This is a genomic window from Gynuella sp., from assembly GCF_050297175.1.
GTDB lineage: Bacteria > Pseudomonadota > Gammaproteobacteria > Pseudomonadales > Natronospirillaceae > Gynuella.
Genome location: NZ_JBNKSF010000059.1, coordinates 57,672 through 173,014 on the forward strand (window position 1 = coordinate 57,672; position 115,343 = coordinate 173,014).

The 115,343-nt window shown below is 46.3% G+C and carries 102 protein-coding genes, 2 tRNA genes and 1 pseudogene (2 of these 105 cut by a window edge); 52 read left to right on the forward strand and 53 right to left on the reverse strand.

Annotated elements, in window-relative coordinates; translation table 11 throughout:
* From ACQY6I_RS22285 to ACQY6I_RS22300, 4 genes are all read left to right on the forward strand, one after another.
* On the forward strand, positions 1-5,420 hold the 3' end of the coding sequence (locus ACQY6I_RS22285; RefSeq protein WP_428243751.1) for an SDR family NAD(P)-dependent oxidoreductase. The gene continues 7,831 nt to the left of window position 1, outside the view; the window shows 5,420 of its 13,251 coding nt (coding positions 7,832-13,251); the start codon falls outside the window, past its left edge; it ends in the stop codon at positions 5,418-5,420.
* Positions 5,421-5,463: 43 nt separating this feature from the next.
* The gene (locus tag ACQY6I_RS22290) at positions 5,464-9,222 is read left to right on the forward strand and encodes a beta-ketoacyl synthase N-terminal-like domain-containing protein (RefSeq protein ID WP_428243753.1); all 3,759 of its coding nucleotides are present in this window, start codon (positions 5,464-5,466) and stop codon (positions 9,220-9,222) included.
* 91 nt (positions 9,223-9,313) lie between these two features.
* Complete coding sequence (locus tag ACQY6I_RS22295; protein WP_428243754.1) at positions 9,314-15,319, forward strand: amino acid adenylation domain-containing protein; 6,006 nt, start codon at positions 9,314-9,316, stop codon at positions 15,317-15,319.
* Positions 15,320-15,506: 187 nt separating this feature from the next.
* Entirely contained in the window at positions 15,507-15,662 is a 156-nt protein-coding gene (locus ACQY6I_RS22300; RefSeq protein WP_428243755.1) for a hypothetical protein, read from the forward strand.
* Positions 15,663-15,761: 99 nt separating this feature from the next.
* Here ACQY6I_RS22300 and ACQY6I_RS22305 read toward each other — a convergent pair whose 3' ends face one another.
* The 7 genes from ACQY6I_RS22305 to ACQY6I_RS22335 form a co-directional block, all read right to left on the reverse strand.
* A complete protein-coding gene (locus ACQY6I_RS22305) occupies positions 15,762-16,211 on the reverse strand; it encodes a DUF2267 domain-containing protein (RefSeq protein ID WP_428243756.1) in 450 nt (149 codons plus the stop codon).
* Positions 16,212-16,368: 157 nt separating this feature from the next.
* On the reverse strand, positions 16,369-16,878 hold the full coding sequence (gene greB, locus ACQY6I_RS22310; RefSeq protein ID WP_428243757.1) for a transcription elongation factor GreB: 510 nt from the start codon (positions 16,876-16,878) through the stop codon (positions 16,369-16,371).
* Positions 16,879-16,892: 14 nt separating this feature from the next.
* On the reverse strand, positions 16,893-18,854 hold the full coding sequence (gene mnmC / locus ACQY6I_RS22315; RefSeq protein ID WP_428243758.1) for a bifunctional tRNA (5-methylaminomethyl-2-thiouridine)(34)-methyltransferase MnmD/FAD-dependent 5-carboxymethylaminomethyl-2-thiouridine(34) oxidoreductase MnmC: 1,962 nt from the start codon (positions 18,852-18,854) through the stop codon (positions 16,893-16,895).
* A complete protein-coding gene (locus tag ACQY6I_RS22320) occupies positions 18,851-19,417 on the reverse strand; it encodes a peptidylprolyl isomerase (RefSeq protein ID WP_428243759.1) in 567 nt (188 codons plus the stop codon). The genes mnmC and ACQY6I_RS22320 overlap by 4 nt, the downstream gene beginning before the upstream one ends.
* Positions 19,410-19,739: a hypothetical protein gene (locus ACQY6I_RS22325; protein WP_428243760.1), complete on the reverse strand. Its 330-nt coding sequence runs from the start codon at positions 19,737-19,739 to the stop codon at positions 19,410-19,412. The genes ACQY6I_RS22320 and ACQY6I_RS22325 overlap by 8 nt, the downstream gene beginning before the upstream one ends.
* A 113-nt stretch (positions 19,740-19,852) precedes the next feature.
* Positions 19,853-20,530 carry a TIGR04211 family SH3 domain-containing protein gene (locus tag ACQY6I_RS22330; protein WP_428243761.1) on the reverse strand — a complete coding sequence of 226 codons (678 nt, stop codon included), beginning with the start codon at positions 20,528-20,530 and terminating at the stop codon, positions 19,853-19,855.
* A gap of 13 nt (positions 20,531-20,543) precedes the next feature.
* A complete protein-coding gene (locus tag ACQY6I_RS22335) occupies positions 20,544-20,843 on the reverse strand; it encodes a YciI family protein (protein ID WP_428243763.1) in 300 nt (99 codons plus the stop codon).
* Between the two features lie 279 nt (positions 20,844-21,122).
* Here ACQY6I_RS22335 and ACQY6I_RS22340 point away from each other — a divergent pair, with 279 nt between their 5' ends.
* From ACQY6I_RS22340 to rluB, 5 genes are all read left to right on the forward strand, one after another.
* Positions 21,123-21,983: a PHP domain-containing protein gene (locus ACQY6I_RS22340; RefSeq protein ID WP_428243764.1), complete on the forward strand. Its 861-nt coding sequence runs from the start codon at positions 21,123-21,125 to the stop codon at positions 21,981-21,983.
* 9 nt (positions 21,984-21,992) lie between these two features.
* Entirely contained in the window at positions 21,993-22,616 is a 624-nt protein-coding gene (locus ACQY6I_RS22345; protein ID WP_428243765.1) for an L-threonylcarbamoyladenylate synthase, read from the forward strand.
* Positions 22,617-22,756: 140 nt separating this feature from the next.
* Positions 22,757-23,668, forward strand: a complete 912-nt coding sequence (locus ACQY6I_RS22350) for a segregation and condensation protein A (protein WP_428243766.1) — start codon at positions 22,757-22,759, stop codon at positions 23,666-23,668.
* Entirely contained in the window at positions 23,652-25,067 is a 1,416-nt protein-coding gene (gene scpB, locus ACQY6I_RS22355) for an SMC-Scp complex subunit ScpB (RefSeq protein ID WP_428243767.1), read from the forward strand. The genes ACQY6I_RS22350 and scpB overlap by 17 nt, the downstream gene beginning before the upstream one ends.
* Positions 25,051-25,905, forward strand: coding sequence for a 23S rRNA pseudouridine(2605) synthase RluB (gene rluB, locus ACQY6I_RS22360; RefSeq protein WP_428243768.1), 855 nt, complete (start codon positions 25,051-25,053; stop codon positions 25,903-25,905). The genes scpB and rluB overlap by 17 nt, the downstream gene beginning before the upstream one ends.
* A 40-nt stretch (positions 25,906-25,945) precedes the next feature.
* Here the strand turns inward: rluB and ACQY6I_RS22365 are convergent, their stop codons facing one another.
* Positions 25,946-26,500 (reverse strand): thioredoxin family protein, encoded by a 555-nt coding sequence (locus ACQY6I_RS22365; protein ID WP_428243769.1) that lies wholly within the window; start codon positions 26,498-26,500, stop codon positions 25,946-25,948.
* Between the two features lie 91 nt (positions 26,501-26,591).
* On the opposite strand from ACQY6I_RS22365, the gene pdxH reads away from it, so the two are divergent.
* Together pdxH and ACQY6I_RS22375 are read left to right on the forward strand one after the other, a co-directional pair.
* On the forward strand, positions 26,592-27,233 hold the full coding sequence (pdxH, locus tag ACQY6I_RS22370; RefSeq protein ID WP_428243770.1) for a pyridoxamine 5'-phosphate oxidase: 642 nt from the start codon (positions 26,592-26,594) through the stop codon (positions 27,231-27,233).
* Between the two features lie 22 nt (positions 27,234-27,255).
* On the forward strand, positions 27,256-27,957 hold the full coding sequence (locus ACQY6I_RS22375) for an SIR2 family NAD-dependent protein deacylase (RefSeq protein WP_428243772.1): 702 nt from the start codon (positions 27,256-27,258) through the stop codon (positions 27,955-27,957).
* Here ACQY6I_RS22375 and ACQY6I_RS22380 read toward each other — a convergent pair.
* From ACQY6I_RS22380 to ACQY6I_RS22405, 6 genes are all read right to left on the reverse strand, one after another.
* Positions 27,950-28,753, reverse strand: coding sequence for a TatD family hydrolase (locus ACQY6I_RS22380; RefSeq protein ID WP_428243773.1), 804 nt, complete (start codon positions 28,751-28,753; stop codon positions 27,950-27,952). The two genes, ACQY6I_RS22375 and ACQY6I_RS22380, sit on opposite strands and share 8 nt — an antisense overlap.
* Positions 28,754-28,831: 78 nt before the next feature.
* Positions 28,832-29,776, reverse strand: a complete 945-nt coding sequence (locus ACQY6I_RS22385; RefSeq protein ID WP_428243774.1) for a GGDEF domain-containing protein — start codon at positions 29,774-29,776, stop codon at positions 28,832-28,834.
* 299 nt (positions 29,777-30,075) lie between these two features.
* A complete protein-coding gene (locus ACQY6I_RS22390; RefSeq protein WP_428243776.1) occupies positions 30,076-30,843 on the reverse strand; it encodes a YciK family oxidoreductase in 768 nt (255 codons plus the stop codon).
* Between the two features lie 4 nt (positions 30,844-30,847).
* Positions 30,848-31,522 carry an HAD family hydrolase gene (locus tag ACQY6I_RS22395; protein WP_428243777.1) on the reverse strand — a complete coding sequence of 225 codons (675 nt, stop codon included), beginning with the start codon at positions 31,520-31,522 and terminating at the stop codon, positions 30,848-30,850.
* 1 nt (position 31,523) lies between these two features.
* On the reverse strand, positions 31,524-32,225 hold the full coding sequence (gene ubiG, locus ACQY6I_RS22400) for a bifunctional 2-polyprenyl-6-hydroxyphenol methylase/3-demethylubiquinol 3-O-methyltransferase UbiG (protein WP_428243778.1): 702 nt from the start codon (positions 32,223-32,225) through the stop codon (positions 31,524-31,526).
* A gap of 14 nt (positions 32,226-32,239) precedes the next feature.
* The gene (locus ACQY6I_RS22405) at positions 32,240-33,562 is read right to left on the reverse strand and encodes a TRZ/ATZ family hydrolase (RefSeq protein ID WP_428243779.1); all 1,323 of its coding nucleotides are present in this window, start codon (positions 33,560-33,562) and stop codon (positions 32,240-32,242) included.
* A gap of 263 nt (positions 33,563-33,825) precedes the next feature.
* Between ACQY6I_RS22405 and gyrA the strand changes: the two genes are divergently transcribed.
* From gyrA to ACQY6I_RS22450, 9 genes are all read left to right on the forward strand, one after another.
* Positions 33,826-36,453 carry a DNA gyrase subunit A gene (gyrA, locus tag ACQY6I_RS22410; RefSeq protein ID WP_428243781.1) on the forward strand — a complete coding sequence of 876 codons (2,628 nt, stop codon included), beginning with the start codon at positions 33,826-33,828 and terminating at the stop codon, positions 36,451-36,453.
* A 54-nt stretch (positions 36,454-36,507) separates the two neighbouring features.
* A complete protein-coding gene (gene serC / locus ACQY6I_RS22415; protein ID WP_428243783.1) occupies positions 36,508-37,587 on the forward strand; it encodes a 3-phosphoserine/phosphohydroxythreonine transaminase in 1,080 nt (359 codons plus the stop codon).
* A gap of 9 nt (positions 37,588-37,596) precedes the next feature.
* Positions 37,597-38,706, forward strand: a complete 1,110-nt coding sequence (pheA, locus tag ACQY6I_RS22420; RefSeq protein ID WP_428243785.1) for a prephenate dehydratase — start codon at positions 37,597-37,599, stop codon at positions 38,704-38,706.
* A gap of 23 nt (positions 38,707-38,729) precedes the next feature.
* Positions 38,730-39,836 (forward strand): histidinol-phosphate transaminase, encoded by a 1,107-nt coding sequence (hisC, locus tag ACQY6I_RS22425; RefSeq protein WP_428243786.1) that lies wholly within the window; start codon positions 38,730-38,732, stop codon positions 39,834-39,836.
* Positions 39,833-40,756 carry a prephenate dehydrogenase/arogenate dehydrogenase family protein gene (locus tag ACQY6I_RS22430; RefSeq protein WP_428243788.1) on the forward strand — a complete coding sequence of 308 codons (924 nt, stop codon included), beginning with the start codon at positions 39,833-39,835 and terminating at the stop codon, positions 40,754-40,756. The genes hisC and ACQY6I_RS22430 overlap by 4 nt, the downstream gene beginning before the upstream one ends.
* Positions 40,749-41,444: a (d)CMP kinase gene (gene cmk / locus ACQY6I_RS22435; RefSeq protein ID WP_428243790.1), complete on the forward strand. Its 696-nt coding sequence runs from the start codon at positions 40,749-40,751 to the stop codon at positions 41,442-41,444. Before ACQY6I_RS22430 ends, cmk begins: the two co-directional genes overlap by 8 nt.
* Positions 41,445-41,656: 212 nt before the next feature.
* Positions 41,657-43,336, forward strand: coding sequence for a 30S ribosomal protein S1 (gene rpsA, locus ACQY6I_RS22440; RefSeq protein ID WP_428243792.1), 1,680 nt, complete (start codon positions 41,657-41,659; stop codon positions 43,334-43,336).
* A 149-nt stretch (positions 43,337-43,485) separates the two neighbouring features.
* On the forward strand, positions 43,486-45,087 hold the full coding sequence (locus ACQY6I_RS22445; RefSeq protein ID WP_428243794.1) for a tetratricopeptide repeat protein: 1,602 nt from the start codon (positions 43,486-43,488) through the stop codon (positions 45,085-45,087).
* Positions 45,084-45,767 (forward strand): sensor histidine kinase, encoded by a 684-nt coding sequence (locus ACQY6I_RS22450; RefSeq protein WP_428243796.1) that lies wholly within the window; start codon positions 45,084-45,086, stop codon positions 45,765-45,767. The genes ACQY6I_RS22445 and ACQY6I_RS22450 overlap by 4 nt, the downstream gene beginning before the upstream one ends.
* An 85-nt stretch (positions 45,768-45,852) precedes the next feature.
* Here the strand turns inward: ACQY6I_RS22450 and pckA are convergent, their stop codons facing one another.
* From pckA to uvrA, 3 genes are all read right to left on the reverse strand, one after another.
* Positions 45,853-47,460 (reverse strand): phosphoenolpyruvate carboxykinase (ATP), encoded by a 1,608-nt coding sequence (gene pckA / locus ACQY6I_RS22455; protein WP_428243798.1) that lies wholly within the window; start codon positions 47,458-47,460, stop codon positions 45,853-45,855.
* 278 nt (positions 47,461-47,738) lie between these two features.
* Complete coding sequence (locus tag ACQY6I_RS22460; RefSeq protein WP_428243800.1) at positions 47,739-47,996, reverse strand: hypothetical protein; 258 nt, start codon at positions 47,994-47,996, stop codon at positions 47,739-47,741.
* 157 nt (positions 47,997-48,153) lie between these two features.
* Positions 48,154-50,973 carry an excinuclease ABC subunit UvrA gene (gene uvrA, locus ACQY6I_RS22465; RefSeq protein WP_428243802.1) on the reverse strand — a complete coding sequence of 940 codons (2,820 nt, stop codon included), beginning with the start codon at positions 50,971-50,973 and terminating at the stop codon, positions 48,154-48,156.
* Positions 50,974-51,151: 178 nt separating this feature from the next.
* On the opposite strand from uvrA, the gene ACQY6I_RS22470 reads away from it, so the two are divergent.
* The 5 genes from ACQY6I_RS22470 (at position 51,152) to ACQY6I_RS22490 (ending at position 56,209) form a co-directional block, all read left to right on the forward strand.
* Positions 51,152-52,513: an MFS transporter gene (locus ACQY6I_RS22470; RefSeq protein WP_428243804.1), complete on the forward strand. Its 1,362-nt coding sequence runs from the start codon at positions 51,152-51,154 to the stop codon at positions 52,511-52,513.
* Between the two features lie 29 nt (positions 52,514-52,542).
* On the forward strand, positions 52,543-53,160 hold the full coding sequence (locus tag ACQY6I_RS22475; RefSeq protein ID WP_428243805.1) for a single-stranded DNA-binding protein: 618 nt from the start codon (positions 52,543-52,545) through the stop codon (positions 53,158-53,160).
* A 181-nt stretch (positions 53,161-53,341) separates the two neighbouring features.
* Complete coding sequence (gene rfbD, locus ACQY6I_RS22480; protein ID WP_428243807.1) at positions 53,342-54,226, forward strand: dTDP-4-dehydrorhamnose reductase; 885 nt, start codon at positions 53,342-53,344, stop codon at positions 54,224-54,226.
* A complete protein-coding gene (locus tag ACQY6I_RS22485; RefSeq protein WP_428243809.1) occupies positions 54,227-55,423 on the forward strand; it encodes a hypothetical protein in 1,197 nt (398 codons plus the stop codon). It begins immediately after the preceding gene.
* Between the two features lie 123 nt (positions 55,424-55,546).
* The gene (locus ACQY6I_RS22490) at positions 55,547-56,209 is read left to right on the forward strand and encodes a flagellar brake protein (RefSeq protein ID WP_428243811.1); all 663 of its coding nucleotides are present in this window, start codon (positions 55,547-55,549) and stop codon (positions 56,207-56,209) included.
* A gap of 23 nt (positions 56,210-56,232) precedes the next feature.
* On the opposite strand, the gene ACQY6I_RS22495 is transcribed toward ACQY6I_RS22490, so the two are convergent.
* Complete coding sequence (locus ACQY6I_RS22495; RefSeq protein ID WP_428243812.1) at positions 56,233-57,201, reverse strand: polyprenyl synthetase family protein; 969 nt, start codon at positions 57,199-57,201, stop codon at positions 56,233-56,235.
* Between the two features lie 263 nt (positions 57,202-57,464).
* On the opposite strand from ACQY6I_RS22495, the gene rplU reads away from it, so the two are divergent.
* The 5 genes from rplU (at position 57,465) to dinB (ending at position 61,791) form a co-directional block, all read left to right on the forward strand.
* The gene (rplU, locus tag ACQY6I_RS22500; protein ID WP_428243814.1) at positions 57,465-57,776 is read left to right on the forward strand and encodes a 50S ribosomal protein L21; all 312 of its coding nucleotides are present in this window, start codon (positions 57,465-57,467) and stop codon (positions 57,774-57,776) included.
* Positions 57,777-57,788: 12 nt separating this feature from the next.
* Entirely contained in the window at positions 57,789-58,040 is a 252-nt protein-coding gene (rpmA, locus tag ACQY6I_RS22505) for a 50S ribosomal protein L27 (protein ID WP_044618437.1), read from the forward strand.
* A gap of 229 nt (positions 58,041-58,269) precedes the next feature.
* Entirely contained in the window at positions 58,270-59,457 is a 1,188-nt protein-coding gene (cgtA, locus tag ACQY6I_RS22510; RefSeq protein WP_428243817.1) for an Obg family GTPase CgtA, read from the forward strand.
* A 33-nt stretch (positions 59,458-59,490) separates the two neighbouring features.
* Positions 59,491-60,615 (forward strand): glutamate 5-kinase, encoded by a 1,125-nt coding sequence (gene proB, locus ACQY6I_RS22515; protein ID WP_428243819.1) that lies wholly within the window; start codon positions 59,491-59,493, stop codon positions 60,613-60,615.
* A gap of 126 nt (positions 60,616-60,741) precedes the next feature.
* On the forward strand, positions 60,742-61,791 hold the full coding sequence (dinB, locus tag ACQY6I_RS22520) for a DNA polymerase IV (protein ID WP_428243821.1): 1,050 nt from the start codon (positions 60,742-60,744) through the stop codon (positions 61,789-61,791).
* Between the two features lie 592 nt (positions 61,792-62,383).
* On the opposite strand, the gene ACQY6I_RS22525 is transcribed toward dinB, so the two are convergent.
* Both ACQY6I_RS22525 and ACQY6I_RS22530 read right to left on the reverse strand, forming a co-directional pair.
* Complete coding sequence (locus ACQY6I_RS22525; RefSeq protein ID WP_428243942.1) at positions 62,384-62,719, reverse strand: hypothetical protein; 336 nt, start codon at positions 62,717-62,719, stop codon at positions 62,384-62,386.
* Between the two features lie 30 nt (positions 62,720-62,749).
* A pseudogene (locus tag ACQY6I_RS22530) lies at positions 62,750-62,920 on the reverse strand (TetR/AcrR family transcriptional regulator); the annotation flags it as partial.
* 527 nt (positions 62,921-63,447) lie between these two features.
* Between ACQY6I_RS22530 and ACQY6I_RS22535 the strand changes: the two are divergent.
* Positions 63,448-63,807, forward strand: a complete 360-nt coding sequence (locus ACQY6I_RS22535) for a response regulator (protein WP_044618434.1) — start codon at positions 63,448-63,450, stop codon at positions 63,805-63,807.
* Positions 63,808-64,460: 653 nt separating this feature from the next.
* Here ACQY6I_RS22535 and ACQY6I_RS22540 read toward each other — a convergent pair.
* Positions 64,461-64,889 carry a hypothetical protein gene (locus tag ACQY6I_RS22540; protein ID WP_428243823.1) on the reverse strand — a complete coding sequence of 143 codons (429 nt, stop codon included), beginning with the start codon at positions 64,887-64,889 and terminating at the stop codon, positions 64,461-64,463.
* 173 nt (positions 64,890-65,062) lie between these two features.
* Positions 65,063-65,470 carry an RNA polymerase-binding protein DksA gene (gene dksA, locus ACQY6I_RS22545; RefSeq protein WP_428243825.1) on the reverse strand — a complete coding sequence of 136 codons (408 nt, stop codon included), beginning with the start codon at positions 65,468-65,470 and terminating at the stop codon, positions 65,063-65,065.
* A 228-nt stretch (positions 65,471-65,698) separates the two neighbouring features.
* On the opposite strand from dksA, the gene purU reads away from it, so the two are divergent.
* From purU to ACQY6I_RS22575, 6 genes are all read left to right on the forward strand, one after another.
* Positions 65,699-66,553, forward strand: coding sequence for a formyltetrahydrofolate deformylase (gene purU, locus ACQY6I_RS22550; protein WP_428243827.1), 855 nt, complete (start codon positions 65,699-65,701; stop codon positions 66,551-66,553).
* A gap of 120 nt (positions 66,554-66,673) precedes the next feature.
* Positions 66,674-67,006, forward strand: coding sequence for a TIGR01244 family sulfur transferase (locus ACQY6I_RS22555; RefSeq protein ID WP_428243829.1), 333 nt, complete (start codon positions 66,674-66,676; stop codon positions 67,004-67,006).
* Between the two features lie 8 nt (positions 67,007-67,014).
* Entirely contained in the window at positions 67,015-67,965 is a 951-nt protein-coding gene (locus tag ACQY6I_RS22560; RefSeq protein ID WP_428243831.1) for a sigma-54 interaction domain-containing protein, read from the forward strand.
* A gap of 270 nt (positions 67,966-68,235) precedes the next feature.
* Positions 68,236-69,927 carry a SulP family inorganic anion transporter gene (locus tag ACQY6I_RS22565; RefSeq protein WP_428243939.1) on the forward strand — a complete coding sequence of 564 codons (1,692 nt, stop codon included), beginning with the start codon at positions 68,236-68,238 and terminating at the stop codon, positions 69,925-69,927.
* On the forward strand, positions 69,927-70,793 hold the full coding sequence (locus ACQY6I_RS22570) for an MBL fold metallo-hydrolase (protein ID WP_428243833.1): 867 nt from the start codon (positions 69,927-69,929) through the stop codon (positions 70,791-70,793). Before ACQY6I_RS22565 ends, ACQY6I_RS22570 begins: the two co-directional genes overlap by 1 nt.
* A gap of 143 nt (positions 70,794-70,936) precedes the next feature.
* Positions 70,937-71,383 (forward strand): hypothetical protein, encoded by a 447-nt coding sequence (locus tag ACQY6I_RS22575; RefSeq protein ID WP_428243835.1) that lies wholly within the window; start codon positions 70,937-70,939, stop codon positions 71,381-71,383.
* Positions 71,384-71,466: 83 nt separating this feature from the next.
* On the opposite strand, the gene ACQY6I_RS22580 is transcribed toward ACQY6I_RS22575, so the two are convergent.
* The 12 genes from ACQY6I_RS22580 to ACQY6I_RS22635 form a co-directional block, all read right to left on the reverse strand.
* On the reverse strand, positions 71,467-71,844 hold the full coding sequence (locus ACQY6I_RS22580) for a VOC family protein (RefSeq protein WP_428243837.1): 378 nt from the start codon (positions 71,842-71,844) through the stop codon (positions 71,467-71,469).
* 12 nt (positions 71,845-71,856) lie between these two features.
* Positions 71,857-72,669 carry a sulfurtransferase gene (locus tag ACQY6I_RS22585; protein WP_428243839.1) on the reverse strand — a complete coding sequence of 271 codons (813 nt, stop codon included), beginning with the start codon at positions 72,667-72,669 and terminating at the stop codon, positions 71,857-71,859.
* Between the two features lie 122 nt (positions 72,670-72,791).
* A tRNA-Gln gene (locus ACQY6I_RS22590) sits at positions 72,792-72,866 on the reverse strand.
* 35 nt (positions 72,867-72,901) lie between these two features.
* Positions 72,902-72,978, reverse strand: a tRNA-Met gene (locus ACQY6I_RS22595).
* Positions 72,979-73,287: 309 nt separating this feature from the next.
* Positions 73,288-73,554, reverse strand: coding sequence for a DOPA 4,5-dioxygenase family protein (locus tag ACQY6I_RS22600; RefSeq protein WP_428243841.1), 267 nt, complete (start codon positions 73,552-73,554; stop codon positions 73,288-73,290).
* 3 nt (positions 73,555-73,557) lie between these two features.
* A complete protein-coding gene (gene ychF / locus ACQY6I_RS22605) occupies positions 73,558-74,652 on the reverse strand; it encodes a redox-regulated ATPase YchF (RefSeq protein WP_428243843.1) in 1,095 nt (364 codons plus the stop codon).
* A 29-nt stretch (positions 74,653-74,681) separates the two neighbouring features.
* The gene (gene pth / locus ACQY6I_RS22610; RefSeq protein ID WP_428243844.1) at positions 74,682-75,272 is read right to left on the reverse strand and encodes an aminoacyl-tRNA hydrolase; all 591 of its coding nucleotides are present in this window, start codon (positions 75,270-75,272) and stop codon (positions 74,682-74,684) included.
* A 77-nt stretch (positions 75,273-75,349) separates the two neighbouring features.
* Positions 75,350-75,967 carry a 50S ribosomal protein L25/general stress protein Ctc gene (locus ACQY6I_RS22615; RefSeq protein WP_428243846.1) on the reverse strand — a complete coding sequence of 206 codons (618 nt, stop codon included), beginning with the start codon at positions 75,965-75,967 and terminating at the stop codon, positions 75,350-75,352.
* 129 nt (positions 75,968-76,096) lie between these two features.
* Positions 76,097-77,023, reverse strand: a complete 927-nt coding sequence (locus ACQY6I_RS22620) for a ribose-phosphate pyrophosphokinase (RefSeq protein WP_428243940.1) — start codon at positions 77,021-77,023, stop codon at positions 76,097-76,099.
* A gap of 128 nt (positions 77,024-77,151) precedes the next feature.
* Complete coding sequence (gene ispE / locus ACQY6I_RS22625) at positions 77,152-77,994, reverse strand: 4-(cytidine 5'-diphospho)-2-C-methyl-D-erythritol kinase (RefSeq protein ID WP_428243848.1); 843 nt, start codon at positions 77,992-77,994, stop codon at positions 77,152-77,154.
* 4 nt (positions 77,995-77,998) lie between these two features.
* Entirely contained in the window at positions 77,999-78,604 is a 606-nt protein-coding gene (lolB, locus tag ACQY6I_RS22630; protein ID WP_428243850.1) for a lipoprotein insertase outer membrane protein LolB, read from the reverse strand.
* A complete protein-coding gene (locus tag ACQY6I_RS22635) occupies positions 78,601-80,340 on the reverse strand; it encodes a tetratricopeptide repeat protein (protein WP_428243852.1) in 1,740 nt (579 codons plus the stop codon). Before ACQY6I_RS22635 ends, lolB begins: the two co-directional genes overlap by 4 nt.
* 171 nt (positions 80,341-80,511) lie before the next feature.
* On the opposite strand from ACQY6I_RS22635, the gene hemA reads away from it, so the two are divergent.
* Genes hemA through ACQY6I_RS22655 form a run of 4 tightly spaced genes read left to right on the forward strand, consistent with a single transcriptional unit; the run spans position 80,512 to position 84,479 of the window.
* Complete coding sequence (hemA, locus tag ACQY6I_RS22640) at positions 80,512-81,792, forward strand: glutamyl-tRNA reductase (RefSeq protein WP_428243854.1); 1,281 nt, start codon at positions 80,512-80,514, stop codon at positions 81,790-81,792.
* Positions 81,789-82,877: a peptide chain release factor 1 gene (prfA, locus tag ACQY6I_RS22645; protein WP_428243856.1), complete on the forward strand. Its 1,089-nt coding sequence runs from the start codon at positions 81,789-81,791 to the stop codon at positions 82,875-82,877. The genes hemA and prfA overlap by 4 nt, the downstream gene beginning before the upstream one ends.
* Positions 82,874-83,746 (forward strand): peptide chain release factor N(5)-glutamine methyltransferase, encoded by an 873-nt coding sequence (prmC, locus tag ACQY6I_RS22650; RefSeq protein WP_428243858.1) that lies wholly within the window; start codon positions 82,874-82,876, stop codon positions 83,744-83,746. The genes prfA and prmC overlap by 4 nt, the downstream gene beginning before the upstream one ends.
* Positions 83,739-84,479, forward strand: coding sequence for a HesA/MoeB/ThiF family protein (locus ACQY6I_RS22655; protein WP_428243860.1), 741 nt, complete (start codon positions 83,739-83,741; stop codon positions 84,477-84,479). Before prmC ends, ACQY6I_RS22655 begins: the two co-directional genes overlap by 8 nt.
* Here the strand turns inward: ACQY6I_RS22655 and speD are convergent.
* On the reverse strand, positions 84,476-85,282 hold the full coding sequence (gene speD, locus ACQY6I_RS22660) for an adenosylmethionine decarboxylase (RefSeq protein ID WP_428243861.1): 807 nt from the start codon (positions 85,280-85,282) through the stop codon (positions 84,476-84,478). The two genes, ACQY6I_RS22655 and speD, sit on opposite strands and share 4 nt — an antisense overlap.
* 265 nt (positions 85,283-85,547) lie before the next feature.
* On the reverse strand, positions 85,548-85,973 hold the full coding sequence (locus tag ACQY6I_RS22665; protein WP_428243863.1) for an OsmC family protein: 426 nt from the start codon (positions 85,971-85,973) through the stop codon (positions 85,548-85,550).
* Positions 85,974-86,134: 161 nt separating this feature from the next.
* Here ACQY6I_RS22665 and crp point away from each other — a divergent pair, with 161 nt between their 5' ends.
* Positions 86,135-86,776 (forward strand): cAMP-activated global transcriptional regulator CRP, encoded by a 642-nt coding sequence (gene crp, locus ACQY6I_RS22670; protein ID WP_044618410.1) that lies wholly within the window; start codon positions 86,135-86,137, stop codon positions 86,774-86,776.
* A 288-nt stretch (positions 86,777-87,064) separates the two neighbouring features.
* Here crp and trpC read toward each other — a convergent pair whose 3' ends face one another.
* From trpC to ACQY6I_RS22685, 3 genes are read right to left on the reverse strand one after another with little or no spacing between them, the layout of a single operon-like run.
* Positions 87,065-87,874, reverse strand: a complete 810-nt coding sequence (gene trpC / locus ACQY6I_RS22675; RefSeq protein ID WP_428243865.1) for an indole-3-glycerol phosphate synthase TrpC — start codon at positions 87,872-87,874, stop codon at positions 87,065-87,067.
* A gap of 10 nt (positions 87,875-87,884) precedes the next feature.
* Positions 87,885-88,916, reverse strand: coding sequence for an anthranilate phosphoribosyltransferase (gene trpD / locus ACQY6I_RS22680; protein ID WP_428243867.1), 1,032 nt, complete (start codon positions 88,914-88,916; stop codon positions 87,885-87,887).
* A complete protein-coding gene (locus tag ACQY6I_RS22685) occupies positions 88,913-89,524 on the reverse strand; it encodes an anthranilate synthase component II (RefSeq protein WP_428243869.1) in 612 nt (203 codons plus the stop codon). The genes trpD and ACQY6I_RS22685 overlap by 4 nt, the downstream gene beginning before the upstream one ends.
* 75 nt (positions 89,525-89,599) lie before the next feature.
* Between ACQY6I_RS22685 and ACQY6I_RS22690 the strand changes: the two genes are divergently transcribed.
* The 3 genes from ACQY6I_RS22690 to ACQY6I_RS22700 are packed head-to-tail and all read left to right on the forward strand — an operon-like array spanning position 89,600 to position 91,922.
* On the forward strand, positions 89,600-89,848 hold the full coding sequence (locus tag ACQY6I_RS22690; RefSeq protein ID WP_428243871.1) for a Trp family transcriptional regulator: 249 nt from the start codon (positions 89,600-89,602) through the stop codon (positions 89,846-89,848).
* An 8-nt stretch (positions 89,849-89,856) separates the two neighbouring features.
* Entirely contained in the window at positions 89,857-91,257 is a 1,401-nt protein-coding gene (locus ACQY6I_RS22695; protein ID WP_428243873.1) for an anthranilate synthase component I family protein, read from the forward strand.
* On the forward strand, positions 91,257-91,922 hold the full coding sequence (locus ACQY6I_RS22700) for an anthranilate synthase component II (RefSeq protein ID WP_428243875.1): 666 nt from the start codon (positions 91,257-91,259) through the stop codon (positions 91,920-91,922). Before ACQY6I_RS22695 ends, ACQY6I_RS22700 begins: the two co-directional genes overlap by 1 nt.
* A 309-nt stretch (positions 91,923-92,231) precedes the next feature.
* On the opposite strand, the gene ACQY6I_RS22705 is transcribed toward ACQY6I_RS22700, so the two are convergent.
* From ACQY6I_RS22705 to ACQY6I_RS22725, 5 genes are all read right to left on the reverse strand, one after another.
* The gene (locus ACQY6I_RS22705; RefSeq protein WP_428243877.1) at positions 92,232-92,837 is read right to left on the reverse strand and encodes a 1-acyl-sn-glycerol-3-phosphate acyltransferase; all 606 of its coding nucleotides are present in this window, start codon (positions 92,835-92,837) and stop codon (positions 92,232-92,234) included.
* A 10-nt stretch (positions 92,838-92,847) separates the two neighbouring features.
* Positions 92,848-94,140 carry a M18 family aminopeptidase gene (locus tag ACQY6I_RS22710; protein WP_428243879.1) on the reverse strand — a complete coding sequence of 431 codons (1,293 nt, stop codon included), beginning with the start codon at positions 94,138-94,140 and terminating at the stop codon, positions 92,848-92,850.
* A 74-nt stretch (positions 94,141-94,214) separates the two neighbouring features.
* Positions 94,215-95,018, reverse strand: coding sequence for a DUF1338 domain-containing protein (locus tag ACQY6I_RS22715; RefSeq protein ID WP_428243880.1), 804 nt, complete (start codon positions 95,016-95,018; stop codon positions 94,215-94,217).
* Positions 95,019-95,210: 192 nt separating this feature from the next.
* The gene (gene rarD / locus ACQY6I_RS22720; RefSeq protein ID WP_428243881.1) at positions 95,211-96,110 is read right to left on the reverse strand and encodes an EamA family transporter RarD; all 900 of its coding nucleotides are present in this window, start codon (positions 96,108-96,110) and stop codon (positions 95,211-95,213) included.
* Between the two features lie 9 nt (positions 96,111-96,119).
* Positions 96,120-97,514 carry a PLP-dependent aminotransferase family protein gene (locus ACQY6I_RS22725; RefSeq protein ID WP_428243882.1) on the reverse strand — a complete coding sequence of 465 codons (1,395 nt, stop codon included), beginning with the start codon at positions 97,512-97,514 and terminating at the stop codon, positions 96,120-96,122.
* A 116-nt stretch (positions 97,515-97,630) separates the two neighbouring features.
* Here ACQY6I_RS22725 and ACQY6I_RS22730 point away from each other — a divergent pair, with 116 nt between their 5' ends.
* From ACQY6I_RS22730 to ACQY6I_RS22760, 7 genes are all read left to right on the forward strand, one after another.
* On the forward strand, positions 97,631-98,359 hold the full coding sequence (locus tag ACQY6I_RS22730; protein ID WP_428243883.1) for an alanyl-tRNA editing protein: 729 nt from the start codon (positions 97,631-97,633) through the stop codon (positions 98,357-98,359).
* 3 nt (positions 98,360-98,362) lie between these two features.
* A complete protein-coding gene (locus tag ACQY6I_RS22735; protein ID WP_428243884.1) occupies positions 98,363-99,154 on the forward strand; it encodes a PhzF family phenazine biosynthesis protein in 792 nt (263 codons plus the stop codon).
* Positions 99,154-99,747, forward strand: a complete 594-nt coding sequence (locus ACQY6I_RS22740) for a LysE family translocator (RefSeq protein ID WP_428243886.1) — start codon at positions 99,154-99,156, stop codon at positions 99,745-99,747. Before ACQY6I_RS22735 ends, ACQY6I_RS22740 begins: the two co-directional genes overlap by 1 nt.
* A gap of 278 nt (positions 99,748-100,025) precedes the next feature.
* Complete coding sequence (locus ACQY6I_RS22745; RefSeq protein WP_428243887.1) at positions 100,026-102,512, forward strand: discoidin domain-containing protein; 2,487 nt, start codon at positions 100,026-100,028, stop codon at positions 102,510-102,512.
* A gap of 224 nt (positions 102,513-102,736) precedes the next feature.
* Positions 102,737-104,149 (forward strand): DUF6880 family protein, encoded by a 1,413-nt coding sequence (locus ACQY6I_RS22750; protein ID WP_428243888.1) that lies wholly within the window; start codon positions 102,737-102,739, stop codon positions 104,147-104,149.
* A gap of 72 nt (positions 104,150-104,221) precedes the next feature.
* Positions 104,222-104,728 (forward strand): AAA family ATPase, encoded by a 507-nt coding sequence (locus ACQY6I_RS22755; RefSeq protein ID WP_428243889.1) that lies wholly within the window; start codon positions 104,222-104,224, stop codon positions 104,726-104,728.
* Between the two features lie 848 nt (positions 104,729-105,576).
* A complete protein-coding gene (locus ACQY6I_RS22760) occupies positions 105,577-105,840 on the forward strand; it encodes a hypothetical protein (protein WP_428243890.1) in 264 nt (87 codons plus the stop codon).
* 479 nt (positions 105,841-106,319) lie between these two features.
* Here the strand turns inward: ACQY6I_RS22760 and ACQY6I_RS22765 are convergent, their stop codons facing one another.
* The 9 genes from ACQY6I_RS22765 to ACQY6I_RS22805 form a co-directional block, all read right to left on the reverse strand.
* Positions 106,320-107,708: a hypothetical protein gene (locus ACQY6I_RS22765; RefSeq protein ID WP_428243891.1), complete on the reverse strand. Its 1,389-nt coding sequence runs from the start codon at positions 107,706-107,708 to the stop codon at positions 106,320-106,322.
* Positions 107,709-108,317: 609 nt separating this feature from the next.
* Entirely contained in the window at positions 108,318-110,036 is a 1,719-nt protein-coding gene (locus tag ACQY6I_RS22770) for a hypothetical protein (protein ID WP_428243892.1), read from the reverse strand.
* A 207-nt stretch (positions 110,037-110,243) separates the two neighbouring features.
* Positions 110,244-111,455 carry a chromate efflux transporter gene (gene chrA / locus ACQY6I_RS22775; protein ID WP_428243893.1) on the reverse strand — a complete coding sequence of 404 codons (1,212 nt, stop codon included), beginning with the start codon at positions 111,453-111,455 and terminating at the stop codon, positions 110,244-110,246.
* A 27-nt stretch (positions 111,456-111,482) separates the two neighbouring features.
* Positions 111,483-111,971, reverse strand: a complete 489-nt coding sequence (locus tag ACQY6I_RS22780) for a protein-tyrosine phosphatase family protein (protein ID WP_428243895.1) — start codon at positions 111,969-111,971, stop codon at positions 111,483-111,485.
* A 198-nt stretch (positions 111,972-112,169) separates the two neighbouring features.
* Positions 112,170-112,340 (reverse strand): hypothetical protein, encoded by a 171-nt coding sequence (locus ACQY6I_RS22785; protein ID WP_428243896.1) that lies wholly within the window; start codon positions 112,338-112,340, stop codon positions 112,170-112,172.
* A 155-nt stretch (positions 112,341-112,495) separates the two neighbouring features.
* Entirely contained in the window at positions 112,496-113,254 is a 759-nt protein-coding gene (locus ACQY6I_RS22790) for an SDR family NAD(P)-dependent oxidoreductase (protein ID WP_428243897.1), read from the reverse strand.
* Positions 113,254-113,787, reverse strand: coding sequence for a DUF3833 domain-containing protein (locus ACQY6I_RS22795; RefSeq protein WP_428243898.1), 534 nt, complete (start codon positions 113,785-113,787; stop codon positions 113,254-113,256). The genes ACQY6I_RS22790 and ACQY6I_RS22795 overlap by 1 nt, the downstream gene beginning before the upstream one ends.
* Before the next feature lie 207 nt (positions 113,788-113,994).
* The gene (locus tag ACQY6I_RS22800; protein WP_428243899.1) at positions 113,995-114,522 is read right to left on the reverse strand and encodes a chalcone isomerase family protein; all 528 of its coding nucleotides are present in this window, start codon (positions 114,520-114,522) and stop codon (positions 113,995-113,997) included.
* On the reverse strand, positions 114,515-115,343 hold the 3' portion of the coding sequence (locus tag ACQY6I_RS22805; protein ID WP_428243900.1) for a class I SAM-dependent methyltransferase. It continues 338 nt past the right edge of the window; the window shows 829 of its 1,167 coding nt (coding positions 339-1,167); its start codon lies beyond the right edge, outside the window — the gene reads right to left on this strand; its stop codon occupies positions 114,515-114,517. Before ACQY6I_RS22805 ends, ACQY6I_RS22800 begins: the two co-directional genes overlap by 8 nt.

The following is a 115,343-nucleotide window of genomic DNA, read 5'->3' on the forward strand; positions in this document are numbered from 1 at the left end:
CCTTGTCAAAGGCTATTGCTGACCATGACCATATATATGCACAGATTCGCGGTAGTAGTATCAATCATGGTGGTAAAACCAACGGTTATACCGTACCCAATCCGGCGGCTCAGACCGAGTTGATCGATAAAGCTCTGCAACAAGCGGGAGTTGATGCCCGTACTGTCAGTTACATAGAAGCGCATGGTACTGGCACTGAACTGGGTGATCCGATTGAAATTCGTGGTCTGACTCAGGCATTCCAGCGTCACACTCAGGAAACCGGCTTTTGTGCCATTGGCTCAGTCAAATCCAACATAGGTCATTTGGAGGCAGCTTCTGGTATTGCTGGTTTGACTAAAGTGGTGCTTCAAATGCAACACCAGCAACTTGTACCCAGTTTGCATGCGACTGAACTCAATCCTCGTATTCATTTTGACAAGACGCCATTTATTGTCCAGCAGCGCTTGCAGCCATGGTTGCGTCGGGAAATCATCGTCGATGGACAGCTTGTTACGGTACCAAGAATTGCCGGAATTTCTTCATTTGGTGCGGGCGGTGCCAATGCCCATGTGATTCTGGAAGAGTATTCGCCGGAGCAACCATTACAGCCACCAGAGGCCCCTGTGGCAATCGTATTGTCGGCTAAAAGTGAGTCTCAGTTACGATGCTATGCAGAACGACTGCTACAAGCCATTGAACAGAAGCGGATCAACGATCTTCAGTTGACAGATATGGCTTATACGCTGCAAGTGGGACGCGAGGCCATGGAGGAGCGATTGGCTTTGATGGTGTCATCCATTGATGAACTTGTGCATCGTTTACAACAATATCTGCAGGGAGAAACGGCGGTTGAGCATCTGTATCGCGACCAGACCAAACGTAATAAAGAAGCCCTGGCTTTATTTGACAGTGATGAAGAGCTGCAGGAGGCCATTGCAAAATGGTTGAAACGTGGCAAGTTTTCCAAGCTGCTGTCGCTATGGGTTAAAGGGCTAAGTGTGGATTGGCAGACCATGTATTCACTGCAGCCATGGCGCATGAGCCTGCCTACTTATCCGTTTGCAAAAGAGCGCTACTGGCTGGATCAGATTGTGGGTGATGGTTCAGTTGAATCCGGCACAGAACCCTCCCCGTTGCATCCTTTGGTACAACGAAATACGTCGGATTTTAATGCCCAGCGCTTTAGTTCTTTGCTCACTGGTCAGGAGTACTTCCTGAGTGATCATCGAATCAACGGCCATGTCATGCTGCCCGGGTCGGCCTATCTGGAAATGGCCCGGGCGGCGGTGGAGGAATCCCTTGGTCGACAGCATCTACATAATAGCGGGCTGCGATTAAAGAACATTTTCTGGACCCGGCCAATGATGTTCGATGACACCGCGGTTAAATTTCATATACGTCTGCGTCCGTTAAATGATTATGAAATTGATTTTGAAGTATATTGTGATAATGACGGAACCGAGTCTGAGACTCTTTTTTGTCCTGGAGTGGCGAGTCTGGAACCGCTGCCGTCGGTTGCTGATGTCGATTTACAGGCGCTGATGGCAGAATGCCAGGATCGCATCCTTTCTGGCCCACAATGCTATGAGCTTTACCAGCAGATTGGTATGGACTATGGCCCGACATACCAGGCGATTGAAACGTTATACTATGGACAGGTGCATGGTGGCAGTCAGGTACTGGCCCGGTTGTCCCTCCCTGCAGCGGCGCAAAACACTGGTGACAATCCGTTTATCCTGCATCCCTGTTTGCTGGATGCAGTGTTTCAGGCATCTATCGGTTTTCTGGCAGCTAAGGACAGTACATCGGCACAACCTTCTCTCGCCATGGCACTGGAGGAAATTCAGATTTACCAGCGTTTGCCAAATAGAATCTGGGCTCTGTTAAGACCGGTGGAGAGTCGCGATGAACCGCGCGTTGTTCAGCGGCTGGACATAGAACTTTATGATTCTGATGGCTGTGTCCTTGCCTGCATTAAAGGTTTTTCCACCAAGGTTCAGTCACAACCAGCGATGGCACTGCACTCCTTTACCGATCAAACATCCAGTAACCGTCTGGAGGAAGTTAAAGAGTACCTTGGCACTAACATGGCAACTATCAACCATCATTTGCATGAGTTGTTGTGGGCACAATTGGAGGTCGCCGGATTATTTCGGACTGAACGTTTTACCTTATCGGATGTCCGTAAGTGGTATCCGGATTTTTTCCATCAGTGGCTTGCTGAAAGTTTGGCTGCTTTGATTCGCGCAGGTTATCTCAGCTATGAGCAGGACAGTTACGTAATTACCCGCCGGCCGGAGAATGATGCGATGTCCCTATGGCACCAATGGAACGAAGCAAAGACAGCCTGGCTGGAAGATAACAACCTTAAGGCTCAGGTCGTGTTGGTGGAACATACTCTGAAAGCATTGCCGCAGATCATACGGGGACAGATAAAAGCAACAGAAGTCATGTTTCCTAATGCTTCGATGGTCCTGGTGGAAGGTGTCTATAAAGACAATGTGGTGGTGGATCATTTTAATGCAGTGCTGGCCAATGAGCTGTTACAGTTGATTCACAGTCGACTGCAACAAAATCCGGCTGCGACTATTCGGATCATTGAAATCGGTGCTGGAACTGGTGGTACCAGTGAAACTGTACTACAGGCACTACAACCCTATCAGCAGCATATTGAGGAATACTGTTACAGTGATCTTTCTCGTGCTTTTCTGACACACGCCAAACGACAATATGGTAGTTGGAATCCTTATCTGACTTACAAAATTGTCAATGTTGAACAACCCATTGACAAGCAGAGACTGGAGCCAGGAACCTATGATGTGGTGATCGCTGCCAATGTGCTACATGCCACTCGAAATATTTCCAACACTCTGACCAATGTGAAGCACCTGCTGAAACGCGATGGCGTTCTGCTGCTCAATGAAATGAGCGACAACAGTCTTTTAATTCACCTGACTTTCGGTTTACTACCGGGCTGGTGGCTGTTTGATGACGACGAAGTCCGGATTCCCGGTAGCCCGGCACTATACCCGAATGCCTGGCAAGAAGTGTTACAGCAGACGGGTTTTGCCAAAGTGGTGTTTCCGGTGGCTGACAGTCATGAATTGGGTCAACAAATCATTGTGGCAACAGTAGAGTCTCAAGCAGATTCAAATATAGACTTCACAATGAATATTCAGCCACAAGGTCTTGATTCCACGCTACCGATTTCAGAATTAGTCAGCAAAGCAAGTGAATATTTCACCCAGCTGATCAGCGACACTATTAAAATTCCAGTGGAAAAAATAGACCACTCGGAAAAGTTCGAAACCTATGGCATCGATTCGATTCTGGTTGTGCAAATGAATGAAGCATTGCGCGCTGTGTTCAGTGACATCAGCAATACTATTTTCTTTGAATACCAGACAATTGATGCAGTGGTCGAATATTTTGTGAATGAACGCCCCGAGGACCTAAACAGGTTGTTCGGTGTTCAGACGGCGATAGCGGAATCTGGCACTAAACCAGTGACACGTCCGGATTTGCCAATTGCCAATCGACTTTTGATATCCACCCGCCTCGCGACTTCACAATCGACTAGGCACAAGACATCGAGTGATGACGGGAGTGTGGCGATTATCGGTCTTAGTGGCCGTTACCCGGATGCACAAAACCTACAACAGTTCTGGGAGAACCTGAATAGCGGCAACAACTGTTTCCGGGAAATTCCGATTGATCGATGGCCGTCGCAGGGTTTCTATGAGACAGACCCACAAAAAGCAGTGGCTGCTGGCAAGAGTTACTGTAAATGGGGCAGCTTCATTGACAGCTTCAACCAGTTTGATCCGTTGTTTTTTAATATCGCTCCAATTGAAGCCAAGAGCATGGATCCGCATGAGCGACTATTTCTTGAGGAGTGTTGGCAGGCGGTGGAAGATGCCGGTTTTTCCCCATCGGCATTATCGGATGCAGCCCGAAAACGGGTTGGTGTATTTGGTGCAATTGCCAATCAGGGCTTTGAATTACGACGGGTGGAAACAGAGCAGCGCTATCTATCGTCATCCTACTCCTCCTTGGTTAACCGGGTATCTTATATGCTGGACTTACAGGGACCCAGCATGCTGGTGGATACCATGTGCTCCTCTGCATTGGTTGCAGTACACGAAGCCTGTGAATACATCCGCAGCGGTCGCGGAGATATGGCGCTGGCCGGAGCTGTGAATCTTTATCTGCACCCATCAACCTACATCGGTCTGGCGGCTGGCAATTATCTTTCCCATACCTCCGAGTGTGCGGCATTTGGTCAGGATAGCAACGGATTTTTACCGGGTGAGGCGGCTGGGGCCGTGGTGTTAAAAAATTATCGCCAGGCGTTATCAGACGGTGACCATATCTACGCACTCATACGCGGCAGTGCGGTGAATCATGATGGTAAAGGCAACGGTTATACTGTGCCGAATCCGAACCAGCAGGTGGCTGTGATTCAACAGGTTCTGCAACAGAATGGGATTGATCCCCGAAGTATCAGTTATATCGAGTCCGCAGCCAGTGGTTCAAAAATAGGTGACGCTCTTGAGATGACTGCATTGAATAAAGTGTTCCGTCAACGTGCGGGGGCCGAAGGAGACTATAGACTGGGTTCTATAAAACCGAACATCGGTCATTGCGAGTCTGCCTCCGGTATTTCACAGCTGACTAAAGTTATTCTGGCACTAAAGCACAAAACTCTTCCTCCTGTACGGTTGCCTGATCAGTTGAATAGAAGTATCGATTTTGACCGGTTGCCTTTTGCGCTGGTGCGACAGAGCATTGAGTGGCAACGAGTTACTGTGGATGGTATTGAGATGCCCCGTAGAGCCGGTATAAACGGTATTGGAGCAGGTGGTGTCAATGCGCATATAGTCCTTGAAGAATATCCTGTTTTCGTCGATGCATCCGGTACTGTCGAAGGACCCGTTGTATTTACCCTGTCGGCCAAGAAAATAGAACGGCTTAAGACTTACGCCGGTCACTGGATTCGTTATCTGTATGAACATGAAAGCGTAGATATTCATCGCTTGGCCTATACCCTGCAGGTGGGGAGAGAACCAATGAACTGTCGCCTTGCTTTTGTCGTTTTTGACCGGGCAGAGCTCATCCATGCTCTGAAAACATGGTGCGAAACGGGAACTCTGCTGCCATGTGGTTTTCATGGAAACCTTAGGCGGCATAAAGAAACGATTGCTGTTGAGCGGGTCAATCAAGCGATGGAGGCATTGGATCTGATGTCGCTGGCTGACTTTTGGGTATCTGGAAACCCGATTCCCTGGCAACAGCTGTATTCTGGGTGCCGGCCCATGAAACTGGCTGAGTTGCCAACCTATCCATTCAAGCGAAAAGTCTGCTGGGTGACTCATTCATCCGAGCTTGATGGCCAGGAAACAGATGAGAATCGCGATAGTCGCGAAGAAACCGTTTAACGAATCAGTGCAAAGATGTGATTGATCAATCACCGGAGGCATCATGCAGAATATTAAAGACAGTTTATCTGTAGTTTTTAAGCAGGTATTGGAATTAGATCAGGATGAACTGGAGGATATTGAAAGTTTTCAGGAGTTGGGTATCGCGTCGATCAATGTGGCAGAGTTGATTCATGCAATCAACATGCGATTCGATCTACGATTGCCCAGCAGCATAATTCTCGAATGTAGCAGTATTGATGAGTTGGCACACTATATTAATGCGCAACTGGTTCGTCAGAAATCTGTCAGTGCGGATAAACAAGCCCTCACTGACTCTGAAGCGCCTGTGTTTACTGCAACGGCTAGTAATCAAAGTGAGAATAGCGTTGCGGACATTTATGAGTCATCAGTTGACAACGAAGTGAATAATGATGCCGACGATATTGCGATTATCGGTTTGTCCTGCCGGTCTGCGGGAGCGGACGACCAACATCAGTTTTGGCAAGTCATTAGTCAGGGCCGGGACTGTATTGGCGACATTACCGATCCTGATTGGCTTGGTTTCCTGAAGGCAAACTCGTCAGCCAAAGCCGTGCCGACGAAACTGGGTATGATGGCTAATACAGAATATTTTGACTCTGACTTTTTCCACATTTCGCCAAAAGAAGCGGAATTGATGGATGTTACTCAGAGGGTCTTAATGGAGGAATGTTATCATGCGTTGGAGGATGCTGGCTATTCACCGGCATCCCTGTCTGGACGTGCCGTGGGCACGATGATTGGTACCCAATCGATTGCTCCGAAAACCCATGATCTGTCTCATTTTGCTTGCATGGGGACTGATGTCAGCATACTCGCATCCCGTATTGCCTATTTTTTAAATCTCAAAGGACCTGCACTGGCTGTGAATACTGCCTGCTCTTCATCATTGGTAGCGCTGGACATGGGCTGTCAGAAACTGAAAAGCCGAGAAATAGACATGGCAATGGTTGGAGGTATTACTATTTATACCCACCCTGCGGCCCTGGTTTTGATGAATAACGTTGGTATGTTGTCGCCATCCGGTGAAAGTCGGCCATTCGACAATAGCGCCGATGGTATTGTTGTAGGCGATGGCGTAGGGGTTCTGGTGCTAAAACGTTTGACAGATGCACAGCGTGATCAGGACATGATCTATGGTGTTGTTCGTGGGCACGGAACCAATCACGATGGTAAAACTTCTGGCACTACTGTGCCGAGTTTTCTGTCGCAGAGCGAACTGCTGATGTCTATTTATCAGCGCAACAATATTGCTGTTGACGATATTCAGTATATGGAAGCGCACGGAACGGGCACCAAGCTTGGTGATCCTATTGAGGTGCATGCAATTGCCGAAGCATTCTCACGGTTCACTGAGAAAACACAATTCTGTGCCATCGGTTCGCTGAAGGGTAACGTAGGCCACACTACGGCGGCTTCCGGAGTGCTTAGTGTCATTAAAGTTCTATTGAGTATGAAACATCAACAAATACCGCCTTCAATAAAATTTAATAAAGAAAATGATCAAATCGATTTTGCTCACAGTCCCGTGTATGTCAATACTGAGTTGAATTCCTGGCCGGAAAATTCCAGTGGACGTCGCCTGGCAACAGTCAGCGCGTTTGGATTCAGCGGTACTAATGCGCATGTTGTCATCGAATCTTATGATGATGTGGTTTTTCCAGTGACACCCAGGCAACGTTATGGAGTTGTATTGTCAGCGAGAAACGAAGAGCAACTCAAACAGCAGGCGAGTAATTGTCTGGCGGTGATCGAAGAGTGGCAGCTGAATACGAATGTTCTGCCTGAACTGGCTTATACCCTCCAGGTAGGACGAGAAGAGATGGAAGAGCGGCTGGCGATCGAAGTGGGCTCCATGGCGGAACTGATTGAAAAGCTTAGAGCGTATGTACAGAACGATATCTGCCCTGATGGAATGCTGAAGGGCAGAGCCCACCAGGGTAAAGAGGTGCTGTCACTGTTAGCCGGTGATGATGACATGAAGATGACCGTCGCAGCCTGGGTAAACAAGGGCAAACTTAACAAGCTGTTGAGTCTTTGGGTGAAAGGCATGTCGGTTGACTGGTCTCTACTCTATAGTGGTAACCCCCCTCAACGAATGAGTTTGCCTGGCTATCCATTTGCCAGAACAGGTTACAGCTCCGCCATGAAAACGTTTAGTCGCCATTATCAGGTTTCCTCCGAAGCCAGTGTGTCTCATATACCCGTGACGCTGGCTGCTTCCTGTGTTTCCGCGATTGGTTCAGTGACCAATGCTATTGACCAAACCTTGCAGTCGTTTACCGAGTGCCTCAAACAGCAATGGGATCCAGTGGCTGATCAAAATTTTCGCGAAATAACCGACGGTGTTACCAGACTTGGTGAGTGGATGTTGTTGGCGGTATTTCACCGCATGGGGGTTTTCAGTCAGTCGAGTGAGCGTTATGACGTCGCGAATCTGCAACAGCAACTCGGTATCACTCCGCTTTATCAACCGTTATTCGAGGCTTTATTAAATATTTTGATTAAAGCTGGGTTGTTGGTGAGAAAACAGGAATATCTGATCGTGACTGAGGCTGCTCATGATAATGTGGTCGGCAAAGTTAACGAAATCAAACGCACACTGATTTCAAGAATGCCTGAAATTGCCGGTCATATTCATGTTCTGGAGGTTTGTATCGAGTCTTATCCGGAAGTATTGACGGGTCGAAAGAATCACATGGAGGTGTTGTTTCCCGATGGTTCTATGGAGTTGGTACAAAGTATTTATAAAAGTAATCAATATCATAATCAATTGGCGGCAGACATTATTGAAACAGCCGTGGCAAATCGATTGCAACAGCATCCGTATACTGTGCTCAAAATACTGGAAGTTGGTGCAGGAACTGGAGAGACCAGCAAAATGGTATTGGATAAAATAGCCCAATATCAGGAGCATATACAATACACTTATACGGATATTTCCCATGGGTTTATCCAGCATGGAGAAAGGGAGTTTGGCAACAACCGGCCGTTTATGAAATTCAAGGTGCTGAATGTTGAGAACTCTCCACCAGCGCAAGGATTTGATGCACATGATTACGACATAGTATTTGCGAGCAATGTACTGCATGCTACTCAGGATATAAACAACACTCTTCAGCAGATTAAAAAGCTGTTGCACAAAAATGGCATGTTAGTCGTTATTGAGCTGACTCAGGTGATGGACTTTTTCACGCTTATTTTTGGTCTTACAACTGGCTGGTGGTTGTTTTCAGACAAAGATAACCGCTTAACAGATTCTCCGCTCCTAAGTTCAGTAAGGTGGCGGCAGCTGCTGGAGGAGAATGGTTTTGGCAGGGTACGTGTGTCAGATCTTCCATCGCTGGGAGAAGATACCTCTTCGGAAACTGTCATCATAGCAGAGAGTAATGGTGTGGTATCGCTTGCTGCCGATGAAAATTTGTCAGTAAAACATTATGAGGATGATATCCCGGTTCCAGCTGAGTCATTGTCTGTATCTGAGAAAGATGGACAAACAGAGGTCAGTGAACTCGAAAATAATATCGCCGCTATCTGGAAAGACCTTTTAGGCGTTCAGGTTCTGGGTGTTCATGATAACTTTCAGATGCTGGGAGGAGATTCAATTATTGTTACTCAAGTAATATCCCGGCTGAAGGATAGTTTCCCGTTTGAAGTTGACCTAAGTGAGTTGTTTGGTGCTTCAACGGTGGCAGAAAGTGCGGAGATTGTTGAGAAAGAATTAATTTATCGAATCAAGCAACTCTCTGATGAGTCGAGTGCTGAGTTAATGGCTATTTAGTCGTTGAAGTGTCGATAAGGGGTTGCCAATCCAAGTTTTATTTCGGAATTTTTGGGTAGCCCGATAATTTCATTGCTGGATTAACATTATTATGAATAAAAAAATTCCTTTGTCTGCACTACGGTCCGAATTGTCCGCAGAGCAACTAGCATTGCTGGAAAGTCTGAAAGGCAAAAAAAATACAACTCATAAAAAATCTATTTCCGTTCGCACAGAAACAATACCTGTTCCGTTGTCATTTTCACAGCAACGGGTTTGGTTTTTAGATCAATTTGTACCAGATACTCCTGCCTACAATATTGTCATGTATTTTCGGTCATCCGGAAAACTGGATGCGACAGTGCTTGAAAAGGCTCTTAACGAAATCGTCCGTCGTCATGGAAGTCTGCGAACTTCATTTCAGAATGATGATGGAAAAGCCTTTCAAATAGTTGCGAGCGAACTGTTTTTGAAACTTAATATTGTTGATCTTACAGAATATCCTGAAGAACAACGAGAAGCTCATTTTCAAAAACTCATTCGTGAAGAATCCAGGTTTTTGTTTGATCTCTCAAAGGGCCCGTTGCTTCGAGTCAGCCTGTTTCTTATGGCGGAGCACAAGCAGATAATTGTTACCAATGCGCATCATATCATTATGGATGGCACATCCATTGACATTTTTTCGCGTGAATTGATTACTCTATATGCTGCGTTTATGGATGGACAGTCATCGCCACTACCGTCGCTTCCGCTGCAATATACTGATTTTTCATTCTGGCAGCGTGACTGGCTTCAAGGCGAAGTGCTGGAATCACAATTGGAATATTGGCGTCGTAACCTGAGTGATTATGACAATAGCTTCGAGTTACCGCTGGACCATACCCGACCACCGATTCAAGTATTTCAAGGTGATACCGTCAGGTTTGCGTTGTCACCGAAACTGGTTGCTGCCTACCGGGCACTTGGGCAACAACAGGACGTCACATTGTTTATGTTGCTGCTAACTGCGTTGAATATACTGCTCTACCGTTATACCGGATATGAAGATGTACTTGTAGGTACACCCATTGCCAACCGTAACCGGGCTGAACTGGAAGGGCTAATCGGGTTCTTTGCCAATACTCTGGTGTTGCGAACAGATCTGAAAGGTGAGCCCACTTTTCTTGAGCTGTTAGAGCGTACCCGGCAGGTAGCCAATGGCGCATATAAACATCAGGATGTTCCTTTTGAGCTATTGGTTGATGAGCTGCAACCAGAACGTAACATGAGCCAGAACCCTTTGTTTCAGGTTTGTTTTGCATTCTTTAAATTCCAGCCGGTTTATGAGGGGATGAAGGGTAAGCTTAATATTACCCTGGAAGAGAGTTCTACGGTTAATAACAATACTTCGAAGTTCGATTTATGGATTTCGGTTTCGGAACGCGATGACTTAATGGATGTGGAAGTGGAGTATAATTCCGTCATTTTCGAACGCGACACCGTTTCCAGAATGATGGAGTGTTATCAGGTATTGCTTGAAAATATTGTTGCTGATCCGGAGAAAAAAATATCTGAATATTCTATTTTGCCGGCGGAAGAAAAACAAAAGCTATTGGTGGACTGGAACGACACATTCGTGAGTTACCCGAATCAAGGAAAATGTTTACATCAGCTGATCGAAGAACAGGTAAAAAGGGATCCTGATGCACTGGCGGTTATCTTTGAAGGTATGACTCTGACATATCGAGAGCTTGATGCAAAAGCCGAAAAACTGGCAGTATATCTGCAGGATTTGGGTGTAGGTCCGGATAAGTTGGTGGCTGTCAGTGTGCAGCGGTCACTGGAAATGGTAATCGCCTTGGTGGGCATTCTCAAAGCGGGTGGCGCTTATATTCCAATTGATCCGGACTATCCATTAGCGCGGTTGTCCTTCATGCTTGCGGATGCACAACCCGAAATATTATTAACACAGCAATCACTTCTGGAGCGATTACCATCTTGCGAAGCCAGAATAATATGTCTGGACAGCGACTGGGCAACAATTGCCAAAAATTCCCAGACACTGTCATCTGTTCCAGTCACTGAGCATCATCTGGCTTACATGATATATACCTCTGGCTCCACGGGCCAACCCAAGGGAGCAATGATCAATCACAAAAGTATTCGTAATAGGCTTGACTGGATGCAACAGCAGTATCGGTTGAATGGTGAAGATCGGGTTTTGCAAAAAACACCCTTCAGTTTTGACGTTTCTGTCTGGGAATTTTTCTGGCCCCTGATTTCCGGTGCCAGTATCATTCTTGCCCGCCCTGAAGGTCACAAAGATCCTTATTATCTGGCATCATTGATTCAACAACAGAACGTGACAACATTACACTTTGTTCCATCGATGTTACAGGCCTTTCTGGAAGAGCCGGAGATAAAAAACTGCCAATCGATAAAGCGGGTTTTCTGTAGTGGTGAAGCTTTGCCTTTTTCTGTTCAACAACGGTTTTTTGAATGTCTTTCTTCTTCACAGTTGCACAACCTCTATGGGCCAACTGAAGCCGCGATTGATGTGACTTATTGGGCCTGTAGGCGTGATGATAGAAGTGGCAGAGTGCCGATTGGTCGACCGGTCGCGAATTCTCGAATTTACATCCTTGATAAGCATTTGAACCCTGTTCCGGTCGGTGTCTCTGGAGAGCTCCACATTGGTGGTGTTCAAGTGGGGCGGGGATATCATAATCGGCCGGAGTTGACAGCAAGCAGATTTATTCCCGACCCATTCAGCAGTGAACCAGAGGCAAAACTCTATAAGACCGGTGATTTGGCCCGTTTCCTTGCTGATGGCAGTATTGAATATAAAGGGCGAATGGATTTTCAAGTAAAAGTTCGCGGCTTTCGAATTGAATTGGGAGAAATTGAATCAACATTGGAACAACATCCGGCTGTCAGAGAAGTTGCTGTACTGGCCAAAACGATTGATAAGTCCGAAGAACATAAACACCTGATCGCTTATGTTGTACCTCGTTCGTTGCAGCTTTCATTGACTGATGAAGATGTGATTCATACTGAACAGGCAGCATTTTCCTCATCACAGATCTCCCAATGGGAACAAGTGTTTGATAAAACCTATGTGGAAGAGGAAGACGGTGCGGGCGACTTCAATGTCGCTGGCTGGAACAGTAGTTATACCGGGCTGCCATTGCTTAAGGAGGAAATGCGGCAGTGGGTGGACTCAACGGTGGAACGGATTCTGGATCTTCGCCCCAGAAGAGTACTGGAAATCGGTTGTGGTACTGGACTGTTGTTATCCAGGATTGCGCCTCACTGTGAAGAATATTGGGGGACGGATATTTCTGATACGGGCCTCAATTATATCCGTGAGCATCTATTAGGTCAGATTGGTCCAGAAAAAGTGAAACTGTTAAAACGGGACGCCAGTGATTTTTCTGGTTTTGATGGCGTGTCATTTGATGTTGTTGTAATAAACTCGGTGGTGCAGTATTTCCCAGATATTTATTATCTTAATGATGTTTTAACACAAGCTGCTACGGTATTAACTGATCTGTCAGCTATTTTCCTCGGTGATATTCGTCACCTGGGTTTACTGGAAATGTTCCATACGGATGTTGAGTTGGCCCGCGGTACAACAGAGCAGAGTATAGAGCTGCTGCGTAAAAAGGTTAACAAACGCCTGGCTCAGGAACAGGAACTGGTTATTGATCCGGAATATTTCTTAGTACTACAACAAAGCCTGCAACGCATCAGTCAGGTTAATATTCAGCTCAAGCAGGGTAGCCATCATAACGAGTTAACCCGTTATCGTTACGATGTGGTACTGCATTTCGGAAAACATATATCAACACCTTCTGAGCTGTCAGTATCGGCCTGGGAGGATGACAAATGGAATCTCGAAACGCTACAGCAAAAGCTATCCCAAAATCATCCTTCATTACTCAAATTGACGAGTATCCCTAATGCACGTCTGACGGATGTTTCCGAGCGCCTTAGGATGATGGCGGTTGTCGATGAGCAAAGTGCTATTGATCAGTTATCAGTCATATCTTCATACAGTGGGGCCGTTGATCCTCAGGATCTCTATGAGTTGGGTAGACAATTGGGTTATCGGTTGGAAATAAGTTGGGCACAGGCCGATGTGAATGGCAGTTATGATGCCTTGTTTATTGATGAATCCAGCGTCTACAACAAACAGGTGTGGCAGTGGGGAGGTGAGATTAAGCAATCGGCATCCTTGGAAACCTATGCCAACAGTCCTCTGCTGTATAAAGTCAGTCAGCAATTGTCACCGTTGCTCAAGGAGTTTTTGAAAGAAAAAATGCCGGACTATATGGTGCCATCAGCCTATATGATACTGCGAAAAATGCCGGTTGATGCGAATGGTAAACTGGATCGCAGGGCCTTGCCGTTACCTGTCCTGGATCTACCGGATCTTGATCAGGGCTTTGTGGAGCCGGAGACTGATGAGCAGAAAGTGCTCGCAGCTATTTGGGCTGAGGTGCTGAATCTGGAGAAAGTCGGTATTCATAATAATTTTTTTGAATTAGGTGGTGATTCCATTCACAGTATTCAGGTCGTTGCCAAAGCCAAACAAAAGGGATTCAAACTGAGCCCTCAGCACATTTTCCAACATACAACAATTGCAGAGCTAGTGCAGGCTTTGCTGTTGGAAAAAGGAGCGTCGTCACTATCGGATCAGAAAGCCTCGATGGCCTTGTTTAGTGAGCGGGATTTGCAGGTGGTCAATGAATTGTTGGCTCAACCTGATGTTGAGGACGTATATCCGCTCGCACCATTTCAAGAACATATGCTGCATCGTTATTTGCAATTGCGCAGTCCTGGTTTGTTTCTGGTTCATCGTATTGACGTGTTGCCGGATCCTGGTGAGTTTGATTTGTCTATACTGCGCCAAGCATGGCAAAAAATGGTAGCCCGTAATCCGATTTTGCGTACCTCATTCCGTTGGCAGAATCTGGATGAACCGTTACAGGTCGTGCATACCCATGGAGAGGTTAAACTTCATTTTGCCGATTGGCGCGGGTTGTCCGAGGTCGAGCAGGAAGCCCGGTTGGAAGACTATCTGCATTATGATCGGCATCGTGGTATCGAGCCTGATCAACCGAATGGACTACGTTATCTGATTGCCAGAATCGAGAATGCCTATTTGTTTGTACTCGGGTTTAGTTACCTGTGCCTTGATGGCTGGAGTTTGGACCTGATTTCCCAGGAGTGGCATGCCATTGTCGATAGTCTTACCAGTGGCCGTAGTCTGGAAGCCCGGCAGCGTCTACCTTACCGGGATTTTATCCAGCTGACCCGATCAAAGGATATGAGTGACGCTCATGCTTTCTGGACCAAAACCCTGAGTGGATATGGAGAAACCACGCAACTGAGTGTCCTCAGCAGTAACCAAAGCCCCTGGCCTGAAAAAGGTTTTGCTCGTCAGTTTTTGCGTTTCAGTGAGCTTCTTTCAGTACAATTGAAAACCCTTGCCCGTGACCGTGGACTCACCCTGAGTACTCTGATACAAGGTGCCTGGTCGTTGGTTTTGAGTTACTTTTCGGGTAAGCATGATGTTGTCTATGGTGCATTGATGAATGGTCGTTCGCTTGATCTCGAAGATGTCGAAAACATGGTGGGGCCGACATTGAATATTCTGCCTTTGCGTATTGCCATCACTCCGGAGGCAGGATTGATGCGTTGGTTGCAGGGCGTGTTGGCGAATATCGTCGAGTTGAGTCGATACGAAAATACTCCGTTACGTCAGATTCAGTGCTGGAGTGAAATACCGACAAATCAGTTACTGTTTGAAAGCTATCTTGTATTTCAGAATGTCGGTGAGGAATCCATGGACAAGGCAGCAGGGCATTTCTTTGTGTCAAAAATGGGTTTTCCGCTCAGAGTGGATATTTTTCCTCAGGATAATATCGCCATGCATATGTCTTACTATCGGGATAATTTCAATGACAACACTATCGCTACGCTGATGAAAAGCTTTCATCAGGTTCTGAGTCATATGGTTAATGAACCGGGGTGTCACGTTATAGATTTACTGGATAGTATGAAAAACATATCTGACAGTCCAGAGCCCCGGGTTTTTTATGAGGGTAGATTCCGCCTGCAAGATATGATGTAACGAAACCTGTCTGAGTGATCGTTATCATCTTATCCCCATACTACTATCTCGGGCTAACGGATATGGTGCGTACTATGAACCTGGCACTGAAACAGATCGTACTGATCTATTTCAGTATTACCGGATAAAAACGGGCGGAATTTTCGAAATCCCTTGTTTTTACCCGGTCCGCATTGGATTTTACCCAATGACCGATACATCCCTGCATCAGTATGAATCCGGCAACCTTTGTGGCCAGGTTAATATTATCGTGGCAATCAAACAGGTCGTCCTGATCTATTTGATGGTTGCCCCGAAAAATCCGGCGCTGTTGCGCGAGACACCGAATCGTCGGACTGTTTGATTTTTCGTGGCGGTCTATAGCGTGGTCCGATGTCTCTGTGCGTCCATACATCACTGTTAACCCGATCTATTTAACACAAGGTTCGTATATGCTTTGAATTCAGGGGTGGTTATGGGGTTGCCAAAACTCCATGGCTCCATCAGGAAACGTGCTCAGCAGTCGATCCATTTCTTGCTCATCAACCTGATTGCGTAGCGCCTTGGCGACATCATTGATGGGATCTCCAGTCAGGTGGGCGAAGTTGTGTTTGGGGCGTAATTCAGCCACTTCTTGGTTCATCTGCTGTCGATCTGTAAAAGCTTTCTGTTGTTCGTTTGGATTCCAATCACTGACAAACAAGGCGCGAAGGCCAACCGGTAGTGTATCGGCAAACAGTATGGCCTGTTCCAGGCTGAGACGTCGGCGAAATACCTGAAAGACACCTTGCGCAAGAGTATAGGCCATATGGCCACTGCCGAAATCGGCATTGTTTTTTACATCCATCAGAAATTCCTGAAATTTTATGGTCGCGACCTGGTACTCTTTGGGATAAGGCATGAGAGGACTCATATGGGATCTTATTTAAGATCGACATTAAACATTAGCCAGCTGTGATGACAAGACCTTCAATGGTCTTGTTGAGTACAGCTTGATCAGCGTCGGAGATATTCAAATAGCTGTATCAACGTTTCTTATTTGCCTGTATTAGGTGGCGGTTCTAAAGAGGCTAAAGCTTATCTGCACTATGGTAACTGATTGATTCTATCCAGTATTCAATGGTGCCGGCCGGGCGTACGACGGTGACTTCGTCATGCAGTGATCGTTTTAATAATGCCTGGGCCAGTGGGCTGTCCATACTGATGTATCGCTTGTCACTATCAAACTCGTCCGGCCCGACAATGCGCACTATCAATTCGTTGTCGTCCTCATCCATCAGTTTTACCCAGGCTCCAAAAAAGACTTTGTCCTGTTCTTTTGGAACACCGTGAACGACATTAATGTTGTCCAGTCGTTTGCCCAGATGACGTAGACGGCCATCAATTTCGCGCAGCCTTTTTTTTCCATAGATATACTCGGCATTTTCTGAGCGGTCACCCAATGCCGCAGCTGCTCTGACTTCTTCGGTGACAATAGCGCGCTCCTGCCAGAGTTGACGGATTTCGTCCTTAAAACGTTCATGCCCTTCTGGAGTAATGTATTTAGAACCGGGTTTACTGGGTGGACGATAACGGCTCATATTCGCGGGTCACTTTAAGGCTGTTGTTTGAGTTGTTTGATGATAAATCGGGCCGGGTGCAGATGGTCAACGATATCGATTTCGACCGGTAGTGGTTCTGAACATATCATGGCGGCAATCATTTCCCCACATAATGGCGCTGACGTGAGTCCACGGGAGCCATGGCCGATGTTGCAATACAGTCCCGGCAGATATTGCGGCTGTGGCCAGCGACTGTGGCGCTGATTGAGATTGCGATAGTGTGCCCGATAATAGTCCCAGTCCGGTAGTGGACCTGCGATGGGCATATAATCCGGTGTGGTGCATCGAAACCCAACTCTACCGTTTAGTTCCGGCGTTTCATCGAGGTGGTTTTTCAGAGTGGGAAAGCAGGAAAACAGGTTGTTCAGGTTTTCCTGATGATCAGATTCCCTCAGTTCGGTGGAGTTGTCATTGAGATTAAAGGTTGCGCCAAAATTCAGTTGGCCATTACGTACTGGCGATACGTAGCCTTTAGCACACAGTACGGTGGTCAGTGGTATATCCGTATTAATTGTCGCGGCTGAGGTCTGGCCACGGATGGGTTTGATGGGCAGATTCATCGTGGCCGCAAAGTTTCGGGCCGCATTGGCGTTGGCAAAGATCACCTGAGTAAAGGGGCCATGACGTTGACCTTGTTGGTCGGATAGTACCCAGCGCTTATCGTGCTCCATGCTCAGCCTCAGAATTTGAGTGCCCGTGTGTATCCGGACACCCTGCAGCAATTGCTGACATAACGATGGCGGATGTACCCAACCTCCATCTGACAACCATAACCCCGAGTTAGTATCAATCCCTGCACGCTGGCTGGCGTCACTCTGATTAACCGGCTCAACCAGAAAATCCGAATAGGGGTCTTTGGAATTGAAATTTTGTTGCCGTTGTCGTTCCTTATCATTCCAGCCACTGATTAGAACGCCACAGGACTGCCATTCAAGCTCATCAAGCCGGTGGTAACAGCGGTTGGCAAACCCAAATGCCTGGCTGTAAAAACGATTGTGATAGGAACTTTCCCAGGAGGGTTTGATGTACAGTGCTCCCTGTGCATTACCAGACGCTTCGCTGGCAATGCTCTGGTGTTGTTCAAATACCTCACAGGCAATGCCTCTGCGGCTCAGGGCATAAGCACTGCTGGCACCGGCCATACCGGCACCGATGATGGCGACTCGCTGCACTTGTTGTTCATTGGGCAACTGGAACCAGGCTGGATGAGTATTTGGCAGTTGTGGCCCTATGCCGGAAAACGAGCCGATAAGCATATCCCGTTTTCGACCAAACCCTTGAGTTTTTTGGACTTCGAAACCTTGGCCCTTCAGACCTCGGCGGACGATACCCGCGGCGGTAAATGTGGCAAAGGTGGTTTGGTAGTGGCTCAGGCGGGCGATTTCGCTAAATAAGGTGTCGCTCCACATGTCTGGGTTTTTGCTGGGGGCAAAACCGTCCAGAAACCAACAATCAACGGTACTTTGTAGTTGCGAAAACATCCGATCTGCTTCGCCAAACATTAACGTCAGTTGTAGAGCCTCAAAATCCAGCCGGTGAAAGCCTGGAATCAGATGGGGATAAGCATTCAAAATGCGATCACACAGCTCCCGGAACTGAGGCCAGTGCTGATAGATCTGACGAAGATCCTGAAGCAGGAAGGGATGTTTTTCGGCGCTGATAAAGTGTAACCGACAGGAATTCGGGATCTGCCCGTCGATTTGCATGGTTGTGAACAACGAGGCAGCGACTAAAAAGTTAAGGCCCGTACCAAAACCGGTTTCGGCAATTACAAAGGTCTGCCCCGGTTGTAACTGGGCAAAGCGCTCAGGCAGTCGGTTGCTGTTGACGAATACATATTCGGTTTCTGCGATTCCTCCTGCTTTGGAAAAGTATACGTCGTCAAAAACAGTGGAAACCGGAACGAGGTCAGCCTGCCAGGAAACCTGGGCAGGCAGGATGCGGGGGGTATTCACTCAGTCTTGCTGTCTTCGATGGTAATTGAAATGATTTTGACTGTTTCTGCTGGTACATCACTGTAGGCACCAACACGAGTGGTTTGGACCCGGGCGATTCGGTCTACGGTGTCCATGCCATCAATCACTTTGCCGAAAACGGCATACCCGGGTTTTGCGGGATTGGCGTAGTCGAGAAAATTATTGTCTTTGTGGTTGATGAAGAATTGTGAAGTGGCGCTATTTGGATCATTGGTTCGAGCCATGGCAATGGTGCCACGCAGATTACTCAAGCCATTATCAGCTTCATTTTTGATCGGTGCATTGGTCTGACGCTGTTTCATACCAGGCTCAAAACCTCCACCCTGAATCATGAAACCGGAAATTACCCGATGAAAAATCAGACCATCGTAATAGTGGTCGTTGGCGTATTGGACAAAATTGGCGACAGTGACAGGGGCCTTGTCTGCATACAGTTCAAGAGTCATGGTGCCAAGGCTTGTTTCGATCACTGCTTGTGGGTTGGCTGCAAAAGATCCGCTACTTAATAGCAGTCCGAAAATCAGTAAGTATTTTTTAAACATGGTTATGTCTATCCAGAAGTTTAAGCCAGTGAGAAAAATGTTTTTTGGGTAATACCAGATCCGATTGGGAAAACTTGTCCATTTGTGTGACGGTGTAGTTAGTGGCCAAGTGAAGTTCCCATTGCACAACGACATCATCTGCAATATCGATCAGCGGATGCAAGTTATCCTGTTGTCGAAGATGCCGGACCAACAGCCCGCACCAGCGGACGATTTGAAAGTGACAGTAATTGGACTGTGCACCTTTTTGTCCCTGTAGCAATAATTGACGTAAATTTTCCGCGTCAAACTCCAGAGAAATTTCGCTGTCAGACCAGGACATAAACGAATTCCAAGAAATAGTTCCTGTTGACTAATGATAGCCAGAGCCCTGGTTTTGCCAAAAGATTCCGGATCATAAGTCGTCCCTGATATGGGCTAAGGCTGATATTTGCCTCAGGCCCAGCCGTCTTTGCGGCCACTGGAATTCAGTCTTGGCAATATCAGGCCAAGTACAATGCCGACCAGCATGATAGTGCCACCGATAATCCAGTTGCGACTTTCATGGCTGGAGGTCAGAGACTGAACCTGTAATTGAGCACCTTCAACTTCATTTTTCAGGCGCTCATTTTCAACCAGCAGTTCACGATTACGCTTTTCAAGGTTGATCGCATTCGCGGCAGTGTTCTTGATCTGCTCAAGTTCACTCTCCAGGGTTTCTTTTTCCTTCGATAGTTTGCTGAGCTGAGTCTCGGTTTCTTCACTATTGGTTTGTATGTTTTCCAGTGAATTTGAAGTCTTGGCCAGTTTCTCTTTCAATGCAGCCAGTTCTTTTTCGACAATCGCCAGCTGCACTTCTGCAATAGGTGTGCTTCTCAGGTAGCGGTCAGGAACCCAGCCTTCCACGCCACTTCGGGTACGAACAAATGCCCATTTTTCGTCGTCGTTGTAATTCAACACTTCCAGTTTGGTGCCGCTTTTTAAACCTTTGTTGATGATACGGTACTGACTTCCGGCACCTGACCGTAGTGGTACCCAGAGTACATCCGTCACATACTTGTCTTCTGCAAAAGAAGGCATAGGGATCATTGCCAGCGCCAGCAATAATCCGGTGAGAGCTAAGAGTCTGGTCATTGTATTTCCTAAATTATGGTAAGACTTTTTTAAATGGTTTCACCATGACACTGGCGTAAACACCAGCTTCGACATAAGGGTCCGCATCTGCCCATGTTCTGGCCTGTTCGAGGCTATCAAACTCAGCGATGACGACTGAACCGGTAAATCCTGCTTCCCCCGGATCATCGCTGTCGATGGCCGGACAGGGGCCGGCGATAAGCAGGCGACCCTCACTTTTTAACGCTTCCAGTCTGGCCAGGTGTGCCGGACGAGCGGATTTACGTTTTTCCAGGCTGTTGTCGATGTCCTGGGAAATAATGGCATAAAACATGTGTGATCCTTATCTGTTGGAATCAACATTAAAAACCGTCGCCACAGGTGGGCATACATTACTGAAGCGACAATACTTAAAAAAATAAAATTCGGATACCCTATTGTTTCCGGTCATAGGGAGTTTTTCATTGTTCGTTATCTGTCGACGATATTGTTTTGAGATGTTAGCGTTGTGCTTTCTCAAAAACGACAATTCATCCTCCCAATACTCTCAAAAATTAGTGTGAGCAGGTGCTATTGCATACAATACTACTTTTGATTTTTTTAAAGGCCAAGCATGATAGCAACTGCCCGTCAGTGTTCCAATGCCAGATATCTCAATGTTGACCTTCATTGCCACAGTCTTTACTCCGATGGTGAACTCACTCCTCATCAGTTGGTAGAACGAGCGGTCGAAAAAGATGTTGTCGTATTGGCGCTGACTGATCACGACACGATTGCCGGTGTCAGGGAACTGCAACAAGCCGCTGCCGGATGCCTGCAGATCATCACCGGTATCGAGTTCAGCAGTGTCTGGAACGGAGTAGGCATTCATATTGTAGGTCTTAACTTTGATCTGGATGTTATTGCCGAAGCGACAGCAGAACAGTTGTTGGCGCGAGATAAACGGGCTCACATTATTGCTGAAAGGCTCGAAAAAAAAGGATTTTTCGGTGCTTATGAAGGTGCCAGATCTTATGCTCAGAACAGTTTGGGCAGGGTTCATTTTAGCCGTTGGATGGTTGACCAGGGATATTGCCGAACACAGGCTGAAGCATTTAAAAAGTGGCTTGGTGCCGGTAAATTGGGCGATGTCAAAGTGCAGTGGCCGGAAATGTCTCAAGTGATCTCGTGGATACATGACGCAGGTGGGGTTGCAGTTCTGGCACACCCGATAAAATATCGCATGACCAATCGTAAGCTCGCCATGCTAGTGGGTGAGTTTGCTGCGCACGGTGGTGACAGTCTTGAGATTGCTACTGCCGGGGTCGATGTTAATCAGGTGAAAATGCTGGCCCGGATTGCCGGTCAGAATGGTTTGTCTGGTTCAAGGGGCAGTGATTTTCACGGCCCCCGGCAATTCTGGTCTGAGCTGGGTAAAGCGCCCAGTCTTCCCGCTGAGGTGCCGCCAGTATGGTTTGGTTTCGTTAATGAATAAAGGAAGAGTATGAGTCAATATTTTGCAATACATCCGGAAAACCCGCAGCCACGACTGATCGTTCAGGCTGCTGAGATTATTCGTGCCGGTGGTGTGGCTGCTTATCCGACGGATTCAGGTTATGGGCTGGGCTGTCAGATTGCCAACAAGAATGCGCTGGAGCGTATCCGGGAGATTCGCCGGATCGATGATAAACACCATTTGACGTTAGTGTGTAAAGACCTGTCCGAGCTGGCCAATTATTCCCGGGTGGATAATGCCGCATTTCGTATGATTAAGAACAATACCCCGGGGCCCTATACCTTCATTCTGGAAGCATCTAAAGAAGTTCCTCGCCGTTTGATGCATCCGAAGAAAAAAACCATCGGTTTACGTATCCCTGATCATCCAATCACCCAGGCCTTGCTCTCAGAACTGGGAGAGCCATTGATGAGTACCTCATTGATTCTGCCTGGAGAGGCCGAGCCAATGGTAGAGCCCTGGGAGATCCGGGATTTGCTGGAGCATCAGTTGGATCTGGTAATTGACGGCGGTTACTGTGGTATCGAATCAACTACGATTGTGAGTTTGCTGGATGAAGTTCCTGAGATCATCCGTAAAGGCTCAGGTGATGTATCTCCATTCTTATTCTGAGTCGGTCCATGCAGGTGACAGTCCGGGGTTTCCTGGTGTTTTGCTTGGTAATTATTGTTGGATGATCAGTGATGGTATTAACTGGCGACGATAACCCGTTATAATCCCTCCGTTTTATCTTCTTGGAATAACACCTGTCTATGACAGAATTGGAATCGCAAAATCCCGATACAGTGGAAGAAAGCGGAGTCGGCCTGACAGAAGCCCGGGAGATGGCCCGCCAGTTTCAGCAGGAGATGCCGTTTGCGGTCGTTTCCGGCAAAACCATGACGCAGTTGCCGCTGGATCTTTATATTCCTCCTGATGCTCTGGAAGTATTTTTGGATGCTTTTGAGGGCCCGTTGGATTTGTTGTTGTATCTGATCAAGAAGCAAAACCTTGATGTACTAGAGATCAATGTGTTTGAGATTACTCGCCAGTACATGGAATACGTGGAACTGATGCGGTCTCTCAATCTTGAGCTGGCGGCTGACTATCTGGTCATGGCTGCCATGCTGGCAGAAATTAAGTCTCGGATATTGCTGCCCCGGAATACGGAAGAGGGGGAGGAAGATGAAGAGGATCCAAGAGCTGAGCTGATTCGCCGGTTGCAAGAATATGAGCAATTCAAGCAGGCCGCTGAAGATCTTGATCAGGTGGATCGTGAAGGTCGCGACTTTTTTACCCGAGAGAGTTCCCGTTCCGATCACAACACCCAGGTGGTGTACCAGGATATAGAAATGCGTGAGCTGGTTTTGGCATTTCGGGAAATATTGCTGCGTGCAGACATGTTTATTGACCATCAGATTTCGCGTGAAACCCTGTCCACTCGTGAGCGGATGTCTGAAGTGCTTGACCGTCTGCGAGATCGCGCCTTTGTACCCTTTGTCAGCTTGTTTAAGCCAGATGAGGGCAAGCTTGGAGTAGTGGTGACATTTCTTGCAGTTATGGAGCTGTGTAAAGAAGGTCTGGTAGAACTGCTGCAGCATGAAATTTTTGGTCCCATCCATGTGAAAGCAAAAACTGACTCGACCACAGAAAATGAATCCGGTGAATATGAACAATCCGAATAATCCTCAAAAAGATGATCAATCCTCTGTAAGCGCAGAGGTTGCTGTAGATCAGACTGAGTTGCAGTCTGATGAGACACGGACTGAGCAGCAGGATTTGTCTGAACTGGCTGCTTTAGATGGCCTGGAGCAGTCTGCCGATGTCATGCCTGAGACGGCAGATCTGCATGAACTGGCTCTGTTGGACGGTGTCGATCTGGAGTCATCGGAATCCGAGGTTGATATCGCTGATGAACTGGCTGCCTTGCAGGCGATGGATGGTATATCCGCCGAGGAAGTGACAGCTGAGGAAATTCTTACCATGCCGGTGGAAGACATTGAGCCGGAAGTGGATCGAACGAAAGAATTGATTGATGAGCAGTCTTTGTCTGAACAGGACTGGCAAGGCTATACCCGTGAATATCTGACTCCAATCCTCGAAGCAGCAGTGTTTGCACATGGGAAACCATTGTCGCTGGAACGTATGTTGACACTGTTCGATGCTGAACAATTACCTTCCAAAAAATGTTTGCAGTTTTGTCTGCAGCAGTTGGCGATTGAGTATCAGAGTAGAGGGGTTCATCTGGTTGAAGTGAAATCAGGGTGGCGTTTTCAGACCAGTGCCCGAACTGGTGAGTATGTCCAGCGCTTGTGGGATGAAAGGCCTCAGCGTTATACCCGAGCCACACTCGAAACCTTGGCACTGATTGCCTATCGGCAGCCAATTACCCGTGGTGAAATCGAGGATGTCAGAGGTGTGTCTGTCAGTACTCAGATTGTTAAATCATTACAGGAACGGGATTGGATTAGAGTTGTCGGTCACCGTGATGTTCCCGGTCGTCCGGCGATGTATGCCACAACCCGGGAGTTTCTCGATTATTTTGGCCTTAAATCCCTGACTGAGTTGCCAAGCCTCTCTGAGATCAAGGATCTCGATGATATTAATCCGGAGTTGGATCTGGCGGGTGATGAAAGTGATGCAGATGAGACCAGTGATTTTGACAAAGCCGTCGATGAAATGAAGGCCGCTGCTGCTGTCAGTGAAGAGCAAAGCTATATTGATCAGGAATTGAGCAACGAGCTTGCAGCGATGGATGGTGTCAACTTGGCTTTTGAGCAGATGCTTGCTGCCCAGAGAGCTTCGCTGCAGGAAGATGAGGAACCGGCGGAAGGCGTTGATACAGAAGAAAAAACCACTATCGAATCGGAAACAGTGACGGAAGATGCTCTGATCCCTGAGCAGGCAGAACCTGTCCTGCCAGAAAGTGAAACGACGTCTTATCAGCCTGATCCCCCGGTAATGGATACCGAAAATCTGAGCGAAGACGAAAAAATAGCAATTATTCAGGCTAAACTGGCAGCACAGGCAAAATTGCTGGCAGAGGCTGAAGAACAACAGGACGATAATGAAACAGAAGACTGAAAACAGCAGTAATTCCACCGAAAAGCTGCAAAAAATTCTGGCCAGTGCCGGATTGGGTTCCCGGCGGGAAATGGAGCAGGCGATCGCTGATGGTCGTGTATTGCTTAATGGCGTATTGGCTCGCCTGGGAGATAGGGCAAGTAGTGAAGATACGATTTCACTGGACGGTCGCCCAATTCCCTCCGTGGCTAGAAAAAGTGTCCGTCGCGTGTTGATATATAACAAACCGGAGGGTGAAATCTGTTCCCGTAAGGATCCGGATGGACGACCAACGGTATACGATCATTTGCCTAAAGTACCTGGTGAGCGCTGGGTAGCTGTTGGGCGCTTGGATATCAATACCAGTGGTCTGCTATTGTTTACCAATGATGGTGAGTTGGCCAATACCTTGATGCATCCTTCCAGTAATGTTGAGAGAGAATACGCAGTCAGGGTGCTGGGTGATGTCAACATTGACATGATTCAGCGTATGCATGAAGGCGTTCAGTTGGAAGATGGCTTGGCCCGCTTTACTGATATCCAGGAGTTTGGTGGGCGTGGTGCCAATGTTTGGTACCACGTGGTGATCATGGAGGGACGTAATCGTGAAGTTCGACGGTTGTGGGAAAGTCAGGGCGTGCAAGTGTCGCGGTTAAAGCGGGTACGTTACGGAAGTGTGTTTATGGATCCTGACGTTCGTGCCGGTACCTGGAAGGAAATGGATAAGAAGGCTGTAGACTTACTGGCTCAGTCTGTAGGCTTGCCTTCCAAACCCTGGGCGTCATTGTTTTCCGGTAAAAACGATCGTCTCAAACGTCAAAGCAATCGCCAGAGAACGCGCCGACATGTGAGTAAGTAGATAAGAGAGGGCAGGACCCTCCTTATTTTTATTGTCGTCTTTATTCTTTCCACTTGATGTTACAACCCACACTCGGATTTTGAGTACCTGAATAAGCGGTTTTGCCAACAATAGCCTCAGCCGCTTCCAACAGATCTTTGCCAGTAATGGGATTGCCATTCCCCGGGCGGCTGTTATCAAGTTGTCCGCGGTAAAATAATTTCAGATCCTGGTCATACAAAAAGAAATCCGGAGTGCATGCAGCGTCATAACTTCTGGCAGTTGTCTGTGATTCGTCATAAAGATAAGGGAAGGTGAATCCGTGCTCTTCAGATATAGCCACCATTTTGTCCGGGGCATCTTCCGGATAATCGGTAATGTCATTGGCATTGATCGCCACCATCCCAATATTCATATCAGCAAGCTTTTGGTGTAAGGGTTCAAGAAAGCCGGCGATATGTTTTACGAATGGGCAGTGATTGCACATGAATACGACCAACAAACCGTTTTCACGAGCGGCTTCAGACAGGCTGACATGCCGACCCTGGCCATCTGGTAATTTGAAGTCTGGAGCGATACTCCCCAGAGGGGCCATTATGGAAGGGGTAAGTGCCATAGAAATACCTCATCAGAAGTTAGCAACGGATCTGTACTTCAGTGATGATACCAGTATAGTCACGCAGTGACATGGGGAATGGAAGGTAATTGTGGATCTAAGTGATATCAGAAGAGAATACCTACAGGGCGGACTTCGCAGAGAAAACCTGCTCGCTGACCCGATTGATCAGTTTGAAGTCTGGTTCAAAGATTCAGTAAAGGCCAAAGTCAACACAGATCCGACGGCCATGTGTGTGGCTACAGTGGGGCCGGATGGTCGTCCCAGCCAACGCATCGTTTTGTTGAAACATTTTGATCAGCGGGGGTTTGTTTTTTATACCAACCTGGGGAGTCGTAAGGCCAGCGAGATAGAACAAAACCCTAATGTCTGTCTGCATTTCGGTTGGGTGCCGTTAGAGCGCCAGGTCATTATCTATGGACGCGCACGACAGTTGTCTGTGACTGAAACCACGGCCTATTTTCTTTCCCGGCCAAGGGAGAGCCGGATAGCGGCCTGGACATCCCATCAGAGCCAGAAGGTTTCCGGTCGCAAAATGCTTGAGCAGGCATTCGCACAAATGAAAGCCCGGTTTGCTGAAGGAGATATTCCGCTGCCATCTTTTTGGGGTGGTTATCGCGTTGAGGCAACAGAGATTGAGTTCTGGCAGGGAGGCGGTAATCGTCTGCATGATCGCTTCATGTACAGCAAAGATGAAACCGGGCAGTGGCTGATCGATAGGCTTCAGCCGTAATTTTTTCGAGAGGGTTGAACCATTGAAAGACAATATTGAACGCCAGAAAGTCGTTGTGTTTTCTGGCGCGGGCATCAGTGCTGAAAGTGGTTTGAAAACATTCAGGGATTCAGATGGTTTATGGGAAAATCACTCGATACATGATGTGGCAACGCCTGAAGCCTGGTTGCGTAATCCCGAACTAGTATTGCGTTTTTATAATGAACGACGCCGACAGCTTGAGACTGTGCAGCCTAATTCGGCCCATCTCGCTATCGCGGCTTTGGAGCGGGCGTATGATGTGTTCGTCATTACTCAAAATGTCGATAACCTGCATGAACGAGCCGGTTCAAGTACTGTATTGCATCTGCATGGAGAGTTGACAAAGGCGCGCAGTACGGCGGATGAGGCTCTGGTTTATGAGATTGGCAGCAAGGCTATTGAACTGGGAGATCAGTGTGAGCATGGCAGTCAATTGCGTCCTCATATCGTCTGGTTTGGTGAAATTGTTTCAGGGTTGTCAGAGGCTGCGGAACTGATCAGTCAAGCAGACAAGATCATAGTGGTTGGAACCTCGTTGGAAGTTGAGCCGGCCGCCAGTTTGGTTCATCTGGCTCCAGCACATGCTGAAAAAGTAGTGATTGCGCTGAATCTGCGCAATCGTCCTGCAGGCTTTGAGTATTACCAGGAGCGGGCTGGTGAGGCTGTTCCCAAGGTGTGTCAGCGCTGGCTGGAGTTCAATTGATTTGAAATAGCGAGCGGGCGTTCTCAGTCAGTTGTCGGGTTAAGCTGACAACTTCAACATTCTTCTCCTGTGCCATTCGTTCCAGGATAAACGGCAGGTACTTGGGCTCGTTGGTCACTCCCCGATAAGGTACGGGTGTTAAATATGGAGCATCCGTCTCAACTAGCATTTGGGTAACCGGGGTGGCACGCAGAATTTCTCTGACATTTTCGGCTTTGTTAAACGTTAGTATGCCGTTGAAGCCCAAATGAAAACCTTCCGACAGACAGAATTCCGCGAGTTTCAGGCCAGAAGTGAAGCTATGTATTACGCCTTTGCGTGGCAGGTCGGAGGAAAAGTTCTTCAATATTGCTTGGGTGTCTTCGTCCGCTTCGCGAGTGTGAATGACCACTGGTAGTTGAAGTTCACAGGCAATCGCCAGCTGGGTTTCAAATACTTCTCGCTGGATCGCGCGGTCAGCATGATCGTAATAATAATCGAGTCCAATTTCCCCAATAGCAACTACTTTAGCATGATGGCTGTTGTCACGGATGGTGGTAAGTGTTTGTGGAGTAAACTTTTCTGCTTCGTGGGGGTGAATTCCCTGTGTGCAATAAACCTGATGGAAGCGATTAGCAATATCCAGGACAACGGGCAGATTGTCTGGCTCAGTGGCAATTGTCACAATGCTTTCAACACCAACATCGGAAGCCTGTTCGATCACGGTCTCCAGTTCGAAGTTTTTGAGGTAGTCCAGGTGACAATGTGTTTCGATAATTGTCTGGTTAAATATTGGAATGGGCTTACGCTTGCTCATAGAAAGACTGTCCGCTAAATCGCGGTGTTATAGGGGATATGCTGAAAGGCGTCAATGCCTGAGCTTATATCGATAAACTCAGGAGGCCAGCTCTTTGGCAATTATGGTTCTGTTTTTACCGGTTGCCTTTGCAATATACATGGCATCATCAGCTGATTGCAGCAGTTTTTCGACATCCATGCCGGGTTCCAGTAAAGCTGCTCCTATGCTGACTGTGATAGAGCTCTTGTGGATGCCTACTTCAATGCCCTCACTGATGCTTTCATTGATCCGTGTACCAATGACTTGTGCCTGTTCTACTCCAGTATTGCTCAATATCACGACAAACTCTTCTCCGCCGAAGCGAAAACACATGTCTGAGGAGCGGATGACATTGACAATATTCTGAGCGGCATTTTTCAGCACCGTGTCTCCGGTGAGGTGGCCATGGTCGTCATTGATTGCTTTGAAGTTATCGATATCAATCATCAGAATAGATAATTCCTGACCATGGCGGTCTGCCAGGTCCCGTTCCCGCTGTAATGTTTTCATCAGCGCTTGCCGATTGCCTACACCAGTGAGTGAGTCTGTTAATGCGCAGGAGAGGGCTCGGCGATATTGCAGGCTGTTTTTTAGCGGATAAATAAACAGATCGAGTAACGATTCCAGTACCATCAGTTCTTCTTCTTTAAAGCGACGGCTGCGGCAGAATACGATTTCACCGTAGGTGTCTTCATTCGCGGTTAGCCGATAAGTGACTTTGTGTTGATTTTGACGGCCGACCATAATGCTGATTTGCATACCCGGGTATCGGTAGTTGATACCGTGTACCTCTACTGCTTTACTGATTTCTTCATAAACAATCCGGACCAATCTCTCAGTGTCCAGAGTTGTTTGTAATAACAAACTCATACGGAGACGAAGATCGCGAAGGGCATCTGACTTGGTAATACTCCCCAGTTCAACAGAACTTCCCTGATCGATCTTGGGAAACAATGTTTTTTGTTCATTAATTGAAACTGGCGGTTGATAGTTGGTACTCATTAACCCGTCTCCAACAGCGATATAAAGAGTGAAGCAATTATGTGCGAGTGGAGCCAGAATCATGCCAATCAATAAACCTGGTTGGATCTTCTATAAATTTGCAGGTAAATGATGAAAAAGGACGGAAAAACATTGCCATATGCGGCAATGTTACCGAATTTGGGGTTGGAGCCGGCAGTTATTGGCCTGCTGAAAAGAAAGGGGGTAGCCGGTTTATTTCGACAAATTATTGACTTTTAGTAATGCATATTAAATGGAGAGTCATTAAACCGGCAATATTTTGCCAAATAGAAGCAAGCTTAGTAGTCAATCATTTGGCCATGGATGTGCTGGCTTTGTTTTGACATCAAATACAAGTACAGGGGCATTAATTGTTTGGGGGACTTTAAAGTTTCAGGGTTTTCGGCAGGATAGGCTTGTGCCCGCATAGCGCTCTGAGTGCCCTTGGGGTTGATGCTGTTGACTCTCACGGTTGAGATGTTTTCGAGTTCATCTGCTAGGGTTTGCATGAGTCCTTCCACTGCAAATTTTGATACCGCGTAAGCGCCCCAGTAGGCTCGACCCATTCTACCGACAGACGATGACGTAAATAGAATCCTGCCTGCTTCGCTTTTTTGTATTGATGGCAATAGGTAGCGACACAAGTAGAAACAGCTATCGACATTGGTCTTCATTGTCTGTTGCCAGACGTCTGGCTTGAAGCTGGAGATGGGTGATCTTTGTCCGAGGATGGCTGCATTCAGTAATAGCACATCAAGCTGTTCCAGTTCCTCCTCGACAGCGCGGGCGAGAGTCCGGTAGTCGTCGACGGTTGCGGTAGCAAGGTCGAGGATATATATCATGGGTTCAGGATAACCTTGTTGAACAATCTCATCATAAACCTGTTCCAGTTTTTCCTGGTTCCGACCAAGCAGAATGACCGTAGCCCCATATTTGGCGCATTCTATTGCGGCACATTGGCCAATACCGGAGCTTGCTCCAGTAATCAAAATGTTTTTCCCCTGAAGCTCCTGGGTGTCTGGCTGCCAGCCTGCGGGAACAATATTGGTGATGATTTTTGATTCCATAATATTAGTCAGACATATTGCATAATTGGGTAAGAATGTGAACCGCCTGTTCTGAGTTATCGGCATGATAGTCAGCTGGCCAGTCGTGGAAGTTTTCTTCTCTTGGATAAAAGCCGTATCCGCAGGCAAGGGATTTGACCCCGGCTGCGGCTGCGGCTGCGATATCTTTGCTATGGTCACCACAATACAGAGTTAGGGCAGGATCTGATTCCAGCCGGTTCATAGCTAAGAGAATTCCTTCTGGATCCGGTTTGACAGTTTTGACATGGTCCGGACAGATCAGGACGTCCAAGTATTGTGATAACCCCAGGCTTTCGATAATGGGGTTGGCCAGGCATTCAGGTTTGTTAGTGACCACTCCCAGTTTGATCTCTTGTTTGTTGGCATGTTTGAGCCATTCCAACAAGCCAGGGTAAACGGTTGCGCCTCGTTCTGGGTATTGTTGATACTCACGAATGTAATCGTTTCGTACCTGCTCTATTTGTTCGCGGCTGATTTCTTCTGCCCAGGCACGCTGAATAATTATTCTGGCTCCGGCAGAAATCAGCTCCCGGATACTGTCATCGTCCATGGGGGCTTGATCATGATCTGCCAGGGTCTTGTTCATCGCCAGGATAAAACCTTCAGAGCTGTCGACCAGGGTGCCGTCAAGGTCAAAAAGTACTGTATTGATAGCCATGTCAGGTATTGGGTTTCCGAGTCTGAACTATATAGTTAACACTTTGGTCACTGCCCAGTTTGTATGTCCGTGTTAACGGGTTGTAACTCAGGCCGGTACTGTCTCCGCGAATCAAGCCAGCCTGTCGGGTCCAGCTTTGTAATTCAGATGGGCGGATAAACTTTTGATAGTCATGGGTTCCGCGAGGCAATAGCTTTAAAACGTACTCTGCACCGATTATGGCAAACAGGTAGGATTTTGGATTGCGATTCAGGGTTGAGAAAAATACTTGCCCACCAGGTTTGACCAGTTTGCTACAGGCTTCGACGACAGATGCAGGATCGGGTACATGTTCCAGCATTTCCATGCAGCAGACCAAGTCGAACTGGCCGGCCTCTTGAGCAGCAAGTTCTTCAACCAGAATCTGCTGGTATTCAACGTTTTGCAGACCGGTATCGAGAGCATGGAGTTTGGCTACGCTTAGTGGGGCTTCGCCCATGTCAATGCCTTTTACTGTGGCACCGCGATGTGCAAATGCCTCGGCCAGGATTCCTCCGCCACAACCAACATCCAGAACCTTTTTGCCTGCAACCGGACAGCGCTCATCGATGTAGTTGGCGCGTAATGGGTTGATTTGATGCAAGGGTCGAAATTCACTCTCAGGGTCCCACCAGCGACTGGCCAGGGCCTCGAACTTCCCGATTTCAGCCTGATCAACGTTCATACTGTTCTCCGCTGTTAAGATCTTGCGGCGACAATTTTGCTTTGCCATGCTTGAGCTGTAGAGATTAGCTCGGCCTTGGATAATGTAGTCAGCTCTCTATTTGCCAGCAGCTGTTTGCCGCCGACCCATACGTCAGTGACCTGATTGCGTGTGGTTGCATAGACCAAGTGTGAAACCGGGCTAAAGATCGGCTGGCTTTCAAGATCGGACAGGTCAACAGCAATGATATCCGCCAGTTTGCCAACTTCCAGGCTGCCTACATGCTTATCCAGGCCCAGTGCTTTGGCGCCATTGATTGTGGCCATAGCGAGTGCTTCTCCGGCTGGCAACGCTTCGGCGTTCATAGCAACCGCTTTGGCCAGTTGAGCCGCTGTACGCATTTCTCCAAACATGTCCAGGTCATTATTGGAAGCTGTGCCATCGGTGCCTAGGGCAACGTTGATACCTTGTTCCTGAAGTTTGTGGACGGGACAAAAGCCGCTGGCCAGTTTCAGGTTTGACTCTGGGCAGTGCATTACGTGAGAGCCGGTTTCTGCAATCAACTGAATATCTTCGTCATTCAGTGCTGTCATGTGAACGCATTGCATATGCGGACCCAGTAGACCAAGATCATAAAGTCTTCTGATTGGGCGTTTGCCATATTTTTCAATGCTTTCATCCACTTCACCCTGGGTTTCATGAACGTGCATTTGAATCAGAATGCCCTGGTCCTTAGCCAGCTGGGCAATTTTCTCCAAGGGTTCATCAGACACGGTGTACGGAGCATGAGGGCCGAATACTACATGAACCTGGTCGTCGTTGGCGTATTGCTCTCTTAGGGCCAAGCCTTTCTTTATATATTCGTCCGGATTCTGTGCCCAGGCTGTTGGGAAATCCATGATTGGAAAGTTCAGTTGTGCCCGAATGCCAGCTTTTTTGACTTCGAGTGCGGCTTGTTCAGGGAAAAAATAGTTATCTGAAAAAGTTGTGGTACCGCAGCGGATCATTTCGCCAATCGCAATTCTGGTGCCGTCAGCAACAAATTCTTCACTAACCCATTTACCCTCGGCCGGCCACATGTGGTCATTGAGCCACGTCATCAGTGGCAGGTCGTCAGCCATTCCTCTGAACATAGTCATGGCGGCGTGGCCGTGAGTGTTAACCAGTCCGGGCATTAGCACGCTGTCGCCAAGATTGAATGCTTCGCCAGCCTCAAACTGCTGCTGGGCTTCGTCAGCGGGCAGAATAGCCTTGATTTTCTGTTGATCGATTACCAGGGCATGGTTTTCCAATACTTCTCTTTGAGCGTTGACTGTGACTATCCAGCGGCTGAATAAAATGGTGTCGGCTTTTTGCATAGATACTCTCCCGTTCGGGCGGTGAAACTTGGATGGAATGCGCGGATGCTAAACTATTCTCTCAGTGAATGCATGCCGCATTCTGGCAAGGGCAGCGCAAGTGATTGATTCTGGTACCAAAAAGCAGAACTGCGCTGGCTCTTGAATGTGCCGATATGCTATTATCCGGCGCCTATTTGTGCCAGCCGTGAAGGGGTCTGCGACGGTTGTAAAACGCGCGATTTGATAGAAACAGATAGACCCGAAAAAGGAACCTTTTTTCTATGGTCGATACCGCCAAAGAAATCCTACCCATAAATATCGAAGAAGAGCTAAAGCAGTCATATTTGGATTACGCTATGAGTGTAATCGTGGGACGGGCTTTACCCGATGTTCGTGATGGTTTGAAACCTGTGCACCGGCGAGTACTGTTTGCCATGCAGGAACTCGGGGCTGACTGGAATAAACCCTATTATAAATCTGCCCGTGTGGTCGGAGATGTGATCGGTAAATATCACCCTCATGGTGATTCCCCCGTTTACGAAGCGATTGTCCGTCTGGCTCAGCCGTGGGCAATGCGTTATACGTTGGTTAATGGTCAGGGAAACTTCGGCTCGATAGATGGCGATGCGCCTGCGGCAATGCGTTATACCGAAGTCCGGATGCGCAAAATGGCCCATTCTTTATTGGCGGACCTCGATAAGGAAACGGTTGATTTTTCTCCAAACTATGACGGTAAGGAGATGATTCCAGATGTTCTGCCGACCCGTGTTCCAAATCTGCTGGTCAACGGTTCTTCTGGTATTGCGGTTGGGATGGCGACCAATATCCCCCCGCACAATCTGGGTGAGGTGGTCGATGGTTGTTTGGCCATGATCGATAACCCAGCTATTGATATCGACCAGCTTATGGAAATCATTCCTGGTCCTGATTTTCCGACTGCGGCAATCATCAATGGCCGTAAAGGCATCGTTGAGGCTTATCGTACTGGCCGTGGTCGAATTTATATACGCTCCAGAACGTCCGTTGAGACTAACCCCAAGACTGGGCGGGAAACCATTGTGGTTTCAGAGATTCCCTATCAGGTCAATAAAGCGCGTCTCATTGAAAAAATAGCCGAGCTGGTTAAAGACAAGAAACTCGAAGGTATCTCTGAGCTGCGGGATGAGTCTGATAAAGATGGTTTGCGCATTGCAATCGAAGTCAAACGTGATGCGGTTGCAGAGGTGGTGATTAATAATCTGTATACCCAAACTCAGATGGAGTCTGTATTTGGGATCAACATGGTGGCGTTAGTCGACGGTCAACCTAAAGTTCTCAATTTAAAGGATATGGTTGAGGCGTTCATACGCCATCGTCGTGAGGTGGTCACCAGGCGAACTGTTTATGAGTTGAGAAAAGCCCGAGAGCGTGGTCATATTCTTGAAGGGCAGGCAGTTGCACTGGCCAATATTGATGAAATTATCGAAGTTATCAAAACTTCCCGTGATGGCGGTGAGGCCAAGACCAGATTGATCGATCGCCCTTGGGAGTTGGGTCACGTATCTGCGATGCTGGAACGTGCCGGTTCGCAGGATGCCTGTCGTCCGGAAGAGCTCGCTGAAGAGTTCGGTATTCGTGATGGTCAGTATTATTTGTCACCAGTACAGGCTCAGGCGATTTTGGATCTGCGTCTGCAAAAGCTCACCAGTCTTGAAAGTGACAAGATTATTGACGAATACCAGCAGATCATCGATTCAATTGCGGAATACCTTCACATATTGGGTAGTTATGAGCGTCTAATGGAAGTTATTCGTGAAGAACTAGTGGCTATTCGTGAAGAGTATTCGGATGCGCGCCGTTCTGAAATCATTGTTTCCAGGCAGGATTACAGCATGGAGGATCTAATCACTGAGGAAGATATGGTGGTGACGATTTCCCATGGTGGTTATGCCAAGTCACAACCGCTGGCTGATTATCAGGCGCAGCGTCGTGGTGGTCGTGGAAAAGCGGCAACTCAGGTCAAAGATGAAGATTATGTTGCTCATCTGTTTGTGGCCAGTACTCATACTACCATTATGTGTTTCAGTGACAGGGGCAAGGTTTATTGGCTGAAGGTCTGGGAAATCCCTCAGGCTGGACGAACAGCAAAAGGCCGTCCTTTGATCAATATCCTGAATTTGGATGACAATGAAAGAGTCACTGCTGTTCTGCCGATAGAGGGTTATGAGGCAAACAAATTTGTTTTCATGGTTACAGCTAAGGGAACTGTTAAGAAGACAGCTCTGGAAGCATTTTCCCGTCAGCGTTCATCTGGTTTGATTGCACTGAATCTGGATGAAGGTGATCAGTTGGTCGGAGTTGCTATTACCGACGGAAGTCACGAAATTCTGTTGTTGGCGAGTAATGGTAAGGCTGTGCGTTTCTCTGAAGAACACGTGAGGGAAATGGGGCGGACTGCTCGTGGTGTCAGAGGTATTCGCCTGGGTGAAGAAGCGGAAGTGATCTCGTTAATGATCCCTGATGATGAAGGTACTATTCTGACGGTTTCGGAAAAAGGTTATGGCAAGCGAACCAAAACCCAGGACTTCCCGACCAAAGGTCGAGGAACCCAGGGGGTGATCGCAATGATTGTTAATGATCGAAATGGTCCTTTGGTCGGCGCTGTGCAGATTTTTGAAGGTGATGAAATCATGCTAATCAGTGACAAGGGGACCTTGGTTCGCACCCGTAGTTCAGAGATCTCAGTATTAGGAAGGAATACTCAGGGAGTGCGTTTAATTAAAGTCGCTGAAGATGAGTCTTTAGTGGGATTGGAGCGAGTTGAGGAAGATAAGGATGTTGGTGTGGGAGATGTTGAGTTGATAGATGGTGAACAAATATCTACTGAACCTCCAGTATCCGAAGGTGAAGAAGATCTTCCTTCAGATTAATTGTTTGAGTGCGTTTTAGGTTTTTTGTTATTGGCAACGTAAATAGAGAGCATCATGACTAGATCTTTTAATTTTTGCGCAGGTCCGGCGGCTCTGCCAACAGAAGTGTTGGAGCAGGCTCAACAAGAAATGCTGGATTACCAGGGCAGTGGTATGTCGATTATGGAAATGAGCCATCGAGGCAAGATGGTGGTTGATATTTCCGAAACTGCCAAACAAGATTTAAAAGATCTGCTCTCGGTTTCCGATGACTATGAGATTATCTATATGCAGGGTGGTGCTACTGCCCAGTTCTCAATGATTCCATTAAACCTGTTGGGTAAAAACAACAGGGCGGATTTTGTAAACACCGGTATCTGGTCTCAAAAAGCAATTAAGGAAGCTTCAAGATATGCGGATGTCTGCATCGCTGCCACGACTGAAAGTAGTGGCTTTACGTGTGCGCCGGAACAAAGCGAAATAAATGTTCGTGATGATGCTGTCTATTTGCATTACACCCCTAACGAAACTATCGGTGGTGTGGAATTCTCCTATATTCCCGAGAGTCCGGTTCCGTTAGTTGCGGATATGTCCTCAAATATTCTTTCCAAACCGTTGGATGTTTCCCGATATGGGCTTATATATGCTGGCGCGCAAAAAAATATTGGCCCTTCTGGTTTGGTGTGGGTAATTGTTCGTAAAGACCTGCTTGATCAGGCTATGGACACAACTCCCTCTATCATGAATTATGCCCTTACCGCGAAAAATGCTTCGATGCTGAATACTCCTCCCAGCTTTTCTGTATATATGTGCGGATTGGTATTTAAATGGCTGAAGGCGCAGGGTGGGGTTGCTGCGATGGGTGAAATCAATGAGCGCAAAGCTGCTCGTTTATACAACTTTATTGACCAATCAGAGTTCTTTGCCAACCCAGTGGCGAAAGATTCCCGCTCCTTAATGAATATTCCGTTTACTTTGCGGAATTCAGAATTGGATAAGCAATTTCTAGCTGAGGCTGAAGCAGCGGGGCTGCGTAATCTTGCTGGCCACCGTAGTGTGGGGGGGATGAGGGCATCAATATATAATGCTGTGCCTGAACAGGCTGTTGATGCGTTGATTGAGTTTATGGCTGATTTTGAAAAGCAACACGGCTGAGGCGAATTAATGAGTGACTCAAGCGGCGCTGAAGAGCAACAGCTGTTAAAGCTGCGAGACCAAATAGATTCCCTGGATCTGGATATTCAAAAGTTGATTTCCGAACGAGCACGTTGTGCTCAGGAGGTCGCTGAGGTCAAAATGAAATCCTCTCAGGCAGAGAGTGTGGTGTTTTACCGGCCGGAAAGAGAAGCGCAGGTATTAACAAGGGTGATGGAGCGTAACGAAGGGCCGCTGGCTAATGAAGATATGGCGCGGTTGTTTCGTGAAATCATGTCTGCCTGCCTGGCCTTAGAGCAGCCTTTAAAAGTGGCCTATCTTGGTCCGGAAGGAACATTTACCCAGCAGGCAGCATTGAAGCATTTTGGGTCCCGGGTGATTACCCGACCAATGCCAGCTATTGATGAGGTGTTCCGGGAGGTTGAGGCTGGTGCAGTGAATTATGGGGTTGTGCCCATTGAAAACTCTACTGAAGGTGTAGTGAATCACACGCTGGATTCATTTTTGAGTTCAAATGTATTTATTTCCGGTGAGGTAGAGTTAAGGATTCATCAACATTTGATGATTGGTCCAAATACCCGCCTTGATAATATCACCAGGGTGTATTCGCACCAGCAGTCTCTGGCTCAATGCCGAAAATGGCTCGATGCTCATATGCCGTTGGCGGAGCGTGTGGCTGTAAGTTCAAACTCTGAGGCGGCCAAGCGAGTGCATTCTGAGTGGAATTCTGCTGCAATTGCCGGTTCAATGGCAGCAGAGTTGTATGATTTACAAGTGGTCTATGAAAAAATTGAGGACCACCCTGATAATTCAACCCGGTTTTTAATTGTAGGGAAGAATCGTTCCAAGCCTAGTGGCAGAGACAAAACATCCATCATTGTTTCCATGAAAAATGAGCCTGGTGCATTATATTCATTGTTGAAGCCTTTTAATGACCACGAGATTGATATGACTCGATTGGAGACCCGTCCTTCTTCTCATGGTAATTGGACATATGTTTTCTTTATCGATTTTATAGGGCATATGGAAGATGACAATGTTCAGGCTGCTATGCATGACATTAGCGAAAAAGCTGTGGAAATCAAAGAGCTGGGTTCTTACCCGGAGGCGGTACTTTAAGGGGCCATGAGGAACAAAATCAAATGACCAAGTCGATACCCGAGCTTGTAAATACAGGTATCCACAAACTGAGAGCCTATGAGCCGGGCAAGTCTATTGACGAGCTAGGAAGGGAATTGGGGGTTAGTCCAATTGTCAAAATGGCCAGTAATGAAAATCCTCTGGGACCCAGCCAAAAAGTTAGGGCTGCAATTGAATCGCATCTCGATAATTTGTGTGTTTATCCCGATGCGGATTGTTATCACCTAAAAACGCTACTGTCCGACAAGTTGCAGGTTAATAATAACCAGCTTGTTATTGGTAATGGTTCTAATGAAGTGCTTGAATTAATTGCCAAGGTGTTTCTACGAGACTCTGACGAGGTTATCTTTTCTGAGCATGCGTTTGCCATGTACTCAATATTTTCTGAGGCTATGGGAGCCACGTTAGTGGCAGTTAAGGATCGTAACTGGTGTCATGATCTGGATGCAATGGCCGATGCTATTTCAGAAAAAACTAAAATCATTTTTATTGCCAATCCAAACAACCCTACAGGTACCTGGGTAAGCAAAGGAGAATTGAAGGCTTTTTTGAAGTCAGTTCCAGAGCACGTAATTGTTGTGCTGGATGAAGCTTATTTTGAGTATGTCGACCAGGAAAATTATCAGTCTGGACTTCATTATATTGATCGTTTTCCCAATCTTGTGGTCACCCGAACGTTCTCCAAAGTATACGGGTTGGCAAATTTACGTGTGGGGTATGCGGTGGCCAGTGAGACGATAGCTGGCTATATGAATCGAGTGCGTCAGCCGTTTAATGTCAGTGGTATATCTGAGATTGCGGCTATCGCAGCTCTAGGTGATCAAGAATATCTTCTCAAAAGCCTCGAGACTAACGCGCTGGGAATGGCTCAGTTGCAAATGGGAGTTGAAGCCTTGAATCTTGATTACATTCCTTCCGTGGCGAATTTCTTAACTGTTCATGTGGGAGATGTGGCTCAGGATATATATCAAGCTCTGTTGCGAAAGGGATATATTGTCCGACCATTGAGTGGATACGGGATGTCGAATTATCTGAGAATATCTGTCGGTACTGAGGCGCAGAACCAAGGGTTCCTGGTTGCTTTAAAAGAAGTATTGGATAGCTTATGATAGCCAGTTTAACTGACAAAAATTTACTCGTCATAGGACTGGGTCTTATTGGTGGATCGTTAGCTAAAGCTTGTCGGCAGAAGAAGATATTCGCCAGTATCTCAGGCTTCAGTCGGAAGGCTGAAACGATGGCAGATGCTCTGTCACTCGGGCTTGTGGATGAAGTCAGTGGCGATATTGAAGCATTGGTCTCTAAAGCTGATGTCATATTTCTTGCGGTTCCTATTCTGTCGACCTCCGCTGTGATAGCGCAAATTCAACCTTACCTTCGGAATGATACGATTGTCACGGATGGCGGCAGTGTGAAAGGTAGTGTTGTCAAGGCTGGGTTGGAGTTATTGACCGATGATCAATTAAAGATGTTTGTTCCAGGGCATCCCATTGCTGGATCGGAAAGAAGCGGAGTAACTGCCGCTGACGAACATCTTTATGTTGATCACCGTATTATTTTGACACCCATTGCGGAAACTGAGCCAGAAGCTGTGCAGGTTGTTTCACAAATGTGGAAAAGTGTCGGAGCGGAAGTGGATGTCATGGCTTGGGATTATCATGATGAAGTGTTGGCAGCAACAAGTCATTTGCCCCATATGTTGGCATTTAATCTAGTCGACACGCTTTCCAAGCAGAGCGAAAACCGGGAGATTTTCAATTATGCTGCGGGTGGTTTCCGAGACTTCACGCGTATTGCTGCAAGTGATCCTACAATGTGGCACGATATTTTCATCGCAAATCACCGTGCGATATTAAAAGTGCTTGATAACTATCTTGACGAGTTACATAAGTTGCGCAATGCCGTTGCAGTGTCAGACGGAGAATATATGAAGTTTGTGTTTCAGGAAGCAAAAGAGGCCAGGGAGCATTTCTCTGAAATACTGGAAAACCGTGCCAGAAGGTTACATAGGTCTGCGACGCATGAATGATCTCAATTGTTCATCACCGGTTATTACCGTTGATGGTCCAAGTGGTGTAGGAAAAGGGACTCTGGCTATCCAACTGGCAGATGCTCTTGGCTGGCATTTTCTTGATTCGGGGTCTTTATATCGTTTAACTGGCCTGAGTGCTCGCAATCAGCAAATCGATTTCGCAAACCACCAGCAGTTGGCTGATGTTGCGGCTCATCTGGATGTTCAGTTCCTTCGGGATAGTCAGGGAGGTCTTCAGATATTATTGGCAGCTGAGGATGTAACTGCTGAAATCAGAACTGAACAGGTTGGTAATTTGGCTTCTCAGGTTGCACCGGTTGCAGAAGTCCGGCAGGCTCTTTTTCAGCGTCAACGTGATTTTCAGTTACCTCCTGGGCTGGTAGCTGATGGCCGGGATATGGGGACGGTCGTGTTCCCAGGCGCTGAGCTTAAGCTGTTTTTGACTGCAAGCGCTGAGGAAAGGGCAAAAAGACGTTATATCCAGTTGAAAGAAAAAAGTGTTGATGTTAGCATCGCCCGCCTCGCGGAGGAGGTCCGGCAACGTGATGAGCGAGATACTAATCGCAGTATTGCTCCTCTTTGTCCTGCTGATGACGCCGTAATGATTGACAGTACTGAAATGACAATCGAAGAGGTGTTTGAGAGTGCAATGACATATGTCCGGGATCGTGGTTTGAACCTGTAGTTCTCTCTTTATTTTGCTTGATTTTTTCGTGGCAGCCAGACGAGGCTGTCATGTTTTATTAATGGGGCGGTCTGAAAACTTATCCAGCATTGTTTGATGATTGCGAAACTGGGTTGACCCCTTTTGGCTGGAACGGGGCAGAGCCAGAAAATACAGTTAGAATACTGAATTGGATGGCCGTTGATCGAACTTAACATTAGGTAATTGTCGTAATGACTGAATCTTTTGCTGAACTCTTTGAAGAAAGCTTACAAGCCGTTGAAATGGTACCCGGCTCAATCATCACAGGTGTCGTGGTTGATATCGATAGTGATTGGGTGACTATTCACGCCGGTCTAAAATCTGAAGGCGTTGTTCCTCGCAATCAGTTCTTAAATGAAAAAGGTGAACTGGAAGTTCAGGTTGGTGATGAAGTTAAGGTTGCTCTTGAAGCTGTTGAAGACGGTTTCGGTGATACCCGTTTATCGCGCGAAAAAGCCAAGCGTGCTGAATCCTGGTTAGAACTTGAAGCGAAGTTCGAAGAGAATGAAGTCGTTATGGGAATTATTAATGGTAAAGTCAAAGGTGGCTTTACAGTTGATATTAACGCCATTCGTGCGTTCCTGCCTGGGTCACTGGTGGATGTTCGTCCTGTACGGGACACGCTGCACCTTGAAGGTAAGCCGCTTGAGTTCAAAGTCATCAAGTTGGATAAAAAGCGTAATAATGTTGTCGTTTCCCGCCGAGCTGTTCTGGAAGCTGCAAATAGCGCTGAGCGTGATCAATTGCTTGAAAGCCTGGCTGAAGGTCAGAGCGTCAAGGGTATCGTTAAAAATCTGACAGATTACGGCGCGTTTGTAGACTTGGGTGGTGTTGACGGCTTGTTGCACATCACTGATATGGCCTGGAAACGTATCAAGCATCCTTCAGAGATCGTCGCAGTTGGCGATGAGATTGACGTTAAGGTTCTGAAATTTGATCGCGAGCGTAATCGTGTTTCTCTTGGCTTGAAGCAGCTGGGTGAAGATCCATGGGTTGATATCAAAGCTCGTTATCCAGAAGAATCGACCGTTAAGGCTATTGTTACTAACTTAACTGATTACGGTTGTTTCGCTGAGCTGGAAGAAGGTGTTGAAGGTTTGGTTCACGTTTCTGAAATGGATTGGACCAACAAAAATATTCACCCATCCAAAGTTGTTCAGGTTGGTGATGAAATCGAAGTTATGATTCTGGATATCGACGAAGAGCGTCGTCGTATTTCCTTGGGTATCAAACAGACTCAACAGAATCCTTGGGAATCCTTCTCTGGTAAATATCAGAAGGGTGACAAGGTATCTGGTAAGATCAAGTCTATTACTGACTTCGGTATTTTCATCGGTTTGGAAGGCAGCATTGATGGTTTGGTTCACCTGTCTGATATCAGCTGGAACGAAGCTGGTGAAGAAGCCGTTCGTCGTTATAAGAAAGGCGATGAGTTGGAAACCGTTATTCTGTCGATTGATGCTGAACGCGAGCGCATCTCTCTTGGTATCAAGCAGTTGGATATGGATCCATTTGCTGAATATGTGTCTGAGAATGACAAAGGCGCCATTGTTAAAGGCATCGTGAAAGAAGTTGACGCTAAAGGTGCCACGATAACATTAGCTGAAGACGTTGAAGCAACGTTGAAAGCTTCTGAAGTCAGCCGCGACAAAGTGGAAGATGCTCGAAATGTTCTGAATGAAGGTGATGAGGTTGAAGCAAAAATCATCAGCATTGACCGTAAGAATCGTGTTTTGAGCGTCTCTATTAAAGCTAAAGACTCTGAAGATGAGAAAACAGCTTTGCGTGAAATGCGTGAAAAAGAAATGGAAGCTGCAGGTCCAACGACTATTGGTGACCTGATCAAGGCTCAAATGGAAAACAAAAACTAATTGTTTTTCGTTGTAAAAAAACCCAGCCATTGGCTGGGTTTTTTTTGCCTTTAAGAAAACGTTTTAGTGTTAAATGGTCCTTGAGTTTTCTTGCAGCTCTAGAGGGCTGGGCTAACCTTAGAGCAGTGTGTTAATAAATAGGAAAATCAGTGAATCACCGTGTCATTGTGATAGATGATTTCGAAAACGCCCGAAAATCAGCGCGTGCAATGCTGCTTAAAATGGGAGTGAATCAAGTGTTTGAAGCAGCTAGTGCGAAAGAAGCTATGCTGCAAATTCAAAAGAACTTCTTTCATGTTGTGTTGTGTGATTTCAATCTGGGAGCTGGAATGGATGGTCAGCAACTGTTGGAAGAGCTCCGCTACAGTAAAGCCCTCTCTTATCAGACTACATATGTAATGGTTACTGCAGAAACCTCACGAGAGATGGTTATGGGGGCTGTAGAAATTCATCCTGATGATTATCTTGCCAAACCTTATGCATTTGACAGTTTAGCTGCCAGGTGGAAGCGATGGATTCAGCGCAATAAGGATTTGAAAGTTGTTTTGACTGCTCTTGATAATGAAGAGGTTGGGCTGGTTATTGATGAGTGTAACAGGATTATTCAACAAAACCCGCGTTATCGGGCCTGGGCTCAAAAGCTGTTGTCCGAAACTCTCATAAAAACAGAGCAGCTGGCACAGGCGGAGATTTTGTTGAATGAATGGCAATCACGTCGGGAACAACCATGGATATGGCTAGAGTTGGCGCGTATATCGTTTGCTTCCGGTGATTTAACGCAGGCGGAGAGCTATGTTGGCAAAGTCATCGAGTCACATCCGAACTATGCTCAGGCTTACGATTTGCTCGCTGATATATATCGTCGCAAAAATGAGTTGCTGAAACAGTATGAAACATTACAGACCGCTGTAAAGATTTCACCTCGCAATCATAAAAGACAAGATAAGTTGGCAACTATCAGTTATCGCCTTGATGACTTGCAGGTGGCTAGTAAGGCTATCAAGGATGCCATTTCTCTGAAAAACCATACATCATTGCACAATGTTGAGGATTACCAGCGATTTCTTGCGATTCAGGTCGAGTCTTGTTCGTTGGATGATCAGCGATATCGCCGCCACTATGTGGCAGAAATAGCAAATGCTCTCAAGCGTATTCAGGAGGCTTTTCCTGATAAGCCTGAAAGTAAGTTGACAGAAAAGTTCTACAAAATGCAGCTGAAAGTCATTTCTACTCCTGATTTCAAACCCAGTGAAGAGGAAATGAACTCCCTATTTGAGCAGATCAGTAGTGAATTGGAAAACAGCTCTGGTGAGCTGGGGTTAAGTGTTGCTAGTTTTTTTTATGAGCATGGGCATATGGATCAGGCTGACCAGCTGGTTAATCGACTCAGAGTCAAAGATCCTGACAAAGAAGATTTTGTACATCGATTGAATGAGCTTCAGAGTGAACCAATTACCAAGGATTCGCGTAAAGAAGCTGCACGGTTAAATGCTATTGCTAAACGACACTATGAGCAAAAAAATCTGGATAAGGCCATGCAATTTTTTGAGCGGGCTTTGGAAATATCTCCGCGAAATCCAGCATTGATATTGAACTATGTTCAGTGTGTTCTGAAAGCTAAAAGAAATTCTGCTTTTGTTGATAATTCTGACCAGTTGAATGGCTATTTGAATCGTCTTTCATACTTGCACGAAGACAGTCCTCAATATGCACGATACGAAAAATTAAAAAAGCTTATGGAGTCGTCATGAAACCAATTAATTTTGATAAGAATATGGTGTTGGCAGCCATGGCTCATGACATTAAGAATTCATTGGCATTGATTTCTGCTGAGCTTAATACTGTGATTGAGTCTTTGCCGAGTAGTTCGGGAGACACGTCAAAAAACCTGAAGCGTATTCAGTTAGAGACAAATCGAATCAATAGTACACTAATTAATTTATTAGGGATCTACAAAGCGAGTCATGAAAGACTATTGGTGGCGCCGGAAGAGGTTTTGTTGATCGACTTTGTTGACGATATTGTCAATCATTTTAAAACGACTGCAGAGAGTCTTGGTGTTCAACTAACGGTTGAGCTTGAGGACCCTGATTTGACATGGTTTTTCGATCCAATATTAATAGAGAATCTGGTCAAGAATTTAATGTCGAATGCGTTACGTTATACGGCTTCTGTATTGAAAATAGGAGTCTATGTGAAAGATGAGTTGCTCTACTTCAACATTCTGGATGATGGTCATGGTTTTCCGGAAGTGATGCTGAATTGTTTGTCTGACACATATGAGACGGATTTTAAGAATGGCAGTACAGGGTTAGGGCTCTTATTTGCCAATCAAATTGCAGAGATGCATAAAAATAAAGATAAAACAGGGTCTATTGTACTTAGTAATCGAGCTAATGGTGGGGCTGAAATTGTCCTGAAATTGCCTTAGTGTCTTTATAGAGTGGCAATAACTAGAGGCTTGGTAATACCGAGAAAATTACAAGCGCTTCCATGCGCTTGTCAGTATAGATGAACTAGAGTTGGGGACCGGCAGCAACCAGCGCTTTACCTTCATCGTTATCGGTGAATTTTTCAAAATTCTTAGTGAAGCGAGAGGCAAGGTCTTTTGCTTTTTCTTCCCATTGGGACAGATCTGCGTAGGTATCTCTTGGGTCCAGAATTCCAGAATCAACATCATGCAGGGCTGTTGGTATTTCAAGGTTGAAAATTGGCAGAGTTTTGGTTTCCGCATTTTCAATCGATCCATCTAAAATGGCATCGATAATGCCGCGGGTGTCTTTAATGGAAATACGTTTCCCGCTACCGTTCCATCCTGTGTTTACCAAGTATGCTGTAGCACCGGCTGCCTCCATTTTCTTAACCAGTTCCTCACCATATTTGGTTGGATGCAGGGTTAAGAAGGCCGCACCAAAGCAAGCCGAGAATGTTGGGGTTGGTTCAGTGATTCCGCGTTCAGTTCCAGCCAGTTTTGCAGTAAAGCCTGACAAGAAGTGATATTTGGTTTGCTCGGCTGTTAATTTTGAAACAGGTGGCAGAACGCCAAAAGCATCAGCGGTCAGGAAGATCACTTTTTTCGCATGACCTGCTTTGGACACTGGTTTTACGATATTTTCGATATGATAAATAGGGTAAGAAACCCGAGTGTTTTCTGTAACAGAACCGTCGGTGAAATCTATTTTTCCATCAGCATCAACGGTTACGTTTTCTAGTAACGCATCACGCTTGATGGCATTGTAGATATCTGGCTCACTTTCTTTGTCCAGATTAATAGTCTTAGCGTAGCAACCACCTTCGAAGTTAAATACTCCATTATCATCCCAACCATGTTCGTCATCACCAATTAACTTACGTTTTGGGTCAGCAGATAAGGTTGTTTTGCCTGTGCCGGAAAGGCCGAAGAATACTGCCACATCGCCTTCTGCGCCTACGTTGGCGGAACAGTGCATGGAGGCCATACCATCTAAAGGAAGGTAATAGTTCATCATGGCAAACATACCTTTCTTCATTTCACCGCCGTACCAACTTCCTCCAATCACCTGCATTTTTTCAGTCAGGTTAAACAGGGTGAATACTTCAGAGTTGAGACCGTGTTCTTTCCATTTTGGATTGGTGGTTTTTGAACCGTTCATAACAACAAAATCGGGTTCACCAAAATCAGCCAATTGTTCTGGTGTCGGTCTGATGAACATGTTGGTTACAAAATGCGCTTGCCAGGCTACTTCCATGATAAAACGAATTTTCAGGCGAGTATCTTCATTGGCGCCACAAAATGTATCAACAACGAACAGGCGTTTACCCGATAACTGATCAGTGACTGCCTTTTTACAGTCATTCCATACTTCCTGAGTAATGGGTTTGTTATCGTTTTTGGCTTTCTCTGAGTTCCACCAGATGGTGTCTTTAGTAACATCATCCTTAACAATATATTTGTCTTTTGGAGAGCGACCGGTAAATACGCCAGTCATAACATTGACTGCGCCAAGTTCGGTTACCTGGCCTTTTTCATAGCCTTCAAGCTCAGGGTTTGTTTCTTCATTATAAAGCTGGTCATAAGAAGGGTTGTGGACAATTTCAGTAACGTTGCTGATGCCATACTTTGAGAGATCAAGATGATTGGCCATTTCGCGGTTCTCCTAGATATGTAGTCTTGAAATCGAAAAACTCTATAAACCTGAACCGAGTCGGGTCAGGTAGTATTTTTGTTTGTAGTCAGTATGAGCTATTGTCCTGTTAGGTCTCTCAGGTCTTCAGGCCTTTTGAGAACCGCCCATAGAGTTTTTGCTATGGGATAACATCACACGTCATAAGTTAGCTCTCTACAAAAACTGTTAGTAGGTTGTATGACATTATGTTTATCAACCGTCAGCCATTTTGCTGAATCAGTTTGCATACAACCGATCTAAAGACTTTTTGCAAAGGATGAGATTATTTTTGCAGTATTTTCTGATTGATGAAAGGGCATCACAAAAATCTTATTTTCTTTCATCTTTGAGAAAATAATCTCACCGCAGTAATCTTGCCATTTTTGTTGGAACATTACAGATTTTGCGTTTTTCTCTGTTCCATTACTTTTATCAGTGAGTATATAGAATACGTTATGAGGTTGATATTGTGCGGTTTGATGCATATCAACATATTGGCCTAATAAATTCTTCATGCGAAATAATGTAGTTTTATTACAAAATTGTCTTGAAGGTCGGTCAATGGAATGAGGTATGAATACTAAGTGTTTGTAATTTAACTACAGAACGTTTTGGTAGTTGATATACAAATTTTCTCATGGTGAAGGTTTTCACCATGAGAAGCGTATAGTGTCAGGCCATTAATGGCTTTAGAAATTTGCCGGTCAGGCTCTTTTTATGGGAGGCGATTTGGCGAGGCATTCCTGTTGCAATAATTTGTCCCCCTTTACTTCCTCCTTCAGGACCAAGATCTACCACCCAGTCTGCAGTTTTAATTACATCCAGATTATGTTCGATGACGACAATAGTGTTGCCATGATCTCTCAGCCGATGCAGAACATCCAGCAATTGCTGAATATCATGAAAGTGAAGCCCGGTAGTTGGTTCATCCAGAATGTACAAAGTGTTGCCTGTGTCTCGTTTTGATAATTCACGAGCCAGTTTGACGCGTTGCGCTTCGCCACCTGAAAGTGTCGTGGCGCTTTGACCCAGTTTGACATAGCTTAAACCCACATCAACCAAGGTCTGTAGTTTTCGGTTCAATTGGGGGATGGAATCAAAAAATTCACGCGCTTCCTCAACCGTCATATCTAAACACTCGTGAATGTTTTTTCCCTTATATTTTATTTCCAGGGTTTCTCTGTTATAGCGTTTTCCCTGACACACATCGCAAGGCACATAAATGTCCGCAAGGAAATGCATTTCGACTTTAATCATGCCGTCACCCTGACAGGCTTCACAACGTCCTCCTTTTACGTTGAAGCTGAAACGCCCTGCTTTGTAGCCTCTGGACCTGGCTTCTTGTGTTCCAGTGAACAGGTCTCGTATGGCTGTAAAGATTCCTGTATAAGTGGCAGGGTTTGATCTTGGTGTGCGACCTATCGGGCTCTGATCTATATCGACGACTTTATCAAAGAGTTCCAGGCCCTCTACGGATTGATGAGGGCTTGCAGTGAGGGTGGTGGCATTGTTGAGCGCTGTTGCTGCAACAGGGTAAAGGGTATTGTTAATAAGAGTCGATTTGCCAGAACCAGAGACGCCGGTGACGCAGGTGAATAGTCCTACAGGAATCTCCAGGTTGACATGCTGGAGGTTGTTGCCGGAAGCGCCATTGACCCGCAATAGTTTGGACTTATCAAACGGGACCGTTTTTTCCGGTATGATGATTTTTCGTTTGCCAGAGAGGTATTGTCCAGTAAGGGATTTTTTTGAGCGCATGATCTGCGTGGGAGTTCCACTGGCAATGACTTCACCACCGTGAACTCCGGCTCCTGGGCCAATATCCAAGACAAAATCTGCACTGCGAATTGCATCTTCATCGTGTTCTACTACGAGTACTGTATTGCCTAGATCGCGTAAATGAACCAGCGTTTTGAGCAGGCGCTCATTATCCCTTTGATGAAGTCCTATGGAAGGTTCGTCCAGAATATACATAACACCTACAAGCCCAGCGCCAATTTGACTGGCGAGTCGAATGCGCTGGGTCTCGCCACCGGATAATGTGTCTGCTGAACGATCAAGTGATAAGTATTCAAGACCGACGTTCACCAGAAACTCCAGTCGCTGACGAATCTCTTTGAGAATTTTTTCGGCAATGTCTCCTTTTCTGCCCGACAGCTTGAGTGAACCAAAATATTGCTCGGCGTCGGCAATAGGCAGGCTTACCAGTTGTGGTAGCGTTTTGTTGTCTACAAATACATGGCGGCTGGCTTGTTTCAGACGGGTTCCTGAGCAACTTGGGCACGGTTGCTCGGCCAGGTATTTGGCCAGATCTTCACGTACCATCTGGCTTTCTGTCTCGTGATAGCGCCGTTCCATGTTTGGAATGACACCCTCAAACGAGTGGGATCGTTTGATGACATCTCCGCGGCTATTAACGTAGGAAAAAACAATTTCTTCACCAGTGCCATTCAAAACGGCATTCTGGAATTTTTTCCCAAGTTTCTTCCAGGGTAAATCGATATCGACCTTGTAATGTTGAGCGACTGATTCAAGCTGAGAGAAATAATACACGCTACGTCTGTCCCAGCCTGGAATTGCACCTTCTGCAAGGCTGCGATCTTCGTCAAAAACCACCTTCTTAATATCAAAATATTGTTTGACCCCTAATCCATCACAGCTCTCGCAGGCACCAGCAGGATTGTTAAAGGAAAACATTCGGGGTTCCAGTTCGGGAATAGCATAACCGCATATTGGACAGGCAAATTTGGAGGAAAAAATCAGGTCTTCCCCCTGACCCTCCATGTAACTTACCAGTGCCGTTCCATCAGCTAGTTCCAAACAGGTTTCCAAAGACTCGGCCAGGCGCTGTTGAATATCTGAACGGACTTTAAACCGGTCGATAACCGCTTCAATCTTGTGTTTTTTTCGCTTATCGAGACTCGGGGCTTCATCAAGGTCACAAATCACACCATTAATCCTTACTCGAACAAACCCCTGTTGTCGCAGCTCGTGGAATACATGCAGATGTTCACCTTTTCGGTCTTTAACCAGGGGTGCCAGTAGCATGAGCTTGGTGCCTTCAGGCAGAGCGAGTATCTGATCCACCATCTGAGAAACGGTCTGTGCTTCCAGCGGTTCATTATGATCGGGACATCTTGGTTCACCCGTCCGGGCAAACAGCAGACGAAGGTAATCGTATATTTCGGTTGTGGTGCCAACGGTGGAGCGTGGATTGTGGCTGGTGGTCTTCTGCTCAATTGAGATGGCAGGACTGAGGCCCTCAATGTGATCGACGTCGGGTTTTTCCATCATAGATAAAAACTGACGGGCATAGGTTGAGAGTGATTCAACGTAACGCCTCTGACCTTCGGCATATAAAGTGTCAAAAGCCAGCGAAGATTTGCCAGAGCCTGACAGGCCGGTAATCACAACCAGTTTGTCTCTGGGTATTTCGACATTGATGTTTTTCAGATTATGAGTGCGGGCACCCTCTACGACGATCTTGTCCATGAAAACCCTGTTGACCTCGAATAAAACGGATTGGTTATTTTACTGTAAGAATATACATATCTCTACTGAAAAAAAATCAAAAACAGGTGCGTAAATAATGGTCAAATACTATAAACTGCGCGGGTTTTTGATCTTATGCTAGTCAGTATTATGTTTTTAAAGAGTACAGTGAGTCGTAATGAATAAACAGGAACGAACCGCAGTATTGGCGTTAACCGGGGTTTATGTGGTCCGTATGCTTGGGCTGTTCATGATTTTGCCAATTATGATGACCTTTGGTACAGAACTTAAAGGAGCTACTCCTGAGTTGTTGGGAATAGCTCTGGGGATTTATGGCATTTCCCAGGCGTTGTTGCAGGTACCGCTTGGATGGTTGTCAGATCGGATTGGGCGTAAGAAAGTAATTGTTTCCGGCTTGTGTTTGTTTGCATTAGGGAGTGTTGTGGCAGCGTTTGCTCAGGATATTCAGTGGATAATTCTAGGGCGCTGTTTACAGGGTGCTGGAGCGATTGCCAGTTCAACAATGGCTTTGCTGACGGATCTGGTCAGGGAGGAGCACCGTACTAAAGCGATGGCCGCTGTAGGGATTAGCATCGGGTTGTCTTTTACTGTGGCGATGATGCTCGGGCCTTGGCTGGCGACTTGGTTTGGGTTGCAAGGGGTTTTTGCAGCGACCTTTCTGCTGGCATTAGTAGCAATTTTTCTGGTCGTAAAAGTAGTTCCTAATCCGGAACATCAGGGGCGACCTGTTGTTGTGGATCACTTTTTTAAAGCAGCTTTACGGGTGAGTCGTAACCCTAATTTGCTAAGGCTGGATGCAGGGGTGTTCATTTTGCATATGGGGATGATGTCAACGTTCATCATTGTACCTGTCATGCTTGAGCATGCTGGTCTGGCGGCACAATCCCATGGCTGGTTGTATATGCCTGTAATGATTCTGGCCTTTTTTCTGATGGTGCCTTTTATGATTCTGGCTGAAAAGAAAAACCAGATGGTGCGAATATTCAGCCTGTCCATCCTGTTGCTTTTGATTTCAGAAGTTTCTCTTTTAACACCAGCAGGAAGCCACTGGCTGACTATAGGCACTTTGCTGGTACTGTATTTTATCGCTTTCAATTTTCTGGAAGCGGCGATGCCAAGCCTGATTTCACGTATTTGCGCAGCGGAATCAAAAGGAACTGCTTTGGGAGTTTTCAATACCAGTCAGTTTCTGGGAGCCGCAATAGGTGGTATGTTGGGAGGGCTGGTATATAGTGTTTGGCACAAACAAGGGGTCATCATCATGTCCTCTGGAATGCTTGTGTTGTGGTACTTCATCAGCCTTGGTCAGGAGGTTCCAGCGCGTCTTGTCAGTCTGACTTTGGACTTAAGTGACTGGCATGAAGAGTACTGGACATCACTGCAGGCAACGCTTCTGGCATTGAAAGGTGTTGAGACCGTGAGTCTTGAAGCCAAAAGTAGGAAAGTGCTGGTAAAATTCCGCCAGACAGAAATCAGCGAAAATGACATTCGACAAGTATTGAATCGTCAGGCAGCATAATTATTGAAAAATCAAGTTAGGAAAGTTAGATGGCCAAAGGTACCGTAAACAAAGTTATTATCCTCGGGAGATTGGGACAGGATCCGGATGTCCGTGCCACAGCCGGTGGTACGCAGGTTGTGACTCTCAATGTCGCGACTAATGAGTTGGGGCCCAAAAATGAAATGGGTATGCGTCAGGATGTGACAGAGTGGCATCGTTGCGTGTTGTTTGGTCGTACTGCTGAAATAGCTGCGCAGTATTTGCGTAAAGGAAGTCAGGTTTATCTTGAAGGTCGTTTGCAGACCCGAAAATGGCAGGATCAAAATGGCCAGGATCGGTATACCACGGAAATTGTTGCGAATGAAATGCAGCTAATGGGAGGCCGTGATAATGCAGACCAGTCTTCCTCATACTCTGCCGGCGGTAATCCCAATATGGCCTCGCCACAGCAACCTCAGGCTCCCCAGCAGGGTGGCGGCTATGGGAATTATCCTAATCAACCGTCAACTAGTGCTGGTGGTGGGTACGGTCAACAACCCGCATCGCCTCAACAAGGAGGGCATCAAGCCCCGCCTCAGCAGCAGCCGTATCGTCAACAACCTGCACCACAGCAGCCCCAGCAGCCGACAGGTTTTGATGATTTTGATGATGACATCCCGTTCTGACGGTATATTTCAAAGCGATGAAGAGGTTTTTGCATTCAGTAAATAACCTCTTCAGGCATGTTTTTGTATAAGTGATTGCTGTTTTCCTGGATAGATAGGGCAGCTATCACGGGTGGAATGCATTCTGGCCCTGAATAAAGCTCAGGTCGGGTGAGTGTTGGAATATCTGGATGTCAATTAAGTGAAATATCTGATCACTGGTGCTGAGGGGCAGCTGGGAAGGGCGGTTAAAAGTTACGCCCGTTTCAGAGGCTATGAGACCCTGGCAATGGAATTCAGCCAGCTGGATATTTGTGCGGTTGATCAGGTTTTAAGAGTTGTCAAAGAATACCGGCCTGATTTTATTATTAACTGTGCGGCATATACCAGAATAGAGTCGGCTGAATTGGAAGCAGAACGCTGTCAGGCTGTTAATGCTGATGCAGTAAGAGTGCTGGCAACGGTTTGTAAGCAATTTGATATAGAGCTGATTCATTTATCTTCTGACCATGTATTTTCCGGTACAAAAGTCGGACAGTATTGTGAAGAGGATGAGCCGGATCCGGTCAGTGTTTATGGTCGTAGCAAGTTGCTAGGAGAGCAGTATCTACGATCAGAATGGTCTAAGCATGTCATTGTGAGATCGAGTTGGGTCTTTGGCGAGTACGGAAACAATTTTTTTTCCAGGTTACTGGAGGCTACAAAAAGCAATAGTGAGTTGCGAGTCCCCACCGACCAGCATGGTTGCCCTACTTATAGTCATGACCTTGCCGTTGTTTTGGTTGCAATTACTGAACAGTTGAGTTGTAAAACCACAGACCGGCTTTGGGGGACCTATCACTATTGTGGTTATGATTCCACCACTTGGCATAAGCTTGCCTTATATATATTGCAGGAAAACTCGCGTTTCACTGATACTGTTGCTGTCGGTGTCGTACCGGTCGCGGGTGAAGAGAACTTTCAGCGACCGAATAGCGTCTTGAATTGCCAAAAAATACTGAATAGTTTCGGTATTAAGCAGCGCCCATGGAAAAATGGGATTCTTAAGAGTCTTAAGGCATATTATGTAGATCAGGTTGTTGATTAGATGCGTAGATTTTTGAAGACCAGCCTTTTTTTGATCTTAATTGTTATGGGGCTACTGGTTGCCTTAGGTCTATGGGTCTCAGATGCTCGAGCCGTCGTTCAGACCAAGCCGGCATTAAATTTTTCCGATCTTAAGCGCATGCAGGCTCTGTGGGAGAAGTATCAGCCAGGTCATTTGAAAACCGGCAGTCGTTATGTTCTAGATCTTACGGAACGTGAATTGAACCTTGCGCTGGCCTTGCTTCTGGCTCAGTACGGTGTTGATGAAAATCTCAATATTCGGGTTGAGTCTACAGAGATCGGGGTCGTAACTCATTTATCCTACCCTATTTTTTCCAGTACATTTCGATATCTCAATCTGGATGTTGTCTGGCAAGTTATTCCTGGAGAATTTCCGGCTGTTACCAGTATATCTTTATCAGATCTTTCTCTGCCCAATGCAGTTGTCCGTTATGTTAATCGACTCATAAAACATCGGGTTCCCGAGTCTGTCCAGGATCAGTGGCAGAAGGTGCGATTGAGTATTGTGCCGACATCCCAGGGAGTCAGTATTGGTCTAACATGGTTTCCATTATTGAGTGAGCAGTTAACGACTTTTGATACCACTCAGGAACAGGTGAAAGCTTCAAAATTTCTTAAGGTAATTCATCAGGTAAATACGCGGTTTGAAGATCGTTCGGAAATAGCAGAATGGTTGGCTGCTGTGATTGAAGCTGCCAGGCCGGGATCTGAAGACTTGAAGGTGTTTTTGACCGTAATTGCTCAATATGTTGCTGGGAACTCGGTGAACAGCTTGTTTGATCTGAAAATCCAGGACCCTCCTGCTATTCGTTTTTATCTGTCTGGCCATCGTGATTTGGCGAGGCATTTTGTATTTTCTGCATTATTGGCGGCACAAACCACTGCTGATTCGGCCAAGCAGGTTGGTTTGTTTAAAGAGCTTTCTGATTCTGATAACAAGGATTCTGGTTATTCCGGTATAGATTTGCTGGCTAATCAGGCTGGGATCTCTTTCTATCTGTTGTTGGTTAAGGCGATTGAGTCAGATCGGCTTGAACAGTTTGTGGAGAATTTGAAAAACAAACCAGTGATGCTTGATAAGGATGCACTTAGGGCATTAGATAGTGAGCCCAGAGAGTTCTGGAGTCAGTCCAGGATAGATGAATTATTAGCAAGTATTCCTTTTTTCGATAAATAAATGACTCAAGTAACCGCAGAGTCGCCAGATAAATTTTATTTAGTCTGGTAATTGGTAATATATCGGCTAGGGTGTTAATACTATTATTTCGGTTGTTAAAGCTGTCGCCTGTGAAATGCGCCCATGGACTTACAAAAACTTCAAATTCCCCACGGTATCAGATTAAACATAGAGTTAACGTCTAACCCCGGACAGAAATATCAGTCGAGGATGATTGGTTATCTTCATGGAAAAACGGTTATCATCACAACTCCCATGCTTGCAAATGATCGGCCATTGCTGCTCAGAAAGGATCAAGAGGTAGTGGTTCGGTTTTTTTCCAACAAGAATGCCTGTGCGTTCAAGACTCAGGTTAAACACATTTGCACCACACCCTATAACTATCTGCATCTATCATATCCGCCCACTGTGGAGGTCGGAGAAATCAGAAAGGCAGAGCGGGTGCTTGCGAAAATCAGCGTCTCAGTTGTGAATCGAAGCCAGCCGGATTATGAGGCAGTGAATGGTGCTGTCGTGGACATCAGCACAACCGGGGCAAAGCTTGAGACTGTAGCGCCAGCTGCCCACCCTGGGGACATATTGTTGCTTACAACCAAGTTAAGAGTTGGTCACGTATCCAGAGTAGTCCATTGGGAGGCTCGTGTAGTGGCGGAGCTGGACCGTTTCGAAATGGCGAATAGTGTTGCGGCTTACGGGCTGGAGTTTTGTGAGTTGACTGAATTGGACTATCTTGCGTTGCACGGATTTGTCTATGGGCAGATGGTCAGGGGGCATACCGTAGGATAGTTAAGCCCCCAATTATATGTGACTTAGTTTTTTCGTTGCACTGCAATGTGGGCGATTGCTTCAAGGCAGTCACGGTATATGGAAGAAGGCATGACCTTAAGGTGCCTGATCGCTTTTTTGGATTTGCTCTCAGCCAGTTCAATACAGTATTCCAGGGCGCCAGAGTCTCTGACTGCGCCAACAATCGGTTCCAGATGATCTCTGCTGGCATTGCTTATGGCATCTGCAATAAGGCTTCGTTGCTCTGGTGACCCAAACTCCATGGCTTTGATCAACGGCAGGGTTGGTTTGCCCTCTGCTAGATCATCGCCAACATTTTTACCCAGCTCATCGGCGTTGCCGATGTAATCAAGCACATCATCGATAATCTGAAAAGCCATTCCCAGTTCCAGGCCATAAATCTGCATGCTGTTTTGAAGTTCGGGGTTGTGACCGCCCAGGAAACTGGCTCCGAGGCTGGAGGCTTCAAACAGCGTTGCCGTCTTGCCGTGAATGACTTTTAGATAGTCCTCTTCTGTTGTTTCTGGCTTGCCTACATTTATCAGTTGTAGAACCTCACCTTCGGCAATAATGCTGGTTGCTTTCGAAATGGTGGCCATAATATCCATGTCACCAACATGTACCAGGTTTTCAAATGCTCTCGAGTACAGAAAATCACCAACCAGAACACTGGGGGCATTTCCCCATTTTGCATTAGCTGTGGGCCTTCCGCGTCGTAAGTCGGAGGTATCGACAACATCGTCATGTAGCAGTGTGGCTGTGTGAATGAACTCGATCAATGTAGCCAGTTTGATATGTTTATTTCCTTGATAAGCACTGGCTTTGGCAACCAGTAGCACAATAAGCGGACGCAGGCGTTTACCTCCGCTGGAAATAATATATTCTGCTATTTTCTCTATGAGAGGAACCCGGGAATCCAGCATCCTGAGCACTTCATGATCAACGGCCTGGAAGTCATCCTGGACCGTTGCGATAATTTGTTTTAGATCCATTGGGTACGTTTTCTGACTGCGGTAGCGGCGGATGCTAAGTGCAGGTGATAGACCCGTCAAGCCGCTTGCGAGTATTAATAGTGAAATGGTCTCTAGTCGCTTGCTAACGCAGGCTGCTTTCAGTAGAATCGCGCGTCCTGGATTTCCAGCTCAAACATGTTCCCTGCCATAGGGTGCCACAGCGTAGGCAAGGCCTTTAGAAGCAGGTTTTAAGTAACGGAACAACTGGTCCAGGTTTGATTCATTTATAAGAGAGAATGTCCATGTACGCTGTAATCGTATCTGGCGGTAAGCAATACCGTGTAGAAGAAGGCCAGCGCCTTAAGCTGGAGAAAATTGAAGCCGAAACCGGCAAGTCAATTGATTTTGACAAAGTGCTTATGGTTGCCGATGGTGAAAAAATAAATATCGGTCAGCCTGTTGTTGAAGGTGCCAAGGTGACTGCTGAGGTGCTTTCCCAGGGGCGTCATAAGAAAGTTAAGATTCTTAAGTTCAAGCGCCGTAAGCATCAAATGAAACAGATGGGCCACCGTCAGTGGTACACTGAAGTTAAAATTACTGGTATCAAAGGTTAAGGAGACAGTTCAATGGCTCACAAGAAGGCTGGTGGTAGTACCCGTAACGGTCGTGATTCAGAAAGTAAGCGTCTTGGCGTTAAAATATTTGGTGGCCAGACTGTTGTTGGCGGTAATATCATCGTTCGTCAGCGTGGTTCTGAGTTCCATGCAGGTAAAAACACTCGTTTAGGTCGTGATTTCACTTTGTTTGCAACAGCAGATGGTGTTGTTCAGTACACAGTAAGAAATAACAAGCGGGTTGTGAATGTAGTTCCCGCCTAATCGGGATGATTCTGTATTAAAGCTCTGCTATGGCAGGGCTTTTTTCGTTTTTGCGCTATTGTTTTAATGATTGCCTGTTAATTGTAAGTTGCCACTTTTGACTGTAAAGGGCTGCGCCTCGATATCCCCTCTGTGTTATTGCGCATCGCCGCTCCCTCAAGAATTTAATATTGGTTACGAAATATTAGTTAAACTAACGTAACCAGATTTCGATATTTCGGACAAAACCATGAAGTTTGTAGATGAAGCAAGTGTTTATATAGAAGCCGGTAAAGGCGGTGACGGTTGTGTCAGTTTCCTGCGGGAAAAGTTCATTGCCAAAGGCGGCCCTAATGGTGGAGACGGTGGCGATGGTGGCAGCGTCCTGGTTAAGGCAGACGAGAATGTGAATACCCTTATCGATTATCGCTACATTCGGAAATATCGCGCAGAAAGTGGTGAAAATGGGCGAGGCAAGGATATGACCGGTAAAAAAGGCGAGGATACAGTGTTGGTGGTACCGGTGGGAACATCTGTCATTGATGAGGATACCGATGAGGTGCTCGTTGATCTTACCCAGCACGGACAGGTTTTTAAGATTGCTCAAGGGGGGTTTCATGGCCTTGGAAACACTCGCTTTAAATCCAGTGTGAACCGAGCTCCCCGGCAATTTACCAAGGGCTCTCTGGGTGAAAGTCGTAATATCAAGCTGGAATTGAAAGTGCTGGCAGACGTCGGCCTGCTGGGGTTGCCAAATGCCGGTAAGTCTACTTTTATTCGCGCAGTATCTGCGGCCAAACCCAAGGTTGCTGATTATCCGTTTACCACCTTGGTTCCTAATTTGGGAGTGGTTCGTACGGAATATTCCCGCAGTTTTGTTATTGCGGATGTGCCAGGAATTATCGAAGGTGCTTCCGAAGGTGCAGGTTTGGGTATCAGATTCTTAAAACATCTGGTGCGTACTCGCATATTGTTGCATCTGGTCGATATGGCACCTTTTGATGAAGCCGATCCAGCAGAGCAGGCCAAAATCATTATTAACGAACTAAATCAATTTTCTCCTGAATTGGCAAAACGTGAACGCTGGCTGGTGTTGAACAAGTTGGACTTGTTACCAGAGGATGAACGGGAAAGCCGTTGTCAGGCCTTAATCGATGCGTTGAACTGGCAGGGGCCTGTTTTTAGGGTTTCGGCGATCTCAAAAACAGGAACTGAAGATGTCTGTCAGAAAGTCATGGAGTTTCTCGAAGAACGTAAGCAGATACTTGAAGAAAACTCTGAACTGGCAGAGCAGGAGCAATTGCATCGTAATTTGGTTGAAACTGAGGCCAGAGAAAAAATAGAATCGCTGGCCCGGGCACGACGTGCAGCCCGAAAAGCCCAGGATAACGATGATGATGACTTTGACGATGATGTGGAAGTTGAATATCGCTCCTGATTCGTATTGACCCAAACATAATCAGACACATAAATGAACTCTAAGTCCCCTTTGACTCGCGGACAGCGCTGGGTTGTAAAAATTGGCTCTTCGTTATTAACCAATGATGGTCAGGGCCTTGATTGCCAGAGAATCAAGGGTTGGGTTGACCAGCTGGCGGATCTGCACCGGTCTGGTGTGCAGATAATTCTTGTAAGCTCAGGTGCTGTGGCGGCAGGAATGCATCGATTGGGGTGGAGTCGCCGGCCCATAGAACTGGAATCACTACAAGCCGCAGCTGCGGTCGGACAAACTAGTCTGGTGCAGTGTTATGAGCAGTGTTTTAAAGAGCATCATATTCATACTGCGCAGATATTGTTAACCCATGAGGATCTGTCTGATCGTAAGCGCTATCTTAATGCTAGAAATTCTCTGAGGACATTGCTATCACTGCCTGTGATGCCAATCATTAACGAAAACGATACGGTTATTACAGACGAAATAAAGTTTGGTGATAACGATACTCTTGGTGCTCTCGTAGCAAATCTTATGGAAGCGGATGCGCTGATTATTTTGACAGATCAGCAAGGACTTTTTGACAAAGACCCGCGATATTCAAAAGACGCTTCTTTGATCTCACAGGCGAAGGCCACAGATCCCTCCTTGGTGGCTATGGCTTCGGGAGCAGGCGCGCTCGGCAGTGGCGGTATGGCGACTAAAGTACGGGCGGCAAAATTAGCTTCCCGCAGCGGAGCGATTACCGCTATTTGCGCAGGCCGGGAGGAAAATGTTCTGCGCCGGCTGTGGGCAGGTGAAGCGATAGGCACATTGTTGACTCCTGACCAGGAGCCTATTGTTGCACGTAAACAGTGGTTGGCTGGGCACCTGAAAACCCGCGGACGTATATTTCTGGATGCAGGTGCAGAGCTGGCGTTGGTTAGAAAAGGACGCAGCTTGTTGCCGGTAGGAGTGAATCGTATCGAAGGCAATTTCAAGCGTGGGGAGGCAGTTAGTTGTATTGGAGAATCTGGTCGCCTCGTGGCCATTGGTCTTATCAATTATGATGCGACAGATTGCGGAAAAATACTTCGCCACGCCAGTCAAGAAATTTTCGATATATTGGGGTATATCTCTGAGCCGGAATTGATTCATCGGGATAATCTGGTTCTAATGGAGTAAGTCGTTCATCGGCTGTGGATGCCTTGATTTCTCATCTTAGTGGTATCTGTTGTCAAGATCACTTGTTGACACAATCGCCTGTATTTGAATAATGCTGTATTTATTTACAGTGTTGGGTGTTGGCGAGTGAATCATCAGCGAAAAATCATCCATTTTGATTGCGATTGCTTTTATGCCGCCGTCGAAATTCGTGATCGCCCGGAATTGCAAGGACGTCCGGTTGCTGTTGGTGGAACTGGACGCCGTGGAGTCTTGTCTACCTGTAATTATGAGGCTCGCCACTTTGGTATACGCTCAGCTATGCCTACTGCTCAGGCTCTACGCCTTTGTCCCGATTTAATTGTTCTTCCCAGTCGTTTTGATGCATATCGAGAAGCATCAAGACAAATCCATGAAGTCTTCAAACAATATTCAGAGCTTATCGAGCCTTTATCGCTTGATGAAGCGTATGTTGATGTCACCGATACTGACCATTGTCAGGGGAGTGCGACGTTGATAGCTAGGACTGTCAAGGCTCAGGTGAAACAACAGATCGGGATTACCATATCTGCGGGGGTCGCCCCAAACAAGTATCTTGCCAAGATTGCCAGCGACTGGCGTAAGCCAGATGGATTGTTTGTGATCACACCTGAACAGGTGGCTGATTTCGTAAAAGATCTTTCTGTTGATCGAATCCATGGTGTTGGTAAGGTGACTTCCAAGCGTTTGCACCGTCAGGGTATTTATACATGTGGTCAGCTGCAGAAGCAGGGGGTGAAAGAGCTTGTGGCGTCCTATGGAAGCTTTGGTGAACATTTGTATCAAATGAGTCAGGGTATTGATGACCGTGAGGTGAAAGTGTCGAGGGAGCGGAAATCCTTGAGTGTTGAGCGCACCTATGCCGAAGATGTGCATGGTCTTAGTGCTTGTCTGACGAATATGGGGTCGCTGTATCTGGAGTTGAGTCAGCGTATGAGCAAAATTAACGCGGAATACTTTGGCAAGGCTTTTGTTAAGGTTCGCTTTGCTGATTTCACTCAGACCACTGTTGAATGTACAACCCGTAGCTTTGATGCAGATATATTTAAAGCGCTATGTGAACAGGCCTGGAAGAGAAGGGAGAAGCCTGTGCGCCTTTTGGGTATGGGGATACGTAGCCGGGGACGTGGAGATGGGCAGCAGCTGTGTCTTTTTTAGCGTGATATATAAAGCGCTTGAAATGAATGCATCTTGTTAGGTATTAGTTAGGAAGTCTCTGAAAAATAGAAATAGTTTTGATGCAAGCAGGGTAGTACTGCTCGCAAAACCACAGTTTGCTGGTGTAACCGAGTTGTATCTATTATTTTTTTCAATAGTCGATATGGGTTATGGCGCTGGAAATGGTTCAGGTTTTGAGAAGCATTTTAAACCATACTTGCGATGGTTTTAAAAAAATAGAAACCACTTTAAAAATAAGAAAAGCCATTCTATTTTAACTTTTGATCGAAAGTTGCCAAGTTTGATATATACAAGGTCATTCTGCTGTAGATATTTTTAAGTTCGATAAGCATGGGAAATTATCGTCAATAGTGCTGTTGTTTTTTGCTGAAGAGTTTTTAACTAACCATAAAACAAGATAGGGTTTTTGCTTAAACTTTTTTGGTTGGCAAATATGCCGTTTATTGTCAGTTTGTGCCTGGTATGGTTAAAAGGTGAGTTATTTTGATGCTTGTGTTTTTATAATAAGCATTTAGACGTCAATCTGAGTTCAAAGATAACCGCCACAGTATTGTTGGTGGAAAATTCAGAACTACTTTATGAGCGAGTTAGTCATTTGCTCAAGAAGTTTATGAGTCTTCTGATGGTCAGAAATTTTCAAGGTATTTGATAATACCAAACCATGTATTGCCGCCAGAATAATAGTGGTAAGTTGTTCTGGGTATTCTATATGGTGAGGTGCAGCTGTTATTTTGTGCTGCAGGCTTTTTTGAAACAGGCGGGAGCTATTCAGTTCTTCCAGGTCAGTTTGTTCGTTTGTGCATATTAATAGAAAAAGACTTTTGTTTTTTATCAGAAATTGCACATATTCGTTAAGTATGTCGAGTAAAGCATGGTTACTTTGGCTAAATGCAGTGACTTGTGCCATTTCGCTTTCCCAAAGACTCGAAATAATGTCATTTTTATTTTTAAAGTGATAATAAATGGAAGGTGCCGAACAGTTTATTCTGTTAGCAATCTTTCTTAGCGAGACATTTTGGCCCCCATTCTCTAAAATTAGAGAAAGCGTAGCGTCCAGAATGTTCTGGCGTGTGATGAAGCTGTGTTTGGAGGTACTGCTTTTAACCATCTTTAGCAGGCTAACAGCAAGTTATTTATTGATAAAACTATTTGTTGTTATGGATTTGTTCTTTTTTTGGTCCGGTTGGTCGTTTTGACCGCAGGATAAACAGTTTTGTTTGTTATATCTCGGGGTTGGACTGGAATTTGTCTTTGGTATGATGCTCTCATTAAAACAAAGAAGTCAGCTATGGCCGGTTTACAGGTAAGGTTAAAACACCGAGAATTGTTAAATATGAATAGCGCGTTCATGTTGTTTGAAGATTTACTGTAGTTACTTTTATTTACAGATGATGGCTGGGATGTCGTTAGCTACAGTTGGTTTTTTAGTTAAGTGCGAACTGGGTTGGATTTTATTTAAGATACTTGCACATTGATAAACTGATATTGTTTTCTTAGTGTGTTGGTATCTAATAAAATATGAAGCCAATTCGTGCTATGGTTGTAATGGCCAGTAAGCTTACAAGTTTCGTAATGGAATGATTGTGTGTTCTTAATCGAAATGCGGGTAATTATTGAATTAACGAGAGTATTGAAATGGCAAAAGTATTGATTATCGATGACTCACCAACTCATGTTGCGGGTACTCAGCAGGCTCTGGAATCAGCCGGTTATGAAGTGGTCATAGCTATGGATGGTGTTGAGGGAATTCGGATGGCCCAGGAAACCAAGCCGGATTTGGTGTTGATGGATATTGTCATGCCGGAGCTGAACGGTTTTCAGGCTACGCGCAAGCTCGCTCATGATCCTTCAACCAAAGACATTCCGATTGTGATTATTACCACAAAAGATCAGGAAACAGATAGGGTATGGGGTGAAAGACAAGGCGCCAAAGACTATTTGGTTAAGCCTGTTTCAGACAAGCAGTTGCTGGAAACAGTCAAGAAGTACATCTAAATGATGCATGAGCCCGGCTGGCGGCGCTGGAGCTTGCCTCATCCATATGCATATTAGCTTGGGTGTCTGTCGGTTTAGTGTAGATTGTTCGTCATTCTCTGTAATGTGATTCAGTATCAGATAGCGGAAATGACGAACACTCTGGTTTGATTTGGTGCTTTGGACTCTAGTGTAGTGTCTCAAATGAAACGCATATTGTAAGGGGCCGCCGAATTCACTTCGAAAATCTACGTTAAGTTCAGAAAACGGCGTCCCACTGTTCGAGAAGCCCTCAAGGCGCCCATAGCTTTGTTCCAGCTCTCTCGACAAGGGTGTGGCCATTGCCTGCGAGCTGAGCCTCGCTGTGAACATCTTGAGGTGCTTTTTTAATATAGGTTTTATTCAAGACGCTACACTAGTTGTTCTTTTAAGCTGCTGTTCCTTCTGTTGCGCCGAAAAGGCTGCTTTTTTGGGCAAGGTTCAGATGCCAAAAAAATCATTTTTATTTAGTTTGTAGTAGTCATTTACCTGTCAATGTAGTCTTGTGAAGAGGTTATTCTAATCTCTTATATAAACTGTCTGATTATATGTCTTTTAATGTCATATATGGCATGTTCTGGTGTCTTAAATCACAGCGATATGGTTTGTTGAGTCGGTGTCTATAATGGTTATTGTCAATGCTTTCGAGCGGCAATAATGTTTGCTGTAACGACCCTTAGTCGATCAACATCCACATTTGTCTCATAACTGCCGTCCTGGTTTTGGTATTCGTTCAGCGCCTCCTCCAGGTTAAAAGGGGTCTTGTCAGGATAAGTCTGCGTTGCTACTACAAGGGTATTCGCCTCGCGTAAGTTGATCAGGCTGTGGTCGTAGAGAGTTTGCCGCATTGAGAGGATGTCAGGGAAAGTTATTGCCTGTGGGTGGAATTGTGTTGCCACTGCCTGGTAATCCTTGTCCATACCCGAATTGATGAACTCATCATTGCTATCAGGCAAATCATTAGGAGTCAGCAGTTCAGGCCCCTGCTGTTTTTGTAGTTCATTCGCGCTATTTGATTGAATTTGCTGCTGTTGATAGCGTTCTACTGCTGAGATTAAGTTCACACCCGTATCTACCTTGTGTTTTTAGGTTATTCAGACGGTACGGCAAAATATGTGCCCGAATGAGGAGCGAAAAAGAACGTCAGCAATGAAAGGAAATTAAGGGCAGGTTGCTAGTGGTGTTTTATTTAAGCAGACAGAGCAGCTCACACTGCTCTATGATACGGAAAATGCTATCAGCTATCCCGATAGTTTCTTTCCTGTTGTTCCTGGCGAATTTTTTCTTCGGCACAAAGTGTTGCAGTTGGGCGTGCAAGTAATCGCGGAACTGTGATTGGCTCACCAGTTACTTCACAGTAACCAAATTCGCCATCTTCGATGCGTTTAAGAGCTTCATCGATTTTTGGCAGAAGCTTGGTTTGACGATCTAAAAACCGTAGCTGCAAGCGTCGTTCTTCTTCTTGCGAAGCTTTGTCCAGTTCATCCGCTTCATATTCAATCTTGCCGATTTCTTCTCTAGCAGTTTCTATTTGTTCACGGATTTCTTGTTTCATGTTGACTAGGAGGTTGTGGAAAAACTCCAACTGCTGGTCATTCATATAGTCTTCTTCAGACATAGCCAGAAGTTGCTCTTGTGTCAGCATCAGGATCGTCCTTTGTACATAGTGGTAAATGCCATCTGATTAAAAAATAGACAGCTATTTTTAAAGGTGGATCATGTTATCTTAAAGGGTCATTTTTGGGAACTTTTTTTAACGTATAGTGCTGCAAACAAGGTAGCGAAATGTGATTTAAAACAATGATCTACATTGTTTGTTGGCAGACAGGTCCTATATTATCAGCCTATAATTTAACCAGAATAGAAAAAATAAATGGATAGAGTATATAGATTAATTATGTCCTGCCCTGATCGAGTGGGAATTGTAGCACGCATCTCCAGTTTTATCGCCGAACACAATGGCACCATTCTGGAGGCAAATCATCATGCAGATCAGCAGGCAGGGTGGTTTTTTATTCGCAATGAAATCAAAGCAAATTCACTGCCTTTCGGGCCAGAACAATTTTCGGAACTGGTAAAGCCTATTGCCACTGAATTGGGTATGAAGTGGCGGCTTGTTGATTCTGCTCGTAAGCATCGTGTAGTGCTGATGTGCAGTAAGCAATCTCATTGCTTGGTGGATATCCTGAACCGCTGGCATTCTGGAGACCTGGAATGTGAAATTCCATGCGTGATATCTAACCATGATACCTTGCGCAGTCTGGTTGAGTGGTATGGTATACCGTTTTTTCATGTGCCAGTGGACCCTTCCAGTAAGCAGGCTCATTTTGAGCAAGTCGAGACGCTTATAAAGCAGCATAGGACTGACACCGTCGTATTAGCCCGTTATATGCAGATTTTGCCGCAGTCTATTTGTCAGGAGATGAGAGGCAGGATTATTAATATTCATCATAGTTTCCTGCCGTCATTTGTCGGAGCCAAACCTTATCATCAAGCATTTGAGCGTGGAGTGAAGTTGATTGGTGCGACCTGTCATTACGTGACATCGGAACTGGATGCCGGACCGATTATTGAACAGGATGTTGTCCGCGTTTCTCATCGCCAGGAAGTTGAAGACATGGTTAGGCTTGGTAAGGATGTTGAGAAAACGGTGTTGTCTCGTGGATTGCTGATGCACCTTGAGGATCGGGTGATAGTTCATGGTAATAAGACAGTGGTGTTTGACTGATCATATGTGTATCACATTGGCAAACAGACAACGAGATGCTCGTATATACGAATTTTCTAATTTATAGTGGTCATGTGTTTTGATTGATCATAAATTTATTGTTTGATTCAGGAGATTGTTATGGAACTCAAGTATCTAACGGATACGTTTGCTGTGACTGGACAAATCACTGTTGCCGATGTTTCTCAGCTGTCAGCAGCGGATTTTACCACTGTAGTATGTAATCGACCGGATGGAGAAGAGCCTGGTCAACCGTTATCTGCTGATATAGCAGCTGCGTGTGAAAATACGGGGCTGGATTTTTACTATATTCCAATGAACGGTCCGAACTATACTGCAGCCGATGTTTCCCGTTTGAAAGAAGTGTTATCCGCAGATAAAGGAAAAGTACTTGGATTTTGCAGAACCGGTAACAGAAGCTCCATTTTGTGGAATGCTGCTCAGGGTAACTGAGGCGCGTGATGCATACCAATCCCGGACATCAACCCCATAGCTATCAGGGGCTGTTAACCGTTTCCAGACGAATGCAGCAGTTCATGGCTAAGGTTGAAAAAGTTGCCAGAACCAATGCATCGGTGCTGCTTCGGGGGGAAACTGGTACTGGTAAGGAGATGGTTGCCCGTTATATTCACCGTTGTAGCCCGCGAGGCGTTGGGGCATTCAGTGCTGTAAATTGTGCTGCTTTGTCTGGGGAATTGATGGCTTCAGAGCTGTTTGGTCATAAGAAAGGGGCATTTACCGGTGCTACCCATGATCGCCAGGGCTTGTTGGAATTAACAAATGGGGGTTCTCTATTTCTCGATGAAATAGCGGAAATGCCACTGGATATCCAGGCAAGGTTGTTGCGGGTATTGCAGGATCGCTGTTTTACCCCGCTGGGTTCTTCTCAACTAATGACAACAGACATTCGTCTGATCAGTGCGACTCATCAGTCGTTGAGAAAGCGAGTGGCGGAAGGCGCATTTCGCGAAGATCTGATGTATCGGGTGCGTGTGATTCCAATGTTTTTACCAAAACTGGTTGAGCGCGGAGAGGACCTTCCGATGCTTATCTGGCATTTTATCGATCGTTTTAATGCAATATCTGAGCGACGCATTGAATCAATTGATTCAAAGGCCTGGAATGCCCTGATGAGTTATGAATGGCCTGGTAATGTACGAGAACTTAGTAATGTCATAGAGTATTGTCATGCGATAGGCGATGGCCCAGTACTCTCATTTGATGACCTGAATCCTGACCTCAAGGGGGAGGGGCCTGCTGATGAACAATTATATTTTGATGATGAAAATGAGCGTGATCAGATTCTAGAATTGTTGCATCGTTATCGGGGGCGCAAACTGGAAGTCGCGCAAAAACTTGGTATCAGTCGGGCAACCCTGTGGCGTAAACTCAAACTGTACGGTATCGATTGATCATTGGTATCGATTTATCCCAAAAGAATATCCATTATTCCTGAAGATTTTCGTTTTCTGTTTGAATCGAATGATTGTGATATGTTTCATGGTAATGTTTCAATGCAACATTGCGTCGCATGAGATTGTTTCATTTCTGTTTCTTGAGTTGCTGGCCCCCGCTAATTTGTGCCTATCAGTCATTGGCATTTCGTTTGCTCTCTTAATTAGCTAACCAAATTATAATGTAAGTATTTCTTGGGCTATATAAGAGTTTTGGGTTTGAAAATAATGAATGCACTGTCACGATGGGTACCGATAGTTGAATGGTTGCCGCTGTATCAGCGCCCGAATTTGCGAGGTGACGTAATTGCCGGCTTAACTACGGGCATGATGTTAATTCCTCAGGCGATGTCATATGCGCTTTTGGCCGGGCTTCCTCCTATTATTGGTTTATATGCTTCCATCCTTCCTATTGTCGCATATGCGATATTCGGTACTTCCCGCCAATTAGCGGTTGGGCCGGCTGCCATGATTGCTTTGTTGGTGACCAGTGAGATTGGTCGGTTGGCCGATTCTGGTTCTGAGCAGTATGTAGTATTGGCAATATTTTTGTCCTTGATGGTCGGAATTATTCAGTTTTCAATGGGAGCATTACGGTTGGGGTTTATAACCAACTTTATGTCCCATCCTGTAATTAGTGGGTTTACATCTGCAGCGGCGTTGATCATCGGTTTTTCTCAATTGGGGCATTTGTTGGGGATTTCTCTACCCCGAACTGAGAATGTTGCAGAGATTATTCACCTGACAATTCAACAGTTTACATCGATACATCTGCCCACACTGTTAATCGGGTGGGGAGGTGTGATTTTATTAGTGGTCTTAAAAAAAATCAGTCCGCTACTGCCCGGACCGATGATTGCGGTCATTATTTCTACGCTGCTGGTATGGGGGTTCGGACTGAATCACATGGGGGTGAAAACCGTGGGTCAGGTACCCCCTGGATTGCCAGTATTCTCAGTGCCTCATGTTGACCCCTCTCAGTGGTTATCATTGTTTCCCATAGCCTTAACAATAGCTTTTATGGGATTTATCGAATCGATTGCTGTTGCCAGAAAAATTGCGCGGGAAAAACGTTACGAGGTTGATGCGAATAAGGAATTGGTTGCGCTTGGTATTGCGAATATTGTGGCTTCTTTTTTCAAAGCAATGCCTGTTGCTGGTGGGTTTGGCCGCACAGCAGTGAATAACAGTGCCGGGGCCAACACGGCTTTGGCGTCACTAATAACTGCAACGGTCATTGCTATAGCATTGGTATTTTTTACACCACTTTTTTATTTCATTCCCAAAGCCATTCTGGGGTCGATAATTATGTTGGCTGTTGCAAGTCTGGTGGATTTCCAGGAAATAAAACATTTATGGAAGGTGAAGAAAGAAGACTTGGGGTTGTTGGTGCTTACATTTGTAGCCACGCTGATTATCGGTGTCAAAGAGGGCATTTTTATTGGTATCGGTGCTTCTCTCTTGTGGTTTGTAGTGAAAACAACCCGGCCTCATTATGCTGTGCTTGGTCGTTTACCCGGCACTAGAGATTATCGGAATGTACGGCGTCATTCAGTTGAAACAGATGATGGTGTTCTGGTGTTGAGGTTTGATGCTCAATTTTATTATGGCAACGTATCTTTTTTGAAGGAGACAATCAAAAAGCATCTTCATGATGCAGAGGGAAAAGTCCATGCAGTGGTGATCGATGCATGTTCAATAAATCAATTGGATTCATCGGCAGATACGGCACTGCATCAACTATTGGATGAGTACAGGATCAGAAACGTCGAGTTTTATTTCTCTTATGTTAAGGGGCCTGTTTTGGATGTCATGCGCAGATCAGGGTTTGTGCAGCGAGTTGGTCCGGATCATTTCTTCAATAATACTCATGATGCAGTAATCGTTGCCCGAGAAAGACAAACAGCGGAGATCAAATAATGAAAATACATGTCGAAGCTTTTTATGATGAAGAGACTTACACGTTAACCTATGTAGTATCTGATCAAATCACCCGGGATGCGATTGTGATTGACCCGGTGCTGGATTATGAGCCGATTGGGTCGATTGTAAAAGACACTTCGTATCAGCGTGTCAAAAGCTATATTGATCAGCAGCAACTAAATTTAAAGATGGTGTTGGAAACTCATGCTCATGCAGACCATTTAAGTGCTTCTCAATTATTTAAGAAAGATTATCCAGCTGTAAAAATAGCCATTGGTCGACATATCACTGCTGTGCAGGGTGTTTTTAAAGGTATTTATAATCTGGATGAGCTGTTCCTAACGGATGGTTCGCAATTCGATCAGTTAATTGATGATGATCAAGTATTCGAGGCTGGTAGTATTGAGATTAAAGCTTTATTTACACCAGGTCATACGCCAGCCTGTTTATCTTACCTGATTGGTAATGCGGTATTTACCGGGGATACGTTGTTTATGCCGGATTATGGCACAGGACGTTGTGACTTTCCGGGTGGCGATGCGGAACAAATGTATCACTCCATTCAGCGTTTATATCAGTTACCGGATGATACCCGGGTGTTTACCGGTCATGATTATCTTCCCAATGGTAGGGCGTTGAGGTATGAGTCAACCATCGCTGAGCAAAAGCATCATAATATACAACTGAATATACAAACGAATGTTGATGAGTACGTCAAATTTCGTGGCGGTCGAGACAAAACTCTGGCGGCTCCGAAACTGATATACCAGAGCCTACTGGTCAATATTGAGGCAGGGAAGTTGCCAAAGGTACAGAGTAATGGTTCACGTTACTTGAAAATACCGCTGAATATTAGGTGTTAATTCAGCCAAATCATCATATTTTCAATTATTGATATATGACAATAGTCGGAAGTGTGTTTGGTCAATTAGCTGATATCAATCAGTTTTTGATTCCACACGTCTCTCATAATCGGCTTCATGTCTGAACAATGACGAGGCCTAAAATGAGATATAAGACATTGCTTGATTTGATTGAATCAGCGAGTCAGACACATGGTACGTTGTCCGAAAAATATCAGGAGCTGGAGTTGTTGGTGACTTCTGAAAAAACACTGTGGCTGCTTGAGTATTTAAATCGACATGAAATTCGTATGGCAGAAACTTTTAAAGCTGCCAAAGATCAATTGAATGGTTTTTCTGATATGAGCCTTGAATACACGCCTGAGTGGAGTGGACGTGATTTGGTTGGAGAACTCGAATGTGTGAACATTAATGACGTCGATAGTATTCTCAGTCGCGCCCTCGAAGTAGATAGTGTTGTGTTGGAGGGGTTGCGTGGAGCACGTGATCAGGCCCGCTCAGAAAGATGTCGTGAATTGATGCAACATCTGATTAATATGGCAACAGATGAACAGCGTAGGGTGGCAACCTCTCTGGTGAAAGCTGTTTGAGCGGAGAGGTTTGTCTGTAGGTTGCTTTGTTGTGAATGGGCAGTTCGGTTGTCATTTAGGATTGAGGTGATTTTAATGGGCAATTATTTGCCTGAAATGTATTCGCTTACTTCAATCAGATTATCATCCGGGTCATTAAAGTAGATCGATTGAATTGGTCCGATCGCGCCGGATTTATCGACAGGTCCCTCAATAATGCTAACGCCTTCTTTTTGGATGTGAGTCATCACTGTCATTAAGGGTTCAGAAGTAATCAGGCAGATATCGGCTGAACCAATAGCCGCACGATTGCGGCTTTCCTGTCCCAACAGCTGTAGATTGATTTTCTGTTGACCAAAAGACAGAGCTTTACGTCCATTACCAAAAACCACTGGTTTAAGTTTTAGCACCCGGCTGTAGAACTCAATGCTCCGCTCAATATCTGCAACTGTGATGACGATATGGTCGATATGGGATATCACATCTTTTCCTGTTTATCGTTCTATGGGGTGTTTTTCATTGGTAATCCATTCGCTCCATGAGCCGGGATATAGTCGTCCAGGTTGCAACCCTGCCAGGGTCATTGCAAATATGTTGTGGCATGCTGTAACGCCCGATCCGCAATAGTGGATGATGGGTTTGTCGATATTGCTGAAACGTTGTTGAATTTCGTCCGTTTGTTTGAAGCAGCCGTGTTCGTCCAGGTTTTCCATGAATGGTCGGCAAATGGCGCCAGGAATATGTCCCCCGACAGGGTCGATAGTCTCGTTTTCTCCTTTAAATCTGTCTGTTGCCCGGGCATCAATCAGTTGAATCTGGTGCAGATTATTCTGAATCCATTCGGCCGTTACAACCAGATCATCGTCAAATGTGGGGAGCCAGTCAGAAGGCTGAGGCAGCGGAATGCTCTTGGTCGTCGGTAGGCCAATTTGACACCATTGTGTATAGCCGCCGTCCAGTATCGATACCGTTTTTAAGCCAGCCCACCTTAGGAGCCACCACGCCCGCGCTGCGAATGCTCCATGACCTGCATCATAGCAAACCACCTTGCTGTCCTGTTTGAGCCCTACGCGATTAATTAGGTGGGTTAGAGATGCTTTTTCTGGCAGTGGATGTCTGCCGGTTATGCCTGGGATGATATTGCCAGACAAGTCTGAGTCTATGTTTAAGTATGTTGCGCCAGGAATATGTGACTCAAGATAAAGCTGACTGCCTTCGCCCGGATTCATGAGGTTGTGTCGACAATCGATAATTATCAGGTCAGGTGATTCCAGAATTTTTTCAAGTGCTAACGCTGATAACAGCATGCATGCGCTCCTGTTGCAAAAGAGATAAGTCTGCCGAATCAACCACGGAAAAACCAGGCCGTTTGCAAAAGCAACACGTGATAACTACAAAAAATGATGTTCACAAACCAGAACAAAAAAGATGGCAGGGGTGGCAGGATTCGAACCTACGGATGACGGGATCAAAACCCGTTGCCTTACCACTTGGCGACACCCCTGTATTTGACAGATTCTATCATAGAATCTAAAAGCTTGGTGGCTATGGCTGGACTTGAACCAGCGACCCCAGCATTATGAATGCTGTGCTCTAACCAGCTGAGCTACATAGCCATCGTGTCAGCGGATGCGTATTATGCGTATTAAATTTTCTGTGTCAACAGAAAAAAAGAAATTTTTTATTTAAAGATCAATGAGTTACGGAAATCATCAGCAGGTATCGGGATATTTGTGCGGATTTTGAATTCTGGGGCAGGCCATAAAGTCGAAATTGGAGCCAAGTAAGCAGAGTACCAGAAGGAGCGAGTTTCAGATGGTTAAGCGATGGGAGGCTGGCAGGTGATATCGATTAATGATCAATTCTCTGGGTAGATAAACTGATCATCTCTGTGATACCTGTTAAAACGAACGATAAAGCTGTTTTTAGAGTTTTCGCCCCAACCACCTCGGTTTTGTTCCAGTAACGTCTATTCTGATGCTGAGGGTCCCTTTGCGGGGCTCTAGCCAGTTGATAAATGTATCTGCGTCATGTTCGGGGAGTTTGCAGTGAAAGTGTGGTAGGGGATGGTCGTCAACCAGTTTATCTATCAGAATAGAAATACGGGCTTCTGGCCAGTCCTCTATCATAAGGTCTCTGAGTAGATCCGCTGTCAGGCGTTCCCGCAGCGGATAATAGATATAAGCGATCATGTCTTAGACATTGAACCGGAAATGCATGACATCGCCATCCTGCACGACATAATCCTTGCCTTCCAGGCGCCATTTCCCCGCTTCTTTGGCACCTGCCTCGCCACTGTATTTGACGAAATCCTCGTAGGAGACTGTTTCAGCACGAATGAAGCCTTTTTCAAAGTCGGTATGAATGACAGCAGCAGCTTTCGGTGCAGTTGCGCCGACTTTTACTGTCCATGCACGAACTTCTTTAACACCGGCAGTGAAATAGGTTTGCAGACCCAGAAGTTTATAACCTGCGCGAATAACACGGTGCAAGCCGGGTTCTTCCCAACCAAGATCCTGTAGAAATTCACCTTTTTCCTCGTCTTCCAGTTCGGCGATTTCTGACTCCAGCTTGTTGCAGATCACAACAACTTCTGCACCTTCTTCTTTGGCCAAAGCCATTACTTTATCCAGGTGAGGGTTGTTTTCGAACCCATCCTCAGCAACGTTGGCAATGTACATGGTTGGTTTGCTGGTCAGAAAATGAAATTCCCTATCCAATATCAGCAGTTCCTCTTCGCTCAGCTCTAGTGAGCGGATGGGCTTGGCTTGATCCAGGTGCGGTTTTACCTTATCCAGAAGGGTTAAGAGTTTCTGGGCTTCCTTGTCCTGACCTTTGGCTTTCTTCTGTAGTTTTACGTATTGTTTTTCAACGCTTTCCAGGTCTGCCAGTGCCAGTTCGGTATTAATCACCTCAATATCTGCCAGTGGATCAATTTTGTTGGCGACGTGAATAATGTTTTCATCTTCGAAGCAGCGTACGACATGTGCAATGGCGTCAGTTTCGCGGATGTTGGCAAGGAATTGATTTCCAAGCCCTTCACCTTTGGATGCCCCTGCAACCAAACCGGCGATATCCACAAACTCCATGGTCGTTGGAACCGTTCTTTCCGGTTTAACGATCTCGCTCAATCTGTCTTGTCGAGGATCCGGAACAGGAACGACGCCAGTATTGGGCTCAATGGTACAAAATGGAAAGTTTTCGGCATCAATGCCTGCTTCTGTCAAAGCATTGAATAAAGTCGATTTACCAACGTTTGGCAGGCCAACAATGCCACAGCGAATGCCCATGAAATTCTCCTGAAATGATGCTTTATATGCTATTTGCTTGCTTTAAAACTGTTTAATTCTGTCATCGCTTTATGCCATTGGCTGATGATCAGGTTCAAATTACGAGCGGCTTCCACCATCGCCAGCTCAATCAGTCCGGATTCTGTCTGTGGGGCTTTGCCCAATACATAACCGACAACCTGACTGGAGTGACCTGGGTGACCAATGCCGATCCGGAGTCGTTTGAAATCACGCTGATTCCCCAGGCAAGCGATGATATCGCGCATACCGTTATGACCACCATGACCTCCGCCTACTTTTAATCTGGCTACGCCAGGTGGCAGGTCGAGTTCATCATAGGCTACCAGAATATTTTCCAATGCCAGTTTGAAGAAGTTGGTGACAGCGGCAACAGATTTTCCGCTTCTGTTCATAAATGTTTGGGGTTTAAGGAGCAGTATCTCCTGGCCATCAGCAGTTATCCGGCATATATCGGCAAAAAACTTCTTATCGCTTTGCCAACGGCCATTATATTGTTCTGCCAGAAAGTCTACGAAGTCGAATCCGGCATTGTGTCGGGTATGGTGATATTCCGGGCCCGGGTTGCCGAGGCCTACAATCAGGCGAATGCTATTGGCCATAGTTTCGTCCATTGAGATTAAGAGCGGAGATAAAAAAGGCCCTTCGAAGGGCCTTAGTTAAAATAACGTAGGAAGAATTATTCGGCGCTTTCTTCGGCAGCTTCTGAATCATCGCCGCCTGCTTTCTTCACAACGCTACATACTGGTTGATCGCTTTCATGCTGCAGAGCAACCAGTTCAACTCCTTTAGGCAGAACCAGTTCAGACAAGTGCAGTACGTGACCAGCTTCTACTTTGGCCATATCCACTTCGATGAATTCTGGCAGGTCGGTAGCCCTACAGGTAACTTCGACTTCAGTCATATTGTGCTGAATCTTACCACCGCCCACTTTGACACCTACGCAAGTGGTTTCATTCAGGAAGTGCAAAGGTACAACTTTATGAATGACTGTGGATGCATCAACGCGTTCGAAATCGACGTGGATAAATGCATCGGTTGCGGGATGACGTTGTACGTCCATAAGAACAACCGATTCTGTTTTGCCATCAATAGACAGGCTTAATACAGAAGAAAAGAAAGACTCGCTGTCAGCGGCTTTTTTCAATTCGTTGCTCTTCAGGGTAATGGCAGCAGGTGCCAGTTCTTTTTTGCCGCCATAAACGATGGCAGGCACGTTGCCTTGTTTACGCAGGCGGCGGCTCGCACCTTTGCCCAGCTCTGTACGAGAGACAGCGTTTAAAATTATTTCTGACATTGATTTAACTCCAAATAAAAATACAAAAACCCGAGTTCACCGCGACCAGTGACTTCGGGTTGTAAAGGGAGAAATGTATATTTCTCCTTGTCAGCATGTTGTTGCTAATTGCGTCGAAAATGAAGCTAATTAACGAAACATTGCACTGATTGATTCTTCATTGCTGACGCGTCGGATTGCTTCGGCAAGTACCCCCGAAAGCGAAAGCTGGCGGATCTTATCACAGTTTTTTGCAGCTTCCGAGAGTTTGATTGTGTCAGTCACCACCAATTCAATGCTGGAGTTATTGATGCGTTCTATCGCTGGTCCAGAGAGAACCGGGTGGGTTGCATAGGCGACTACTTTATCTGCACCAAATTTCATCAATGCCTCGGCTGCCTGGCACAAAGTTCCCGCAGTATCCACCATGTCATCGACCAGTATGCAGGTTCGTCCCTGGACATCACCAATGATGTTCATAATTTCCAGTTGATTGGCTTTGGGACGGCGTTTGTCAATGATAGCCAGTTCGGAATCCAGCTGTTTGGCAATTGCCCGGGCCCTTACTACACCACCCACATCAGGGGATACGATGATTTTCTTGTCGTAGTTCTGTTTCTCGATGTCATCAAGAAGGATGGGAGACCCATAAATGTTATCGACCGGAATAGAAAAGAAGCCTTGAACCTGGTCCGCGTGCAGGTCAACTGTCAGAATCCGGTCGATACCGATGACGGTCATCATGTCGGCACAGACTTTGGCAGAAATGGGCACACGTGCAGAACGTGGACGACGGTCCTGCCTGGCATAACCAAAATAAGGAACTACAGCAGTGATGCGACTGGCAGAAGCCCGCCTTAAGGCATCTGCAAGCAGCAACAACTCCATGAGATTGTCGTTACTGGGCTGACAGGTGGATTGAAGGATGAAACAGTCCGCGCCACGAACATTTTCATTAAGCTCTATAGCGATTTCTCCATCGCTGAATTTGCTGACAGTGGCATCCCCCAGAGGGAGATCCAGACGTTCTGTCACTTTGCGGGCAAGTTCGGGATTGGCATTCCCGGTAAATATCATCATTTTCGACACGCGGTTCACCTGTTTCTGTCATTAAGGCATGGAACTAAAAAAGCTAGCGAAAGCCATCTGAATACAGCGTCATTATTCAGTTATGGATTTCGGTAGATTTCTTGGTTGTGGTTGTGTCAGCGGGTCAACAACTCGCTCAACGGAGATTTGTTCATCGCTTCGGCAACAAAACCTTCAAACTCTGGTGAAATGTCCGCCAGTATTTGTTGGGCCTGAGCCTCGCTTGAACACTCCGTATAGACACAAGCTCCAGTGCCTGTCAGTTTCGGTGTTCCGTATTGCGCCAACCGTTTAAACAATTTCTCTATTTCGGGGTAAAGGCTTCGAACTAGATGTTCAAAGTCATTATGGCCACCCTGGGTCAGCGCGGTGTGTATTGTGATGAGAGGGGTGTTTCGTGTCAAATCCGGGTGACGGAATATTTGCGCTGTTGCCACATGAGAGTTTGGTTTGGCTACCAGAAACCATTTCTGTGGCAACTCAACGGGGGTTAGTTTTTCACCTACGCCTTCGGCCCAGGCACTGCATCCTTGTACAAATACCGGTACATCGGCACCGAGTTGAAGTCCAAGTTTTGCCAGCTCATCAGCTGTCAGTTGCGTCTGCCATAAGTGGTTAAGGGCAACCAGTGTAGTGGCTGCGTTGGAACTGCCACCACCAATACCGCCACCTTGAGGTAATTTCTTGTTGATTTGAATGTCACAGCCAAAACGACAGCTGGTGTGCTGTTGTAATAGTCTGGCAGCTTTATAAATCAGGTTTTGTTCCAGTGGAAGTCCGGGAAACGCTGGTGTTAGGGTAATGTGTTCTGACTCTGTGCTGTGAAAGAACATTTCATCGCCATAATTCAGCAGCTGAAACAAGGTCTGAAGGTGATGATATCCATTATCAAGGCGGTGGTTGATATGCAGCATTAAGTTCAGCTTGGCTGGGCTTAGCAGCTTTAGTGATTTACTCATTCACTCAACGTCCGGTTTCGCTGAACTTCCAGCGCTTTATGATTAGTTTGCCGCTGTTTTCACCCTGCTGAAACTTTAGTTTTTGGGGTAATGGGGGAGATAGTTGAAAGTAGGAAAGGTAGTTGACCGTCCAGCCTAATTGATCCAGTTGTCCTGCGAGATTGTTTTCATTCAGACTGATCGTAGCCGGATAATGGGGATCAGCAATACCCTTTACCCAGTAAGGTAGTTGTGCCAGGGGCAGGCGCAAGCGTGTATTCTCTGCCATAAGTTGTTCCAGGGAGCGGGCTTTGTGCACGGTGCCATCACTATCAATCATAGTGACCCCATATCGATCTCCGGATACGTTGATGGCTCCCTGTCCCAGTGGGCCGGAAAGGGTCAGCTGGAACTCTGTAGGATACTGTTTCCAGGCTACGTTGAAACTGGCACCTTTAGTGTCCTGTCTGACACCCATTTTGCCATCTATATCCCAGCTTTTTAGGCTCTTAACCTGTTCTGAATGTTGTTTCCATTCAAATTTATCGCCGCCAGTCAGAATTTGCTGATGTGCGCACCCTGATAGCAACAGGAATATAGACAGCAGACATGTCACATAAATGTGAGTCATGAGTCCCCTTTCATGCGACGAATAGTGTTATCCAGAATGGTGCTGTCAGGATTGTCTTTGTACCCCTTTTGCCAGACGTTTTCTGCTTCTTCAATCTGACCTGACTTATAAAGTACTTCACCCAGATGGGCCGCAATTTCGTGATTAGGGCTTTTGCTAAAGGCTTGTGAGAGATATTTAATCGCCTGCTCAGTATTGCCCATTCTATAGTAAACCCAGCCAAGGCTGTCCATGGTGGCGGCATCATCAGGATTTAACTTGTGGGCCTTTTCAATCATTGTGAAGGCCTGATCAAGCTTCACATTATGATCCGCCCAGGTATATCCAAGTGCATTTAGGGCTGCTGCGTTATCCGGCTCCAGTTCGATAACTTTGAGCAGGTCCTGTTCCACGATATCCAGTTTTCCCAGAGGTTCGGCAAACAAGGCCCGGCTGTAGAGTAATTCAATATTCTCGGGAAACTGCTTCAATCCTTCTGTTAGTTTATCAAAAGCCTCAGAGTTGGCTCCGTTCTGGCTCAAAAATCCAGCATATATATTGTACAGTGCGGGTTGATCTGGATAAGTCTGCAGCTGATGATCCAACAAGGACTGTGCATCATCTACTTTCTGTTCAGTCATGAGAATCTGCACCCGTTGTGAAACGGCTGGAATATAGTATTCCGAGGGGGTTATTCGTTTCAGATGCTGCATGGTTGATTGAATGTCACCATTGTTTTCGTCAAGACGAGCAAGATAGTAGTGGGCTTCGTTAGTGAATGTGTTGTTCTGCTCGAGAGCCAGGTACAGCGAGCGCGCCAGTTCAGGTTCGTCGGCATCAATGGCTATACGGGCAAGCAGTGCCATAATGGGCGCGTCATCGGTGTTCTGTTCCAGGTAGTCTTGCAGCGTCGGGATGGCATCGGCGGGTCTTTCAAGGCGTGATAACTGTTGGGTCTTGTAAACCACGATTCTTCTTTCCAGCGGAAAAGCTTTTAATGCCTGATCGAGTGTGGCAATGGCTTTTTCGTCTTGCTGATCCCGGAATAGAATTTGAGCCTTCAGCAGATAAGCATCAATAGTTCTTTGTAGTTTCAGGCTGTGATTGATGGATTCCAGAGCACCGGTGGTGTTGCTGAGATGGTATTTCAGTTCAGCATCAGAAAACCACAGGCTGGCGTTATCGTTATATTGTTCGGTCAGCCCGGTAATTAGTTGTTGCAACGAGCGTAGATCTTCATCGTTAAATGCGGATGTGTCGCTCAGAAAAATACCGGCAGAAGATTTTGGGTTCAGCGCCAGAGTTCTTTCCAGATAGTTTTTGGCATCATCCAGCTCCCCCAGCCGAATGCTGGCCAGTGCTGCTGATTGGTTTGCCTGAACATTATCCGGTTCTGATTCCAGCCAGATTTTGGAAGCCGCTTTGGCTGCTTTCATGTCTCCCAGCATTTGGGCGATATTGGCTGCTTTTTTAGCTGCCCCGGCATCTCGGGTTTCCTCTGCCAGGTGGTAATACAGTGATCCAGCCAATGGGTATTCACCACGATCTATGGCCATTTCAGCAGTTAGTACGGAATAGATGGTTTGACCATCCAGGGATTGTTTGGCAGATAATGATTGTTCAGGTTGTGTTGCCGATACCGTCTGATCCGCTACGGGCGGGGGGGTATCCGCGGCAACTTCTTGGCTTGCGCAGGACGCAACTAATACTGATAACAAGGTGTAACTGGCCAACATAAGAGTTTGTTTTACGAGCATGTCGATCCTGGCAATTGATTTAATGAATGAGGTTGTTGGTGGTTAGTTTTTCTGTAAGTTAGCTATTTTTAATCCAGATGAGCATAACTGAATCCCTAAATCGATTCTAATTGTGTACAATTGCGCGCCTTTTATACCACTCTTTAGAGAGCTTTTTTACTTAAGTTTTATATGGCGCTTTTCGCTTTTGGAATAAATCATAAAACAGCCAGCGTTGAAGTACGGGAAAAAGTCGCCTTTTCCCCGGACCGACTGGTTTCTGCTCATCAACAGGTTTGCTCTCTGCCGGATATTCGTGAGGCAGTGATTGTGTCTACCTGTAACCGTAGTGAGATCTACTGTTATCTGGAGCGCGATGCTGTTTCAGATGAAACCGGTTTGACGGAGTTGATTGGCTGGCTGGCAGAGTACCACGGTTTATCGGTCAACGAACTGAACAACTCTGCTTATCTACTACGTGATGGTAGTGCTATTGAGCACTTGGCCAAAGTGGCGAGTGGGCTCGATTCTATGGTGCTTGGAGAGCCACAGATTTTGGGGCAGTTGAAAAGCTCCTACGCCGTGGCACAAGAGAGCCACACCGTGGGGCAGCAGTTGAACCGCTTGTTTCAGCATAGCTTTGCTGTTGCCAAACACGTCCGTACCCATACGGCCATTGGGGAAAACCCGGTTTCCGTTGCTTATGCTGCGGTGTCTCTGAGTACTCATATCTTTTCTGACCTTAGCCAATGTTGCGCGTTATTGATTGGTGCTGGTGAAACCATTGATCTGGTGGCCAGACATTTATGTGAGAAAAACATTGCCAAAATCATAGTCGCCAACCGTACCCTGCAAAGGGCACAGTCTCTTGCTGAGCAATTTGGGGCGGAAGCAATCATGTTGGGAGACATTCCGGATTATCTCCATCGTGCCGATATTGTTATTTCGTCAACCGCCAGTCAGTTGCCTATTCTGGGTAAAGGGGCGGTAGAGGTCGCTTTAAAGAAACGCAAGCATGCGCCTATGTTTATGGTTGATATTGCGGTGCCCAGGGATATTGAGCCGCAGGTGAGTGAATTGGCGGACGTTTACCTGTATACCGTGGATGATTTGCGTGAAGTTATCGATGAAAACATGCGTTCGCGGGAAGAGGCCGCGACGGAAGCACGGGAAATTGTTCAGGCAAACACGCAAAAATATCTGTCGACGCTGAAATCATTGGCGGCTGTCGATACGATCAAAACCATGCGGTTGAAAATTGAAGAAATGAAAAAAGGGGAGCTGGAAAAAGCCCTGAAGCGAATGAACAGTGGTGAAGATCCAGCAGAAGTTCTCCAGGGGCTGGCGAACGGTTTGACCAACAAGTTTGCACATGCTCCGTCTGCATTTCTGCGCAAAGCACTGGCCGAAGGCCGCAATGACGCTCTCATGTGGGTAAATGAAATATTTGAACTGGATGATAAAACTGAATGAAACAATCTATTCGGATAAAGCTTGAGGGGTTGCAGGATCGTTTTGATGAGTTGGCGGCACTGTTGTCGGACGCCTCGGTGATTGCCGATCAGAATAAATTCCGGCCTTATTCCCAGGAATATGCTGAATTGGAACCTGTTATCGAAGCTTTTCGTCAGTTTATGGCTGCCGAAGCAGATCTTGCGGAAGCCCGGCAACTTGCCCAGGATTCTGATGCTGATATGCGGGAAATGGGGCGTGAGGAAGTGGTTCAGGTTGAAAAACTGTTAGAACAGCTGGAGCAACAGCTGCAAAAAGAGTTGATACCGAAAGATCCAAATGACAACAAAAATACGTATCTGGAAATTCGTGCTGGAACCGGTGGTGATGAAGCCGCCATTTTTGCTGGTGACCTGTTTCGCATGTATTCCCGTTATGCAGAAAATAAAGGTTGGAAAATAGAAGTGATTTCCGCCAATGAAGGGGAGCATGGTGGATACAAGGAAATCATCACCCGAGTCGTTGGAGCCTCCGTGTATTCTGAACTAAAGTTTGAAAGTGGTGCTCACCGGGTTCAGCGTGTGCCTGAGACTGAGTCTCAGGGCAGGATTCATACCTCTGCCTGTACTGTTGCGGTGATGCCCGAGGCAGATGAACAGGAAGAGGTGGAGATCGATAAAAATGATCTGAGGATTGATACCTTTCGGGCATCCGGAGCTGGTGGTCAGCATGTTAACAAAACTGATTCTGCCATACGTCTGACCCATTTACCCACAGGTATTGTGGTTGAGTGCCAGGACGAGCGGTCACAACATAAAAACCGTGCTAAGGCGATGTCTTTGCTTGCCGCAAAACTGAAAAGCAGCCGGGACGAGGCATTGGCCAGTGAACAGGCAGCAGAGCGTAAAAGTCTGGTGGGTAGTGGTGATCGATCAGAGCGTATACGTACCTATAATTTTCCACAGGGACGGGTTACGGATCACAGAATCAACCTGACTCTTTATCGCCTGGACGAAGTGATGACCGGTTCTATGGAGTTGATTGTAGAGCCGTTGATTCAGGAACATCAGGCTGAACAATTGAGCGCATTGAACGATAATTTATGAAAACCATAGAACAGGCTTTGACATGGGCTGTTGCGGAGCTGGCTGACCTGGAAATCGACATCGTTAACAGGACGGATACTCCTCTGTTGGATGCTCAGATTCTATTGGCCCACGTTTTGGGGGAAAGCCGTACGTATTTGCTGGCTTTTTCGGAAGTTGAAGTATCTGTCAGTAATATGGCTGAATTTGAGAGTCTGATCAGACAGCGTCGCCAGGGACACCCCGTTGCATACTTACTGGGTGAGAAGGAATTCTGGTCATTACCATTTTATACCGGAGCCAGCACCCTGATTCCCAGGGCGGATACTGAACGCTTGGTTGAGGTGACCCTCGAAACATTGCCAGAAACTGCATCTTTAAATGTGGCCGATCTTGGGGCTGGTACGGGAGCGGTGGCCATAGCATTGGCGACAGAGCGACCATGTTGGAAGCTGTTTGCGGTAGAAAAAAGTCCGGATGCTCTTGCTTTGGCAGAAAAGAATATTGCCCGGCATCAAGTGGTCAATGTGAAGCCGGTTTTGTCAGATTGGCTGAGTGCTTTTGAAGACCTTTCTCTGGATGTTCTGGTCTCTAATCCTCCTTATATTGATGAAATGGATCCGCATCTGTCTCAGGGAGATGTGCGTTTTGAGCCTCGCACTGCATTGGTGGCCGATGATCATGGTCTGGCGGATTTCAAGGCAATCATTCAGCAGGCTCAGAGGGTATTGAAGCCCGGAGGATGGGTGTTTTTTGAGCATGGTTTCGAGCAGGCAAAAGACTTGTCCAGGCTATTACTTTCAGCTGGCTATCGTGATATTGAGTGTTTTAATGACTACGCACATCATCCCCGTGTAACTCGAGCACGTTGGCAGGTTATGGATGCTTGATGAGCAGTTGCTAAGATATAGTCGGCAGATTTTGCTGCCGGATTTCGATATTGCGGGGCAGCAGGCGCTATTGGAGGCGACTGTTCTGGTTGTTGGAGCTGGAGGGCTCGGTAGTGCGGTGCTGCCTTATCTGGCCGGTGCCGGGGTGGGGCGACTTCGAGTGGTTGACGGTGATCATGTTGATATGACCAATTTCCACCGCCAGGTGATTCATCGGCAGCAGGGAGAAGCGAAGGCTGTGTCAGCAGCACAATTTATCGAACAGCTGAACCCAGGCGTGGTAGTTGATGCAAAGGTTCAGCGCTTTAATGCTGAAAATGCCTCTCAGCTCTTGGGTGGATGTACTGTTGCGGTTGATTGCAGCGATAACCTCGAAACCCGTCATCTGCTTAATAGACAGTGTTTCGAACAAAGGATTAAGTTGGTATCTGGAGCGGCTATTGGTTGGGAAGGGCAGCTATGCTGTTTTGACTATGAACCGGGCTCTGGTTGTTATCAGTGTTTATACCCGGCCGGTATGGAACAAAACCTGAATTGCTCTGAAGCCGGTGTGATGGGGCCTGTGGTAGGAGTTGTTGGAACAATGCAGGCGCTTGAGGTGATCAAAATAATTTCGGGCACCGGAGTGGTTGGGGTAAACAGATTAATGTTGTTTGATGGCAAAACCGGAACCTGGAACGCAATGGGATTTGCAGCGAAACCCCATTGTCCAGTTTGTGGGAGTCGGAGTTAAAGATTGGGAATTTGAGCCAGATTTCGGCTATAAAAAATTTCCTGCATTTCCCGTTTTAAACGTTTTTCGATCCATGCCAGCTCTTCTGGGCTGAATTCATCGGCACCGGAGCCAAACAGATAATCATCAATATTGAACTTTTTGGTCAGCATTTTGGTATGGAAAATGTTCTCCTGATAGACGTTCACATCAATCATCTGAAAACTCTTACGCGTATCTTCGGTTAAATAGTTCTGTATTGAGTTAATCTCGTGGTCGATATAGTGTTTCATGCCATGAGTATCGCGTGTAAAACCCCTGACTCTATAGTCGACTGTAACGATATCTGAATCAAAAGAGTGAATCAGAAAGTTCAGCGCTTTCAGCGGTGAAATAACTCCGCAGGTCGACACATCAATATCTGCTCTAAACGTGGATATTCCATTATCAGGGTGACTCTCTGGATAGGTATGAACCGTAATATGAGATTTATCCAGATGCGCCACGACACTGTCAGGCAATGGCCCAGGTGATTCATCGGTCTGATTGTGTTGAGGTTCAATAGGCTCTTCACAGATCAGCATTGTAACGCTGGCGCCTTGTGGGTCGTAATCCTGACGGGCAATGTTAAGAACATTCGCGCCTATGATATCAACAACCTGGGTGAGTATCTGAGTCAGGCGATCAGCACTGTAGAGCTCGTCAATGTACTCGATGTATTCGTCTTTATGCTGCTTGGTCTTAGCATAGTTAATGTCATAGATATTAAAGCTTAATGACTTCGTCAGGTTATTAAAACCGTAGAGCTTCAGTTTGTTGTCCATCGACTTACCTCATTTGAGACCAGCAAACCCGGATGAGCTGAAAATCCTGAAGATTTAAACAGCCACCCCTGTAAAAGGCCGCGTATTATGAAGATATCGAGATTCTGATGCCAGAACCTCAAGCAAAAAAAAACGATTTTTGTATATAGATTGGTAGAGACTGGGTTTGTATGGGGTAAGCCGCCGATCAGCGGCTTGCTGGTTTGCGATTTCCGTCCTTTAATGTCCACCTTTCGTCCAGGTGGATAACTCAAATCCGAGTGTTTTACTCTGGAACTGAAATGATTTCATAGGAGTGCTGTATTTTGACTCCAGCTTTTTCAAGCATGATCGAAGCTGAGCAATACTTTTCTGCAGAGAGTTCTACTGCACGTTTTACCATTGCTTCTTTCAGGTTCTTGCCAGTGACCTTGAAGTGGATATTAATGTGGGTGAATACAGCTGGAACAGCATCAGCTCGCTCTGCATTTAGTTCTGCAACACAGTCGACAACTTCCTGGCGGGATTTTTGCAAAATGCTCATAACATCGAAGCTGGTGCAGCCTCCCAATCCCATTAACATCATCTCCATCGGTCTTGGTCCCTGGTTCTCTCCTCCATGGTCTGGTGGGCCGTCCATAACAATTTTATGTCCAGATCCTGAGTTGGCTGTGAACTTGGCTTTTCCATTCCAACTAATTGTTGCTTGCATGGTATCTCCACTGAATTGCGGTTATATTGTTTCGGGTAGATCATAGCAAATTGTTGAAAAACAAGAACAGATCGACACCTTAGGGGATTATGGATGGCGAAGTTGGCACGATGAGTCCATAATGTGTATCGTTTTATGCTTTGTTGGCTAAACAAAAAGACATGAGCAATTACATAAAAAATCAAATAGAAACAAACCACTTGGATTACTTTTTATCCCAGTGCCATCGCAGACGTTATCCTCAGAAGACTACGTTAATTTATGCCGGGGACAAGAGCGACTCGCTATATTATGTCATACGCGGAACAGTTTCTGTCATTATCGAAGACGACGATGGTCGTGAAATGATTATGACTTATCTGAACAGCGGAGACTTCTTTGGTGAGATGGGCTTGTTCGATCATATGGATGAGCGCTCTGCCTGGATTAAAACGAAAACTGAGTGTGAAGTCGCAGAAATCAGTTACACCAAGTTCAGGGAAATAGCTAAAGAAGATCCAGCTATTCTTTATTTTATCGGTGAGCAAATGGCTACCCGCCTTCGGAATACCACCCGTAAAGTAGGGGACCTCGCTTTTCTTGATGTAACAGGTAGGGTTGCACGTACATTGTTAGATTTGTGCAAACAACCTGATGCGATGACTCATCCAGATGGCATGCAGATAAAAATAACCCGTCAGGAAATCGGCCGCATTGTTGGCTGTTCCCGTGAAATGGTCGGAAGGGTTCTGAAAGGACTCGAAGAGCAGGGATTGGTTTCCGTTAAGGGTAAAACCATGGTCGTTTATGGTACGCGCGGTTAAGCATTTCGCTTAGCTTGGGAACAAAAAAGCCAGACAGTGTCTGGCTTTTTTTTTATTTTTTTATTGGTGAGAAAATAGTTTGATACATCTATTCATGTATCAAACTAGTGGCCTGTGCAATATTTTACTAAAGACGCAACCATTATCAGGCCGATTAGGATCATTGCCCATTTAGAATAACGGGCAGCCTTGTTCTCATCCATACTCACGGGATTGCGTTCTGCAAACCATACCAGTATTGCGACACCAAGAAAAACCAGCAGAATAATTTTGACGATCAACGGCACGCTATTGCTCTCCTAGAGAAAATAGCTCACTCAGTTTTTCACCGGGATTATCTGCCTTCATAAATGCTTCCCCGACTAGAAAGCTATTTACATGATGAGCTCGCATGGCGACAACATCCTGTTGGGTGTGTATTCCGCTTTCGGTAACCACGATAACATCTTGTGGCAGTGAGCCAACTAATTGATGAGTGGTGTCTAAAGAGACATCAAATGTATGTAAATTGCGGTTATTGATGCCAATCATTCGATTGTTCAATGGCAGGGCACGGTTTAGTTCCTGGTGATCATGTACTTCTACCAGGACATCCATGCCCAGCTCATGCGCAAGACTGTTGAGGTTTAGCAGGCTCTCGTCATCCAATGCTGCAACAATCAGCAGAATGCAATCGGCTCCCAGCGCCCTGGATTCGTAAACCTGATAAGGGTCTACAATAAAATCTTTGCGGATAACGGGTAATTTGGTAGCGGCTCGGGCTTCCCGCAGATAGTCATTGCCACCCATAAAGAAATCTTTGTCTGTCAGTACAGACAAGCACGTAGCGCCACCCTGTTCATAGGATATGGCAATTTGTTCTGGATCAAAGTTTTCCCGCAGAATACCTTTACTGGGAGATGCTTTTTTGATTTCAGCGATAACCGCCGAGCGACCCTGAGCAATGCTTTTTTCCATAGCACGGATAAAACCGCGCGGAGATTCTACATTGGAAAAACGTTCTTCCAGTTGTTTGATGGAGATCGTTTCCTGTTTTTCCTCAATTTCTTGCCATTTCTTATCAATTATTTTTTTCAAAATCGTAGGTATTTCTGTCATACAGTGTTGCTCATGCAAAAATTTCAGTAAACGCGATCAGCTCGTCCAGCTTGTTGAGCGCCTGACCAGAGGCTATCGCATCCTGAGCCATTGTGACACCTTCGGTCAGAGAATTAGCAATATCGGCCGCATAGATAGCTGCACCCGCATTTAATGCAATCATGTCCCGGGCTTTGTCGGCAGCTTCTCCAGGTTCATTAGCAAGCGCTGCTTTTATCAATGCCAGACTTTCAGCGGCAGAGTAGGCTTGTAACCCCTGAAGGCTGCGGTTGGCAATGCCAAAATCCTCCGGCTTGATCTGATACTGGCGAATATCGCCATTTTTCAGTTCGGTCACGCTGGTCGTTGTGGCGATGCTGATTTCATCAAGGCCATCGTCCGAGTGAATCACTAATATATGTCTGGAGCCAAGAGTTTTCAGCACTTCTGCCACCAAACTTTGCACTTCCTTGTTAAAAACACCGATTACCTGTTTGGTGGCACCGGCTGGGTTAGTCATTGGACCCAATATGTTGAATATGGTTCGGGTTTTCATTTCTTTGCGTGGACCAATGGTGTGTTTCATGGCGGGGTGGTGCAATTGGGCAAACATAAAACCAACGCCTACCTGATCCACGCAGCGGCTCACCTGATCCGGAGTCAGGTCAATTTTTACCCCGGCCTGCTCGAGAACGTCTGCACTGCCGCTGTTGGAAGAAGCACTTCGATTGCCATGTTTGGCGACCTTGCCCCCAACTGCCGCGACCACAAATGATGCTGCGGTGGAAACATTGAACAGGCTGGCACCGTCACCACCAGTACCGCAGGTGTCTACCATATGTTCATGGTTATATGTGACTCCGGTAGAGAGTTCCCGCATGACTTCGACAGCTGCAGCGACTTCGTCGACGGTTTCGCCTTTCATGCGCAGAGCAATCAAGAAGCCGCCAGTCTGGGCTGACGTGGACTCGCCAGTCATGATCAGACGCATTACGCTTTGCATTTCTGCTCGGCTTAAGTGTTGAAGGGAGACGACTTTGGCAATGGCTTCCTGCATGTTCATAGGGCGCTACTCTTTAGTTGTTTGTTTTCATGGATTTTCAGGAAATTAGCTAATAACGCGTGACCGGACTGAGTCAAAACCGACTCAGGATGAAACTGCACTCCGACAATCGCGTGGGATTTATGGGCGATGCCCATGATTTCATTAGGTTGATCATGCTTATCGGCGGTCCAGGCGGTCATCTCCAGGCAATCGGGAAGACTATCAGGCGCGATCACCAGCGAATGATAACGAGTGGCCTGAAAGCCATCTTCCAGTTTATTGAACAGGCTTGTCTGGTGATGAAATATCCTGGAAACCTTACCATGCATAATCTGTCTGGCTTTAACGATTTGTGCGCCGAAATGCTGGCCGATGCATTGGTGACCCAGGCAGATACCAAGGATTGGAATTTGCCCGGCAAAATGTTTCAAAGCCGGAATTGAAATGCCGGACTCTTTGGGTGTACAGGGTCCGGGAGAAATCACCAGTCGGTCAGGTTTCATTGCAATTAATTCTGCGATTCCGTACTGATCATTTTTGACCACAGTCACTGTCTCACCCAACTCCTGGAAATACTGAACAATGGTGTAGGTAAATGAGTCGTAGTTATCGATCATCAGTAACATGTCGCAAATATGGGTCCGTATATCATTCAAAAGATGTGATTGACTATAAACCAAATTGTTATAGCATACTAGTACATGAAAACACTAGATCATTACACCGCTGACTTGATTGAGTATCTACTCGCCGTCACAACACCTGATCAGATGGAACAGGCGTTAAGGGAGCTGTTGACCCCAGCAGAGTTTACTGAAATCACCAAACGACTACAGATATTCAAAATGCTGGAAGCGGGTGTGTCACAAAGGAAAATAGCAGAAGAGCTGGGTGTTGGAATTGCCACGGTTTCCCGAGGTGCCAGAGCCCGGAAACTCGACTACGAATGAGAATAGATATGGCCAAATCACCCCCCAAAATTGAACTGCCGCGTAAGCCGAAATACCAGAAAATTACTGATGACTGTAATTATTTTGAGCTGTTCAAAAAGATCGATAAACAGTTTGAGACCTGTTTTATTCTAGAATCCCTCGGAGAAGAAAGTTACGTTTCACGGCATACCATTATTGGCTTCGATCCGGAGCTGATCATTTATGCTCAAGGGCAACAGCTCCATATTGCGGATAAGCAAGAGAATGTGGAAACGTATGAGAGTGATAATCCCTATTACTTGCTCCGCGATATCATGCCGCAGGATGTTTTGGCGCGACAGTATGCCGGTGGTCTGGTTGGTTATCTTGGTTACGATGCGATGGGTTACTTTGAGCCAAGTCTGACACTTAAAACCAACGAAAGTTTTGATGCTTTCAAATTCGGTTTATATAAAGACGGTCTGATTTACGACAAAATGACCGGCGAGTTGATCTACTTCTACTATCACAATAGTCGTATTGATCTGGTTAAACAATTACTGGAACAACCCTACGATGGAAATGGCCCGTTACAGGTTATTCCCAATGGTGAAACCATGACTCGCGAACAGCATGAATCTGCTGTTCTTAAAGTCAAACAGGATATTGTCGATGGCAAAATATTTCAGTGTGAAGTGGGCTTTAAAAAACGCTTTAGGCTGACTGGAGATACCATCAATATCTATGAACGTATGCGGGAGATCAATCCGTCGCCGCAGATGTTTTATGTGAAGTTTGCCGAGCAAAAAATCATCAGTGCCAGCCCTGAGCTGTTGTTTCGGGTACAGCAGGGCGAAATGGAAACATTTCCACTGGCGGGTACTACACGACGAGGAACCACTCCACAGGAGGATGTTCAGCTGGCGCGAGTGCTGTTGAATGATCCCAAGGAAATTGCCGAGCACAATATGCTGGTCGATCTGCATCGCAATGATATTGGCAGGGTGGCTCGATTTGGTACGGTAAAAGTTCGTAATCTGATGGATATCAAGCGTTACAGCCACGTTCAGCACATCAGCAGCGAAATCGTCGGCATCATGGCTGAATCTGAGGATATGTTTTCTGCCCTGGCGAGTAATTTCCCGGCTGGGACGCTCACAGGAGCTCCGAAGATTGAAGCGATGAAAATTATTAATGATCTGGAGACAGACGGCCGTGGTCCATATGGTGGTGCTGTTGGACAGTTTTCTTTCAATGGGGACTGTACCTTTGCGATTCCCATTCGGACAATTTTTGTCAATGGCGAAAATGCCTATGTGCAGACATGTGGTGGTAATGTTTTTGATTCCAATCCGGCAGACGAGTATCTGGAAATACAACGTAAGTTTGCCGGTACCCGCAGTGCACTGGAGCCTTACGTTCCTGAACAATATAAGGAGCTTCTATAATGAATGTGCTGATCATTGATAATTATGACTCCTTTACCTATAACCTTTATCAATATATCGGCGAGATTCTGACCTCTGATAAAAATCAGCGCAGGATTCAGGATTTTTCGATTACAGTAAAACGTAATGATGAGCTGAGCCTGGAGCAAATCACCGCTTTAAATCCTGATCGGATCATTATATCTCCAGGACCCGGGTCGCCAGACGATGAGCAATACTTTGGTATTTGTGCAGCAGTGATTCGCGAGCTTGGACCGAGTATACCGTTGCTGGGGGTATGTCTGGGAATGCAGGGGATTGTTTATGTTTATGGCGGCCAAGTAGTCAAAGCACCGTTGCCCATGCATGGAAAAACCAGTCCGATTCAACATGATGGCAAAGGGGTGTTTAAGAATATTCCTGATCAGCTGGAAATCATGCGCTATCACTCTCTGATTGCTGAGTCAGAAAGTCTGCCTGACTGTTTGGCCGTTACCGCTGCTGTTGGAAGTTTGGAATGCAAGGATTTTACTGACCTGGAAAAAATACGTGCTGGCGGAAGTTTTGAAATAATGGGTGTCAAACATAAGGATTATCCTATCCATGGTATTCAGTTTCATCCGGAATCATTTGCCACAGAAGGCGGTAAAGAGTTGATTCATAATTTTTTATATCTGGATCATTGATCGTATTGATCCGGGTCTTTGTCCTGAGGTTATTGGTATTACAGGAATATGCCGTCTCTGCTCATTGCCTAACCATCAGAAGGATCGTCCTGGTTCTCCTGATGGTCATTCAAAAAGTATTTAGGGAACCTCTGAAAACTGTCCTATTTTCGCGCAGGACGTTCAGCCCCAGTCTCACATCCTCATTTACGCCTGTAAATTGCGGTGTTGCGAGTGGTGCTTCCTCGCCTGCATCAAAACGATTCCTATTTTTCATAGGCCCCTTAGAGGAATGGTGCTAATTCCACTGAAATTATCTGAACGATCCTCTCAGTCGCAGTAGTTTTCGGGCACATATCCTTTAAATTGCTTAAAATAATTTCGCAATTCCAACTCATCCTCTTCAATATTTCCAGTGGCATGGAACAGCTCTCCAAGTTCTATACGTTTTTGGCCAAAGTCGAAACCAATTGGAAAAATGGGAACATTGGCTGCATGGGCAATACGGATAAAACCGGTTTTCAACTTTTCAGTCTTTTTCCGGGTGCCTTCAGGAGTAATAACCAGCAGCAGTTTGTCGTGCTGTTTGAATGATTCTACCAGCTGTTCGACAACGCCCTCAGGAGAGATTCGGCAAACCGGAATGCCTCCCCAATGGTTGAACAGGTATTTAGCAGGCCAGAAGAATAACGAATCCTTACCTATCCAGTGAATACGGGTGCCGATGGCGAATTTGGCAAAAATGCCCACCAGAAAATCCATGTTTGAAGTATGGGGAGCTATCGCCAATATTGCTTTATTCGTCGCTGGAAATGCTCCATTGATAGACCACCCCATGGCACCAAATACTGATTTCCCAAACCACCGGGTAAAACTGTTGCCCACGCGCGGATAGCAGTCCGGAATCTCCGGAATAATATTGTTATTATGATTCACAACTATCTCTCTATGCACTGATACTGCTTGAATTGAAAAAATGCTTTAGAGCTTTAAACAACAATAATGGGTCTTTGGCTCCGGCAGTTTCCCGAATAGAGTGCATGGCAAATGTAGCAACGCCCACATCCACAGTATTGATACCAAGGTTGGTTGCTGTGATTGGGCCGATGGTGGAGCCACAGCCCAGGTCAGAGCGAACGACAAACACCTGAACTGGAACATCAGCTTGTTGGCAGATGTGTCTGAACAGTGCCTGGCTCGTACTGTTGCTGGCATAGCGTTGGTTGGCATTTATTTTAATCACCGGACCATTATTCAGAATCGGTTGATGATCGGGCTCATGCCAACTGGCAAAGTTCGGATGGACGCCATGTGCATTATCCACTGATATCATCAGCGAACGACTGATCGTTTGAACAAATGCCTCAGCGCTGTCGCCAATCCACCTTTCCAATACCTGCTTCAAAAATGGGCCATCGGCGCCGGATGCAGAAGCACTACCGACCTCTTCATGATCATTGAACACAATCAGCGCCGGCTGGCTGGTGTCGGAGTCGATAAAGCTTTTCATGCCAACGAAGCAACTCAGCAGATTATCAAGTCTGGCGCTGGCGATAAATTCTTTGTTCAGGCCGATTTCTGCGGGTAACTGGGTATCGTAGAAAAACAGTTCCCAGTCCAGTACTTCCTCCAGAGTATCATCATCGATCTGATCTGTGAGCAGGGATTCGAAGCTGAAATTTTCGCTATTGGCTATCTGTGCAAGAATAGGTGGGAGGTCAGTTTGAGAGTTTATCTTTTTGCTTTCATTCTGGGTCCGGTCCAGATGGATCGCAAGGCTGGGGATAATGGCAATCGGCATGCGAAAATCAACCAGAGCACTTTTTAGCAAGCCTTTGTCGGTCTTGTAGCTGACTCTGCCAGCCAGAGACAGATCACGGTCAAACCATGGATTGAGCAAAGCACCGCCATATACTTCAACGGCCAGTTGCAGATATCCTTTATTAATGGTGACTGGAGAAGGTTTTACCTTAAGTGCAGGACTGTCGGTATGTGCTCCCATCATGCGGATGCCGGTTTCCAGAGGATTATGACGCCCGGTATGAAACGCAATCAGGCTGGAATCATTGCGGGTCGTAAAATATTTGCCTTCCGGCGCAAGGTGCCATGAATCTTTCTCATCCAGGCGGACATACCCGGCTTTGAGTAGCTGTTCGGTCGCTTGCTGTACCGCGTGAAAGGGAGTGGGAGATCTGCCCAGAAAATCCAGTAACTCCTGGACCACAAGTAAATCAGACATAGAAAACTAACTGCCTCGAGTGTACAAAACTCGGTATTGTACACTGTTGGCAGCAAACCGGTATTGCTGGAAGCTCAACGTCGGGCGTTGGTCGAGTCAAAGATTTTGTCGGCATTTGCTTCGACAAACCCTTTGAACATTGAGCCATCGGCTTGGGGATAACGGCGGGCGAATTCATAAAAACAGGTAGGGATCTGATGAATTGAGCCATCGCCAAATGTTATGTCCTGGTGGCTGGCCATGGTTGATGATTGTTCCAGTAACACCTCTGGGGAGCCTTTGATTTTGGCTCCAGTGGTATTCAACTCATAGTCCAGTGATTCAACAAAATCGTTCACCTCTGGCAGAGTCTGTAGGCTTTTAAGCTTGTGAACCGCGACTGTAAAGTGGTTGGCTCTTAATCCAAAAACACTCAACCATGCGGCGTATTCACTTTCCGCCAACAGGCTTTGATACGTTTGGTAGTCGGGGCATTGCCAATGGCGGCCTGAATAAAACACGCTGGCATCTGTAATCGTGCCTGGGTCAATCTGATCAGTCAGGGAGCGGATTATCTTCTGGGCAGGGGCGGACAGTTGATCCGTCAGCAGTTCACTTAGAAAAATCAGTGGCTGATCTTCATTCTGGTGAATATAGCTCCAGGCATTGAGCTTTTTGGCAGAAAAATGATATTGCTCGTTACGCTGATAACCGAGATCGAATAAAAACGGTTCTATTTTCTCCAGTTCAATAGCGGAATGTTTAAATGTTCTGAACGCTACATGGTCGTTGATGACCTGATCACCACGTTGCTGGAATGCCTGCTGTATGGCATCCGCCTGTGGGGTCATACGGACATAGTCATTCCATAGATTGACAAAAAACTCAGTGATATTCATTTTGTTTTCCTGGTTTTTGGTAAAAATAACAGTTTAGTGTAATCACCAGTCAGATGATTTACATGTTCGGCTGATTTGTTTTTACAGGTGCGACATTTATAGCTGAAAGTCAGTACTGCGGACGATATACACCGGTGGCGATGGGGGAATGTTGCCCTGATTCTGATGTAACCAGGGCAGGCATGTTTCGGCTTATGCCTGTGCCAGTTTCCTGCGCTGCTGTCTGTGATGGTGGATACCGTCATAGCTGAATATACAGAGTGCTGTCCAGATAAACCCAAACGTCACACCTTTAGACAAAGTAAATGCTTCACCAAATACAAATACTGCCAGTAAAAACATCACACTGGGGGCAATATATTGGAAAAAACCCATGGTGCTGTAATTAAGGCGTTTGGCGCCTGCGGCGAATAAGATTAATGGGATGCTGGTAAAAGGACCGGCCAGTATCAGCCATATGTTCAGCTGCCATGAGTTGTCGAGCATATTGAATGTCTCATTGTGATCATTCCAGAACACATACATGACCGCCGGCAACAACAGGATCAATGTTTCCACAAACAGGCCTGTCTGAGCATCGATCTGTACCTGTTTGCGGATCAGGCCATATACCCCGAAGCTCATGGCCAGCGCCAGAGAGACCCAAGGCAGTTTGCCGAATGCAATCAGTTGTATGGCGACTCCAGAGAAGGCGAGTGCAACAGCAAACCACTGCAAACGACGCAGTTTTTCCTGTAAAAACACCAAGCCTAACAGGATGTTCACCAGCGGGTTGATGTAATAGCCCAGGCTGGCATCCAGCATGCGGTCATGTTGGATGGCCCAGATGAAAATCAGCCAGTTGGTGGCAATCAGAGTACTGGAAAGCAACAGCGTCATCAGTTTGTGGGGGGTGTGCAGGATGGTACGCAGACCGCTCAGGTTTTTAAAAAACACCAGCAACAGACCGGTAAATATAATGCTCCAGAATATCCGGTGGATCAGAATTTCCTGTGCCGGTACGTGTTTCAGCACTTTAAAATAAATGACCAGAAATCCCCACATGCCGTAGGCTGACAGGGCAAATAAAACGCCGCTCTTTTGATTGCTCATAAGCATTTCCTAAATCGTAAGGTCAGAAAAAAGTGCTGGTTTTTGAGACAGGATGGTGTTCATTTTTTCCAGTACCACCCTGAGGTTATCAAAGCTGATTTTGCCGCCGATGCAAAAACGTACCGCTTGTGGGGCTGCATATTGACCAGCAGCAAAGACTTCGGCCGTTTTAACTCGAATACCTTCTGCATCCAGGGCTTCCATAAATGTGGCTGCACGCCAGTGTCCAGGTAATTTCAGCCAGACGTTAAAGCCATGGTTCTGGGTTAGATTGAAATCACCTAGCCACTCCCGGGTCAGCGCATGTCGACGTTCCAGTTCGCGGAACTGTTCCTGGCGGATGGCTGCCAACGACCCATCCATGATTAATTGGCTGGCCAGTTCCGCCAAAATAGGAGAGGACATCCAGTTTGTTGAGCGGACCGCAGAACCAATTTGGGAAACCAGTTTGTCCGGTGCATGGATTACCCCCATACGCAGCCCACCTCCAAAGACTTTGGAAAGGCTCGAAATCAGAATAGTACGTTCAGGTAGAACGGTATGAAACGAAGGGGCGTCAGTCGGACCAAGCGCACCGCCCTGAGTATCATCATCAATGATCCAGATATCATGCTGGCGGCATATATGTGCCAGCGCAGTGAGTCGTTCTATACCCATCGTAACTGGAATGGGGTTGGCCATTCTCGAGGCAACGTAAAGAACTCTTGGCCGATATCGTTGACATGCCAGAGATAATGCTTCGGGTGTCAGACCACGGTCATCAAACTCCAGTCCGATCAGTTTTAAATGCAAATGATGGGCAGCACTGATGAAGCCGGGGTAGCTCAGTCCTTCACAGATGACCGTATCTCCGGGTTGAGTCAGTGCCATAAGGCTGGAGAAAAAGCCATGCTGTCCACCACTGGTAATAATCATGTTGTCAGGGCGAATATTTTCAATACCACAATGCTGCAGCCATTGCATGAATGCCCGGTTGTGACGCTGCAGACCATTCACTGGATGGTAATCCAACAGCTCGGTCATCAGGCGGTGATCGGATTGTATCTGTTTCATCGCCTGTTCAAGGATCTCCGGCTGGCGTCCTGACAATGCCATGCTGTAGGTCAGGTTCAACTGATCACTTTCCAGAGTCTCTGTGTAGTAAAACAATGAAGAGTCGTTGTTGTCGCGTACGTAAGTGCCGCTGCCCACTTTACTGGTCAGCAGTTGTCGGCGCTCGGCCTCGGCATACCCTCTGGTGATCGTGCCCACAGTTACGTTCAGCTGATCGGCCAGGTACCGATGAGTGGGTAATTTTTCACCCGGCAGCAGTTCTCCGCGCTGAATAGCCTGTTCTATGGCGTCCGCCAGAGCTTTATATTTTGGGCCTTCGAAGGCCTCTAGCGTTGATATGTTGAATGTCATGGTGACAAAAAAAAGGTTGACCCTATTGATTAGCTGAATACGATAATATTGTACCGATTGAATATGGTCAATTTCTTATTTTGTATGCATACAATTCTAAAGGGTGGTAGGTCACTATGACACGCAGAATGTTTTATGAAGACGCTTACCTGAAACAGCTCAAAACCAAAATTGTGGCTATAGAACCATCTGAAGGTCAGTGGCAACTGATTACCGCAGAAACTATTTTTTATCCTCAGGGGGGAGGCCAACCCGGTGACCGGGGGTGGTTACTGCTGGAGGATGGAAAACGTATTGAAATCAGCAATACCCGCTACAGTACGAATAGACAGCATATTATTCATTATCTCGATGATGTCTCTACAGCAGGACTGGCCGCTGGCACTTGTGTAACGCTGGAGCTGGACTGGGAGCGCCGTCATCGTTTGATGCGTATGCATACTTCCATGCACTTAATGTGTTCAATCATACCTGCTCCGGTGACCGGAGGTGGTGTGAACGAGCGGCAGAGTCGATGTGAATTTGATGTTCAAACATCTGATTGGGATAAGGAGCAACTGACCCGTCAGTTAAATGAGCTGGTCGAGGCGGCTTTACCCGTATCAATTTCGTACATCACTGAACAGCAGCTGGATGATAATCCTGAGCTGGTCAGAACCATGAGTGTTCAGCCGCCGCGTGGTTTTGGCGACATACGAATGATCCGGGTGGGTGAAGGTATTGATTATCAACCCTGTGGAGGAACTCACGTTGCAAATACAGAAGAAATTGGTCGCGTAAGAATTACCGGTATCAAGAGCAAAGGCAAACAAAATAAGCGTTTCAATATCGAGCTGGAGGACTGACAGATGAAGTTGCCGATTTTTCAAGTGGACGCATTTACCGATCAGGTGTTTAAAGGTAATCCTGCTGCGGTAATACCACTTTATTCCTGGTTGTCTGATGTGCAAATGCAGAAGATTGCAGCAGAAAACAATTTGTCAGAAACCGCCTTTTTTGTGCCTTCGAATGAGGGCTTTCATCTTCGCTGGTTTACGCCGGGTTATGAGATTGAACTATGTGGACACGCAACGCTCGCAACGGCTCACGTACTGTGGCATGAGCTGAATTATCAGCAACTGGAGCTGCGTTTTCAGACCAAAAGTGGTGAACTGGTTGTCAGCAAAACCGGATCTCAATATCAATTGGATTTCCCGGAAAAAACGCTTCGATCGTTTGAATTATCACCTTCATTGCGGGAAATGATTCATGCCAATCCTATTGAGGTCTTGGAAAACCGGAAAATAATGGTGGTGCTTGAAAATGAGCGACAGGTCGCCGATTTCTGCGGCAGTTTTTTAGGTCTGGATATTCAGGATGGCATTATCCTGACAGCTCCGGGTGATCAGTCCGGGGTCGATTTTGTGTCGAGGTATTTTGTCAATCCTGCCAGTGGCATCAATGAAGACCCTGTGACTGGATCAGCTCATTGTCTGCTAATTCCCTATTGGAGTCAGCGGTTAAATAAAACACAGCTGACAGCCAGACAAATTTCAAAACGTTCTGGCGATTTGTTGTGTCAATTGCGTCACGGACGGGTATTGATGACAGGCTCTGCAGTGACTTATCTGTCCGGTAATATTCATTTGGAGCAGGACTGATGGAATTGTCTTATCTGTTGTCGGTTATGCTGTTTGCATTTACCGTCACCATTACTCCCGGTCCTAATAATTTGATGTTAACCGCGAGTGGAGTTAATTTTGGCTTTTGCCGCACGGTGCCGCATTTGCTCGGCGTGATATTTGGATATTCGCTGTTGTGTGTTGCGGTTGCATTGGGACTTGGTGCATTGTTTGTCCGGTTTCCAATGTTGCACGGTGCTCTGAAGATAGTGGGGGCTGTTTATCTTCTCTATTTGGCGTGGAAAATTGCAATGTCAGGTCGAATTGTAGGAGATGGTCAGAATGAACAACCCATGACCTTCTGGCAAGGAGCTGTTTTTCAACTGGTTAATCCCAAAGGCTGGACTATGGCTGTCACTGCTATATCGGCGTTTACTCTTGAAGGCGAAGAAGTTGTAATCAGTCTCGTAACCGTAGTGGTCTGTCTGGCATTGGTGTCATTGATATGTTGCAGTTGCTGGGCACTATTAGGTACTCAAATCAAACAGTTTCTGACCAGTCACCGGGCGTTGCAAATTTTCAATTATTCTTTGGCGTCAGTGACTGCTGGCAGCGTGTTATTGATTATTTGAAAACGCTGCTTCCATAAGTTCAGACAGGTCGTCGTTTTTCTGATAAAGGTGTTTTTTCTTGGAAACCAGAAACTCCTTAGGAATATAAGGGCTCTAAGAAAAGAAAGTCCGTTCATCAGCCCAGGATGATTTAAAAAGTGGGCTGATTTGGACCCTGATTTCTGTATTTTGATGTTTGTAATCATGATAAGTTATTTCGTCCTGGTTTTCAGGACGAGGTGGTCTTGACTCTAGAGGTTGTGCTTCCTATTGTCTCGTTTTTAGATGAGAAAACGGACATGTTTGGTCAGACAAGTATTATAGTTGCTTTTCTGTTACTCGGCTCAGCCTTGATCTCGGGATGTGACGGTAAATTGGTGGCAACTGTTGATGCAGCAGGTGCTCCTGAAGTTCCCATCTCTAATACCAGAGTCCTTATGCACCCCGGGGCTCCACTTACACTCACTGATCTTGAGACCCTCAAGGCGTATGTTGATGAAGGCAGGGAGCCATGGAAATCAGCTTTCGGTCTATTAGCGCAAGATGGTAAGGCCCAGATCACCTACGTTATGGGAGGACCGTTTGAGAAAGTCAGTCGTAGTCCCAATGAGAATCTATGGCCCTGGCGCAATGATGTGGTCGCAATCTGGAATCTCGCGCGGATGTGGTATTTCACCCAGAATGACGACTATGCAATTAAGGCACACGATATTTTGCTTGCCTGGGCTACCACTCAGACAGAGTTTTCGGGTCGTGAATCAATGCTTGATCTGGGCGATTATGCGTATATGTTGGTGGGCGGTGCTGACATCTTGCGTGGTACATGGTCTGGCTGGACGAAGACTGACACCGCAACCGTTAAAAAATATTTCAAAGAAGTCCTGATACCGGCCTCAAATCCCTATGGCGAGCATCAGTTCGGGGCTGCCAATAAGGGGGCACTGGCGCTCGTTTCGCTAGGACTGATGGCAATTTTCAATGACGATATCGATATGTTGAACAAAGTTGTCTATCAGGCCCGGACACTGGCTCATATCGGACTGCGTAACTCCAACGACATTGGTATGTTAGGAGACTATCTGCGTGATCAAGGGCACGCCCATGGCCAGTTACGGGCTCTAGTCATGCTTGCTGAAGCGCTCTGGAGTCAGGGGATCGACATCTATTCCGACTTTGACAATCGCCTGTTGTCAGCGGGTGAATATTTCGCCAGAGTCAATGAACTTGTCTCCACGACGGCTCTTCCTTTCGGAACGACCGATGCATACTACATCGCCGATAACACCAACAGAGGTTGGCGTGGCGGCGGTGGCGGTAATATTCCGTTAAACCAGATTTATAACGCCTACGTTCTTCGCAAAGGCCTGCAGGCTCCTTTCATTGCTCAAAGGCGTCTGTGGATGCCGGTCGACAGTAACAGCTTTATGTTTTTCAAGGATGCTGACTCCTCGACGGCCACACCAGCACCTGGGCTCTCCATTCCGTCCACCACGTCCATCACAACGGGATTCAGTCGTATTGATATCGGAGGAGCTGTCCCTGCCGGCAAAGCCAACTACGAGAGTGGATTAGGCTTATGGAATGTGGAAGGAGGTGGCAATGAGATCTGGTCTGCAAATGACAGTTGTCACTTTGTCTATAAGGCGATCAGTGGTAACAGTGCCATCATTGCGAAAGTGGAGTCAGTAGAGAACACCAGCCTTTCTGCCAAGGCGGGAGTAATGATACGTACCAGTCTGGAGCAGGGTGCACCACGCGCCTGGATGGCTGTTTCCAACAGAGGCCAGGTTGAACAAAATATGCAGAATCTGAGTGTGTATGGCGGTACCAACTACGGCAACAAAGCGTTGGATATCCCCAGTTCCAACTCCTCGTACTGGGTAAAGCTTGAGCGTATTGGAAATATTATTACCGGTTATATTTCGCCTGACGGCACAAACTGGGCGGCTACGGATGTTGGTCGCATTAATGCCCCCGTGCCCGACACAATTTACGTCGGTTTGGTGGTTTCCTCGGTTGCCAATGGTACTTTGAATCATTCTACTTTTAGTCATGTTCAAATAACGGGGGGTGATGGGGAAGCGCTGAGTGTTAGTCCCACAGCTCCTGCTGTCGTTATTGCCTCTCCGGGAGACAGTATGGTTCCCCTGCGCTGGCAGTCATCATTTGGAGCTGTCAGTTACACAGTCCATCGTGCTACCTCTAGCGGCGGCCCTTATTCAACGATTGCCTCGAACATCAAGGGCAGTCGCTATATGGATACTTCGGTAACGAATGGTACAACCTACTACTACACCGTTACTGCGACTAACTCCGCCGGTACGAGTGACCTTTCTCCCGAAGATAGTGCCACACCAGCTCGTCAACTAGTCAACCTTGCAACTGATGGCATTGCCAATGACAGCGCCAACAACCAGACTAATGCCAGCCGGGCTTTCGACCAGAACTCCGGGACTGAGTGGTTTTACCAGGGGGTAAGTGGCTGGCTGGAGTATGACCTCGGGCAGCAGGAGATTGTGCGGCGTTATAGCCTCATCAGCGCTTCCGACAAGGTTTCGCGTGATCCGAAGGATTGGCAGCTTCAGGGATCTAATAATAATTCCACCTGGACCACTCTCGACACGCAACGTAATCAACTGTTTGCCGAGCGTTTCGAAATGAAGATATACACAATCACTAGTCCGGTCCCTTACCAGTACTACCGGCTTAATATTTCTGCGAATAACGGCGACACTGGCTTCGTTGATCTTGGTGAATTGGGTTTGTTCGCTGATGTGCCGCAGTGATTGCTGTTATCGGTGGACGTAGGTAATCGAGCAGATAATCTTCAAAGCCGGTTGCTAAGTCAGGCGATGAAAGGGGCATCGCCATGAACCTCAAATTATGAATCTTGTAAGTTTTGCAAACTCTGTAAAACTCACAGATAGAGGGGGGTCAGAAAAACCATTGACGGCACGTGTAATCTGCTTACTATTTTTTAATCCGAAAATATTAGTGAGCAGGTGCCATTTTGAGTATTGAAGCCGAACTGAAAAAGCTGAATAAAACCAAGCTAGTGTTTCTCGTGGATCAGCTCTATGGAATATATGGTGATATAGATGAAATCATTGAGCGACACCTAGCCGCAGCGGCAGAGGGTCATGATAGGGATTCACTGGCTTCAGCTATCCAACAGCAATTGACTCAGTTTCGAGAAGATTCGGCTTTCTTTGATGTTTATAGCAGCAAAGGCTATACAACATACCTGCAGAGCCTATTGGCAGATATTGATAATTTACTACGTCCTCAGGATCCACAGCAGGCGTTACAGGCGACCGAACAGTTCCTCTGGTTACATTCAACCGCGCTGGAGTCGGTTGACGATTCTGACGGAGAAGTGGGGGATGTTTTCAGGGAAGCTGTGTCACAATGGCTGAAGATTGCCTGTGAGGTTCGCAGTCGCCAAGCTGATGCGGAAAATTGGACAGAAAAACTACTGTCCTTTTTTAACGCTAATGACTATGGCGTATTGGATGATGTTATTCGTGACAGCAGTGATCTGTTAACGACAAATGAACTCACCCAACTTGCCTGGCGTTTTGAAACTGACCTCAAAAAAGCACTGAAAACAAATGGGCAAAAAGGCTACAACTTCAAAGCTGCTCACGCCAGTATCGGTATGCGCTCTGTCGCTGAAGCATTAAGCAATATGGAGCTGTACGAAAAATCCTGCCTGCTGTTCAGTCCGCACCCTAATACACAGCAATTGCAAGAGGTGGTCGCGTTTGCTTTGGCAATTGGTGAATTTGACCGCGCGTGGTATTGGTTGAATAAACCGATCTGGAAGGATGACCCCTTACGCTTTAAGAAACTTCGTAACTCTCTTCTGGCGCTGCAGGGAGACAAGAAAACACTCAAAAAAAATCTGGCCGAAGACTTTCAACAAAATCCCAATGCACTGACGCTTCAAGATTATTGGAAGGTGGCTAATAAAACAGAACGAAAAGCACTCTATCAACAAATGCCCAAATGGACCGAATCCGCTCATGCTCTGCATGATGCCGTCAGCATGGCATTTATCGTTGGGCATCACGATCTGGCAGAAAAGCTGTTGCTAAAAAATAAACAGGCCTTGACGGATTGCTATTATGGTTTGCATCTGAACTGGCTGGAACAATTGGACGAAAAAAAACATCCGTTGGGTTGTATTGCCTGTTATCGATGTTTACTCAACGATGTTCTGCAGCAGGGTAGGAGCAAAGCTTACCGGCATGCGGCTGATTATTTTCAAAAACTGCTGATACTCGATAAGCACATATCGAATTACAAAAATCTGGATGACGCACAAAGCTACATTCATCGATTACAGGCAGCCCACTGGCGTAAACGTTCCTTCTGGGAGCTGGCGGGGTATCCAAATAAGCCCAGACAAACGACAGTATAAAATACACTGCCAAGGTTACCTTGCAGATGAGGCTGTGATGACCAATACATGGTTTAAACCTGGGAGTCTGCCATGAAGCGACCTACTCTCTACATCTTTTCCGGTCTGCCTGGATCTGGCAAATCAACTTTGGCACAACGGCTGGCTGCCGAAACAGGTGCTGTCTATCTACGAATTGATACGATTGAGCAGGGAATCAGAGATCTCTGTCATTATGATGTTTCCAGTGAAGGGTACCGATTGGCGTATCGTATCGCCGCAGATAATTTACAGCTGCAGCTCAGTGTGATTGCTGATTCCTGCAATCCAATCAAACTCACCAGAATGGAATGGCATGAAATTGCGCATGCCAGTGATGCTGAATACGTGGATATAGAAATAATCTGTTCTGACCCGGTGGAGCATAGAAAACGGATTGAGCTGCGGATGCCCGATGTGCAAGGATTGACCTTACCTAACTGGGCACAAGTGCTGAGTCGGGAATATCATTCATGGCAGAATGCTATATTGACGATAGACACAGCAAATAAATCCATTGATGGCAGCTATAAGGAATTGCGGCAGGCCCTGGGCGAATAACCGGCAAAAACGATCAATAGTGGATACTGCTCCCGCCCTGTTCCACACCTGGAATCATCTGCAAAAATACTCAATAGCAAATACCTTTAGCGGACTCGGTAGTACGCAGCCAGATATTTCAGTAACTGTTGGTTTTGAAGTAATCAGGGTTGCTCTGGTTCGGAAAAGTGAATTATTATTAAAAGTATATGTTAAATATGTTGCCAGGAGACGGAAAAATAGGTCTTGACTGGCCTTAAGAGCAAAAAAATTATAAGAAACACCTAAGGAACCTCTGAAAAATAGGAATCCTTTTAGTGCAGTAGGCAAGGAAGCAACCTCGCAAAATCGCAGTTTACTTGAGTAAACGAGGATTCGAGAGGGCGCCGCCTACAGATGGAACTGACAACGTCTTGCGCAAAAATTAGACCATTTTCCAGAAGTTCCCTAATGATGCAATGAGATAAAGTGAGCATGGAAATGTTCGAAGTTCTGAGAATCATATTGCCTGTGGATGGGCATATAAAATGCAGAACGCTAGTAAGAGTTTGCCGGTCAATACGAACTGTCATGTAAAAATAGTACGATAGAAGACCATTTTAAATGGGTCTTTATGTCGTTGTTGCTGCTCTGAGGGGTCAAGCAATCCATCGGGCATGTCGCACGGCCAGGTGCAGAGTTTGTGCAGATAAGCAACTATTGTAAGAAATGCACCAAATTAAAAACTCACTGAAGCCTATTTCACCTGTTATTTAGATGTTAACTAAAATAATCCTATGAAAAAGTGGAAAATACATTCCAGACCTCCTTTGAATGAATGTCCCAGGCATTATTGTTTTTGCTGGTGTCCGCCAGGAGCAGCTGCTGATTTGTCTGATAAAAAATACGGTTCTTTTGAAGAAGCGGTTAATTCTACGGAACGCATTATATTCCCCAACGGTGGATGTGCTGCTCCATTTGGTAAATGCCGGCGGGAAACCAAACGTCGTGAACATCCTGACAGATATGAACCGTTTGAACGTGTTCTTAGAAGTGAAGGGTTACCTGAATTATATTTTTGTGATCCGGAAAACCTGGACCAAGAGGATAGAAGGGAATACCAAAAAATGGCGGAACATATCTGGAGTGATTAAGTTTAACGGAACCTTGTTTAACCGATTTATTCTCTGAATGAATGACATTTTTTCGTGATTGAATGCTGACTTTCAATGAGGGTATGTGCTGTTTTTGCCTAATTATCGAACGGCATCCCCGTGATGAGTATTCCAGATATAAAAAAAATCGGTTGACTGGTTTCCGGGCGTAAAAGTGCCTGTTTTATTGTCTGATAACCCGTGGTTATGTGTTGTTTATGCCATTCACCACCCTTTCCTGACTCAGTGATCATGGTCCTTCCGTATGCGTACTACATACCAGATCATGGAACCTATGGCGGTTGTATATTTGCCGATAGCTGGATCAAAAGATCTCAAAATATACAATAAGCCAGTGAATGACGGCGCATACACTGGCTATGTCGATTTCAGATATTTCTATTTGATTAAGATGATATGGCTATCTGATTAATGTCTGTCATGGATTCGTGATCGAATCAAAAGAGCATCAATGCTTTTTAGCCATGGTATCGCATGCTATAGATATCATAATAAATAAAACCGCTACGAGTTGTTGTGTATTCTGCGGATACCTCTGAGTTTCGAATTTCCTGTACTAACAGGCTGGGTACACTATATTGGCCTGAGCCATATATAACCGCTACCTGTAAACTGAATAGGTCGTAGGAATAGGTCATTACCGGACCATAAAAATGCTTTCTGCCATACCCTGCTGGTGATAAGACTTTTACCCGATAATATCCGTTCTCATCAGTGGTGGTATAGGAAACCTGATCCGGGAGGTTGGCGATGCCATTTGATAAAGTAAACTGTAGCTTTGCACCAGCCAGTGGTTTTCCTTCTTTATTGATTGCCCGCCCTTTTACATAGGCGCTCTGATATATAGCAAAATACTGCCCATCGCCATAGTCTAGCCAATGGCCACCATATTGATCCGTCTCCATTTGAAGCGATAGCTGAGCCAGGTATTCGTGGGTACTTAAGGTATAAGGTTCGGTAGCAATAACATTATTAGTGGGTGAGTATACTTCCCAATAGTAGTTGCCAGCGGGAAGGGTCTGGATGTAAGCGTGGTCACTTTCAAACGGCTTCTCATATAAGCTCTGGCCCTTCTCATTAAAAAGAATTGCATTGTAGTCTCCACCAGTGATCGAAATCACCACGTTCTTTTGTGTTGACTGGGTAAATTTGAATATATCAATGTCGTAGTTGTTATCCAGGGCTGCGGTAATGTCGCTCATGGCCTCAACTTCGGTGGCTTGAGAGAAGCTGTCGTTTGGTTCATTTGCGTCATATTCTGTGGAAAATACAGTGCCAATATTAAAACTTTCACTGGATACCGTATCTTCAGCGACAACAACCATAATGTAGTCGCGTTTGTCAGAGTTGACTGCACTGATCTGCTGATGGGCAGCTCTTATTGTGGTTGAAGCGCCTTGTGATACATATTCTGAAGCCGATGCTCCAAGTGGCTTGCTGAAAAGAAAGACTTTGTATGTAACGGCCTCCGGAATATTGGAAGCAAACACCGTTACTTTTCCTGCTTCTGCTGAACTGAATAAATACCAGTGCTCGGGCGCATCTGCTGTCAGGACATCAATGTACTGGTTTCCTAAATTAATGTTGTACATTAGAGGGTCAGCTGATTCAGCTAGTTGACTGGTTTGTTTACGTAATTCGGCCGGGTTATGTCTGAGTTCCTGATAAATGTTTTTCCTTATTCTATCGATCGTCGTTCGAGATTCGGTGTTGATAGGTTTGTTCGTCAGTAGCTTGCCAGTAGAGAAGTCAGGGATCAGTGGTGGAGTGGCATAAGAATAAGTGGATTGCAATATGATGTAGCAGGAAGCTATCAATAGCGCTCCCATGCAGGAGAAATATCTCATGGTTTTTCCTTGAAAAGGTTATACATTTAGAAAGTAACGAGTGGTGACTACAGAAGTGGCTTTAGAGAATTCGTGACAAAAGAGCGCTTCAACGGGCGTTGAGAATATCAAATAAATATGAGAAGTATTACTCATTTCTTTTGGTTTGAATTTTTCGTGTGTTATTGCTATTCCATTTGGATGTGGAGTTATTAATCTTGTGGTTGTTTATGCCGACTGAACCGGTATCAGAGAAGATAAGGATAAATATCTGCATCTTCAATGCTGTGTCATTGCGAGGCTTTTGGGCGTTTTTTCTTAAAGGTACCACTGGTTTTTCAGCATCATCATTTAACACGGCGCCATCACCAGCGACGAAGTTATATCCTGTCGTCTTCTGTTTGATATATCTGTTGTTATCTTGGCCCGGTTGAGGGGAGATTGACCAGAGGCGCAAAAAAACAGCGGCTGCTTATGGAAATCATCCGTCATAGAGCCTTCATAAATATCCTTATCGTGGTTTGCCAAACAGGTTGTCAGTCCAGCGTGAGCCGGAGGCGATTTGCACCAGCTTTATGGGTTCTCATAATGGCCATGAGAACCCTTTTCCAGTGATCAGCTGGCAGAGCGCTATTCTGTTTGCTTCAGCGAGTTGAGCAGCCCTGTATATGTTTTAAGCATCGCGTTTAAATCAATATTCATTTCGGTCTGCCAGCTTTTGCCCAGGTCTGGAGTGCTGACAATGCTTCCATCGCTGCATAGAAAAAACAGCGTATTGGCGTTAGTCAGTTGTGGTATTAAGGTTTGGCAATAGGGATAAATCGGGTAATGAGATTGCCAGCTGTTGCGTTTTTGCACGTCTGCTTTTGAGGATGTCAGTATAAACCGCTGCGTACTATCCAGACGAGCAGAATAGGGTTTTCCGGAGGTGACAACCAGGCCGTTTTCGAGTATGGCAACTGGACTGACTTTCGCCTTACTATTGCTTTGTCCAGTCGTGCTGCGACTGATTTTCTGCCAACTGATGCCGTCGTCCACGCTAATGACCTGAGTGGCTTGCAGGCCCATGAGAGCAAATTTGTTGCCCGTCAATGTGCCGTCTTTCAGTTTTTGAACATTCCAGATTGCCGGGCTGGGTTGTGAGTCCCAGCTTTTTTCGGACTGATGATAACGGTAGTGCTTGTTGTGACTGATGATATGGAGGATATCGTCGCTACCGATAAACGCCGACACTTTTTCTTCCATGCCAGTGGACGCTGGGGCAACGAAATGGTTTACCTGCTCCCATGCCTCCTGAACATCAGTAAACTGATATACGTAGTAGTTTTGATCAGACCGGGTCAGAGCAAAGTGAGTATCCGGAGATGAGCCTAACCAGACGATAGCTTCTGTACGGGGGACTGGATGACTGCTGAACCAACTTCGATCCGGCATCAGTGTAAACAGCTGACCACGCTCACTACCAACGATCAGTCCTTGATCCGTCTCCAGTATTGCGTTCAACTGATCATTGGTGGGCAGACTGAAACTGTTCCAATGGTTATCCTGATCAATTATTTTAAGTTGACCGAGTTTGCCAAGCAGAGCACGCTGGTCTGACTGGTTCAGCCTGACGGCCTGACTGGCGTAAGCATTTTGTTTGACCAATGAGGCCAATTGGTTGCGCAGGTTATCCAGCGCATCCGGGTTCCAGGCGTTATTGTCAGGTTGAAAAGTGGACCTGTATTCCGGGTACTTGGTAAAGACGAAGTTGTGGAGATCCGTCTGTTCGGGTAAGCGGGTGACAAAGCCTTTGTCTGATGAACGCCACTCCCAGAATGCGGTTTTTTCGATATTGGACAGAGGCTGAAAGACCAGTGTTCCGAGATTGCTGACGGTACCATTGCTGACGTGGAACAGACCACTGGCTTGCATGACCGGCATGGAGATCCACATGGTGACATCTGAGTTTCCGTCGTAACTGAATAGTCTGGAGATCATATAGTCACCGGGAGGCAGACTGCCGACAAACAGCTGGCTGGTCTGAGTACCTTCTTTGGCCGGTGTCAGAGAATACACATCCGGCTTCCATTTCACCTGTTCCGGATCATAGGTTTCGTCTGCCTCTTCGGCAGCTTGCTGTACATCCTGTCGGGCAGCATCCAGGGGATCGACTCTGAGCGCGATGACTTCTGTCCAACCGTTATGTTTTTCTGATAAACGGTGGGTGTTATTTACCACTTCAAGAACGACCAGTCCCTGTTCTTTTCCCAGCATTGTCTTCGGGTCAATTGTAGCAGGTTGAATCGTCGTGCCACTGCAGCCGGCCAGCCAGATAAACAGGATTGATAAAAACGGCAAGCGAAACATGTACTCTCCTGGGTATTCGAAAACTATTCTGGTCATGTTAATGGATAGCGCCATGAAATACAGGAATTCGGCTTAAAAAGCTGACTCTTAAGCGCTGGTTGTGAAACGACATGGAATGTACTGATTTGTGCAGCAAGCGGGTGGCTATCTGGGATGGAAACAGGCAGAGCGTCTTTTTCGACACTCTGCCGCAAATACCTGTTCGGTTTACAGGGCCGTCGGTAACAGACTTGCCAGTACACACCAGCCAATAGCAACGAGGGGCGATACACGCCAGATCCGCAAAAGTCCAAAGGCAATGATACAAATGGCAAAATCCTGTGCGCTTGTCACACTGCTAATAAAGACGGGGTCATAGAGTGCCGCGCCCAGTAGTCCGACCACGGCTGCGTTGATACCGGCTATCGCACTGGCTGCCAAAGCATTGCGGGAAAACAACTGCCAGGTAGGCAGTGCTGCAGCCACCAGCAGCAGGCCGGGCAGAAAAATGGCCAGCAGGGCTACTCCGGCGATCACTGTGCTGTGATAGCTTGTCGGCATAAATGCACCCAGATAGGCAGAAAATGCAAACATTGGTCCTGGCACTGCCTGGGCCGCGCCATAGCCAGCCAGAAAGGTTTCGTTACTCATCCAACCACCGGAAACAATGGAATCCTGGAGTAGCGGTAGTACGACATGGCCGCCTCCAAATACCAATGCTCCGGCCTGATAAAACAGGTTAATAATTGTCAAGAGGCCAGAATGATGACTGGTGATCATAGGCAGCCCGATCAGCAGTATCAGAAATGCTGAAAACAGCAAAAACCCGGTTTGTTTGCCATAACCAACAGCAATGGTATTGTCTGCCAGCGTTGTGGTTCCACGACAGAAATTAACACCGGCCAGCGCTCCAATGATCAGTACCAACCATTGTACCCAGACCGCGCTCGTTAGCAGCAGCAGGCAGGCAGAGAAGATGGCAATGGATTTACGACTGGCATCGGGACACAGATTTTTCAACATGGTTAAAACCGCATCGGTGACCACCACCACGGCGACTAATTTAAGACCATGTATTACGGCGGTACCTGTGCTGAGAGGTAGATACGGCAAAAATGCTGCAAACCCGGTCAATATCAGCGCAGAGGGCAGGGTAAATGCCACAAAGGCGGCCAGAGCGCCCAGCCAGCCGGCACGCATCAGGCCAAGTGCAAACCCCAGTTGACTGCTGGCGGGCCCTGGCAGGAACTGGCAGATTGTCAGTAGCTGGCTGAACTGGCTGTCGCTAACCCAGCGCCGGCGGGTGACCAGCTCCTTATGAAAATACCCCAGATGGGCAATTGGACCGCCAAACGAAGTCAAACCCAACTTTAAAAATATCATCAATACTTCAAGAGGGTTTCCGCGTGGGTGTTGTGCTGTGGGCTGAAATTGGGTCATGGTTACCTGTTATCCGTGTACATCGGCTTATGAGGTGGTAAATTGCTGTTTTTCAAATTCGGTTAAAACATCTTGGGCAAAATCAGCCCAGCCTTCCGCCGTAAAAGCAATCGGCCTCACGCTGATGATGTCGTCCATGGCGGCCTGTGCACTGATTCGTTCCATCATCATTAATGTTGCTGCCATCACCATTGCCGTGCGGTCCTTACCAGAACGACAATGAACTAATACCGGGCCACCGGTCAGGTGGTCAGTAATAAATGATATGGCGAGAGGAAGTTGGGACAGACAGTACTGTTTATCGCCGGGTCTTGGCGGTGCATTGTCCGACATGGGAATGTGGGCATAATTGAGACCATGTTGCCTGATCAGAGTTTCATGAGCACCTTCGCCATCATTGACACTCAAAATGGCCGAGAATCCTTGAGTTTTGAACGTCTCAATATGCCAGGGATGTTTGTTGGGGCCGCTTCTGCCTGCCAGTTGTCCGTCTCTCAACCAAAATACGTGCTTCAATGTCTGCTCCGGGGTCGTTCGCTGGTATTTAGTCCACCAATTGCTGTGCAGCAACATAATTGTTTTAGGGAACTTCTGAAAAATGGCCTGTTTTCGCGCAGGACGTTGTCAGCCCCCGTCTCACATCCTCATTTACGTCTGTAAATGGCGGTGTTGCGAGTGGTGCTTCCTCGCCTGTATCAAAACTATTCCTATTTTTCAGAGGCCCTTAGCGTCTTTGATGTCTCCGTTTGTCATCATGGCACAGACCTGTTTAAAGGGTAACTCCAGTACTTTAATGTGCTCCTGCTTGTGTACCAGACCGCCGCCATTACTGACCTTTTCCGTGTCACTGTATTCGGCTACGAAAAAATGCAGAATTTCAGTCACTGGGCGGGAGACATGTCGGCTTCAAGGATTTTGCATGGATTTGTAATGCGATCAGTCATGTACGCGCTCCAGCAGGGAAAAGCCAACGTTAAAGGTAGGTTTTATCATGCTGGAGGGATCGTTGTGAAGTCTGGCATATGACTTTTTGAATCGAGTTATGTTCCCTTGGGACGGTACTTCCGACTGAGAGACAGCTTTATCCGGTATGGCAGACTTTGCAGCATCTTGAGTAACAGTGTAAATTTTTTGGGGAAGTGAATTTCGAAGTGTTGACTGTTCAAGCCTTTGGTAATGGCTTCAGCCGCTTGCTCAGGTTCGATGATCATCGGCATTTTAAAACGGTTTTTATCCGTCATGGGCGTTTTGACAAAGCCCGGGCAGATTAGTTTGATATCGGTGGTTGGTGGCGCTTCCGCATACAGGCTTTCGGCAAAGTTGATGAGTGCCGCTTTGCTGGCGCTGTAAGGCTGTGCGTATGGCAGACCGATATAGCCGGCCACACTGGCACACAATGCCAGTTGCCCATGGCCTTGTTGTCGAAATATCGGCATGACACATTGAGCGACCCGCACCGGGCCGACAAAATTTACTGACGTAATCATGTTCAGGTTATCATCAGTCATTTTGTCGATGCTTGAAGGAGCATATGTGCCGGCCATGACAATGACTCGATCGAGTTTGCCTGTTATCTCAAGTACAGTCTGAGTGGCCTGATGGATATCTTCAATCCGGCTGATGTCCATGGGCACTGCATGGTGATCACCGGGTAGCGACTGTCGTAGTTGTTCGAGACGTTCAGCCCGGCGGGCCGAGAGTATCAGAGTGGCCCCGGATCGAGCCAGTTTTTCGGCCAAAGCCGCGCCAATGCCGCTGCTGGCGCCAATAATCCAGATAGTTTCTTGATTGAATATCATTATTCAGGTTTCGCTCTTTGAATGAAAATGGTGAGTTCCGCTACCGTAATACCAAATTTTTTAATATACGAACGATTGATCAGAACTCCATCATTCATTAGCCACATCCAGTCGTCAAATTTAACCCGGTATACTTTGCCGCCAACAGGCAGATCAATGACATAGTGCCAGTTAATGGCATTGCCGTTAGAGGCACCAACTGCCGGTCCGAGGATGTCATCCGCCCGACCTTCGAAGCTGCCGTCACCCAGTTTCTGTATCCGCCATACCCGCTGTTGGTCTTCACCATCGTAGTAGTGGAATTGTTCATGCAATTCGCCTTTGTTACCCTGCCAGGAGCCGGTCATTTTAATATCGAACCGTCTTACCACTTGACCTTTCCAGTTTTGTACCAGTCCCCAGCCGTTCAGGTTTCCACTGAAGTATTCATCAAATGCAAGTTTGGGCTCTGTGTTATCGTAATAACTTAGTTTGTTGCTGCTGCAGCTGGAAAGCATGATCAAGACTCCTGCAATGGTTAGTAGGCGTAACATAATTGATCTCCTGTTCAATTGTAGGGATCAGGGTTGTAGCCCTGTATCCAAAAAAGTCCTCCTTAACTTATTTGAATAGCTCTGTTAAAACTCCGCAAAGCCATGTGACACTCCTTGTTAAAAGTGAACACTGGTCTATACGACTAAAGCCTGTACATCTTTTCATCGTGATTAACTTGATAGCAAGCATGGACAGGGTAATGGCTGCTATTGATACGATATCTGCGTACCGGTCAGAATTCGGAATTGTTGCGGTTCTGGTGATTTATCGGAAAGCCATATACTGAAAAACCAGTGGCCGAAGTCCGGATCTCTGATCGTGCCGATAGGTTTTTCATTCTGTAGAAATATCGTTTTATCACCCGGCAGATAGACTCCAGTTAGCGTGCTGTTACGGCCGACATCTGGAATGATTTTCAGGAGTTGGGAATACCAGCTTGCCAGTCTGACTTCATCATCGAAACCGAGACTCCGAATCTGGGCAACGGCCTGTTCTGCAATTTTTTCACCTTTGAGATGACGCAGGTAGGTAAGCGACAGGGCAAATGGTTGACCCATGCTCCATTGACCATTGGGAGCATAGAGTGAGGCATCGTAGAGGTTGAAAAACAGATAGCGATATCGGGTTGTTTCTCCGCTCAATTGCGCGTCCGGCACATACTGTTGCAGCAGTTGACTGGCAAAAATGAACTGACTGATCAGTAATAATCCGATCGTGCTAACCAACTTATGCATGACGGACATCCATATGCATCACGTTGATGCGGCCTACCTTGAAACCGGCAAAACAGGCGGCCAGATAAAAGCGCCAAAGGCGGATAAATCCTTCATCGTAACCGAGTGCGTAAATGGCCTCTATATTCGTCTCAAAGGCGTTGAGCCACTGTTTTACGGTAGTGGCGTAGTCTTCTCCAAATGCAAATTGTTCACATACCTGAAGATTGGCTTTCTCTGCTTCCTGTTTGAAGCGGGCAGGGCAGGGAAGCATTCCACCCGGAAAAATATAATCACGTATCATGTCCCCGCCACGGCGGTAACGATCAAACAAATGATCCGCAATGGTGATGGTTTGAATCATTGCTTTACCATTGGTGGCGAGTAGCGTTTTCAGTTTTTTAAAATACAATGGCCAAAATTTTTCCCCAACAGCTTCGAACATTTCAATGGATACAATATTCTGATATCGGCCTTGCTGATGGCGGTAATCCTCTAATACGATGTTGGCCCGCTGTTGGAGTTTTTCATTGGCATATTCATGCTGTTGTTGGGATAGCGTAATGCCTTTTACCTCAAAGTCACAATCGCTGCGACTAACCGCCCGTTCGGCAAATCCACCCCATCCACAGCCTACTTCCAAGAGTCTGCCGGAACGGTGATCCAGGTGATCGATCAGCCGGTCATATTTGTTCAGTTGTGCTTGCTCCAGTGACTCATTCTCAGAATGATAAAGTGCAGAAGAATACGTCATGGTCTGGTCGAGCCACAGCTGATAAAAATCGTTACCCAGGTCATAATGCGCCTGAATGTTTTTGCGGCTGCCGCGGATGGTGTTCCGG

Coding starts and splice junctions, on each gene's coding strand:
- ACQY6I_RS22535 (WP_044618434.1), top strand. CDS start 63,448: ATGGCAAAAGTATTGATTATCGATGACTCACCAACTCATGTTGCGGGT.
- purU (WP_428243827.1), top strand. CDS start 65,699: ATGGATAGAGTATATAGATTAATTATGTCCTGCCCTGATCGAGTGGGA.
- pth (WP_428243844.1), bottom strand. CDS start 75,272: ATGGCCAATAGCATTCGCCTGATTGTAGGCCTCGGCAACCCGGGCCCG.
- ACQY6I_RS22365 (WP_428243769.1), bottom strand. CDS start 26,500: ATGGCACTTACCCCTTCCATAATGGCCCCTCTGGGGAGTATCGCTCCA.
- ACQY6I_RS22335 (WP_428243763.1), bottom strand. CDS start 20,843: ATGTTTTATGCCATTATTTCCCAGGACATCGACAACAGCCTGGAAAAA.
- ACQY6I_RS22495 (WP_428243812.1), bottom strand. CDS start 57,201: ATGGATCTAAAACAAATTATCGCAACGGTCCAGGATGACTTCCAGGCC.
- ACQY6I_RS22295 (WP_428243754.1), top strand. CDS start 9,314: ATGAATAAAAAAATTCCTTTGTCTGCACTACGGTCCGAATTGTCCGCA.
- hemA (WP_428243854.1), top strand. CDS start 80,512: ATGGCGCTTTTCGCTTTTGGAATAAATCATAAAACAGCCAGCGTTGAA.
- ychF (WP_428243843.1), bottom strand. CDS start 74,652: ATGGGCATTCGCTGTGGCATTGTTGGCCTGCCAAACGTTGGTAAATCG.
- ACQY6I_RS22430 (WP_428243788.1), top strand. CDS start 39,833: ATGATAGCCAGTTTAACTGACAAAAATTTACTCGTCATAGGACTGGGT.
- ACQY6I_RS22300 (WP_428243755.1), top strand. CDS start 15,507: ATGACCGATACATCCCTGCATCAGTATGAATCCGGCAACCTTTGTGGC.
- serC (WP_428243783.1), top strand. CDS start 36,508: ATGACTAGATCTTTTAATTTTTGCGCAGGTCCGGCGGCTCTGCCAACA.
- ACQY6I_RS22700 (WP_428243875.1), top strand. CDS start 91,257: ATGAATGTGCTGATCATTGATAATTATGACTCCTTTACCTATAACCTT.
- ACQY6I_RS22325 (WP_428243760.1), bottom strand. CDS start 19,739: ATGTCCTGGTCTGACAGCGAAATTTCTCTGGAGTTTGACGCGGAAAAT.
- rpmA (WP_044618437.1), top strand. CDS start 57,789: ATGGCTCACAAGAAGGCTGGTGGTAGTACCCGTAACGGTCGTGATTCA.
- ACQY6I_RS22570 (WP_428243833.1), top strand. CDS start 69,927: ATGAAAATACATGTCGAAGCTTTTTATGATGAAGAGACTTACACGTTA.
- proB (WP_428243819.1), top strand. CDS start 59,491: ATGAACTCTAAGTCCCCTTTGACTCGCGGACAGCGCTGGGTTGTAAAA.
- ACQY6I_RS22305 (WP_428243756.1), bottom strand. CDS start 16,211: ATGAGTCCTCTCATGCCTTATCCCAAAGAGTACCAGGTCGCGACCATA.
- prmC (WP_428243858.1), top strand. CDS start 82,874: ATGAAAACCATAGAACAGGCTTTGACATGGGCTGTTGCGGAGCTGGCT.
- ACQY6I_RS22525 (WP_428243942.1), bottom strand. CDS start 62,719: ATGGCACAAGTCACTGCATTTAGCCAAAGTAACCATGCTTTACTCGAC.
- ACQY6I_RS22770 (WP_428243892.1), bottom strand. CDS start 110,036: ATGTTTCGCTTGCCGTTTTTATCAATCCTGTTTATCTGGCTGGCCGGC.
- rpsA (WP_428243792.1), top strand. CDS start 41,657: ATGACTGAATCTTTTGCTGAACTCTTTGAAGAAAGCTTACAAGCCGTT.
- scpB (WP_428243767.1), top strand. CDS start 23,652: ATGAACAATCCGAATAATCCTCAAAAAGATGATCAATCCTCTGTAAGC.
- ubiG (WP_428243778.1), bottom strand. CDS start 32,225: ATGAACGTTGATCAGGCTGAAATCGGGAAGTTCGAGGCCCTGGCCAGT.
- ACQY6I_RS22380 (WP_428243773.1), bottom strand. CDS start 28,753: ATGAGCAAGCGTAAGCCCATTCCAATATTTAACCAGACAATTATCGAA.
- ACQY6I_RS22635 (WP_428243852.1), bottom strand. CDS start 80,340: ATGCTCGTAAAACAAACTCTTATGTTGGCCAGTTACACCTTGTTATCA.
- ACQY6I_RS22735 (WP_428243884.1), top strand. CDS start 98,363: ATGAAGTTGCCGATTTTTCAAGTGGACGCATTTACCGATCAGGTGTTT.
- ACQY6I_RS22795 (WP_428243898.1), bottom strand. CDS start 113,787: ATGTTACGCCTACTAACCATTGCAGGAGTCTTGATCATGCTTTCCAGC.
- ACQY6I_RS22350 (WP_428243766.1), top strand. CDS start 22,757: ATGACAGAATTGGAATCGCAAAATCCCGATACAGTGGAAGAAAGCGGA.
- chrA (WP_428243893.1), bottom strand. CDS start 111,455: ATGACCCAATTTCAGCCCACAGCACAACACCCACGCGGAAACCCTCTT.
- dksA (WP_428243825.1), bottom strand. CDS start 65,470: ATGCTGACACAAGAGCAACTTCTGGCTATGTCTGAAGAAGACTATATG.
- ACQY6I_RS22395 (WP_428243777.1), bottom strand. CDS start 31,522: ATGGCTATCAATACAGTACTTTTTGACCTTGACGGCACCCTGGTCGAC.
- ACQY6I_RS22475 (WP_428243805.1), top strand. CDS start 52,543: ATGGCCAAAGGTACCGTAAACAAAGTTATTATCCTCGGGAGATTGGGA.
- lolB (WP_428243850.1), bottom strand. CDS start 78,604: ATGACTCACATTTATGTGACATGTCTGCTGTCTATATTCCTGTTGCTA.
- ACQY6I_RS22405 (WP_428243779.1), bottom strand. CDS start 33,562: ATGCAAAAAGCCGACACCATTTTATTCAGCCGCTGGATAGTCACAGTC.
- ACQY6I_RS22710 (WP_428243879.1), bottom strand. CDS start 94,140: ATGTCTGATTTACTTGTGGTCCAGGAGTTACTGGATTTTCTGGGCAGA.
- cgtA (WP_428243817.1), top strand. CDS start 58,270: ATGAAGTTTGTAGATGAAGCAAGTGTTTATATAGAAGCCGGTAAAGGC.
- uvrA (WP_428243802.1), bottom strand. CDS start 50,973: ATGGACAAGATCGTCGTAGAGGGTGCCCGCACTCATAATCTGAAAAAC.
- ACQY6I_RS22330 (WP_428243761.1), bottom strand. CDS start 20,530: ATGACCAGACTCTTAGCTCTCACCGGATTATTGCTGGCGCTGGCAATG.
- rluB (WP_428243768.1), top strand. CDS start 25,051: ATGAAACAGAAGACTGAAAACAGCAGTAATTCCACCGAAAAGCTGCAA.
- ACQY6I_RS22290 (WP_428243753.1), top strand. CDS start 5,464: ATGCAGAATATTAAAGACAGTTTATCTGTAGTTTTTAAGCAGGTATTG.
- ACQY6I_RS22725 (WP_428243882.1), bottom strand. CDS start 97,514: ATGACATTCAACATATCAACGCTAGAGGCCTTCGAAGGCCCAAAATAT.
- ACQY6I_RS22790 (WP_428243897.1), bottom strand. CDS start 113,254: ATGATATTCAATCAAGAAACTATCTGGATTATTGGCGCCAGCAGCGGC.
- ACQY6I_RS22485 (WP_428243809.1), top strand. CDS start 54,227: ATGCGTAGATTTTTGAAGACCAGCCTTTTTTTGATCTTAATTGTTATG.
- crp (WP_044618410.1), top strand. CDS start 86,135: ATGAGCAATTACATAAAAAATCAAATAGAAACAAACCACTTGGATTAC.
- ACQY6I_RS22690 (WP_428243871.1), top strand. CDS start 89,600: ATGAAAACACTAGATCATTACACCGCTGACTTGATTGAGTATCTACTC.
- ACQY6I_RS22600 (WP_428243841.1), bottom strand. CDS start 73,554: ATGATCGCTTATATCTATTATCCGCTGCGGGAACGCCTGACAGCGGAT.
- ACQY6I_RS22345 (WP_428243765.1), top strand. CDS start 21,993: ATGAGTCAATATTTTGCAATACATCCGGAAAACCCGCAGCCACGACTG.
- ACQY6I_RS22715 (WP_428243880.1), bottom strand. CDS start 95,018: ATGAATATCACTGAGTTTTTTGTCAATCTATGGAATGACTATGTCCGT.
- ACQY6I_RS22585 (WP_428243839.1), bottom strand. CDS start 72,669: ATGCTGTTATCAGCGTTAGCACTTGAAAAAATTCTGGAATCACCTGAC.
- ACQY6I_RS22490 (WP_428243811.1), top strand. CDS start 55,547: ATGGACTTACAAAAACTTCAAATTCCCCACGGTATCAGATTAAACATA.
- ACQY6I_RS22560 (WP_428243831.1), top strand. CDS start 67,015: ATGCATACCAATCCCGGACATCAACCCCATAGCTATCAGGGGCTGTTA.
- ACQY6I_RS22470 (WP_428243804.1), top strand. CDS start 51,152: ATGAATAAACAGGAACGAACCGCAGTATTGGCGTTAACCGGGGTTTAT.
- greB (WP_428243757.1), bottom strand. CDS start 16,878: ATGAGCCGTTATCGTCCACCCAGTAAACCCGGTTCTAAATACATTACT.
- pheA (WP_428243785.1), top strand. CDS start 37,597: ATGAGTGACTCAAGCGGCGCTGAAGAGCAACAGCTGTTAAAGCTGCGA.
- ACQY6I_RS22460 (WP_428243800.1), bottom strand. CDS start 47,996: ATGAAGAATTTATTAGGCCAATATGTTGATATGCATCAAACCGCACAA.
- ACQY6I_RS22665 (WP_428243863.1), bottom strand. CDS start 85,973: ATGCAAGCAACAATTAGTTGGAATGGAAAAGCCAAGTTCACAGCCAAC.
- ACQY6I_RS22800 (WP_428243899.1), bottom strand. CDS start 114,522: ATGCATAAGTTGGTTAGCACGATCGGATTATTACTGATCAGTCAGTTC.
- ACQY6I_RS22685 (WP_428243869.1), bottom strand. CDS start 89,524: ATGTTACTGATGATCGATAACTACGACTCATTTACCTACACCATTGTT.
- hisC (WP_428243786.1), top strand. CDS start 38,730: ATGACCAAGTCGATACCCGAGCTTGTAAATACAGGTATCCACAAACTG.
- ACQY6I_RS22575 (WP_428243835.1), top strand. CDS start 70,937: ATGAGATATAAGACATTGCTTGATTTGATTGAATCAGCGAGTCAGACA.
- ACQY6I_RS22695 (WP_428243873.1), top strand. CDS start 89,857: ATGGCCAAATCACCCCCCAAAATTGAACTGCCGCGTAAGCCGAAATAC.
- trpD (WP_428243867.1), bottom strand. CDS start 88,916: ATGAACATGCAGGAAGCCATTGCCAAAGTCGTCTCCCTTCAACACTTA.
- ACQY6I_RS22620 (WP_428243940.1), bottom strand. CDS start 77,023: ATGATATTTACCGGGAATGCCAATCCCGAACTTGCCCGCAAAGTGACA.
- ispE (WP_428243848.1), bottom strand. CDS start 77,994: ATGAGTAAATCACTAAAGCTGCTAAGCCCAGCCAAGCTGAACTTAATG.
- ACQY6I_RS22730 (WP_428243883.1), top strand. CDS start 97,631: ATGACACGCAGAATGTTTTATGAAGACGCTTACCTGAAACAGCTCAAA.
- ACQY6I_RS22555 (WP_428243829.1), top strand. CDS start 66,674: ATGGAACTCAAGTATCTAACGGATACGTTTGCTGTGACTGGACAAATC.
- ACQY6I_RS22320 (WP_428243759.1), bottom strand. CDS start 19,417: ATGTTTAAAAAATACTTACTGATTTTCGGACTGCTATTAAGTAGCGGA.
- ACQY6I_RS22615 (WP_428243846.1), bottom strand. CDS start 75,967: ATGTCAGAAATAATTTTAAACGCTGTCTCTCGTACAGAGCTGGGCAAA.
- rarD (WP_428243881.1), bottom strand. CDS start 96,110: ATGAGCAATCAAAAGAGCGGCGTTTTATTTGCCCTGTCAGCCTACGGC.
- gyrA (WP_428243781.1), top strand. CDS start 33,826: ATGGTCGATACCGCCAAAGAAATCCTACCCATAAATATCGAAGAAGAG.
- ACQY6I_RS22450 (WP_428243796.1), top strand. CDS start 45,084: ATGAAACCAATTAATTTTGATAAGAATATGGTGTTGGCAGCCATGGCT.
- trpC (WP_428243865.1), bottom strand. CDS start 87,874: ATGACAGAAATACCTACGATTTTGAAAAAAATAATTGATAAGAAATGG.
- ACQY6I_RS22340 (WP_428243764.1), top strand. CDS start 21,123: ATGATAGCAACTGCCCGTCAGTGTTCCAATGCCAGATATCTCAATGTT.
- rplU (WP_428243814.1), top strand. CDS start 57,465: ATGTACGCTGTAATCGTATCTGGCGGTAAGCAATACCGTGTAGAAGAA.
- speD (WP_428243861.1), bottom strand. CDS start 85,282: ATGGACAACAAACTGAAGCTCTACGGTTTTAATAACCTGACGAAGTCA.
- ACQY6I_RS22655 (WP_428243860.1), top strand. CDS start 83,739: ATGCTTGATGAGCAGTTGCTAAGATATAGTCGGCAGATTTTGCTGCCG.
- pckA (WP_428243798.1), bottom strand. CDS start 47,460: ATGGCCAATCATCTTGATCTCTCAAAGTATGGCATCAGCAACGTTACT.
- ACQY6I_RS22390 (WP_428243776.1), bottom strand. CDS start 30,843: ATGGAATCAAAAATCATCACCAATATTGTTCCCGCAGGCTGGCAGCCA.
- ACQY6I_RS22740 (WP_428243886.1), top strand. CDS start 99,154: ATGGAATTGTCTTATCTGTTGTCGGTTATGCTGTTTGCATTTACCGTC.
- ACQY6I_RS22765 (WP_428243891.1), bottom strand. CDS start 107,708: ATGAGATATTTCTCCTGCATGGGAGCGCTATTGATAGCTTCCTGCTAC.
- cmk (WP_428243790.1), top strand. CDS start 40,749: ATGAATGATCTCAATTGTTCATCACCGGTTATTACCGTTGATGGTCCA.
- ACQY6I_RS22745 (WP_428243887.1), top strand. CDS start 100,026: ATGTTTGGTCAGACAAGTATTATAGTTGCTTTTCTGTTACTCGGCTCA.
- prfA (WP_428243856.1), top strand. CDS start 81,789: ATGAAACAATCTATTCGGATAAAGCTTGAGGGGTTGCAGGATCGTTTT.
- ACQY6I_RS22755 (WP_428243889.1), top strand. CDS start 104,222: ATGAAGCGACCTACTCTCTACATCTTTTCCGGTCTGCCTGGATCTGGC.
- ACQY6I_RS22385 (WP_428243774.1), bottom strand. CDS start 29,776: ATGAGTACCAACTATCAACCGCCAGTTTCAATTAATGAACAAAAAACA.
- ACQY6I_RS22565 (WP_428243939.1), top strand. CDS start 68,236: ATGAATGCACTGTCACGATGGGTACCGATAGTTGAATGGTTGCCGCTG.